The organism is Hymenobacter siberiensis (assembly GCF_018967845.1).
Classification (GTDB): domain Bacteria; phylum Bacteroidota; class Bacteroidia; order Cytophagales; family Hymenobacteraceae; genus Hymenobacter; species Hymenobacter siberiensis.
This window is the reverse complement of sequence record NZ_JAHLZZ010000001.1, coordinates 1,207,937-1,323,279: the sequence shown is the minus strand read 5'-3', so window position 1 is coordinate 1,323,279 and position 115,343 is coordinate 1,207,937. Positions and strand designations below refer to the sequence as shown.

98 protein-coding genes, 1 pseudogene and 2 riboswitches (2 of these 101 running past the window's edge) are annotated in these 115,343 nt (G+C 61.0%); of the genes and pseudogenes, 61 read left to right on the top strand and 38 right to left on the bottom strand.

Going from position 1 to position 115,343, the window contains the following annotated elements; translation table 11 throughout:
* The 3 genes from KQ661_RS05610 to proS all read right to left on the bottom strand — a co-directional run.
* Window positions 1-300, bottom strand: the 5' portion of a protein-coding gene (locus KQ661_RS05610; protein WP_216679741.1) for a DUF4844 domain-containing protein. It extends 129 nt beyond the left edge of the window; 300 of the gene's 429 nt are visible here — the first part of the coding sequence; its start codon is at window positions 298-300; the stop codon falls past the left edge of the window.
* Between the two features lie 252 nt (window positions 301-552).
* A complete protein-coding gene (locus KQ661_RS05605) occupies window positions 553-891 on the bottom strand; it encodes a hypothetical protein (RefSeq protein WP_216685877.1) in 339 nt (112 codons plus the stop codon).
* 241 nt (window positions 892-1,132) lie between these two features.
* Window positions 1,133-2,608, bottom strand: a complete 1,476-nt coding sequence (gene proS, locus KQ661_RS05600; protein ID WP_216679739.1) for a proline--tRNA ligase — start codon at window positions 2,606-2,608, stop codon at window positions 1,133-1,135.
* 262 nt (window positions 2,609-2,870) lie between these two features.
* Between proS and KQ661_RS05595 the strand changes: the two genes are divergently transcribed.
* Together KQ661_RS05595 and KQ661_RS05590 are read left to right on the top strand one after the other, a co-directional pair.
* Window positions 2,871-4,271, top strand: coding sequence for a hypothetical protein (locus KQ661_RS05595; RefSeq protein WP_216685876.1), 1,401 nt, complete (start codon window positions 2,871-2,873; stop codon window positions 4,269-4,271).
* A 75-nt stretch (window positions 4,272-4,346) separates the two neighbouring features.
* The gene (locus tag KQ661_RS05590) at window positions 4,347-5,957 is read left to right on the top strand and encodes an OmpP1/FadL family transporter (protein WP_216679737.1); all 1,611 of its coding nucleotides are present in this window, start codon (window positions 4,347-4,349) and stop codon (window positions 5,955-5,957) included.
* A 74-nt stretch (window positions 5,958-6,031) separates the two neighbouring features.
* Here the strand turns inward: KQ661_RS05590 and KQ661_RS05585 are convergent, their stop codons facing one another.
* The gene (locus KQ661_RS05585) at window positions 6,032-7,054 is read right to left on the bottom strand and encodes a hypothetical protein (RefSeq protein ID WP_216679736.1); all 1,023 of its coding nucleotides are present in this window, start codon (window positions 7,052-7,054) and stop codon (window positions 6,032-6,034) included.
* 103 nt (window positions 7,055-7,157) lie between these two features.
* Between KQ661_RS05585 and KQ661_RS05580 the strand changes: the two genes are divergently transcribed.
* Window positions 7,158-9,392, top strand: a complete 2,235-nt coding sequence (locus tag KQ661_RS05580) for a S9 family peptidase (RefSeq protein WP_216685875.1) — start codon at window positions 7,158-7,160, stop codon at window positions 9,390-9,392.
* 91 nt (window positions 9,393-9,483) lie between these two features.
* Here the strand turns inward: KQ661_RS05580 and KQ661_RS05575 are convergent, their stop codons facing one another.
* A complete protein-coding gene (locus tag KQ661_RS05575) occupies window positions 9,484-11,853 on the bottom strand; it encodes a T9SS type A sorting domain-containing protein (RefSeq protein WP_216685874.1) in 2,370 nt (789 codons plus the stop codon).
* A 463-nt stretch (window positions 11,854-12,316) separates the two neighbouring features.
* On the opposite strand from KQ661_RS05575, the pseudogene KQ661_RS21970 reads away from it, so the two are divergent.
* From KQ661_RS21970 to KQ661_RS05555, 3 genes and pseudogenes are all read left to right on the top strand, one after another.
* Window positions 12,317-13,273 (top strand): annotated as a pseudogene (locus KQ661_RS21970) (alpha/beta fold hydrolase).
* Window positions 13,274-13,861: 588 nt separating this feature from the next.
* Window positions 13,862-14,959: a pectate lyase family protein gene (locus KQ661_RS05560; RefSeq protein ID WP_216685872.1), complete on the top strand. Its 1,098-nt coding sequence runs from the start codon at window positions 13,862-13,864 to the stop codon at window positions 14,957-14,959.
* Entirely contained in the window at window positions 14,884-15,579 is a 696-nt protein-coding gene (locus tag KQ661_RS05555) for a T9SS type A sorting domain-containing protein (RefSeq protein WP_226930048.1), read from the top strand. The genes KQ661_RS05560 and KQ661_RS05555 overlap by 76 nt, the downstream gene beginning before the upstream one ends.
* A 46-nt stretch (window positions 15,580-15,625) precedes the next feature.
* On the opposite strand, the gene prmC is transcribed toward KQ661_RS05555, so the two are convergent.
* The gene (prmC, locus tag KQ661_RS05550; RefSeq protein ID WP_216679727.1) at window positions 15,626-16,483 is read right to left on the bottom strand and encodes a peptide chain release factor N(5)-glutamine methyltransferase; all 858 of its coding nucleotides are present in this window, start codon (window positions 16,481-16,483) and stop codon (window positions 15,626-15,628) included.
* Window positions 16,484-16,538: 55 nt separating this feature from the next.
* Between prmC and ribD the strand changes: the two genes are divergently transcribed.
* A complete protein-coding gene (ribD, locus tag KQ661_RS05545) occupies window positions 16,539-17,576 on the top strand; it encodes a bifunctional diaminohydroxyphosphoribosylaminopyrimidine deaminase/5-amino-6-(5-phosphoribosylamino)uracil reductase RibD (RefSeq protein ID WP_216685870.1) in 1,038 nt (345 codons plus the stop codon).
* 86 nt (window positions 17,577-17,662) lie between these two features.
* Window positions 17,663-18,145, top strand: a complete 483-nt coding sequence (locus tag KQ661_RS05540; RefSeq protein WP_216679725.1) for a GAF domain-containing protein — start codon at window positions 17,663-17,665, stop codon at window positions 18,143-18,145.
* 172 nt (window positions 18,146-18,317) lie between these two features.
* Here KQ661_RS05540 and KQ661_RS05535 read toward each other — a convergent pair whose 3' ends face one another.
* The 4 genes from KQ661_RS05535 to KQ661_RS05520 all read right to left on the bottom strand — a co-directional run bounded on the left by KQ661_RS05535 (window position 18,318) and on the right by KQ661_RS05520 (window position 22,964).
* The gene (locus KQ661_RS05535) at window positions 18,318-18,980 is read right to left on the bottom strand and encodes a phosphatidylserine decarboxylase family protein (RefSeq protein WP_168672318.1); all 663 of its coding nucleotides are present in this window, start codon (window positions 18,978-18,980) and stop codon (window positions 18,318-18,320) included.
* Between the two features lie 257 nt (window positions 18,981-19,237).
* Window positions 19,238-20,527, bottom strand: coding sequence for a Glu/Leu/Phe/Val family dehydrogenase (locus KQ661_RS05530; RefSeq protein ID WP_216679724.1), 1,290 nt, complete (start codon window positions 20,525-20,527; stop codon window positions 19,238-19,240).
* Window positions 20,528-20,894: 367 nt separating this feature from the next.
* Complete coding sequence (locus tag KQ661_RS05525) at window positions 20,895-21,866, bottom strand: phosphatidate cytidylyltransferase (protein ID WP_216685869.1); 972 nt, start codon at window positions 21,864-21,866, stop codon at window positions 20,895-20,897.
* A 117-nt stretch (window positions 21,867-21,983) separates the two neighbouring features.
* A complete protein-coding gene (locus KQ661_RS05520; RefSeq protein WP_216685868.1) occupies window positions 21,984-22,964 on the bottom strand; it encodes a CPBP family intramembrane glutamic endopeptidase in 981 nt (326 codons plus the stop codon).
* Window positions 22,965-23,195: 231 nt separating this feature from the next.
* On the opposite strand from KQ661_RS05520, the gene dusB reads away from it, so the two are divergent.
* Entirely contained in the window at window positions 23,196-24,185 is a 990-nt protein-coding gene (gene dusB, locus KQ661_RS05515) for a tRNA dihydrouridine synthase DusB (RefSeq protein ID WP_216679721.1), read from the top strand.
* Window positions 24,186-24,361: 176 nt separating this feature from the next.
* A complete protein-coding gene (locus tag KQ661_RS05510; RefSeq protein WP_216679720.1) occupies window positions 24,362-25,567 on the top strand; it encodes an ATP-binding protein in 1,206 nt (401 codons plus the stop codon).
* 84 nt (window positions 25,568-25,651) lie between these two features.
* On the opposite strand, the gene KQ661_RS05505 is transcribed toward KQ661_RS05510, so the two are convergent.
* The 4 genes from KQ661_RS05505 to KQ661_RS05490 all read right to left on the bottom strand — a co-directional run bounded on the left by KQ661_RS05505 (window position 25,652) and on the right by KQ661_RS05490 (window position 29,302).
* Window positions 25,652-26,716 (bottom strand): lipocalin family protein, encoded by a 1,065-nt coding sequence (locus KQ661_RS05505; RefSeq protein WP_216679719.1) that lies wholly within the window; start codon window positions 26,714-26,716, stop codon window positions 25,652-25,654.
* 41 nt (window positions 26,717-26,757) lie between these two features.
* Window positions 26,758-27,525 (bottom strand): hypothetical protein, encoded by a 768-nt coding sequence (locus tag KQ661_RS05500; RefSeq protein ID WP_216685867.1) that lies wholly within the window; start codon window positions 27,523-27,525, stop codon window positions 26,758-26,760.
* Window positions 27,526-27,595: 70 nt separating this feature from the next.
* The gene (locus KQ661_RS05495) at window positions 27,596-28,303 is read right to left on the bottom strand and encodes a carboxypeptidase-like regulatory domain-containing protein (RefSeq protein WP_216685866.1); all 708 of its coding nucleotides are present in this window, start codon (window positions 28,301-28,303) and stop codon (window positions 27,596-27,598) included.
* A gap of 51 nt (window positions 28,304-28,354) precedes the next feature.
* Window positions 28,355-29,302, bottom strand: coding sequence for a carboxypeptidase-like regulatory domain-containing protein (locus KQ661_RS05490; protein ID WP_216685865.1), 948 nt, complete (start codon window positions 29,300-29,302; stop codon window positions 28,355-28,357).
* A 164-nt stretch (window positions 29,303-29,466) separates the two neighbouring features.
* On the opposite strand from KQ661_RS05490, the gene KQ661_RS05485 reads away from it, so the two are divergent.
* The 6 genes from KQ661_RS05485 (at window position 29,467) to KQ661_RS05460 (ending at window position 34,710) form a co-directional block, all read left to right on the top strand.
* Window positions 29,467-29,970 (top strand): transposase family protein, encoded by a 504-nt coding sequence (locus tag KQ661_RS05485; RefSeq protein ID WP_216685864.1) that lies wholly within the window; start codon window positions 29,467-29,469, stop codon window positions 29,968-29,970.
* Window positions 29,967-30,407 (top strand): transposase family protein, encoded by a 441-nt coding sequence (locus KQ661_RS05480; RefSeq protein WP_216685863.1) that lies wholly within the window; start codon window positions 29,967-29,969, stop codon window positions 30,405-30,407. Before KQ661_RS05485 ends, KQ661_RS05480 begins: the two co-directional genes overlap by 4 nt.
* Window positions 30,408-30,533: 126 nt before the next feature.
* Window positions 30,534-31,037 (top strand): hypothetical protein, encoded by a 504-nt coding sequence (locus KQ661_RS05475; RefSeq protein WP_216685862.1) that lies wholly within the window; start codon window positions 30,534-30,536, stop codon window positions 31,035-31,037.
* A gap of 81 nt (window positions 31,038-31,118) precedes the next feature.
* Window positions 31,119-32,918 (top strand): amino acid permease, encoded by a 1,800-nt coding sequence (locus KQ661_RS05470; RefSeq protein ID WP_216685861.1) that lies wholly within the window; start codon window positions 31,119-31,121, stop codon window positions 32,916-32,918.
* A gap of 87 nt (window positions 32,919-33,005) precedes the next feature.
* Window positions 33,006-33,566 carry a transposase gene (locus tag KQ661_RS05465; protein ID WP_216679713.1) on the top strand — a complete coding sequence of 187 codons (561 nt, stop codon included), beginning with the start codon at window positions 33,006-33,008 and terminating at the stop codon, window positions 33,564-33,566.
* A gap of 166 nt (window positions 33,567-33,732) precedes the next feature.
* On the top strand, window positions 33,733-34,710 hold the full coding sequence (locus tag KQ661_RS05460) for a lipid A deacylase LpxR family protein (protein WP_216685860.1): 978 nt from the start codon (window positions 33,733-33,735) through the stop codon (window positions 34,708-34,710).
* Between the two features lie 84 nt (window positions 34,711-34,794).
* On the opposite strand, the gene KQ661_RS05455 is transcribed toward KQ661_RS05460, so the two are convergent.
* Window positions 34,795-35,802 (bottom strand): DMT family transporter, encoded by a 1,008-nt coding sequence (locus tag KQ661_RS05455; RefSeq protein ID WP_226930050.1) that lies wholly within the window; start codon window positions 35,800-35,802, stop codon window positions 34,795-34,797.
* A 287-nt stretch (window positions 35,803-36,089) separates the two neighbouring features.
* Between KQ661_RS05455 and hemA the strand changes: the two genes are divergently transcribed.
* Window positions 36,090-37,364, top strand: a complete 1,275-nt coding sequence (gene hemA / locus KQ661_RS05450) for a glutamyl-tRNA reductase (protein WP_216726869.1) — start codon at window positions 36,090-36,092, stop codon at window positions 37,362-37,364.
* Window positions 37,365-37,562: 198 nt separating this feature from the next.
* On the opposite strand, the gene KQ661_RS05445 is transcribed toward hemA, so the two are convergent.
* The 3 genes from KQ661_RS05445 to fdhD all read right to left on the bottom strand — a co-directional run bounded on the left by KQ661_RS05445 (window position 37,563) and on the right by fdhD (window position 41,571).
* Window positions 37,563-40,115: an FdhF/YdeP family oxidoreductase gene (locus tag KQ661_RS05445; RefSeq protein ID WP_216679711.1), complete on the bottom strand. Its 2,553-nt coding sequence runs from the start codon at window positions 40,113-40,115 to the stop codon at window positions 37,563-37,565.
* 123 nt (window positions 40,116-40,238) lie between these two features.
* Window positions 40,239-40,586, bottom strand: a complete 348-nt coding sequence (locus KQ661_RS05440) for a DUF7009 family protein (protein WP_216679710.1) — start codon at window positions 40,584-40,586, stop codon at window positions 40,239-40,241.
* A gap of 115 nt (window positions 40,587-40,701) precedes the next feature.
* Window positions 40,702-41,571 carry a formate dehydrogenase accessory sulfurtransferase FdhD gene (fdhD, locus tag KQ661_RS05435; protein WP_216679709.1) on the bottom strand — a complete coding sequence of 290 codons (870 nt, stop codon included), beginning with the start codon at window positions 41,569-41,571 and terminating at the stop codon, window positions 40,702-40,704.
* 291 nt (window positions 41,572-41,862) lie between these two features.
* Between fdhD and KQ661_RS05430 the strand changes: the two genes are divergently transcribed.
* From KQ661_RS05430 to KQ661_RS05390, 9 genes are all read left to right on the top strand, one after another.
* Window positions 41,863-42,480: an RNA polymerase sigma factor gene (locus tag KQ661_RS05430; RefSeq protein ID WP_216679708.1), complete on the top strand. Its 618-nt coding sequence runs from the start codon at window positions 41,863-41,865 to the stop codon at window positions 42,478-42,480.
* A 243-nt stretch (window positions 42,481-42,723) separates the two neighbouring features.
* Window positions 42,724-43,749, top strand: coding sequence for a FecR family protein (locus KQ661_RS05425; RefSeq protein WP_216685859.1), 1,026 nt, complete (start codon window positions 42,724-42,726; stop codon window positions 43,747-43,749).
* Window positions 43,750-43,810: 61 nt separating this feature from the next.
* Window positions 43,811-46,867 carry a TonB-dependent receptor gene (locus KQ661_RS05420; protein WP_216685858.1) on the top strand — a complete coding sequence of 1,019 codons (3,057 nt, stop codon included), beginning with the start codon at window positions 43,811-43,813 and terminating at the stop codon, window positions 46,865-46,867.
* A gap of 159 nt (window positions 46,868-47,026) precedes the next feature.
* Entirely contained in the window at window positions 47,027-47,932 is a 906-nt protein-coding gene (locus tag KQ661_RS05415) for an AEC family transporter (RefSeq protein WP_216679705.1), read from the top strand.
* A gap of 194 nt (window positions 47,933-48,126) precedes the next feature.
* The gene (locus tag KQ661_RS05410) at window positions 48,127-49,455 is read left to right on the top strand and encodes a cation:dicarboxylate symporter family transporter (protein WP_216685857.1); all 1,329 of its coding nucleotides are present in this window, start codon (window positions 48,127-48,129) and stop codon (window positions 49,453-49,455) included.
* Between the two features lie 85 nt (window positions 49,456-49,540).
* On the top strand, window positions 49,541-50,695 hold the full coding sequence (locus KQ661_RS05405) for a glycerate kinase (protein WP_216685856.1): 1,155 nt from the start codon (window positions 49,541-49,543) through the stop codon (window positions 50,693-50,695).
* A 209-nt stretch (window positions 50,696-50,904) separates the two neighbouring features.
* Entirely contained in the window at window positions 50,905-51,999 is a 1,095-nt protein-coding gene (locus tag KQ661_RS05400; protein WP_216685855.1) for a tartrate dehydrogenase, read from the top strand.
* A gap of 141 nt (window positions 52,000-52,140) precedes the next feature.
* Window positions 52,141-53,118, top strand: coding sequence for an alpha/beta fold hydrolase (locus KQ661_RS05395; protein WP_216679701.1), 978 nt, complete (start codon window positions 52,141-52,143; stop codon window positions 53,116-53,118).
* An 82-nt stretch (window positions 53,119-53,200) separates the two neighbouring features.
* Window positions 53,201-54,379: a putative sulfate/molybdate transporter gene (locus KQ661_RS05390; protein ID WP_216685854.1), complete on the top strand. Its 1,179-nt coding sequence runs from the start codon at window positions 53,201-53,203 to the stop codon at window positions 54,377-54,379.
* A 120-nt stretch (window positions 54,380-54,499) separates the two neighbouring features.
* Here KQ661_RS05390 and KQ661_RS05385 read toward each other — a convergent pair whose 3' ends face one another.
* The 8 genes from KQ661_RS05385 to moaA all read right to left on the bottom strand — a co-directional run bounded on the left by KQ661_RS05385 (window position 54,500) and on the right by moaA (window position 61,589).
* Window positions 54,500-54,886, bottom strand: coding sequence for an acyl-CoA thioesterase (locus KQ661_RS05385; protein ID WP_216679699.1), 387 nt, complete (start codon window positions 54,884-54,886; stop codon window positions 54,500-54,502).
* 145 nt (window positions 54,887-55,031) lie between these two features.
* Window positions 55,032-55,257, bottom strand: a riboswitch (cobalamin riboswitch).
* A gap of 81 nt (window positions 55,258-55,338) precedes the next feature.
* Window positions 55,339-56,910, bottom strand: coding sequence for an MDR family MFS transporter (locus KQ661_RS05380; protein WP_226915729.1), 1,572 nt, complete (start codon window positions 56,908-56,910; stop codon window positions 55,339-55,341).
* Window positions 56,911-56,950: 40 nt separating this feature from the next.
* On the bottom strand, window positions 56,951-57,742 hold the full coding sequence (locus KQ661_RS05375; protein WP_216679698.1) for an SDR family oxidoreductase: 792 nt from the start codon (window positions 57,740-57,742) through the stop codon (window positions 56,951-56,953).
* Between the two features lie 7 nt (window positions 57,743-57,749).
* On the bottom strand, window positions 57,750-58,127 hold the full coding sequence (locus KQ661_RS05370; protein WP_216679697.1) for a cupin domain-containing protein: 378 nt from the start codon (window positions 58,125-58,127) through the stop codon (window positions 57,750-57,752).
* Window positions 58,128-58,300: 173 nt separating this feature from the next.
* A complete protein-coding gene (locus tag KQ661_RS05365) occupies window positions 58,301-59,461 on the bottom strand; it encodes an MFS transporter (RefSeq protein WP_216679696.1) in 1,161 nt (386 codons plus the stop codon).
* 220 nt (window positions 59,462-59,681) lie between these two features.
* On the bottom strand, window positions 59,682-60,185 hold the full coding sequence (locus KQ661_RS21965) for an alpha/beta hydrolase (protein ID WP_235726929.1): 504 nt from the start codon (window positions 60,183-60,185) through the stop codon (window positions 59,682-59,684).
* 27 nt (window positions 60,186-60,212) lie between these two features.
* Window positions 60,213-60,467: a hypothetical protein gene (locus tag KQ661_RS21960; RefSeq protein ID WP_235726928.1), complete on the bottom strand. Its 255-nt coding sequence runs from the start codon at window positions 60,465-60,467 to the stop codon at window positions 60,213-60,215.
* Window positions 60,468-60,551: 84 nt separating this feature from the next.
* The gene (gene moaA, locus KQ661_RS05355; RefSeq protein WP_317196072.1) at window positions 60,552-61,589 is read right to left on the bottom strand and encodes a GTP 3',8-cyclase MoaA; all 1,038 of its coding nucleotides are present in this window, start codon (window positions 61,587-61,589) and stop codon (window positions 60,552-60,554) included.
* Window positions 61,590-61,727: 138 nt separating this feature from the next.
* Here moaA and KQ661_RS05350 point away from each other — a divergent pair, with 138 nt between their 5' ends.
* Both KQ661_RS05350 and KQ661_RS05345 read left to right on the top strand, forming a co-directional pair.
* Window positions 61,728-61,970, top strand: a complete 243-nt coding sequence (locus KQ661_RS05350; protein ID WP_216679693.1) for a MoaD/ThiS family protein — start codon at window positions 61,728-61,730, stop codon at window positions 61,968-61,970.
* An 85-nt stretch (window positions 61,971-62,055) separates the two neighbouring features.
* Entirely contained in the window at window positions 62,056-62,478 is a 423-nt protein-coding gene (locus KQ661_RS05345; RefSeq protein WP_216679692.1) for a molybdenum cofactor biosynthesis protein MoaE, read from the top strand.
* Between the two features lie 107 nt (window positions 62,479-62,585).
* Here the strand turns inward: KQ661_RS05345 and KQ661_RS05340 are convergent, their stop codons facing one another.
* From KQ661_RS05340 to moaC, 4 genes are all read right to left on the bottom strand, one after another.
* Window positions 62,586-63,278 (bottom strand): porin family protein, encoded by a 693-nt coding sequence (locus tag KQ661_RS05340; RefSeq protein ID WP_216685853.1) that lies wholly within the window; start codon window positions 63,276-63,278, stop codon window positions 62,586-62,588.
* Window positions 63,279-63,457: 179 nt separating this feature from the next.
* Window positions 63,458-63,976: a S41 family peptidase gene (locus KQ661_RS05335; protein WP_216685852.1), complete on the bottom strand. Its 519-nt coding sequence runs from the start codon at window positions 63,974-63,976 to the stop codon at window positions 63,458-63,460.
* A 158-nt stretch (window positions 63,977-64,134) separates the two neighbouring features.
* A complete protein-coding gene (locus KQ661_RS21955) occupies window positions 64,135-65,340 on the bottom strand; it encodes an NTP transferase domain-containing protein (protein ID WP_235726927.1) in 1,206 nt (401 codons plus the stop codon).
* 8 nt (window positions 65,341-65,348) lie between these two features.
* A complete protein-coding gene (moaC, locus tag KQ661_RS05325; protein WP_216679689.1) occupies window positions 65,349-65,840 on the bottom strand; it encodes a cyclic pyranopterin monophosphate synthase MoaC in 492 nt (163 codons plus the stop codon).
* A 241-nt stretch (window positions 65,841-66,081) separates the two neighbouring features.
* Between moaC and KQ661_RS05320 the strand changes: the two genes are divergently transcribed.
* The gene (locus tag KQ661_RS05320; protein WP_216685851.1) at window positions 66,082-67,149 is read left to right on the top strand and encodes an SDR family oxidoreductase; all 1,068 of its coding nucleotides are present in this window, start codon (window positions 66,082-66,084) and stop codon (window positions 67,147-67,149) included.
* 99 nt (window positions 67,150-67,248) lie between these two features.
* A complete protein-coding gene (locus KQ661_RS05315; RefSeq protein ID WP_216685850.1) occupies window positions 67,249-68,472 on the top strand; it encodes a molybdopterin molybdotransferase MoeA in 1,224 nt (407 codons plus the stop codon).
* A gap of 136 nt (window positions 68,473-68,608) precedes the next feature.
* Here KQ661_RS05315 and KQ661_RS05310 read toward each other — a convergent pair whose 3' ends face one another.
* Both KQ661_RS05310 and KQ661_RS05305 read right to left on the bottom strand, forming a co-directional pair.
* Window positions 68,609-69,787 carry a lanthionine synthetase LanC family protein gene (locus KQ661_RS05310; protein ID WP_216685849.1) on the bottom strand — a complete coding sequence of 393 codons (1,179 nt, stop codon included), beginning with the start codon at window positions 69,785-69,787 and terminating at the stop codon, window positions 68,609-68,611.
* A 275-nt stretch (window positions 69,788-70,062) separates the two neighbouring features.
* The gene (locus KQ661_RS05305; RefSeq protein WP_216679684.1) at window positions 70,063-70,218 is read right to left on the bottom strand and encodes a hypothetical protein; all 156 of its coding nucleotides are present in this window, start codon (window positions 70,216-70,218) and stop codon (window positions 70,063-70,065) included.
* 434 nt (window positions 70,219-70,652) lie between these two features.
* On the opposite strand from KQ661_RS05305, the gene KQ661_RS22735 reads away from it, so the two are divergent.
* From KQ661_RS22735 to KQ661_RS05235, 14 genes are all read left to right on the top strand, one after another.
* Window positions 70,653-71,612 (top strand): sensor histidine kinase, encoded by a 960-nt coding sequence (locus tag KQ661_RS22735; protein WP_216685848.1) that lies wholly within the window; start codon window positions 70,653-70,655, stop codon window positions 71,610-71,612.
* A gap of 777 nt (window positions 71,613-72,389) precedes the next feature.
* Window positions 72,390-72,545: a hypothetical protein gene (locus KQ661_RS05295; protein ID WP_216679682.1), complete on the top strand. Its 156-nt coding sequence runs from the start codon at window positions 72,390-72,392 to the stop codon at window positions 72,543-72,545.
* Window positions 72,546-72,784: 239 nt separating this feature from the next.
* Window positions 72,785-72,955 (top strand): class I lanthipeptide, encoded by a 171-nt coding sequence (locus KQ661_RS05290; protein WP_216679681.1) that lies wholly within the window; start codon window positions 72,785-72,787, stop codon window positions 72,953-72,955.
* Between the two features lie 102 nt (window positions 72,956-73,057).
* Entirely contained in the window at window positions 73,058-73,228 is a 171-nt protein-coding gene (locus tag KQ661_RS05285; protein ID WP_216679681.1) for a class I lanthipeptide, read from the top strand.
* 101 nt (window positions 73,229-73,329) lie between these two features.
* The gene (locus KQ661_RS05280; RefSeq protein ID WP_216679681.1) at window positions 73,330-73,500 is read left to right on the top strand and encodes a class I lanthipeptide; all 171 of its coding nucleotides are present in this window, start codon (window positions 73,330-73,332) and stop codon (window positions 73,498-73,500) included.
* Window positions 73,501-73,600: 100 nt separating this feature from the next.
* Window positions 73,601-73,762, top strand: a complete 162-nt coding sequence (locus KQ661_RS05275) for a class I lanthipeptide (RefSeq protein ID WP_216679680.1) — start codon at window positions 73,601-73,603, stop codon at window positions 73,760-73,762.
* Between the two features lie 89 nt (window positions 73,763-73,851).
* On the top strand, window positions 73,852-76,995 hold the full coding sequence (locus tag KQ661_RS05270) for a lantibiotic dehydratase (protein WP_216685847.1): 3,144 nt from the start codon (window positions 73,852-73,854) through the stop codon (window positions 76,993-76,995).
* A gap of 20 nt (window positions 76,996-77,015) precedes the next feature.
* Window positions 77,016-77,702, top strand: a complete 687-nt coding sequence (locus tag KQ661_RS05265) for a hypothetical protein (RefSeq protein WP_216679678.1) — start codon at window positions 77,016-77,018, stop codon at window positions 77,700-77,702.
* A 65-nt stretch (window positions 77,703-77,767) separates the two neighbouring features.
* Window positions 77,768-80,191, top strand: coding sequence for an outer membrane beta-barrel protein (locus KQ661_RS05260; protein ID WP_216685846.1), 2,424 nt, complete (start codon window positions 77,768-77,770; stop codon window positions 80,189-80,191).
* A 36-nt stretch (window positions 80,192-80,227) separates the two neighbouring features.
* Window positions 80,228-81,433 carry a lanthionine synthetase LanC family protein gene (locus KQ661_RS05255; protein WP_216679676.1) on the top strand — a complete coding sequence of 402 codons (1,206 nt, stop codon included), beginning with the start codon at window positions 80,228-80,230 and terminating at the stop codon, window positions 81,431-81,433.
* Window positions 81,434-81,462: 29 nt separating this feature from the next.
* Window positions 81,463-83,661 (top strand): peptidase domain-containing ABC transporter, encoded by a 2,199-nt coding sequence (locus KQ661_RS05250; protein WP_317196071.1) that lies wholly within the window; start codon window positions 81,463-81,465, stop codon window positions 83,659-83,661.
* Window positions 83,662-83,695: 34 nt separating this feature from the next.
* Window positions 83,696-84,712: a tetratricopeptide repeat protein gene (locus KQ661_RS05245; protein WP_216685845.1), complete on the top strand. Its 1,017-nt coding sequence runs from the start codon at window positions 83,696-83,698 to the stop codon at window positions 84,710-84,712.
* Between the two features lie 48 nt (window positions 84,713-84,760).
* Window positions 84,761-85,762, top strand: a complete 1,002-nt coding sequence (locus KQ661_RS05240) for a hypothetical protein (protein ID WP_216685844.1) — start codon at window positions 84,761-84,763, stop codon at window positions 85,760-85,762.
* A gap of 75 nt (window positions 85,763-85,837) precedes the next feature.
* Window positions 85,838-88,942: a lantibiotic dehydratase gene (locus tag KQ661_RS05235; RefSeq protein ID WP_216685843.1), complete on the top strand. Its 3,105-nt coding sequence runs from the start codon at window positions 85,838-85,840 to the stop codon at window positions 88,940-88,942.
* Window position 88,943: 1 nt separating this feature from the next.
* Here the strand turns inward: KQ661_RS05235 and KQ661_RS05230 are convergent, their stop codons facing one another.
* Window positions 88,944-89,675 carry a LytR/AlgR family response regulator transcription factor gene (locus KQ661_RS05230; RefSeq protein WP_216679672.1) on the bottom strand — a complete coding sequence of 244 codons (732 nt, stop codon included), beginning with the start codon at window positions 89,673-89,675 and terminating at the stop codon, window positions 88,944-88,946.
* 417 nt (window positions 89,676-90,092) lie between these two features.
* Entirely contained in the window at window positions 90,093-91,043 is a 951-nt protein-coding gene (locus tag KQ661_RS05225; RefSeq protein ID WP_216679671.1) for an NADP-dependent oxidoreductase, read from the bottom strand.
* A 123-nt stretch (window positions 91,044-91,166) separates the two neighbouring features.
* A riboswitch (SAM riboswitch) is annotated at window positions 91,167-91,274 on the top strand.
* Between the two features lie 71 nt (window positions 91,275-91,345).
* Between KQ661_RS05225 and metH the strand changes: the two genes are divergently transcribed.
* The 14 genes from metH (at window position 91,346) to KQ661_RS05155 (ending at window position 108,126) form a co-directional block, all read left to right on the top strand.
* Window positions 91,346-95,041: a methionine synthase gene (gene metH / locus KQ661_RS05220; RefSeq protein WP_216685842.1), complete on the top strand. Its 3,696-nt coding sequence runs from the start codon at window positions 91,346-91,348 to the stop codon at window positions 95,039-95,041.
* A gap of 63 nt (window positions 95,042-95,104) precedes the next feature.
* Entirely contained in the window at window positions 95,105-96,061 is a 957-nt protein-coding gene (gene metF / locus KQ661_RS05215) for a methylenetetrahydrofolate reductase [NAD(P)H] (RefSeq protein ID WP_216679669.1), read from the top strand.
* 86 nt (window positions 96,062-96,147) lie between these two features.
* The gene (locus KQ661_RS05210; protein WP_216685841.1) at window positions 96,148-96,714 is read left to right on the top strand and encodes a hypothetical protein; all 567 of its coding nucleotides are present in this window, start codon (window positions 96,148-96,150) and stop codon (window positions 96,712-96,714) included.
* A 100-nt stretch (window positions 96,715-96,814) separates the two neighbouring features.
* Window positions 96,815-97,255 carry a putative signal transducing protein gene (locus KQ661_RS05205; RefSeq protein WP_216679667.1) on the top strand — a complete coding sequence of 147 codons (441 nt, stop codon included), beginning with the start codon at window positions 96,815-96,817 and terminating at the stop codon, window positions 97,253-97,255.
* A 111-nt stretch (window positions 97,256-97,366) separates the two neighbouring features.
* Entirely contained in the window at window positions 97,367-98,521 is a 1,155-nt protein-coding gene (locus KQ661_RS05200; protein ID WP_216685840.1) for a PA14 domain-containing protein, read from the top strand.
* 154 nt (window positions 98,522-98,675) lie between these two features.
* Window positions 98,676-99,068 (top strand): aquaporin, encoded by a 393-nt coding sequence (locus tag KQ661_RS22490; RefSeq protein WP_216685839.1) that lies wholly within the window; start codon window positions 98,676-98,678, stop codon window positions 99,066-99,068.
* On the top strand, window positions 99,065-99,403 hold the full coding sequence (locus KQ661_RS22485; protein ID WP_216685838.1) for an aquaporin: 339 nt from the start codon (window positions 99,065-99,067) through the stop codon (window positions 99,401-99,403). Before KQ661_RS22490 ends, KQ661_RS22485 begins: the two co-directional genes overlap by 4 nt.
* Before the next feature lie 157 nt (window positions 99,404-99,560).
* Window positions 99,561-100,493, top strand: a complete 933-nt coding sequence (locus KQ661_RS05185) for an SDR family oxidoreductase (RefSeq protein WP_216679664.1) — start codon at window positions 99,561-99,563, stop codon at window positions 100,491-100,493.
* 304 nt (window positions 100,494-100,797) lie between these two features.
* On the top strand, window positions 100,798-102,279 hold the full coding sequence (locus KQ661_RS05180; RefSeq protein ID WP_216679663.1) for an L-lactate MFS transporter: 1,482 nt from the start codon (window positions 100,798-100,800) through the stop codon (window positions 102,277-102,279).
* A gap of 31 nt (window positions 102,280-102,310) precedes the next feature.
* Window positions 102,311-102,457, top strand: a complete 147-nt coding sequence (locus KQ661_RS05175; protein WP_216679662.1) for an MFS transporter small subunit — start codon at window positions 102,311-102,313, stop codon at window positions 102,455-102,457.
* Window positions 102,458-102,561: 104 nt separating this feature from the next.
* A complete protein-coding gene (locus tag KQ661_RS05170; RefSeq protein WP_216685837.1) occupies window positions 102,562-104,085 on the top strand; it encodes a M20/M25/M40 family metallo-hydrolase in 1,524 nt (507 codons plus the stop codon).
* A gap of 142 nt (window positions 104,086-104,227) precedes the next feature.
* The gene (locus KQ661_RS05165) at window positions 104,228-104,833 is read left to right on the top strand and encodes a gluconate 2-dehydrogenase subunit 3 family protein (RefSeq protein ID WP_216679660.1); all 606 of its coding nucleotides are present in this window, start codon (window positions 104,228-104,230) and stop codon (window positions 104,831-104,833) included.
* A gap of 126 nt (window positions 104,834-104,959) precedes the next feature.
* Window positions 104,960-106,630, top strand: coding sequence for a GMC family oxidoreductase (locus tag KQ661_RS05160; RefSeq protein ID WP_216685836.1), 1,671 nt, complete (start codon window positions 104,960-104,962; stop codon window positions 106,628-106,630).
* A gap of 161 nt (window positions 106,631-106,791) precedes the next feature.
* Window positions 106,792-108,126, top strand: coding sequence for a family 1 glycosylhydrolase (locus tag KQ661_RS05155; protein ID WP_216685835.1), 1,335 nt, complete (start codon window positions 106,792-106,794; stop codon window positions 108,124-108,126).
* Between the two features lie 40 nt (window positions 108,127-108,166).
* Here KQ661_RS05155 and KQ661_RS05150 read toward each other — a convergent pair whose 3' ends face one another.
* The 4 genes from KQ661_RS05150 to KQ661_RS05135 all read right to left on the bottom strand — a co-directional run bounded on the left by KQ661_RS05150 (window position 108,167) and on the right by KQ661_RS05135 (window position 110,937).
* A complete protein-coding gene (locus tag KQ661_RS05150) occupies window positions 108,167-108,412 on the bottom strand; it encodes a T9SS type A sorting domain-containing protein (protein WP_216685834.1) in 246 nt (81 codons plus the stop codon).
* Between the two features lie 36 nt (window positions 108,413-108,448).
* Window positions 108,449-109,708, bottom strand: a complete 1,260-nt coding sequence (locus KQ661_RS05145) for a hypothetical protein (protein WP_216685833.1) — start codon at window positions 109,706-109,708, stop codon at window positions 108,449-108,451.
* An 8-nt stretch (window positions 109,709-109,716) separates the two neighbouring features.
* Complete coding sequence (locus KQ661_RS05140) at window positions 109,717-109,986, bottom strand: hypothetical protein (protein ID WP_216679655.1); 270 nt, start codon at window positions 109,984-109,986, stop codon at window positions 109,717-109,719.
* 240 nt (window positions 109,987-110,226) lie between these two features.
* Window positions 110,227-110,937, bottom strand: coding sequence for a hypothetical protein (locus KQ661_RS05135; protein WP_216685832.1), 711 nt, complete (start codon window positions 110,935-110,937; stop codon window positions 110,227-110,229).
* Window positions 110,938-111,125: 188 nt separating this feature from the next.
* On the opposite strand from KQ661_RS05135, the gene KQ661_RS05130 reads away from it, so the two are divergent.
* From KQ661_RS05130 to KQ661_RS05120, 3 genes are all read left to right on the top strand, one after another.
* Window positions 111,126-111,956 (top strand): IS5 family transposase, encoded by an 831-nt coding sequence (locus tag KQ661_RS05130; protein WP_216685353.1) that lies wholly within the window; start codon window positions 111,126-111,128, stop codon window positions 111,954-111,956.
* Window positions 111,957-112,588: 632 nt separating this feature from the next.
* Window positions 112,589-115,132 (top strand): DUF5686 and carboxypeptidase-like regulatory domain-containing protein, encoded by a 2,544-nt coding sequence (locus KQ661_RS05125; RefSeq protein ID WP_216679653.1) that lies wholly within the window; start codon window positions 112,589-112,591, stop codon window positions 115,130-115,132.
* A gap of 202 nt (window positions 115,133-115,334) precedes the next feature.
* Window positions 115,335-115,343, top strand: the beginning of a protein-coding gene (locus KQ661_RS05120) for a 7TM diverse intracellular signaling domain-containing protein (RefSeq protein ID WP_216679652.1). Its footprint extends 1,977 nt past the window's final position; 9 of the gene's 1,986 nt are visible here — the first part of the coding sequence; it begins with the start codon at window positions 115,335-115,337; its stop codon lies beyond the right edge, outside the window.

The window sequence follows — 115,343 nt, the reverse complement described above, 5'->3', positions numbered from 1 at the left end:
CTGGAGGCGCGCCAGGCCTGCTTCCAAGCTCTTGTAGTAGGCCTCCTTGGTAGGCTGGCCGTGCGTGATGGCGAGGAAATCGTTGGCCGACTGCACCAGAATACGGTTGAGCATCGGGCGCACTTCGGCCGGCAGGGTCGATTTTCGTCGGCCTATTACTACCTCTACCTGGGTCTGGCGGAGCATTTTTTCCAGCTGCGTCACGGCTTTTTCGGGCACGGAGTGAGGCGCGGGAGTCACACTCTGGGCGTGGCCGACCAGAGCAGTAAGGGTGAACAGCGTGAGTAGCAGCTTTTTCATGGAATTTGGTAGGAGTGGATGTTTTTTCATGACAAAGCTAAGATTTAAATGAGATTATTTTATATAAATCATGAAAAATAAATGAATTTTTATTAACCTCATCCTTATTACTCATTATCGTCATAATAAACATCTTATTGCATTGCATCTTGCACAAAAAAGCCCGGCCCGCCGCTACCACCTGCCCACATCAGTAGGCTAGGTGGTAGCGGCGGGCCGGGCGCGGGTGCTTAGCAGGCCGCCCAAAAGCAGTCAGACCGGAATCCGGGGCAGTGCGGGTTTATTGCCGCGCCTTGTCGGCCGAGCCCACGAAGGCATCGAGGCAGATGAAGTAAGCCTCTTTGGTAGGCTGCGCCTTCGTAACGCGCAGGAAATCATCGGCTGAGATACGAGGTAGCGGTTGAGGTCGGGGCGCACTTCGGCGTGGGCTTTCGTGGCTTTACCGGCCTTTGTCACTTCGGCTTTGGTGAGCTCTTTCAGGTCTTCGAGCTGAGTGATGGCCCGGGCTGGCACCTGGATTCTGGTACCCGTCTGGGCATTGGCGGCCAGGGCACCCAGCGTCAGCAGACTGGCTAGTATGGTGTGTTTCATAGTCATGAGGCAAAAGTTATGGTAAGATGATGAAATGCTAAAGCGAGTCCGGCGGGCATTACTACTCTCCCCTCCGAAGGCACTAGCAATCAGGCATAATACCCCTCTCACGGCCGTAGTATTGGGATAAATATTCTATACCAGTACACGGCAAGACCGTCAGCAAAGAGGCCGCCAACCAATGTGGTCAGCGGCCTCGGAGAATGATTTGCGGCACCGCAATCAGCGGCCAGCGGTAGCCCTAGTAGGCGCGGGCGAAGTAGACGCGGCGCGGGCTGGGCTTGCCCGTTACCATGCAAATGCCTTCTTCGTCGGCTTCATTTAGTGGAATGCAGCGCACGGTGGCTTTGGTTTCCTCCTTAATACGCTCCTCGGTTTCGGAGGTGCCGTCGTAGTGGGCCAGCAGGAAGCCAGGCTCCTCGTCCAACATCCGCTTGAACTCGTCGTAGCTATCCACGCGGGTGGTGTGGGTGGCGCGGAAATTTTTGGCGCGCTCGTAGATATTGGTCTGAATGTCGGTGAGCAGCTGGTCTACGCTGGCCACGATGTCGGCCAGGGGCAGGCTCATTTTCTCCTTGGTGTCGCGGCGCACCACTTCCACCATGCCGGCGTCGAGGTCGCGCGCGCCGATGGCCAGGCGCACGGGCACGCCCTTCAGTTCCCACTCGGCAAACTTGAAGCCGGGGCGCTCGGTGTCGCGCGCGTCCAGCTTCACCGAAATTCCCCGGGCAATCAGGCCCATCTGAATGGGTTTGATGCGCTCCAGCAGGGCATCAAGCTCGCCGGTTTTGTAGATGGGAATGATGACCACCTGAATGGGGGCCAGCTTGGGCGGCAGCACCAGGCCTTCATCGTCGGAGTGAGCCATTACGAGGGCACCCATCAGGCGGGTGCTCACGCCCCAACTGGTACCCCACACGTATTCGCGCACACCTTCCTTGTTGGCAAACTGAACGTCGAACGCCTTGGCGAAGTTCTGGCCCAGGAAGTGGCTGGTGCCGGCCTGCAGGGCTTTGCCGTCCTGCATCAGCGCCTCGATGCAATAAGTGTCCTCGGCGCCGGCGAACCGCTCGTTGGGGGTTTTCACGCCCTTCACCACGGGCAGGGCCATATGCTCCTCGGCAAACTCGGCGTACACGTCGAGCATCTGGCGGGTTTCGGCCACGGCTTCCTCGGCGGTGGCGTGGGCGGTGTGCCCTTCCTGCCACAGGAACTCGGCGGTGCGCAGGAACAGGCGGGTACGCATTTCCCAGCGCACCACGTTGGCCCACTGGTTGATGAGCAGCGGCAGGTCGCGGTAGCTCTGCACCCAGTTCTTATACGTGCTCCAGATGATGGCCTCCGAAGTGGGGCGCACCACCAACTCTTCTTCGAGCTTGGCGTTGGGGTCGACGCGCAGCTTGCCGGGGCGGTCAGGGTCGGTCTGTAGGCGGTAGTGGGTTACCACAGCGCACTCTTTGGCGAAGCCTTCGGCGTTTTTTTCTTCGGCCTCAAACAGGCTTTTGGGTACGAAGAGCGGGAAGTAGGCATTTTCGTGGCCGGTGCGCTTGAACATATCGTCCAATTGGCGCTGCATTTTTTCCCAAATGGCGTAGCCATAGGGCTTAATGACCATGCAGCCGCGCACGGCGGAGTTTTCGGCCAGGCCGGCGCGCTTCACTAACTCGTTATACCAGAGTGAATAATCTTCCTGGCGGGTAGGCAACTTTTTGCTCATGGGAGGCATCTTAGGGGTAATTGAAAAAGTTCCCGGTTTTGGTACAAGATTTGAGTTGACCTTGGGGCACCGTTTCGGGGTCAAATTACGTTATTAAAGTGCGGACCTCCTGCGGAAGCTCTTTGTGCGGGCAGGGGCAGCAGCCAGCTTAAATCTCCCTTATTTAAGCCGGCTGGGCCCTGATTTCTAGTCGCTTCATCCTGCTTCCATCTATAGGTCGTTTTTTTACGTAAAGCTTTCCCATCCTTATCTTTTTTCAATCATGAGAAATCTGCTCACCGCCTGTTTGCCCGCCTTGGCCCTGTTTGCGCTGGGCGGCTGTGCAGGTACTTCGGCCCTCACGTCGTCGGAAGATGATGGGGTCTATTATTCGTCGAAGGACCATACTACGGCCGTCGTCAGCACTGCCCCGGCCCAGGCCGCCAACAGTGAGGAGGCGAACCCGGACTACAACGGCGGCTCTACCAATTCGCCGTCGGCCCGGCAGAATTCCGGCTCCGACCAGTATTACGACAACACCTATACCTCCATGCGTGGCGCGCCCGGCTACGGGGGCTCATCGAGCTACTATGGCCCGGGCCTGAACGCCTATTCTCCCTATAGCCCCTACACCAGCCTGAGCTACGGCGGCGGCTACGGCGGCGGCTTTTCGCCCTATGGCTACGGCGGCTACGACCCTTTTTATAGTTCCTTCGGCAGCCCGTTTGGCTACAGTCCTTACGGCTATGGCTCGGGCCTGAGCATCAGCTTTGGCTTTGGCCGCTCGTTTGGCTATGGCGGGTATGGCGGGTATGGGTATAGCCCGTTTGGCTATGGCTACGGCGGCTTTGGCGGCTACGACCCCTTCTACTATAGCAGCCCATTCTATGGTGGCTACTATGGCCGGAACTACTATGGCGGCGGGGGCTACTATGGCAACAACTACAACAGCGGCTATTATGGCAACGGCGGCGACCGGGGCACCCGCAGCTACGGCAGCCACCGCACCGACCGGGCTTCGGATGGCCGGCATTCGTCGGGCATCGTGGGCAGCACGCCGGACAACCCCAATCCCGGCGCGCCGAATGGTAGCGGCCGCGTTCGCAGTGAGCGGGTTACGTCGAATACGCCCGAGTCGATGCCCATGGGCACGGCTGACGCTGTGGGCCGCACCCGAAGCGAAGCCGCTTCGCAACCCATGCGGGCCAACGACTCTTACAACCAGCCCCGCAACATGGACGGCCAGCCGCGCTACCGCAATATGGACCCGGCCACGAACATGCAGCCAGCAATTGGCGATGCTTCGGGGCAGGGTCGGTTAATGCGTGACGACGGCCGGTACCGGCCGCGCAACATGGAGGCCCAACCGCAGAATAGCGGCCAGATGCAGCCCGCCGCAGTGCCACAGGAAGGCCAGCGCCGGCGCGGGGGCTTCTTCCAGAACGTATTTGGCGAGCCCACCAATAACAACAGCAATGGCCAGGCGGCCGAGCAGCCCCGCCAACGCTATGAGCAGCCCCGGCAGCAGCGGACGTATGAGCAACCTCAGCAACGCACCTACGAGCAACCCCAGCAACGCTCTTACGAGCAGCCTCAGCAGCGCTCCTATAGCCAGCCTTCCTATTCCTCCCCATCGCAGAGCGGCGGCGGTGGTGGCGGCCGGGGTCGTGGCCGGGGTGAGTAATTTTCCGCCCGTGGTTTCTGCATAAAGAATTTCCAGCGAGCCGGCCGAACGGCCGGCTCCTTTTCTTCCTACACTATGAAAAAACGGATTATCTGGCTTAGCCTGGCCCTCGTAGCAGGGCAGGCAGGCCACGCCTTTGCCCAGGATGCCAGCGATGCCCTGCGCTATTCCCGCCTGCAATTTGGTGGCACGGCCCGCACGCAGGCCATTGGGGGGGCCAATGTGGCCCTGGGGGCCGACTTTGGTAACCTCACCAGCAACCCGGCCGGGCTGGGCCTGTTTCAGAAATCGGAAGTGCATCTGACGCCCGGCATCGGCATTGGCCAGAGCGACAGCCGCGTTGATGGCGGCACGGGAGCCGCCCAGAACGAAGCAAGGAACAGCTTCCACATTGGCAGCGCCGGCGCGGTGTTTGCCACCCGCCGGCCCGATAATGACCAGACCAGCAACTGGCGGGGAGGGGCTTTTGCCCTGGGCTTCACCCGGCTGGCCGACTTCAACACGGGCTTCCGCTACGGCAACACCCTCAGCAACCGCACGGTGAACGGCTACAACCTGACCGGCGACGACCAATCGTACCTGGCTTCGCTGCGCCGCACAGTGGGTTTCGATGGCTACACGCAGGCCAGCATCGACAGGCTGCGGTCCCAGGGGCAGTCCGGCGAATACTCCTCCCTCAACGGGCTGGCCTACGGGGCCTACCTGACCAGCATTGCCAAAGACCGCAACGGCAACGACCTGGGCGTGGCCTCGACTACGCGCAAGGGACCAATCGGGCAGGCGGGCAGTGTGATTTCGCGGGGCTCGGTTTCGCAGTTTGATTTGGGCTACGGCGCCAACTACCGCGACCGGCTTTACCTGGGCCTGGGCGTGGGCATTGTGAGCTCGAACTTTACCCAGACCCGGAATTATACCGAGACGGAAACCGATGCCACCACTCACCTCAGCGACTACACGCTGCATGATGAGCTGAAAACCACCGGCACCGGCCTCAACGCCCGCATCGGGGCCATTTACCGGGCTACGGATGCGCTGCGCTTTGGGGCTTCTATCCAAACGCCCACGTTCATGCGCCTCACCAACAATTACAGTGCGGCCTTTACCACGACGTTTACGGCGCAGGGCAACGATGTGGTGGCGACTTCGCTCCCCACGGGCCCGGTGGGCGTGAAAGTGCTCGACCAGGCGTTTCCGCTCTACGCCTACACCATCACCACCCCTTTCCGAGCCAATGGCGGTGTGGCCTACACCCTAGGCAAGCTCGGGTTTATTTCGGGCGATGTGGAGTATGTGGGCTACAGCCAGGCGCGGCTGCACAACGACTCGCAGGATGGCAACGGCGACAACTATTCCTTCGCCGCCGAAAACAGCGACATTCAGGCCAGCTACAAGAATACGGTCAATATCCGCGTTGGGGCCGAGGGCCGCTTCGATGTATTCCGGGTGCGCGCCGGCTATGCCCGCTACGGCGACCCGTATCAGATTGACAGCAACAACGAGCGGGCGCAGAACTTCTACACCCTGGGGGCCGGGCTGCGGCAAGGCAATTTCTTCCTGGACCTGGCCGGCGTCTACACCCAGCTCAACCAGTACTACACCCCCTACGACCTGGGCGGCTACGAGCCGTTGGTGAAAGTGAACAACACCCGCTTCACCACCAGTATCACGGCCGGCATCACGTTCTAAGCAAGCTGCCGAACACGCCAATAAAAAGGGCTGCTCCACATCGGAGCAGCCCTTTTTATTGGCGTGCGGCGATGCTACTTCTGCACCCGCACGGAGCAGGTCATCACCGGGGCCGAACCCGGCACGAGGTCGGAAACAAGCAGCAGGCCGTAGCGCTCGGTGGTGCCCTCGGTGATTTTGAAAGCCAGCACCTGTCCTTTGCTCAGCGCACCGGTGTAGAAGGGGTTGGGCGAGTAGGCGGTGCTATTGGTGGTGTAGCTGGTGGTGAAGTCGGCGGCGACGGTCTTGCTGAACTGGTCGCTGCTGATTGTAGTGAGGCGCAGACCGGTGGCGCGGCGGGTGGTCCAGGCGACGGGCAGCGTGCACACGGTATCGGCGGTGTTGGCGGGCGCTACCAGGCCCACCGTGGTGCCCGTACCGCCCGACACGCAAATCAGGTCCACCAAATCCTGGTTGGCCGCCACGGAGCGCTCCTGGTTCAGCACTGCGTACTTGGGAAACCGCAGGCCGTATTGCAGGTTGAGGAATACGCGGCTGCGGTCGCGCACGCCCTTGGCTACCACCGCCCGGCGCGGCACCGGCCGCAGCACCATGGTGTAGCTATGAAACAGGGCCGCCGAGTCGGCTTTGCGCACCGTGAGGCGGTAGGCGCGGGTGGCCGAGGCCCCGGCCACATCGGTAGCCGTGTACTGCCACAGCTCGGTGCCGGAAGTGGCGCGGGCCGAAAACTGATTAACGAAAAGCGTTTCGCTGATAGAGTGGCCGTTGGTATTGCCTACCTGCGGCGTAATCAGTGAGTCGAGGTAGGTAATTTCCTGCTTAGCAGGCGCGTTTTTGGGGTCAAAGGACGACAGGGGCACCGGGTAGGTGATGGGCTTAAGGCCGGGGTCATAAGTCACCTTGATGGTCAGACGCTTGAGCATATTGTCGTTGCCCACGGCATAGGCCCGGGTCGTGAGCGTGTCGTTCGGCTGCACGGTCTTGTTGCTGGAGGTCAGCGTGGAAATACCAACAAAATCGAGCTGGACCGGGCGAGCGGTTTTGGAGCAGGAGGCCAGCAGCACGGGCAGGCAAAGCAACAGGAGGCGAAAACGCATAATGCAAAGGTAACGGGGGCTACGGCCTGCAACCGTGCTGCCGCCGAATGTTACCTTTAACGCTCAGTTCCCATCCTTTATTTCGATTTTGTCCTTATTTCCTATGCGTTTACGCTTTTTAGCCCTGGCGGCCTTGCTGGCCGCCAATGGCCCGGCCCTGGTGCCGGGCCTCACCCCTACCCCCGCCCACGCGCAGCAGAAGCTGCCCCTCACGTTAGAAGATATCTGGGCCAAGCCCACGTTTCGCTCGGCCTCGGTGCCGGGTTTCAACTGGATGAACGACGGCCGCTACTACTCGGCGCTGGACAACGGCAGCCTGGTGCAGTACGAAGTGACCACCGGCAAAGTCGTGCAAACCCTGATAACCGCCGCCGAGCTGGAGCTGGGCGGCGCGGCGCTCAAGGTTGATGGCTACTCCTTCAATGCCAACGAGCAGAAAATTCTGTTCACCACGGGCACTGAGCCCATTTACCGGCGTAGCGCCCGCGCCAGCTACTATGTATTCGACCGCGGCAGCAAGAAGCTGACGCCCCTGAGCGCCGGTGGCAAGCAGGGCTATGCCACGTTTTCGCCCGATGGCCGACGCGTGGCCTTCACCCGTGACAACAACGTGTACGTGACCGACCTGGCCACGATGCAGGAAACCGCCGTGACCACGAATGGCCTGAAAAACAACATCATCAACGGCTCGGCCGACTGGGTGTACGAAGAGGAGTTTGGCTTCGCGCAGGGCTTTTTCTGGTCGCCGGACAGCCGGCAGCTGGCTTTTTACACCTTCGATGAAAGCCAGGTGCCCGAGTACGACATGCAGGAATGGGGTGGGCTTTATCCCAAGGAATACCGCTTCAAATACCCCAAGGCCGGCGAGAAAAACTCGGTGGTACTGGTGAGCAGCTACGACGTGGCCAGCGCCCGCACCACCAAGCTGGACGTGGGCCCCGTGGCCGACCAGTACATCCCGCGCGTGCAGTGGACGCGGGTGCCCAACACGCTCAGCATTCAGCGCCTCAACCGCTTACAGAACAAGCTCGAAATTCTGCACGGCGATGCCACTACCGGCAAAACCAAAGTGGTGCTCACGGACACCAACCCCGCCTACGTTGAGATAAACGACGATTTGAACTACCTCGAAGGCGGCAAACAGTTCCTCTTCACCAGTGAGAAGGACGGCTACCAGCACCTCTACCTGCACGACATGGACGGCAAGCCCGTGCGCCAGCTCACGAAGGGCAACTGGGAAATCTCGGCCATCAACGGCTTCGATGCCAAAACCGGCTTCGTGTACTACACCAGCACCGAAGGCTCGGCCCTGCAGCGCCACCTCTACCGCGTGAACCTGAGCGGCAACGGCAAAGAGCGCATCAGCGAAAATGGTCCGGGCACCGACGTGGTGAACATGAGCCCCGACACGAAGTATTTCCTGAACGTGCATTCGGCGGCGGGCGTGCCGGCCATGACCAGCCTGCGCGAAGGCGGCACCGGCAAGCTGGTGAAAACCCTGGAGGACAACGCCAAGCTGAAGCAAACCCTGACGCAGTACGACCTGGGCAAGCTCGAATTCATCACGTTCAAAACCACCGAAGGCGTGGAGCTGAACGCCTGGATGATGAAGCCCAGCAACTTCGACCCCGCCAAAAAATACCCCGTGCTGATGCACGTGTATGGTGGCCCCAGTTTCGGCAGCGGCAGCACCCAAACGGTGCTGGATAACACCGGCGGCGGCACGGCCCTCACCAACTACCTCTGGCACCAGCTGCTGGCCGAAAAGGGCTACATCGTGGTTTCGGTGGAAAACCGGGGCACTTCGGGCCGGGGCTCGGCCTTCCGGAAGGCCACGTATGCCAATTTGGGCAAGCTCGAAACCATCGACCAGGGCGAAGGCGCCAAGTACCTGGCCACGCTGCCCTACGTGGATAAATCCCGCATCGGCATCTGGGGCTGGAGCTACGGCGGCTACATGACCTCGCTGGCCATGACCAAAAACGCCGACCTCTTCAAGATGGGCATTGCCGTGGCTCCGGTCACGAACTGGCGCTACTACGACACCGTGTACACGGAGCGCTACCTGAAAACGCCCCAGGAAAACCCGGGCGGCTACGACGACAACTCGCCCGTGCAGTTTGCCCAGAACATGCGCGGCAAGTTCCTGCTCGTGCACGGCACCGGCGACGACAACGTGCATTTCCAGAACTCCATCGCCTTCGTCGATGCCCTCATCAAGGCCAACAAGGACTACCAGACGCTGTACTACCCCAACCGCAACCACGGCATTTCGGGCGGCAACACCCGCCTGCACCTCTACCGCCAGATGACTAATTTCGTGCTGCAGAACCTGTAGTCGAACCATCCCGAAAAGCAATGGCCCGGCGCCGCCTCGCATAGTTGCGGGCGGCACCGGGCCATTGCTTTGCCATGAATTGGGTCGCGGGCTACAGCTTCAACAGCCGGCGCGTCGTCTGCTGGCTGGGGTTGCGCACCCGTAGCAGGTACACGCCGGCGGGCACGGCCCGCACGTCCAGCAACTGGCGGCTGCTACCCGGCACCGCCTGGCTTAGGACCACCTGCCCGCTCAGGCTTATGATTTCGACGGTGCTGGCCTGGGCAGGCCAGGCGGTCAAATCGACCTGCACCTGGTCGGCCACTGGGTTGGGGCTGACGGTGAAATCAGCAGCGCGGGTTTCCGCCGTCACCGCTGCCACGGGCGAGAAGGAAAACGTGCCATCCAAATCAACCTGCCGCAGGCGGTAGTAGCTCAGGCCGGCCAGGGGCTGGGCATCGGCCGCTTGGTAGTCAATACTGGCCGTGGAATTGCCCTGTGCTTTAACAATCATAATTTTGGCAAACTCCTGGCCATTGGCACTGCGCTCAATGGCGAAGTAGGCGCTGTTTTTCTCCGAGGCGGTGGCCCAGCTCAGGGCCACCCGGCCGGCAGTGGGCGTGGCGGCAAAGCGGGTGAGCTCCACGGGCAGCGGGGCTACAACGCAAGCCATTACGGTAGCCGCCACCGAGCCCGACTGCACGTTGAAGCCTTTGTTGGTGACTGGTCCGGCACCCGGCGTGCTGTCGCAGAAATCCAGCAGGCCCGAGGCCCCAAAGCCAAAGAAGGAATTGGTGCTCACGCCCGCCACGCGCACGCTGCCGCTGGTTGCCGTCGGCGAGCCGTTGAAGGTGCCGCTGTTGGTAAAGTTGCCGGTGACGTTCAGGCGCCCGGCATTGGTGAAGACGCCGCTGCTCACATTCTCAAAATACCCGGCGGCGGCGCTCAGCGTGATGGTGCCGTTGTTGACGGTGGTGGCCTTGTTGCTGTAGTAAGTGCCCGGGCTGATGGTGCCGTTGTTGGTGGTGGTGGCCCCGGAGTTTTGGTTGTCGTAGTAGCCGCCGGGCGCAATGCGGCCGTTGTTGGTGGTGGTGCCCCCGTTCACGTAGTTTCCGCCGGGGTTGATGGCGCTGTTCACCACCACGGTGCCGGAGCTCGAGCCGGTGATGAAATTGCCGGTGGGGTTCAGGGTGCCGCTGTTGGTGGTTTTGCCGCCGTTGTTGGTATAAGCAGCCGTGGCAATGGTAGCCCCGGCATTGTTGGTAAGCGTGCCGCCGGTCACCGTCACCGAAGCCGTGGCCGTGATGCTGTTGGCATTGGTGGTGGTGCCGCCGCTCTGGGCATAGGTTGCCGCCACAATGGTTCCGCTCGCACTGTTGGTGGTGGTCCCGGAATTAATGTACGCGGCTGCCACGTTTATCGCGCCGTTGTTGGTGATGGTGCCGCTGTTGGTGTAGGTAGTACCGCTGGCAGTCAGACTGATGGTGCCGTTATTGGTGATAGTCCCGCTGGTGATATAGCTGGTAGTAGGGGTAATGGTACCGGTATTGGCAAGGGTGCCACTGGTCGAAAAGCTGCTGGCATTCCAGACGGCGCGGTTATCAATGCTGCCGGCGCTGCTGATGCCCGCATTGGTATTTACCGTGCCCGCATAATTGATGATGGAGGTGCCGGCAGAGGGCGAAATGCTGTTGCTGAAGGTGAGCGTGGGCGTGCCACCGTTGCTCGCGTTGCTGATGGTGGTGGAACCGCCAAAAGCCATCGAACCAATCGTGGCCGTGGCCCCGGCGCGGTTGCTGAAGGTATTGGTGCCCAAAGGAAATGTAATGGCTGCGGTCCAGGTGCCATCATTGGTCAGGGTAAAATTTCCCGTGCCGGAGTTCTGCACCGGCTGCGACCACGTTGCCCCGGCATTGTTGGTGAGCGTGAAGTTGGTGCTGATGCCCCCCAGCGTGTTTGTCCAGGCACCGGAGTTGACGATGGTTACCGGGTTGGTTTTCACCCCGTAGCTAATGGCATTCCAGGTGCCGGTATTGTTGATGGTCAGGCCATTGAGTGGCGAAAATTGCGGCCCACCCGGCCCCCAGCTCCCGGCATTGTTTACGGTGCTGCCCACGGCTATGCCACTGTAAAAGTTGCCCGTCCAGGTGGCCCCGGCGTTGTTGTTGATGGTGGCGGCGGCACTAATGCTGTTGCTGCTGCCGCTGATGGTGCTGCCGGAATTATTGTTGACGGTGCAGCCCGTTGCGGTCACACTCAATGCGCCGCCGTAGCTGATGCTGTTAAAATTGACCGTGCAGTTGCTATTGGCCAGGGTAATACTGCCTGAATAGCCGCCGCTTACGTTGATGGTGGTCCCGGGGAAGCTGGTGGTGTATGCCGTACTGCCACTCGTGAGGGAAACCTGCGCGAAGGCAGCTGGCCCTACCACCATCAGCAACAATAACAGGAGAATGCGGCAGCAACGGCCAGTATCGGACAAAACGCAGAAGAAAGAAGCATTTATAAAAAAAATCATATATAAACTTTAAGCGAAATTTTAAGCAGAACAAATGTATGATTTAGCCTCTGCAAACCAATATATTACCTAATACTGGCTCACGGATAAAGAGGCCCGTGCTGATTGCAAATGGCTTCACTCTACGACCAACGCCCTGTATCACCCAATGAAACTCTGTTTTTGGCCGACCAACAATTCTCCATCTTTTTTGGGCTACTGCGCTTTTTTTCGGACTGCTGATTGCACCGGCTCATAGGATGGGCAGCGAGGACCGGCCAACCCGTTACGGCTGGTCGCAAGTTGAAGTCAACCTGGTTGTCAAGGCTTCAACTGTTCAGCACGCTGGTGCAGCTTCTTCCCGCCGGTACGACGGTTCGTCTGGCCCAGGCGATGGTTCGGCAACTGCGGCTTTGCCCAGCGGCCTGCCCCTTGCCACCTTTGGAACATGAAAACGCCCTCCCTTACCTGCCCGGTCTTGTTCCGCCTCTTTTTCTCGCTGCTGCTGCTCGCCACAACCAGCACCTACGCCGCGCCCTCGCTTCTAGCGAATGGCACGCCCACCGTCACCACCTCCGATGGGGTGCGCCTATATGTGCGGGTGGAGGGCCAGGGCCGCCCCTGCGTGTTTGTGCACGGCGGCCCCGGCGCGGGCTCCGAAGTGCAGGAAACCCTGGCCGGCCCCCTACTGGAGCAGCACTTCCAGATGATTTACCTGGACCAGCGCGGCAGCGGCCGCTCGGCCAGCTCAACTACCAAAAGCTACGGCCTGGCCCGCCAGGTGCAGGATTTGGAGGAGCTGCGCCAGCAGTTGCACCTCGATAAGTAGGTGCTGCTTTCGCACTCTTTCGGCGGCCTCATTGCCACGGCCTATGCCCGGCAGTACCCCGGGCATGTGCTGGGGCTGGTGCTCAGCAACAGTATTCTGAACCTGCCGGCCTCCATGGAAAGCCTGGCTACCAATGGCTACGCCCTGCTGCCGTCCGCCGCCCGCGCAGCCGTCGATACCACCGCGCCGCTGCCCCAGCGCTTCGGCATGGTGATGGGCCTGCTCAACCAGCAGCACCTCATGGACCAGCTCATGTACAGCGCCGACTCTACGGTCGCCCGCGTGGGCCGCATCAAGCCCGCCCAGCCGGCCAACCACGACTTTGCGGCCTCCCTCTACCAGCCCGGCGTCATCGACGGCTACCTCGAAGATTTCACGGTGGCCACTCCGGCCCTGCGGATGCCCGTGCTGGTGCTGCCCGGCCAGGCCGATGCCGTGACCGGTCCCCAGCACCAGTCCTTCCACTTCCCCAACCAGCGCGTGGTGCCCATGCCGGGCAAGCACAATGCCCTGCTCGAAAGCCCACGCGAAGTGAGCCGGGCGCTGGCCGCCTTCGTGCGCCAGCTGCCGGGCTAGCGCCTACCCGCTTCTTCCACAGCAAGGCCATCCATTTCGGGTGGCCTTTTTTATTTCCATTGAAGCCAAAAAAGACGATGGCCGCCACGGGGCAGCCCTCCCGCTTCACCCTATTTGGATAATGGTCTGGAGCATGCGGCCGGCAGTTCGGCCGGCATCGTTCCCGGCGTCGTTTGCGCTAATATAAAGCTGTTTGCGAGCATCTTATTGCAGCTTATGGCTCTACTATTGGAGTTATTCAGAAAGTCACAAAAGGTACTCAGACGGTCATGCTTCGCTGCGCTCTGCATGACCGTTCGGGGACTTTCTAAACAGCTTCATTATGCTACTGGCACTGGTCAGCTCTTTCCCGGCCTTCGCCCAAACGGGCGGCGCGGTTTATGGCCTCTTTGGCTACGCCTCGATGACGACCGGCACCACCGGCGGCGCGGGCGGCACCAGCGTGACGGTGAGCACCGGCACGGCGCTGCAAGCCGCTATTAGCAAGCCGCTATTAGGAACAAGAGCACGCAGCCGCTCACCATTTACATCAACGGCACTATCACGCTGGCCAACTCGCCAACGCTGACCAAAATTGATGTGAAGGACGTGAGCGACCTGTCCATCATTGGCTTCGACCGGCTGGGCGAGTTCGTCGGCATTGGCCTGAAAGTGTTTCGGGCCAACAACATCATCCTGCAAAACCTGAAAGTGCACAACGTACTGGCCGCTATGGGCGATGGCGACTGCATCAGTATCGAAGGCCCGGCCAACCACATCTGGGTCGACCACTGCGAGATGTACAACGTGTACCAAGGTGTGGGCACCGACGACTACGACGGCCTGCTCGACGCCAAGGCCGACTGCCAGTACATCCCCTACTCCTGGAATTTCCTGCACGACGGCTGGAAGGCCAGCCTTTGCGGCTGTACCGAAACCGACAACTTCGACCGTAAAATCACCTACCACCACAACCGCTTCGAGAACATCAACTCGCGCCTGCCGCTGTTCCGCTTCGGCACCGGCCACGTTTTCAACAACTACTACAAGGACATTGCCTCTACCTGCGTGAACGCGCGCATGGGGGCTTGCCTCAAAATCGAGAACAACTACTATGAAAACAGCCGCAACCCCTACGTGGCCGCCTACAGCCCGCTGGATGGTTACGGCGACATCGTGGGCAACACCCTCGTCAACAGCCCCTTCGCATATGCCTCCGATGTGCATTTGCTCACGGCCTGCACCGCCGTGGTGCCCTACGTGTACACCAGCGTGCTAAACCCGGCCGCCAACGTACCGGCCATTGTGGTGGCCAACGCGGGCATTGGCAAAGTGGGCCCCACGCTGGCCACGGGCACGTATTCGGTCACGGCCTCGGCGCTGGGCCAGGGCACCGTGTCGCCGGCCAGCGGCATCTACAACCTAGGCCAGAGCGTGACGCTCACGGCCACGCCCGGCATTGGGTGGCAGTTTGCCGGCTGGAGCGGCGACACCACCATGACCACCAACCCGCTCCCCTTCCGGGTGCACGGCAGCAAGGCAGTGCGGGCCACGTTCACACTCATTCCCGGTACCGGCGCGCCCGGCCCGCTCATCCGCATCGAGGACACCAACACGCCTGCCACCGGCCTGTGCAGCTTCGACGGCGTGGTGAGCAACAACACCGGGACCGACAACGGCGCGGTTATCAACCTCACCAACTCGTAGGGCCGGGCCATTGCCTGGAAAGTGGAAGTGGCCCCGCCGGCGCCTACGAGCTGAAATGGCGCTATTCCAACAGCAGCGCCAGCTCGGGCTTCACCAGCCAGCTCAGCATCAACGGCTTGTTGGTGAGCCCGGTGGCACCTTTCCCACGCACGGCCAGCAGCAGCACCTTCGGCTTCGCTACCCAAAACGTAACGCTGGCCAACGGCGTGAACGAAATCCGCCTCGAAACCACCGCCGTCGCTTCTTTTGCCGATATCGACTGGCTGGAAATCACCGGCAACTGCATTGTGCCCACTAACTGTGCCAATGCCGTGGGCAGCGTGCAAGTGCTGGCCACCAGAGCCAGCGCAGGAGCCGCCACGCCCCAAGTATCGGCCAACCCCAACCCCACGGCCGGGGCCACCACCTTCGAGGTGACGCTGCCCACCGCCAGCCCCGTCCGCATTGCTCTGTTCAGCCTCACCGGCGCAAAAGTGGCCGACGTGCCGGTAAGCGCCGCCACCTTGGGTGCGGGCAGTCATCAGATTAACTACCCGACCACCAAGCTACCCGCCGGCGTCTACATCTACGCGGTGAGCACGAATGGCGGCACATACCGCGCCAAGCTGATGGTGGAATAACCTGTCGCCGCTAGTCATCATTCGCTTTACTCAGGATGACAGCTTTTTACCGGCGAGTACCGCGCACCATGCGCGCCTTTCCGAACATATCAGGCAATACGCGCACATCCTCAAAGTTATCCGGCGTGAGCAAATCTGCCGTTTCAATTCCCAGTAACTCGTTAATTTCCAGATATATACTTCCGCCAGTGCGCAGCAGTGCCCGGCCCACTTCGGCCAGCCGGCGGTAGAACAGTAGCGGGTCGGCATCGGGCACGAACAGCGCGGTGGCGGGCTCCCAGGCCAGCACGTTGTCGCGCATTGCGGGGCGCTCGCTTTCGCGCACGTAGGGCGGGTTGCTTACCAGAATATCCAACGAGCCGAGGGCAATTCCCTTCGGTAATCCATTCAGAATATCAACCTGCTCAAACGCCACTCCGGGCGCGAAACGGGCGGCATTGCGCTGGGCCACAGCCAGCGCTTCGGCCGAAATATCCACGGCCAGCACCTCGGTGGCGGGCAGTGCGCGGGCCAGTCCCAGCGCCAGGCAGCCCGAGCCCGTGCCCACGTCGAGCACGCGCAGGCCCGTCCGGCCCGCCTGCTCCTGCCGGATAAGATGCACCAGCTCTTCGGTTTCGGGGCGCGGAATGAGGGTGGCGGGCGTCACCTCCAGCTCCATATCGACAAAGTAGGCGATGCCCAGCACGTACTGCACCGGCTCGTGGGTCAGCAGGCGGGCCAGTAGCGGCTGCAGTGCGGCTTCCGCGCCGTCGGCGATGGGTTGCTGGGCCTCCATCATGCGCTCCAGGGCATCGAGCTGCAGCAGGTGCTCGGCGACGAGCGCGGCAATGGCTTGCGCTTCGGGCTGGGGGTAGATGGGGAGTAGCGCAGTAGTAACCGAGGTGGTGAATTGGCGAACGTTCATTACAACAAAGGTAGCGCCGCGCCCCAGCGGCGGCCCGGCCCTTACCTTCGCCCCCATGGAAAACGATGATGCCCTGTTCATGCGCCGCGCCCTCGATTTGGCACTGCTTGGCACTGGCTACGCCCGGCCCAACCCCCTGGTAGGCTGCGTAGTAACGCACAAAGGCCGCATTATTGGCGAGGGCTGGCACAAAAAGTACGGCGGCCCCCACGCCGAAGCAAATGCCCTGGCGGCGGTAGAAAACCAGGAGCTGCTGAAAAAAAGCCGCGTGTACGTGACGCTGGAGCCCTGCGCCCACCACGGCAAAACGCCACCCTGCGCCGATTTGCTCATTGCCAAGGGAGTACCCGAAGTGGTGATTTGCAACGAGGACCCCTTCCCGCTGGTGGCCGGGCGCGGCATCGAGAAGCTGCGCGCCGCCGGCGTGCACGTCGAAACCGGCTTGCTGGCCGAAGAAGGCCGCTGGCTGAACCGGCGCTTCTTCACCTTCCACGAGAAAAAACGGCCTTATCTGGTGCTGAAATGGGCCGAAACAGCCGACGGCTTCCTGGCCGGGCGCTATTTCCAGCAGGTGCAAATCAGTGGGCCGCAGGCGGGGCTGCTCACGCACAAGTGGCGCACCGAGGAGCAGGGCATTCTGGTGGGCACGCGCACGGCGCTGCACGACAACCCCCGCCTGAGCGCCCGCGAATGGCCCGGAGCCCAACCCACGCGCCTCGTCATCGACAAAAACCTGAGCCTGCCGCCCACTCACAACCTGCTCGACGGCTCGCAGCCCACCATCATCTACACCTACCGCCAGGCGCGCCACGCCACCAACCTCGACCACGTCATGCTTTCCGAAGCCGATGACCTCATGCCCCAGGTGCTAGCCGACCTCTACCAGCGCCAGGTGCAATCGGTGCTGGTCGAAGGCGGCCCCACGGTGCTCAACGCGCTGCTGAACGCCGGGCTTTGGGATGAAATCCGCGTGTTCCGCTCGCCCATGAAGCTGGGCCAGGGCATTGCCGCGCCACGCCTGGGCCACGGCGGCCTGCGCGAGCGCACAAACGTTGGGGCCGATGAGCTGTTTTGGTACGTGAACGATAAATAACGCGGACTTTTAGTCCGCGGACGCGCCTTTAAAATACGTCTATCTAAAATTCATCCGCGGACTAAAACCACGCGCTACAAGCAATTATGGCCGAAACCCTCGCCCTCGACACCACGCTCACCAAAGCCGAGCAGTACCGGCAGCTCCTGCCCCAAATCGAAGCCCTCACCACCGGCGAGCCCGACCTGGTTGCCAACCTGGCCAACACGGCCGCCGCGCTGCGGCAGGCGTTCGGCTTTTTCTGGGTCGGCTTCTACCTCGTGAAAGGCGAAGAGCTGGTGCTGGGCCCATTCCAGGGGCCCATCGCCTGCACGCGCATCCGCCAGGGCAAAGGCGTGTGCGGAGCCAGCTGGGCCCGAGCCGACACCATCCTCGTACCCGATGTGGAGGCTTTCCCCGGCCACATCGCCTGCAGCTCCGATTCGAAATCTGAAATCGTGGTGCCTATTCTCAAAGGCGGCCTGGTCGTGGCCGTACTCGATGTCGACAGCGACCAGCTCAACGATTTCGACCAAGACGACCAAACTGCGCTGGAGCAGCTGATGCAGCTGGCGGCCACCTGGTTCTGACCACGGATTAGCGCGGATTTCAGCGGATTTCACGGATTTTGTGGGCGATTATTGCCAGTCATCCGGAGACTCATAAAGGTGTCAGGAGAACAAAAAAGGCTTGCCGATTGGCAAGCCTTTTTTGTTGATTTTAATCGTCCACAAAATCCGTGAAATCCGCACTAATCCGTGGTCAGACCTTCAGCTGGCAAATGACGGTTTCGCCGCCTTTTACCTTCTGGCCCAGCTCCACTTTCACTTCGGTATCCAGCGGCACGAACACATCGACGCGTGAGCCGAACTTGATGAAGCCGAACTCTTCACCCTGGCTCACTTCGTCGCCCTCGTTCACGTACCACACAATGCGGCGGGCCATGGCCCCGGCAATCTGCCGGAAGAGCACGAGCGGACCGGCATCGGACTCTACCACCACGGTGGTACGCTCGTTTTGGGTGCTGCTTTTGGGGTGCCAGGCCACCAGGTAGTTGCCGGGGTGGTACTTGAAGTACTTCACCAGGCCCGAAATGGGGTTGCGGGTAACGTGCACGTTGATGGGCGACATGAAGATGCTGATTTGCTTGCGCTCATCCTCAAAATACTCGGGCTCGAACACGTTCTCAATCACCACCACCTTGCCATCGGCCGGAGCCAGCAGCAGGTCTTCGTGGGTGAACAGGTGCCGGAACGGGCTCCGGAAAAACTGGAGAATCAGCAAAAAGATGATGACCGTGGCCCCGGCAAAGAGGCGGTTCACCAAATCCTGGCCCCGATTGAACTGGAACATGAGCAAATTGAGCGCCAGCAAAATCAGCAGCGTAACAAACAAAATGCGTCGTCCTTCTTTATGAATCTTCATAATCACTGATTTTCGCTGATTAACCGTGATTTCGCTGATTTCAGCATAGTCAATCGGCGCAACAAGCCGCCTGGCCGGGCAAATTACGGCCAGAAACGGCACGAACCAAGCGGCCCATGCCCTTTCTTATGTACAACAAAATAATAACCGACTAGGCGCACTTGCCGCCGGGTTTGCCTTCTATTATTATCCTCGCCTCAACTGTAGGCCACGCCCGCAATCAGCGCAACCCCGGTTAAGCAGCCAGAATCAACTGTTTAGAAGCCGCCGCGGAACTTGTAGGTCTGGGCCACTTTGTCGATGCTCACGACGTAGGCCGCGATGCGCATCGGGATTTTATATTTCACGCTGGTCTGGTACACCTTCTCGAAAGCGTCGGACATGATGCGGTCGGCGCGCTCGGTCACCATTTCCTCGGTCCACTTGAAGCCCTGGCGGTTCTGCACCCACTCGAAGTACGACACCGTGACGCCGCCCGAGTTGGCCAGAATATCCGGCACCACAAGAATGCCCTTTTCGTTGATAATGGGGTCGGCTGAGGCCGAGGTGGGGCCGTTGGCACCTTCCACGATGAGCTTGGCCTTGATGTCGCGGGCGTTGTGCTCGGTGATAACGTCCTCCACGGCGGCGGGCACCAGCACGTCCACATCGGCGGTCAGCAGGTCGTCGGCATTTTCCATCAGCGTGGCACCGGCGTAGCCGTCGAGGCGGCCCGCGTGCACGTTTTTGTAGGCAATGGCTTCGTCGATATTGATGCCATCAGCGTTCCAGTAAGCGCCCGATACGTCGCTCACGGCCTTAATCTTTACCCCTTTCTCGCTCAGCAGCTTGGCGGCCCACGAGCCTACGTTGCCGAAGCCCTGCACGGCGGCCGATACTTCGGTGGGCTCCAGGCCCAGCTTGGCCAGGGCGGCCAGCGCGGATACCATTACGCCACGGCCGGTGGCCTCGGTGCGGCCCAGCGAGCCGCCCATTACCAGCGGCTTGCCGGTTACTACGGCGGGCGAGGTCGCGCCTACCGTTTTCGAGAATTCGTCCATCAGCCAGGCCATTTCGCGCGGGCCGGTGCCCATGTCGGGGGCCGGAATATCGCGGTCGGGGCCGAAAACGTCTTTCAGGGCCAACGTGTAGGCGCGGGTGAGGCGCTCCAGCTCGCCGACGCTCATGGTGGTGGGGTCGCAAATAATGCCGCCTTTGGCACCGCCGTAGGGAATGTCCACCACGGCGCACTTCCAGGTCATCCAGGCTGCGAGGGCCTTCACCTCGTCGAGGTGCACATGCTTATCATAGCGAATGCCGCCCTTGCTGGGGCCGAGGATGGTGTTGTGAATCACGCGGTAGCCTTCGAATACGCGCAATTTGCCATTGTCCATCGTCACGGGCAGGTTCACGATGACTTGCTTATCGGGCGCTTTGAGAACGTTGTAGGTTTCGTCGTCGAGGCCGAGGATTTCGGCCGCGATGTTGAAACGCGACATCATAGATTCGAGCGGGTTTTCACGGTCCATTATCGGAGCCGGCTCCTTGTACACAGTGTGGGCTGTCATTCGGGAAGGGGATTTAGGGATGGGGTTGGGTGGGATAACAGGTACGGTTTAGGGCCGCAAAGGTATTGCTTTTGTCAGGATGATTCGGGCAAATCCCCCAAACCTTTGGGGCGGGTTTTAATCGACTGTTACTGCGCAGGAACGATGCTGCCGCAGTTTATGGGCCCGCTGGCCGCAGTTTAGCGCGTAGCGCGTAACTGCGAGCCACCACGTAATGCGAGTTTGCAACTCGCTGCCGCGAAGCGGCAATCCCGTACCCACATCATCCAGCGGCGAGTTACAAACTCGCCTTATCCATAGGCCAGCAGTTACGCGCTACGCGCTAAACTGCGGCCAGCGCCGAGGGTATGCGAAGCGGCGCTTCGCACTACAACCCCGCCAGCAGCTGCAGCAGCGCCAGCACCGGCAGCACCAGCAGAAACGCATCGAACCTATCCAACAACCCGCCGTGGCCGGGCAGGATGCTGCCCGAGTCCTTCACCCCCACGCTGCGCTTGAGCATGGACTCGGCCAAGTCGCCCAGCGGCGCGAATACCGCCACCACGCCGGCCGCCACGAGGCGATGCGTAAGCGGCATATCGGGCAGCATAAAACCCAACGCCCAGCCCACCACCAACGTGAGCACGAAGCCGCCGGCCCAGCCTTCCCAGGTTTTGCCGGGTGAGATTTGGGGGGCCATTTTGTGCTTGCCGAACGTTTTGCCGGCGGCATACGCGCCGATGTCGGAAGCCCAGATGAGGAAAAGCAGGGCGAAGATGCGGCGGTAGTCGTAGTGGCCACTTGAAAAGGCTATCTGGCTCAAAAAGCTCATCGGCAGGCCCACATAAAATAGTCCGCCATAAGTGGCAGAAATATTATCAAAAGGTTTACCCCCATTCGGCCACCTTAAAATCTCATACAAAACAAGCCCTACCATTGCGGCCAATGCGGCTACACTAATTCCAGTATAAATTTTTGGGAGTGTTGATAGCAAAAAAGTATTTCTATCAAAAGGGCTTTCTTCTCCTAACGGTGGGTAAATGGTATAGCCTCCACTCGGCAAGTTGAAATAATCATTAACAGCGCCTAGCCCGTAGATGTACACATAAATCAGCAACCCCATTAGCAGGCCCATCCATACAATGGGTTTACTGCCGCCCGCCCGCATCATGCGGTAAAACTCCCACAGCATTACGGCCTGCACGGCGGCGAAGAACAACCCGAACGTCCAGGGGCTGAACCAGACACTGCCCAGCAGCATGGCCGCCCCGATGAGGCCGTAGATAACGCGCAGGCGCAGGTTGCTGGGACCGGTTTTTTCGGGGGTAATGGAGGTATTCGGAGGCGTAGAGTCAGGCAAGTTGGAAAGGGATGTAGAGAGGCATAATTGCGTCTCGTCGTTGCTGATGTTGTTTATTTTGAGCGAAGCAGCACAGTTCCGGTCGTTCAACGCAAGCCGTTTAACGCCGAGACGCAATTATGCGTCGCCACCGCGCACGGCCACGCCCTCGCTGCTGAGGGTGAGCATGGCGGTGGGCGCAGCCGGGGCCGTAAAGTGCCGGTGTAGGACATAGAGCAGCCCAGCCGAGAGCAGCACCGACGGAATGGCTAGCGCCCAGGGCAGGGCATCGGAAGAATCGGGGTCGAAGCCCCAGCCGAACTGGCCACGCTGGGCCAGGTAAAGCAGGACGAGCTGGAAGGCATTTTGGGTGAAGTGCGCGGCCATGCTCACCAGGATATTGCCGCTCCAGAGGTACAAGTACCCCAGCACCAGCCCCAGCACGAAGCGCGGCACAAACCCAAAAAACTGCATGTGAATGGCCGAAAAAATGGCCGCCCCCAGCCACACGCCCACATGCGGCGAAAACCAGCGCACCAGGTTTTTCTGAATCACACCCCGAAACACCAGCTCCTCGGCCACAGCCGGCACCAGCCCAATCACCAGCACCCCCACCCAGAACCGCGCGGGCGAGTTGAAATTCGTCAGGAACTTGGTGAGCACGGCGGCTTTGTCCTCACTGGTCCGCGCCCACACCTCAAAATCGTGCAGTGCGGCCGGGAAATGCGCGCCCGCGTTCCAGGCAATGATGGTGGACATGAACGGCAGCGTGACGATAATGAGCCCCGCCACCACCAGCAGCCATCCCGCCGCCCCCAGCCGGCGCGGGCTGAAATACTCGGCCCAGCCGTAGCCCAGCGCCGAGGCCAGCCCCAGCGCCCCGCCCGTGCCAGCCACAAACAGCAGCACGCCCTGCATCATCATCAGCAGGCTCCAACCCTGCGGGGAGGCTGCCGGGGCCTGCGCCACCTGCTGGATTTCAAGCACCGACATCCCGAAGCCCCACTGCGCCCAGGCGAAGATGATGGCGTAGCCCACGCAGCCCCCCGCCACCAGCATGGCCATTAGCACCAGTATCTGTAGACCGGGGTGCAGCGTGCGGGGCAGGAAACCTTTCATAGCGGGGTACAAGTTGAGAAGGGCGTAAATTTACCGCAGTTTTTAACTTAGGCTTAATTGAACGAAGACAAAGGAACGTCATGCAGAGCGCAGCGAAGCATCTTGCCCGCAGTAAGTAATCCAATCGAAAGGATTTACTATCGAGGCAAAGATGCTTCGCTGCGCTCTGCATGACGGTCACACGCTACCGTTCTGGCACTACTAACGCCTCCTTATAACCCCAGTATTCCCGTGGTCAACATAGGCAACATCCAGCTTCCCGATTTCCCGCTCCTGCTCGCGCCCATGGAAGACGTGAGCGACCCGCCCTTCCGCGCCGTGTGCAAGGCCAACGGAGCCGACCTCATGTACACCGAATTCATCTCCTCGGAAGGCCTGATTCGGGCGGCGGCCAAGAGCCGCAAGAAGCTGGATATCTTTGATTATGAGCGGCCCATCGGCATCCAGCTCTTCGGCTCCGATGTGGAGACGATGGGCGAGTGCGCGGCCATCAGCACCGAGGCCGGGCCCGATTTGATTGACATCAACTACGGCTGCCCGGTGAAGCAGGTGGCCTGCCGGGGCGCGGGCGCGGCCCTGCTCCAGGACATTCCCAAGATGGTGGCCATGACGGCCGCCGTAATCCGCCACACTCACCTGCCCGTGACCGTGAAAACCCGCCTGGGCTGGGACGAAGGCACCAAAAACGTGGAGGAAGTGGCCGAGCGCCTGCAGGACATCGGCATTGCTGCCCTCACCGTGCACGGCCGCACCCGCGCCCAGCTCTACAAGGGCGATGCCGACTGGCGCCTCATCGCCAGCATCAAAAATAACCCGCGCATCAAAATCCCCATTTTCGGCAACGGCGACATTACCTCGCCCGAAAAAGCCGTGGAGTATAAAAACCGCTACGGCGTGGATGGCGTGATGATTGGCCGGGCCAGCATCGGCTATCCGTGGATTTTCCGGGAGGTGAAGCACTACGTGGCCACCGGCCAGCTGCTGGCCCCGCCCACGCTCGAAGAGCGCGTGGCCGCCTGCCAGATGCACTTCGACCGCAGCATCGAGTGGAAGGGGCCGAAGGTGGGCATCTTCGAGATGCGCCGCCACTACGCCCACTATTTCCGGGGCCTGGAGGGGGCCAAAGCCTGGCGCACAAGCCTGGTGAATGCCGAAACCCCCGCCGATGTGCTGGAGATTTTGCAGGAAATAGCCAGCAGCGACGCCGTGCTGGTGGGGTAAGACACTTGCTATTCTGGACGTCATGCCGAGCGCAGCCGAGGCATCTCGCGTGCCGAAGTAAATCAATCGTGACAACGGTATGATTACTACCCCACGCGAGATGCCTCGGCTGCGCTCGGCATGACGTTCTTTTTGTTCAGCCCGACGTTCTTTGTCGTTGCTACATTACCGCTTTCATGATTCCGATATACAGTCAAAAAACCCGCATCAAAATTCTGATAGCCGTGCTGGCGCTGCTCATCGGGGCGGCCACCGTCATCTATACCAATTGGCTGGTGCAGCGCGTGTCGCAGCGGGAGCAGCAGCAGATTCAGCTGTATGCCAAGGCACTGCAATACATTATCAATTCCGAAGCTGAAACCAATACCTTTGTTTTCAACGAGATAATCAGCAACAATACGACCATTCCGGTCATTCTCAGCAGCGACGGCAAGGACATCACCAACGCCAAAAATATCAGCATGCCGGCCCACCTCTCCCCGGCCGATTCGGTGACGCTGCTCGGCAGCGAGCTGCTGCTGATGAAACAGCAGCACCCGCCCATCATCGTGAAATTTGGGGCGGGGCAGGTGAACTACATTTTTTACCGCGACTCGGAGCTGCTGCGGCAGCTGCGTACCTACCCGCTGGTGCAACTGGTGGTTATTGGCTGCCTGGCCGTCATCGCGTATTTCGCGTTCAGCTCCTCGCGCCGGGCCGAGCAAAACCGCGTGTGGGTGGGCTTGGCCAAGGAAACAGCCCACCAGCTGGGCACGCCGCTCAGCAGCCTGGTGGGCTGGCAGAACTACCTGCGCGACTCCGACCGCTTCAAAGACGAGCCCATTGTGGAAGAGCTGGGCAAGGATATCCGGCGGCTCGAAATCATTACGGAGCGCTTCTCCAACATCGGCTCGGTGCCGGTGCTCAAGGACGAAAACCTGTTCCAGACCACCCGCAACGCCATCGAATACCTGCAAAGCCGGGTGTCGAAGAAGGTCATCTTCAAGATTGAGTCGGACCTGCCGATGGACACGCCCGCCCGCATCAACGTGCCGCTGTTCGACTGGGTCATCGAAAATATCTGCAAAAACGCGGTGGATGCCATGGAAGGGCGCGGCTCCATCACGCTGCACCTGCGGCGCGTGCGTACCCGCCGCACCTGGTACCGGCGCGGCACCCCGCCCCGCCAGGTGGCCATCGACATCACCGACACCGGCAAGGGCATCCCCAAAAACAAGCTCGAAAGCGTGTTTATGCCCGGTTTCACCACCAAAAAGCGCGGCTGGGGCTTGGGCCTGGCCCTGGCCAAGCGCATCATCGAGAACTACCACGAAGGCCGGCTCTTTGTGAAATGGAGCGAGCCGGGGCGCGGCACCACGTTCCGGGTAGTGCTGAATCAGTGATTTTTCATTTAACATTTAACAGTCTTTCTGATGGCGCATGTTGCGCCTTTGGACGTACTGTTAAATGTTAATCGATAAATGAAATTACCGATTGGTGATTTCCACGTACGCCTTGCCCGTTACGGGCTGGCCGTTGTGGGTACCGGTTACACGGCACATGCCCTCCCAGTAATACATGGTGAAGGCGTGAAAAAACCGCAGCGCCAGCTCCTGCTGGGGCACCAGCGGCTCCACGGTGAGGTCGTAGCCCTGAGCGGGCACCTGCACGCGCCAAGTGGCGGGGTACTTCTTTTTCGATTTCGGGCTGGTCCAGTACGTGAGGGGCGTGAGCTGAAAATCGGAGCCGGAGAGGTGCACGCTGGGGCCGGTAGCGGCGCTAAAGGTGCCGTTGTTGAGGTTTTTGCCAGTGGCAGAGTTGCGCAGGGTGTTCAGCATGAACTCCTCCTGGGGCTGGTCGAGCTGAATGCTGAGCCAGTCCCAGCCCACGTTTTTGTCCACGATGCTGGTGCAGTTCCACTGCCGGTCATACCACAGTTCGCCGGTTACCTGGCGGGTTTTACCGGCCACGGTGAGGGTGCCGGTGGTGGCCAGGCGCGGGAAGGAATAGTAGCCGGCCATGATGCCGTTGCCGTAGTTTTCGTAGCCGGTGCCGCTGTGCAGCACCACATCGCGCGTGGGTTTGGTGGTGAGGTCGAGGGCGTAGCCGGCATTGGCCTTGCCGGTGAGGGCGGCCTGCAGGTGATAGGCTCCCTCCTGCCCGTCAAATTTCCAGGTTTCGCCGCGCTGGTGCTCGCGCAGCCGCAGCGGCAGCGAGTCGGTGAGTAGCACGGGCAGCTTGCCCAGCTTGTAGTCGAAGTGGAATTTCTGGCCTTGCGGGTCGGTCAGGGCCACGTTCACCATCTGCCAGTCCTGCCGGCCGTCTTTCAGGTTGAAGTGGAAGAAAACGTACTCTACGCCGAACTCTTCGCCGGTGGCCTGGTCGCGCAGGTGGCCGGTGAGATACCACCATTCCAGCGAGTTTTTGGGGTGCACGGCCTCCTCGTGGGGCAGCTCGGCACGGGTAGCAGTGGGGTTGAAGCGAGTAGTGGGGCGGGGCGCGGCGCAGGCAGTAGCCAACAGCCAGATAAGGACAAAACGCAAAACTTTCATACCCTGTCAAAAGGGTTTTCGGGGCCAAAAGGTTTGGTAATTTAGTCCCTTGAGCTGCCAGTTGGCGGCGTAAATTTTATGGTCGTGATTTTCGGTGGTGGCGGAGCAGCCCCTTCGCGCCCCAGGTATTGCCGGATTGCCGGGCTGAATGTTTCGTCGGGTTCCAGGCGGGTTTGCCCGAGTATCATCGGAGGGCGCCGGAGCAGCACCGTCACATCGGGGCCGGCCGCGAAGAAATGCGGGACGTAAGGCATCTGCCATTCTTCATCCTGGCCCTGCGCAGCAGCTGGCTCGGCCAGGCCGGCAATCAACTTGCTGCTGGCAAAACGATGCGGGACGACGAAGGCAAACGAACCGTCGGCCGCCGTATGGGTCTGGCACAGCGTATCGGCTTCACAAATAATGATTGCTCCTGCCAGAGGCTTGCGGGATTCCTGGTCTAGCACCCGGCCCCGCACCAGCTGCCCATCCGGCACGGCAACAGCTGGCTTTTCTAGCGGAATGGCGGATGGCTGGTTGGGCGAGCAGCGCGTCAGGGTCAGCACGGCAACTACCGCCAACGCCAGCCCCGGTGCCGCCCGCCAGGTAAGGAGCCGGCCGGCCGGGCGCAGCTGCCCGGCCCGGAACCGGCCACAGGTATGCTCGCGGCCGGATTGCGCCAGATAAGCCAGTACTTCCGCAGTACTTTTTTGGCTAAAGTCCACGACTGTCTTCTGGCAGCTGGCACAATGCCGGCCTGCCCCGTCCGGCACCATTGCGCTCCAGCTTGCCGCGCATGGCTGGGGAATAAGAATCGAAGTCGGTTTCATAGCCGCAAACTGTGTTTCAGCTAAACAGGAAAGTAACGCCGGATATTGCTTTGCGCCTGTTTGTTTCGCCTTACCCCTTCGGCGGGGCCACGGGCGGCTCGGGCATGCGGATTTTGCCCTTCACCTTTCCCCGGTTGGGCACCGACTCCATGGGCACGACCAGCGCGGCGGGCTGGGGCGAAGCCTTCAGGTCCAACGCCACGGTTTTCTCCTGAAAGTCGAACGGGTTTCCAAAAAACTTCAGCGTCACGCTGCCCCCGGCAATGGGGGCCCAGTCGCGGGCCATTATCAGTTCGAAGTTGCCTTTCTCGTCGGTGGTAGTGCCGAACTGCGTGTCGTTTATCAGCACGCGCACGCCGGGCACGACGGGGCCGCCAACGCCGTCCAGCACCTGGCCGCGAATGATAACCTGGCGCGCCGGGGCCATGGCCGGGTCGGTGGCCGGGGCAGCGGCAGTGGCCACGGGCGGCGGCTGGGGCGGCTTGGTGGCGCACGAAGTAGCCGACTGCCAGCCCAGCAGCGCGAGCCCGGCCAGCAGCCAGCGCCGCCAGCGCGTGGCCGGGGCCAACGGAGCCAGCTGCGCCGAATGAGCCAGGGCGCACACCGGCCGCCCGCCCTGCCGAGCCATAAAGGCCAGGATTTCGGCGTCGCTCATGCGGGTAAAATCCACAACTTCGGTGGCGCAGGCGGCGCAGTGGCGGCCGGAGGCCGTGGGCGACATGGCAGCCCAGGGCTGGGCGCAGGGCTGCGGAATGGAGATGCTGGGGAGAATAGCCATGCGGCTAAAGTAGGGATTTTGGGGGGAGCAACGGGCAGCTGGCTCCCAATGTCAGTTGCGGCGGAAGGGCCGGGTGAGCCAGTATTTGCCCCAATAATAGAAGCGGCGCGGGTGCCAGGGCGCGGGCGGCATGGACCGGGGAAGAAGAATGACCTCGCCCAGCATGCCTTTCACATCGGCCTGCAGGCAGAAGTTTTGCGGCGCGCCCGCGGCGCTCGCTGGCAGCAGGCGCTGCTGCGTCAGGTAGCCCACGAATGACACGATAATCGTCACGTTAGCCGTGTGCGTCAGCTCCGGCGGCACCGTTAGCTCAAACGCACCATTATAGTTGGTGCTGGCCCCGATGGTAGTGCCTTTGAGGTAGATGGTGGCCCCCGGCACGCCCTCTTTACTGGGAAAATCAGTGACAATGCCCCGGAGTATTACGGGCGCGGGCGCCAAATATTCAGGGTACGTCGGAACGGAACTTATGCTCGCGGGCTCGCCCATGGTAAGCGGCCCGGACACTGGGGCAGCAGTAGCTGGCAAAGCAGCTCCTTTTTTCCCGGCCGGCGAAGCAGCCGGCACCGGGCCACCCCAGTAGCGGGCGCGCCATTCGCTGGGAGTTTGCGCGTGGGCCACCATACCGCTGCTTTCGCGCACTGCCCACAGCGCCACGGCCGCCGCCAGCCAGGCCCGCCACCGCGCCGTTGGGGCAGCCGGGGCAGCGCGCTGCAACGGCCGCTCAAGCTGCCCCGCCGCGAAACGGCCGCAGGTGCGGCCATTCGCAGCCCCGGCCAGGTAGGCCAGGATTTCGGCATCGGTTTTCAGGGTGAAGTCGACCACGGTTTTGGCGCAGGCGGTGCAGTGGCGGCCGGTGGCAGTGGGCAACATGGCGGCCCAGCTTTCGGGGCAGGGCTGCGGAATGTGGAGGGCAGTGGTGGGGCGCACGGGCAGGCAGTGAGCGGCTTTGCCCTTCTGATGCCAGCCGCCGCGCAAATGCACACGACCAATTCGCAAAATCCCGTATCTTGAGTAGACTTGTTGCGTAATTTTTGTGCTTAAAATCAGCCTATTACAGGCATGAAATCGCGCTAATTTTATTGGCAATGTGGCTTAGACGTTAGTGCTGATGCGGTAAAGTTAGCTATACTGGTGCGTGAGACCGGGCCGTACTTTTGGGGATGAATTATTTGGCCCTACGCGAGCGGCCGACGCAGTTTCTGGCCTTAACCAGTCTGCTGCCCGCCGAATTTGACGACCTGCTCACCGACTTTGCGCCCCGTTGGGAACGGCATCAGCGCTACCACACCCTCGACGGCACCCGGCGGCGCATCCCGGCCCATCGGGAGCGGGCCAATGCGACCTTGTCCGGTACCGACACGAAGCTTTTCTTCTTGCTGACCTATCTCAAAACCAATTCGTTGCAAGAGTACCAAGCCGCCAGCTTTGGCGTTTCGCAGACCCGCGTCAGCCGCCTGACGGGCCCGTTGCTCAACGTGCTCAACCAAACGCTGGCCGCCCGCGGCCTGTCGCCCGTGCGCGACGGCGCGCAACTGGCCCAGCGCCTGGCCGCGCACCCCGATAAGATCTTTACCTACGACGGGGTGGAACGCGGTATCCCGCGCAACGCGGACCGGGAAGGGCAAGAAGAAGAGTATAGTGCTAAAAAAAAGTCCATGCCTTGAAAAACAACACCTTGTGCGACGATACGCAGTATCTGCACTACCTCTCGCCCACGGAATCAGGGCGCATGCACGACAAAAAAGTGGCCGACGAATACCCCTTGCACCTGCCGGCGGGCAGCGTGCTGCGGCAGGATTTGGGTTTGCTCGGCCATCGCCCGCCGGGGGTGCTGGTCGAGATGCCGCACAAGAAGCCCCCGAAGGGCGAACTGACCTTTTCCCGGAAAATTTACAACCAGCTGCTGAGTCCCTTACGCGTGGTGATTGAGCACGTGCACAGTGGCATCAAACGCTTGCGCATGGTGCGCGACAAGCTGCGGGTCCGCGGCGACTGGTTTCGCGATACGGTCATGGTGGTGGCCTGCGGGCTGCATAACCTGCGCGTCCGCAGCCCACACCGGGTTTATCTCGCACACGAGCGCGCGAATCCCGCTAATTAAGCCGCATAAGTTTTGTTCTCTTTGCAATTTTTGTCGGTTTTTATTGTTGATATAATTAATTGATTATCAAGGCTTTTTGCTTCGCAACAACTCTAGTACCTATCCGGCCGCTCAAGCTCTTTCCACATGAAAACGCTCCTCCGATTTGCGCCGCTGGCGCTGGTTGCCCTTCCCTTGTTCAGCCACGCCCAGCAGCGCGGTGGTAGCGCGGTGGGGCTCGAAATTCCGGCTTCGCCCGCGCCGGCCACCGGGCACTGGCTGGCCGGCGCGTACGTCACGGGCAGCTACGCGCCGGTGCTGGCACCCGGCCTGGCCGGCTACGGCGTGCAGCCCTACCTGCGCTACGTACTGGGCAAAGGCGAGCGGGCGCGGCCCTTCGTACAATATAGCCTCTCGCCCTATTGGGTGCAGCCCTACGGCAGCTACGCACCCTTCGGCGGGGCCGATGGCAGCAGCGGCAACCCGGCATTTGCGCCGCTGCCACTGCGCGAAGCGGTACCCAACAGCTTCAACTACAACGGCTACGGCGGGGGGCTGGGTAGCTTGTCGGTGGGAATGCCGGTGCGGGTGGGCAGCGGCACCATGACGGTGCACGTGGCCGGCAGCCTGCTGAGCGGGCTGCTGCGCTAGCGGCCGCGAACGGGGCTGGCCGCGCCGCAAGCCGCGCCGGGGCATTATCTTTTCGCCCCCAAACCCGCCCCCCGTTCGTTCATGAGCTCTGAAAAATCATTGTTTCGCCGCAAATCCATCGCGGCCATTCTACAAAATCCCCCGGCCGACCACGAGGGCCACGCCAGCCCCGGCGGCCTGGAGCGCCACCTCACCGTGCGCGACCTCACGGCGCTGGGCATCGCGGCCATCATCGGGGCCGGCATCTTCAGCACCATCGGCAAGGCCAGCCTCGATGGCGGCCCGGCGGTGTCGCTGCTGTTCGTGTTCACGGCCATTGCCTGCGCGTTTTCGGCGCTGTGCTACGCGCAGTTCGCGGCCACTATTCCGGTCAGTGGCTCGGCCTATACCTACGCTTACGCTTCGTTTGGCGAGCTGGCAGCCTGGATTATTGGCTGGGCGCTGATAATGGAATACGCGGTGGGCAACATCGTGGTGGCTATTTCGTGGTCCGATTATTTCACCGGCCTGATGGACGGCATCGGGCTGCACATTCCGCTCTGGCTCACGATGGGCACCCAGACAGGCCACGCGGGCTACGAGGCCGTGCAAGTGTTGGTACAAAGCGGCAAGTCGCTGGCCGAGGCTACGGCGGCCGTGTCGCCGGCCCAGCTCGACGGCTACAAGGCCTGGATGCAGGCCCCGGCCCTCACCGACGGCCTGCATCTGGTTATCGACCTGCCCGCTTTCACCATCACCGTGGCCATTACGGCGCTGGTGTACATCGGCATCAAGGAGAGCAAGAACGTTTCCAACCTGCTGGTGCTATTGAAGTTAATAATTGTGTTTGTCGTGATTGCGGTGGGCGCGTTCTACGTGCAGCCGGCCAACTGGCACCCCTTCGCCCCCAACGGCGTTGGCGGCGTGCTAAAGGGCGTATCGGCGGTGTTCTTCGCCTACATCGGCTTCGATGCCATCTCGACCACGGCCGAGGAGTGCAAGAACCCGCAGCGCGACCTGCCCAAGGCCATGATGTATGCCCTCATCATCTGCACGGTGCTGTATGTCATTATCACCATAGTACTTACGGGCATGGTGTCGTATAAGGAGCTGGGCGTGGGCGACCCGCTTTCCTTCGTATTTGCCAAAGTGGGCTTGCCGCGCCTGTCGGGGCTGGTGGCGGTGAGCGCGGTATTTGCCATGGCCTCGGTACTGCTGGTGTTTCAGCTGGGCCAGCCGCGTATCTGGCTCACCATGAGCCGCGATGGATTGCTGCCGTCGGTATTTTCGCGCATTCACCCGCGCTTTCACACGCCGTCGTTCGCTACCATCGTCACGGGCTTTTTCGTGGCGGTGCCGGCGCTCATTCTGAATATGGATTTGGTGGTCGACCTCACCAGCATCGGCACGCTGTTCGCGTTTGCGCTCGTGTGCGGCGGCATTCTCATCATCGACCCCTATGGCAAGTCGGAGGCCCGTTTCAAGGTGCCCTACATCAACGGGAAATGGCTGGTGCCGCTCATTCTGGCGCTGGGCGCATACCTGGTGTTCCGCTTCAATGCCACCGGCAACCACGAGTTCTGGCTTGATGCCACCGGGCAGCACGGCTGGCTGCAAATCGATGCGAGCAGCGGCAAAGTGACGGGCGGCTTCGCCCACCAGATTCCGGCGCTGGTGTTCCTGCTGTTTTGCGTGAGCATGAGCGTACTCTCGTTCCGCAAGCGGCTCTCGCTGCTGCCCACCCTGGGCCTGCTCATCAACCTGTATCTGATGACGGAGCTGGGCATCAGCAACTGGACGCTGTTTTTTGTGTGGCTGCTGATTGGGCTGGCCGTGTATTTCGGGTACGGATACAAGAATTCGAAGCTGGGAAAGGTAGCCGTAGCACCCGTAGCGCAGTAAGCGCACCGGCCGGTAAATCAGCCTCTCCGCGTACGCAGAGAGGCGGCCAGCGTGCTTTTTTAATCCCGGGTTTTTCCTGCCAAATTCTTGGTTCCAGCCGCCTTCCTCACCTTTCGCCTGCACGGCACCATTCCCGCCGCCACCGGCTGCGAGCTGGCCGCCGAATTGCGCCTGGCCCGGGAAGCCGGCACCGACCACCAGCGCGCCCAGAAGCAGTTCTTTGCCCGATTTGATGCCGTGCTGGACCGGGCACCCATCGGGGCGGGGTATTTCGAAAACGAGAAGATGGCCGAGGTGCTGGCCGGCGAAATCATGATGCTGGAAGAAACCGGCTTCACCGTCCACGGCTTCGCCATTCTGCCCAACCACGCGCACATCGTGCTGCATTTACCGGCCAGCAGCAACCTGTCTTTCGCCAAAGCAATTGACCTGCTCCACCTGCGCACGGGCACCGCCTGCCGCCGCCTAGTGCGCCCCAAGCTCCCGCCCGAAGCCCAGTTCTGGCAGGTGGGCTGGTTCAATTACGAGGTGCAGGGCGAAGCCGAGCTGACGCGGGTGCTGGCCTACGTGCGCGGCAACGCCCGGCAGGCCGGGTTGCCAGCGCGGTTTCAGGAGTGGCCGTATGTGAGTGAAGGAAAGGAGAAATAAACGGTCATGCCGAGCGGAGCCGAGGCATCTCGCGTGCCACCACTAATTCTTTTCTCGCGAGTGAGCTACTACCACACGCGAGATACCTCGGCTCCGCTCGGCATGACTGCTCTTCCACTTCCTCCCCAATCCCAACCCCTCCGCCAGCCCGTAACTCCGGCTGCTTATGCGCCTGTTGCTCCTGCTGATTCTCTGCTTATCCGGCTCCGTAAGCCGCGCCGCGCCCGCCCCGGTCGATACCCTGCGGCCCCTCAGCCCCGCCCGGCTGCTAACCTACACCTATGCGAATGACCTATTCTTTCGCACCGACTACTACTTCACGCAAGGCATGACGCTCACGCTGGTGCACCCGGCCCTGGCGCGGCTGCCGGTGCGGCACCTGCTGGCGGCCGGCCCGCGCGGCAGCACGCAGCAATACGACCTCACGCTGCGCTACGACGGCTTTACGCCCCTACGTATTCAGGATGCCTTTATTCGGGTGGGCGACCGGCCCTACGCGGCGTATTTGTACGGGTCGTTTTCCCGAATCAGCAACCAGCCTAGGCGGCACCAGCGCCTGACCACGGCGCTGGAAATCGGCTTCATCGGGCCGGCGGCGGGCGGCAAGGAGCTGCAAACCGCCATTCACCGCGTCACGGGCAACGCCGAGCCGCGCGGCTGGGACTATCAGATTCGCAATGCGCCCATTATCGGCTACCGGGTGGAAGTTGAGCAACTGCTGGCTGCTGGCCGCTTCGCAGAAGTGCTGGGCAACGCGGAGGCTTCGCTGAGCACACTGTACACGTATGCCGACACTGGGCTGCGGCTGCGAGTAGGAAAATTCAGGCCCTATTTCATGAATCCGCAGGCGACAGGCCCGGAGCACAAAAACGAGACCCCACCTTGGCAGCTTTACGGCGAAGCCTCGCTGACTGGCCGCCTCATCGGCTACGATGCCACTTTGCAGGGCAGCCCCTTCACCAACCGCGACCCGTACACGCTGCCCGCCAGCGACGTGCGGCGGGCCGTGCTGCGCAGCACGGGCGGCGTGGTGCTGGCCCACGGCGGCGTGAGCTTCGCCGCCACCGCCACCTGGGTTTCGCCGGAGTTTGCTGGGGGCCGCTCGCACCGCTGGGGGCATTTGGGGCTGACGGTGGGGTTCTGAGCGAACGTCTACCTCACCCCCTGACCCCCTCTTTTTTGGAGAGAGGGTCAGGGGGTGAGGTGGACGTCAGGGCTCAAAGCATACCTACTTTGCCCGGTGAATAATCAACACACCTGCTAGAATAACCACCATGCCGGCGAAGTGCCAGAGGTTGAAGGCCTCGCCATCGAGCGCGCCCCAGGCCAGCGCCACGATGGGAATGAGGTAGGTACTGGACGACGCAAACAGCGCGGTGGATTGCTGAATCAGCTTATTGAACAGCACCATCGCCACCGCCGTGCTCATGGTGGCCAGCAGGGCGATGTAGCCAAACGCCATCCACGCCCCCGGCACGGTGGCCAGCTTGTGCAGGAAGGCCGTGCCCAGCAGCAGATATACCAGCGCCGGCCCGCCAATGAGCAGCAACAGTACCGACGTCACCGCCACGGGCGTCAGGCCACCCAGCTTGTACTTAATCACATTCACGCTCAGGCCGTAGCCGACCGTAGCAATTAGAATATAGATGCCGTACCAGGCGTTGCCTTCGCCCGTGGGTGTATCGGTACCGCCGCTGCCGCCGAGCAGCAGCATCACCACCGTGCCCACCAGGCCCAGCGAAATTCCCAGCACCCGCAGGCTCGTGAGACGCTGCCCAAACAGCAGAGCACCCATCAGCAGCGTGAACACCACCGTGAGGGCATTGAGCACGCCCGCTAGCCCCGAAGCCAGCTTGGTTTCGGCATAGGCAAATAGAAACGCCGGAATGAGCGTACCCACCACCCCACTAATTGCCAGCCACTTGAAACGACTACGCTCAACCTTGCCCACATGGCGCAGAGCAAACGGCAGCAGCAGCAACGCCGCTACGCTCACACGGGTAGCCCCGAGCTCTGTGGCCGAAAACACGACCAGCCCTTTCTTCATCAGGATAAACGACGTGCCCCAGATGGAAGCCAGAATAATCAGCAGCATCCACGCCACGGGCGAGGTAACGGCCGGCGCGGCCGCGGTCGGCGCTTCGGTGGCTTCGAGGGAAGCCGATTCGTCGGCAGCCCCGGACAGGCTGGTTTCGGCAGCGGCCAGCACGGCCAGTGAAGCCCCCCCAGCGGGCATCGGGACGAGTGAGGAAGGGGCAGCGGGTGGGCGTTTGGATAACATACCGCAAAGGTACAAGGCCCTCCGTACGGCGGCCGGCGATGCTCCTGCAGCCGCCGTGACCCAGTGCTTGCCTAATTTTTGTCATGCCGGCCGGGCTCCGGTAGCCTGATTGCCTCTGAGGGTCTATAGAAGCCTGATATTCGTCAAGTTTCCTTTCGAACCCTACTTATGCCTGGGTTGTTAGTATATCCTACCGAAATCCTGCCGTAATTTTGTAGTCCGATTTCGTGTCGATTCCGTCTATGTCGCATCCGTTCAAGGCTGTTAGCCTCTCCTTCAAGAAAGCCCCGCTTGCCATTCGTGAGTTGCTTTCGCTGGATGAGGCCGCCTGCCGCCGCTTCCTGAATATGCTGCACAATGAGCTGGGCCTTAATGACCTGCTCGTGCTAAGCACCTGCAACCGCACCGAGGTGTACTACACCGCCGAGGATGACCGCAGCCGCGAGATTATCCTCGCCCTGGGCCACCTGAAGGACCGCGCCGACATCGGCCAGTTCCTCCCCTATTTCGACCTGCTGCCCGACGCCGACGCGGCCGTGCGGCACCTTTTCGAAGTAGCCATGGGCCTCGAAGCCCAGGTAGTGGGCGACCTGCAAATCAGCAACCAGGTAAAAACGGCCTACCAGTGGAGCGCCGATGCCGATGCCGCCGGCCCCTTCCTGCACCGCCTGCTGCACACCGTATTCTTCACCAACAAACGCGTGCAAACCGAAACCAGCTTCCGCGACGGGGCGGCTTCGATAAGCTACGCCGCCTTGGAGCTAGTGGAAGAGTTGACCGCCGACGTGGCCAACCCCAAAGTGTTGGTGGTGGGCCTGGGCGAAATCGGGGCCGATGTGTGCCGCCACCTGTCGGCCAGCAAGGCCTTCGGCGAAGTCACCATCTGCAATCGCACTCGTGCCAAGGCCGAAGAGCTGGCCGCCGAGTGCAACATGCGCCTCGTTGATTTTGAAGACCTCGTGCCGGCACTGAAAGATGCCGACGTAGTTATTTCCTCCATCAACCGCAGCGAGCCCTTCTTCACCCGTGAGCTGGCCGAAAACCTCGACGTACTCAGCTTCAAGTTCCTGATTGACCTGAGCGTGCCCCGCAGCATTGCCGCCGATGTGGAGCAGGTGCCCGGCGTGCTGGTCTACAACATCGACGCCATCCAGAGCAAGGCCTCAGCGGCTCTGCAAACGCGCTTGGCCGCTGTGCCGCAGGTGCGCGCCATCATCGCCGAAAGCATTGCCAGCCTCAATGACTGGGCCAAGGAAATGATGGTATCGCCCCTCATCCAGAAGATGAAGGCCAGCCTCGAAACCCTGCGCCAGGAGGAAATGGACCGCTACCAGAAGCGCGCCACCCCCGCCGAAAGCAAGCTCCTCGACGAAGCCACCCGCTCGCTGATGCAAAAGATTCTGAAGCAGCACGTGCTGCAACTCAAATCTGCCTGTCGCCGCGACGATGGCGGCCATCTGGTAGAGTTGCTGGGCGAGCTGTTCGATTTAGAGAAGATGGGCGAGCCCGCCGCGTAGGTGTCAACCTCCCCCCTGACCCCCTCTCCAAAAAAGAGGGGCAACCGGAAATGCTTCACACGGAAAAACTATAAATGGAAAGAGCCCGGCGCAATGCGCCGGGCTCTTTCCATTTTGCTACTTGGCCCGAACCGGTGCCCCCTCTTTTTTGGAGAGGGGGTCAGGGGATGAGGTTTTCGCATAGCCCAGCAAAGGAGACTACGCCTGCGCCATCATCTTCTCCCGCTCCTTAATCCGCACGTCGTTATTCACGGCGGTAGGCACCACCGTTACCACTACATATTTCGAGGTGGGCGTGTTGCTCACCTTGGCCACCGAGCCGATGGGCACCAGCGGGTTGGCCTCCGGGAAGTAGGCCGAGACGTTGCCTTTCGGGATGTCGTAGGGCACGGCCACGAACTTCTCGACGCGGCGCTCTTCGCCGTTGAAGTGGCTGGTGATGTCGATGAGGTCCTTCGCCTTGATGCCACGGGAGGCCATGTCGGCGGGGTTCATGAACAGTACCCGGCGCTCGTTGTGAATGCCCCGGTACCGGTCGTTGTACTCGTAGATGGTGGTATTGAACTGGTCGTGCGAGCGCACCGTCATCAGAATCAGCTGGTCGGGCTCCACTTCGTAGCGTTCCAGCGTGGTGGTGCTGAAGTGGGCTTTGCCGTCCTCGGTGGTGAACTTGCGCTCACGCGGGCCGTTGGGCAGGTAGAAGCCACCCGGCGAGCGCAGCTTCACGTTGAAGTTTTCGAAGCCGGGGATGACGCGCGCAATGTGGTCGCGGATGACGTCGTAGTTCTCCGTCATGGCCACCCAGTCGATGCGGGTTTTGTCGCCCAGTGTGGCAATGGCCATGCCGCACACAATAGCTACTTCGCTGAGCTGGTCGCCGGCCAGGGGCACCAGAATGCCCTTGTTCTGGCTTACCACGCCCATCGAGTTTTCGCAGCTCGTCATTTGGTGGCCGCTCTTCTGCATGTCGATGTCGACGTGGGCGAAGGTGGGCAGCAGCAGGCTGGTTTTGCCGGTGGTGAGGTGGCCGCGGTTGAGCTTGGTGGCCACAAACACGGTCAGGTTCTGGTTGCGCATGCCTTCGGCAATTACCTCGGTGTCGGGGCCGGCGGCCAGCAGGTTGCCGCCAAAGCTGAAGTACACTTTGGTCTTTTTCAGGCGCATGGCTTTCAGCGCTTCCACCACATCGAGGCCATGCTCGACGGGCGGCGTAAAACCAAACTCCTTTTCCAACGATTCCAGGAAGCCTTTGGGCATCTTCTCCCAAATGCCCATGGTGCGGTCGCCCTGCACGTTGGAGTGGCCGCGCACCGGGCAGGTGCCCGCGCCGGGCTTGCCAATGGCGCCCTTCATGAGGTGCAGGTTCACGATTTCCTGGATGGTCTGCACGCCTTGGCGCTGCTGCGTGACGCCCATGGCCCAGCAGGTAATGATTTTTTGCTTGCGGGCCAGCATGTTAGCCGCTTCCAGCAGCTGGGCGCGGCTGATGCCGCTGATTTCCTCAATCTCCTCCCAGCTCGTGTTGCGGATATTCTGCTCGAAAGAGTCGAAGCCTTCCGTATATTCGGCAATGAACGGCCGGTCCACTACCAGGCCGGGGTTCAGGTCCTCCGCCTCAAACAAGTGCTTCATGATGCCGCGTAGCAGGGCCATATCGCCATCCACGCGCACTTGCAGGTACAAGTCGGTGATTTGCGTCCCATCGCCCAGCAACGCGCCCAGTGCGCGCAGCGGGTTCATGAAATCCTGCGGATTTTTGAAGTGATTGAGGCCCGCCTCAATCAGCGGATTGATGCTGATGATTTTAGCCCCGTTGCGCTTGGCCGCCTGCAGGGCCGAAAGCATGCGTGGGTGGTTGGTACCAGGGTTCTGACCGATGATGAGGATGACCTCGGCATCGTGAATGTCGTTGAGCGTAACGGAGCCTTTGCCCAGGCCCAGCGTGGGGCTCAAGGCCGAGCCGCTGCTCTCGTGGCACATGTTGGAGCAGTCGGGCAGGTTGTTGGTACCAAACTGCCGGGCGAAGAGCTGGAACAGAAAAGCCGGCTCGTTCGGAATCTTACCCGACGTGTAGAACACGGCCTCATCCGGTGAATCCAGCGCATTCAACTCCTTGGCAATGAGGTCGAACACATCGGGCCAGGCAATGGGCTTGTAGTGGTTGTCGCCGGGGTACTTCACCATGGGGTGGGTGAGGCGGCCGGCGTTGTTCTGGTCGCGGTCGGTCATGCGCGAGAGTTCAGCCAGGCTGTGCTTAGCAAAAAACTCGGGGCCGGCGGCCTTGTCGTCGGCATCAGAAGCAGTGGCTTTGGCACCGTTCTCGCAGAACTCAGCCACCGAGCGGTGCTCATCCGGGTCGGGCCAGGCACAGCTCGAGCAGTCAAAGCCGTTCTTCTGGTTCAGGCCCAGGAGGGCTTTGGTACCGCGTCCCACGCCCCCCTCGGTCCAGCTGAATTGCATGGACTTGACCACGGCCGTTACGCCGGCCGCAATTTTCTCCCGGCCTTCCAGCCGCAAGCCGGTGAGGGCTTCGGGCGGCTGCGCCAGAATGGGCTCATGGTACTTGGCCCCGGCCACATCGGGCACCGGAATGGCTTCCTTGATGTGCATGTCTTCAGGCTTGCTTTTATAATGGTCGGGCGCGGGGGCTTCACCCTGGCCGGCCCGCTGGCCGCTTTGAGGAGCATTTTTGGCAAGTTGGGCGCCGAGGTCGCCTGCTTTACTCGGGTCAGTTTTGGGTGAATCTTCCATGGTGGGAATGTTGATTTTTAAGTAGTTAAATTGAGCTAAGGAAGTATTGGATTTCAAACAGTAATGAGTTGATATTAGTACCAAAACTCGTTCAGCCTTCAAAACCCGATACTCAAAACGTCTTTAATGTCGGCAGTCCAAGTCTTTTTCAACCAAAATGCGGAGGCGCTGGTTTTCAGCCAGCGGCAGGTTGTGCGAAAAACCGTTCTGGTCGGTTTCAACCCAGGTTTTAGCCTGCGTGAAGGGGACAAGGATGGTGAGGGCACCCGGCTCGTAATGTACCTGCACCGGCTCCTCGTCGGGCAGAGTTTGGGGCAGTTCAGAGCCGCGCTCCAGCGCGTACGTGAGGCGTTGTGTGGGGCTCAGGCCGAAATGCACAGCGCCCTCCACCCGGCCATTTTGGGCAAATTCCTCAAGCTCGGCGGCCGAGAGGCGCAAGCGCAGGGTGTCATCTTCAATGCGAAGTTTCATAAAATGCAGCGTTTCGGAGTAGAAAGTTAAACGTCAGGGAGGGGGAAGCCGTTGCCTAACTATAGCTATTGAGCAACTTAATTCTGCCGGGGTTCGCCCACAACGGGTTAAGCCTTTACGCCCCCAGCCGCCAGCCATGGCTGTATACGTTGAAACGCTCGTTGCGCACGAAGCCCAACACCGTCATCCCGAAGCTCTCGGCCGCCTGAATGGCCAGGCTGCTTGGCGCGCCCACGGCCGCTAAAATTCCAATGCCGGCCGCCGCCGCCTTCTGCACCAGCTCGAAGCTGACGCGGCCACTCACCAGCAAAACGTGCTGGTGCAGCGGCAGCCAGCCGGCCAGCAGCGCCGCGCCAATTACCTTGTCCAAGGCGTTGTGGCGGCCCACGTCTTCGCGCAACAGCAGCAGCTCACCCTCGGGGGAAAAAAGTGCCGAAGCGTGCTGCCCGCCGGTTTGCTCGAAGCCGGCCTGGGCAGCGCGCAGCTTCTCGGGCAACTGGTGCACCACGGCATAGCGCAGGTGAGGGCCGGTGGCGGGTAATATGGGGCAGGAGGCCGTCCGCACCGCATCAATGCTGGTTTTGCCGCACACCCCGCAGCTGGAACTGGTGTAGAAATGGCGTTCCATGGCCGCAAAATTGACGTTGACATGCGCGGCGAGCTCGGCGCGCACCACATTGCCGACCTCTTCGGCTTTCTTGACATCGGGGCAGGGAATAATGCCCAGCAGGTCGGCCTTTTCGTGAATAATGCCTTCGGTGAGCAGGAAGCCGGCGGCCAGCTCCTCATCGTGGCCGGGCGTGCGCATTGTCACCGACAGCGTACGGTGCTCGCGCTGGCCGTTGGTTTCATAGCCCACCCGGATTTCGAGCGGTTCCTCGGCGGCCAGCTGGTCGGAGGCGGGCACGGGCGGGCCAGTGCCACTCACTTTCTGAATGGTGGCAAATTCGTAGCTGGCGGCGGGGAGCAGGATGGCAGGTTCCATATAAATAAACAGAGCAGGCAAAGAAACGGGCCCCCAGCCTTTTTGTGCCACAACTATAGCTAACTATAGTAACCAGGGCTGACAAGGGCTGTTTTTGGGGGCGAATGCTGCAGATGTTTAATTTAAACCATACATTGCATCAGGTAGTTCTGGCCGGACTGCTTTGGCGGTGCTTCATAGGCTTATCAACTTATTTTCAGGGCTTACATCACTCGCCTGGCCTAGTTTCCCTTCCGCAATCGATTCCGCCCCTTAATTCTTCATCATCACCTCCTTAACGTACTGGTTCCGATGAAAGTGCTTTCGTTATCGTCCCGGACTTCGACTGCATTGGCGGCTTGTGATGATGCCACCCTGCTCCGCGCCCTGACCCAGGACGATGAGCCGGCCTTCGCCGAAATTTACCAGCGGTATTGGGACGACCTGCACACCCACGCCTGCCGCAAGCTGAGCTGCGCCCAGGAAGCCGAGGAAGTGGTGCAGGACCTGTTCGTGGCCCTCTGGAACAAGCGCCACACTGCGCCTGGCATCCAGCAGCTCAACGCCTACCTCTTCACTGCCCTCAAGTACCGCATCATCGACTGCATCCGGGCGCAGGCCGTGCGCCAGGCCCACGCCAGCGCCCCGCAGCCCGCCCACGCCGCCACCGACCACGGCACCGAAGAAACCGTAGCCGTGGCCGACCTGGCTACCGCCCTGGCCGCCAGCCTACGCCGCCTGCCCGACCACGCCCGCGCCGTGTTTCAGCTCAGCCGCCTGGAATACCGCACCGTACCCGAAATCGCGGCCCAGCTGCAAGTATCGCCCAAAACGGTGGAATACCATCTGGCCCGCTCGCTGCGCCTGCTGCGCGGCTGCCTGCGGGAGTTTGTGGCCAGCGTGCTGCTGGTAGCCATGCTGAGTTCCTAGCGGCTGGGGGAGTAAAACGTCATGCTGAGCGTAGCCGAGGCATCTCGCTTGTGGTAGTCATTCAATCGCGAGAAGAGAATTAGTGGTGGCATGCGAGATGCCTCGGCTACGCTCGGCATGACGGGCTGCATGTCAACTTCACCCCCAATAGTACCCCTTTCCAAAAAAATTTCACACCCCCACTAGGGTACCGCCCCCTGTGGCACGACTTGTAAGCAGACCGGCATTTCCGGCCTGCCGCGCATGAAGCCCTCCTACCTTGCCGACTTACTGAAGCGCTACCTTCAGGATAACACCACGGAGGGCGAAACCTGGACGGTAGACCAGTGGTATGAGGCGCGTGATATGCCCCGTCCGAAGGCCCTGACGCCCGCCGAGCAGGCCGCCGCCAAGGCCCGCGCCTGGCAGCGCATTCAGGCCCGCACGCGGCCCCGGCCGGTGGTATGGCAGCGGCCAGCAGTGCGCTGGGCAGCCGCCGCCATGCTGGGCGCGGGCCTTGGGCTAAGCTGGCTGAACACGGCGCCCCGGACCGGAAGCGGGCTGGCTATCCCCCCGGCGTTCGTGCCAGCCGGACAGCTGACTACAACTACCGAGGCCGACGGCTGGCGGGTGAGCACCAACTCCACCCGCCGCGCCCTACCGCTGGCCCTGGCCGATGGTAGCACCGTGACGCTGCGGCCCGGCAGTCGCCTGCGCTACCCAGCGCAGTTTGCAGCCAGCCGCGAGCGGGTGGTGGAGCTGCGCGGGGAGGCTTTTTTTGACGTGTTTCACGAGTCCAAACGGCACTTCCGGGTGCTTACGCCGCAGCTCGAAACCACGGTACTGGGCACCAGTTTCTGGGTGCGGGCGGTGCCGGGACAGGCCGAAGCCACGGTGGAGGTGCGCAGTGGCGCAGTGAGCGTGCAGCCGCGTCTGGCTTCGCCCGCGAGCCCCAAAGCAGTGGTGGTGCGCCCCAATCAGCAGGTGGTGTACTCCCTGGCCAAGCCGGCGCTGCAACCAGTGCTGGTAGCCGAGCCAGTGCTGCTGCGCCCCCAGCCGCTGCACTTCGACGAGCGGCCGGTGGCGGAGGTGCTGGCCTCACTGCAGGCCGGCTACGGCGTGCCCATTCGCTACGACGGGGCGGCGCTGGCGGGCTGCACAGTGAGCCTGTCCTTCGGCACCGAAGACCTGTTCGGCAAGCTTGACTTACTCTGCAAAACCTTGGGCACCAGCTATGACCGCACCAATGAGGCCATTATTTTCCGCAGTCTAGGCTGCCAAAGCGAATAGATTTTCCGGCGCCCTGGGGCTGCCTTGCTTCTTTAAAATTCCCACCATTCAATTCATTGTTATGTTGCACGCTTTCCCTTTTTGCCGCGCTGCTGCCCGGCTGACCTTTGTAGCCGTGCTGGCAGCCGGGCTGCCGGGGCTGGCCGGGGCCGCTGTTCGGCCCACCACCCGGCTCACTGCCGAAGACGTGCTCACGCGCCACGTCACACTTCAGGCTCAGGCACAAACTGTTAAGGCTGTACTAGCCACTATAGAAAGCCAGGTGCACATCCACTTTCTCTACAGCCAGCAGCTCATCGGAGCCGAGCGCCGAGTGAGCGTGGCAGCCGTGGACGAGCCCCTGAGCGGCGTGCTGCAACACCTGCTGGCCCCGCTGCGCATTGGCTACGAGGTGGTGAGCAGCGGCATTGTGCTGGCGCCTACTGCGGCAGTAGCGCCCATTCCGGTAACGGGCCGGGTGGTAGATGAGCAGGGCGCGGGCATGCCCGGCGTGACGGTGCTGGAACAAAACACCACCAACGGCACCGGCACCGATGGCGACGGCCGCTTCAGCCTGAAAGTACAGCCCGGCGCTACGCTGGTTATTTCGGCGGTGGGCTACAAAACCCAGCTGCTGACGGTGGGCGAGCGCACCAGCTTTGAGGTGCGGATGGTGCCCAGCGCCACCGACCTCGGCGACGTGACGGTGGTAGGCTCGCGCGGCCTGCCCCGCACCGATGTGGAGCGCCCCATGCCCGTGGACGTGCTGAACGCCAAGGAATTGCAGCTCACTGGCCAGACCGACCTGGCCCAGCAGGTGCAGTTCAACTCTCCCTCGTTCAACTCGGCCAAAACCGGCGTGAACGGCGTGGCCAACTACGCCGACCCGGCCAGCCTGCGCGGCCTCTCGCCCGACCAGGTGCTGGTGCTGGTAGATGGCAAGCGCCGCCACCAGTTTTCGGCCCTGAACCTGAACGTGACGGTGGGCGCCGGCACGGTGGTAACGGATTTGAATGCCATTCCAACGCTGGCCATTGAGCGGATTGAGGTGCTGCGCGATGGCGCGGCGGCCCAGTATGGCTCCGATGCCATTGCCGGCGTTATCAACCTGGGCCTGAACAAGAGCACGGGCGTAGCCACGGCCAAGGTGCAGTACGGCGTCACGCAGCAGGGCGATGGGGCGCAGTACCTGGCCGGCGCCAACTACGGCGTGAAGCTGGGCAAAACCAACCCCGGCTACCTCAACATGACCCTGCAGTACCAGCACCAGAGCCAGACCAACCGCTCCGATGACTACCGGGGTGGTATCTACTCCGCGTTTCCGGCCCTGAACTCGGCCAACCCAACGCCTTCGGCCACTCAGATTGCCAACGAAAACCGCCTACGGACCGAGCGCGGCAACGTGTACCCGCAAGTAGGCCAGCCATTTAATGTGGGTGTATACGGCAGCAACCAGGCCGACATCTACCAGGGTTTTTATAACCTGGGCATCCCGCTGGGCGACTCGAAGTGGTCGGTGTATAGCTTTGGCGGGTATTCGCGCAAGGACATTCTGGCCTACGGCTTCTTCCGCAACGCCATCACCACCGGCTCGAACTACAGCCCCCTGCACCCCGATGGCTACCTGCCCGAGCTGCCCGGCCGCTCCGACGACTACTCGGCCGTAGTGGGCCTGAACCGCAAGCTGGCCGGCGGCTGGAACCTCGATTTCAGCACGGGCTATGGCTACAACTACCTCGACCTCTTCGCCAACAAAACGGCCAATGCCTCGATGGGCACAGCCTCGCCCACCGATTTTTACGTGGGCCGCAGCGCCTTCGGGCAGAGCACCAGCGAAGTGAACGTGAGCCGCAACTACACGGGCTTGTTTGGCACGAAGTCGTTCAACGTGGCCTTCGGCAGCCAGTTCCGAGCCGACCAGTTTAAGCTGCAGCGCGGCAGCGCCGAGTCGTACTTCGCCGGGCCGCTGGCGGCCAGCTCGGGCAAGTCGCCAGGCTCGAATGGCCGCCCCGGCATTGCCCCCGACGACGAAACCAACGCCACGCGCACCAACGTGGGCGTGTACGTCGACCTCGAAAGCGACATCACCACGCGCCTGCTGCTCACCACCGCCCTGCGCTACGAGAACTACTCCGATTTCGGCAGCAACGTATCGGGCAAGTTTGCCGGTCGCTTCAAGGTTACGGAGGGCATCTCGCTGCGCGGCTCCCTGAACCGGGGCTTCCGGGCGCCGTCGCTGCAACAGACGTTTAACAGCGTGACGACCTCGACAGTGCAGAGCGGCGCCATTGTGCAAACCAAGCAGCTGCGCAACGACGACCCACGCCTGCAGCCGCTGGGCGTAGCGGCTCCTAAGGCCGAAACCTCCTGGAACTACAGCGCCGGCGTGGCCGCGCAGCTGGGCCCCAACCTGCTCTTCACCGTGGATGCGTACCAGATTGATATCAAGGACCGCATCATCGACAGCGAGCGCCTGATTAAGAGCAGCATCAAGGCTCTGCAAACCCCGGCTTTCGACGGCATCAGCGAAATTCGCTTCTTCACCAATGCCATCGACACCCGCACCCGCGGCGTCGACCTGGTGACGACCTACAAAACCGAGTTCAGCGAGCGCAGCCGCTTCACCACCAGCCTGGCGCTCACCTTCAACCAGACCAACATCGTTCGCACCAGCGACACGCCCGCCCAACTGCAAGCCGGCACCACCAACCGCATTCTGCTGATTGACACGGTAAGCATCGGGCTGATTGAGCGGGCCCAGCCCCGCCAGAAGATTCTGCTCTCGGCCACGTACACTTACGGCAAATTCAGCATCACGCCCCGCGCCTCCTACTTCGGCGCCGTGACGGCCTACGAGAAGCCCGCCAACCGTACCGTGAACGGCGCGGTGGTATACGTGCCCCACATCAGCCAGGAGTTTAAGGGCAAGACGCTGATTGACCTGGCGCTGGTTTATAACCCGGCCAAGGCTGTATCACTTACTCTGGGCGGCAACAACCTGTTCAACGTGTACCCCGACAAGGTGGACGCTACCCGCTTCGGCAGCTACTCCAACGGTGAGATTCCTTACACCCGCAACGCCGCGCAGTTCGGCTTCAACGGGGCGTATTACTACACGAACGTGACGCTGACGTTCTAGAACGCCATGCTTTATCTGGCGTCCGCTTGTCGAAGCATCTCTACCTCAATAGTAAACCCCTTCGCTGCAACGAAGCGGGGGAGATGCTTCGACAAGCGGACGCCAGATAAAGCATGACGTTCTTTTTATTTGACGTTCAATTATCCCCAAGTTGCCCCCATGACCAACCTCGTTTTGCTGGTGCTGTGCCTGGGCCTGGGGGCCGCCCTGCGCCACTGGCAGCTGCTGCCGCCTACGGCGGCCGGCGTGCTGAACCAGCTGGTGGTGGTGGTGCTGCTCCCGGCCCTGGCCTTTCTGCACCTAGCCGAGGCGCGGCCCGAAGCCCGGCTGCTGCTGCCGATACTGATGCCCTGGCTGATTTTTGGGGTGGGCTGGGTGTTTTTTGCCCTCCTGGGGCGGCGGCTGGGGTTGGCGCGCGGCACGGTGGGGGCGCTGATTCTCACGGGCGGCATCAGCAGCGTGTCGTTTGTGGGATTTCCAATTTTTGAGATGCTGTACGGACCCGCCGGGCTGGCCATGGGGCTGGTGATGAGCCTGGCCGGCTCCATTCTCATCAGTGTGACGCTGGGCGTGGTGGTGGGCTCGTGGTACGGCGCGGCGCGGCCCACGTGGCGCGGCATGGTGGGCAATGTGGTGCGGTTTCCACCGTTTCTGGCCTTTGTGGCGGCGCTGGTGGCGCACCTGTTTGGCTACCGGCACCCGGCGCTGGTGCGCGGCGTGCTGGAGCGGCTCAGCTCGCCGTTTCCGGTGATTGCGCTGCTGGCGGTGGGCCTGCAGCTGCAATGGCGGGTGCCCCAGGCCCGCGCCCGCCTACTGGCCTGGGGCCTCGGCTACAAGCTGCTGCTGGCCCCGCTGGTGGTGGCGGTGGTGTACGTGGGCCTGCTCCGGCAGCACGGGCCGGCCACCAACATCTGCCTGCTCGGCGCGGCCATCGGCCCCATGAATACGGCCGCCGTCATCGCCGACCGCTACGGCCTCGACCCACCGCTGGCCGCCCAGATGGTGGGGCTGGGCATTCCGCTCTCCCTCCCGCTACTGGCCCTGCTGGGCTGGTGGCTGCAGTAAATTGGTGACTGAGTAAAGTAAAAAGAACGTCATGCCGAGCGCAGCCGAGGCATCTCGCGTGCTCCCACTAATCTTTTTTCAACGATTGAATTACTACCATAAGCGAGATGCCTCGGCTGCGCTCGGCATGACATTCTTCTAAATTCGTGCCTTCCTATCCTCCTATACCCTCCTACCTTAAACCTCCCCCTCCCATGACATTCAACCGCATTTTTCACAACCTCACGCTGTGGGTGCTACTGGCCATTGTGGCCGGGGCGCTGCTGGGGCATTTCGAGCCAGCCACGGCCGTTAAGATGGAGTTTTTGGGCAAGCGGTTCATCGACGTGGTGAAGCTGTTCATCAACCCGATTATTTTCCTCACCATCACGCTCGGCATCAGCACCATGGGCGACCTGAAGAAGGTGGGGCGCATTGGGGGCAAGGCGCTGATTTACTTTGAGGTAGTGACCACGCTGGCCCTGCTCATTGGGGTGGCGGTGGCGGCTCTTGTGCGGCCCGGCGATGGCGTGAGCACCGAAAAGCTCGATACTGGGAAGGTGGGCGAGTTTACGAAGCGGGCCGGCGATTTTTCGTGGGGTCACTTCCTGGCCGACAACCTCACGCTGCAGGTGCTTATCGTGGCCATAATCATGGGCATTGTACTCAGCAAGTATGCCGGTCGCAAGCCCATCATCACCCTGCTGAAAACGGCCTCCAAGTATGTATTCCGGGGCCTGCACCTGGTGATGCTACTGGCGCCCATCGGGGCGTTTGGGGGCATGGCCTTCACCATTGGCAAGTATGGTATTGCCACGCTGCTGCCGCTGGGCAAGCTCATGGTGACGGTGTATTTGACCATGGCCGTGTTTATTTTCCTGATTCTGGGCTCTATTCTACGCTACTGCCGCATCGGCATGTGGTCGTTTCTGAAGTACATAAAGGCCGAGCTGCTGATTGTGCTGGGCACTTCTTCCTCCGAAGCGGGCCTGCCGGGCCTCATGGAAAAGCTGGTGGGCATGGGCTGCGCGCAGCCGGTGGTGGGCCTGGTGGTGCCCACGGGCTACTCCTTCAACCTCGACGGTACGACGATTTACCTCTCGCTCGCGACCCTGTTTCTGGCCCAGGTGTTTAAAGTCGAGCTTTCGGTGGGCCAGATTATTACGATGATGGGCATTCTGATGGTGACCAGCAAGGGCGCGGCCGGGGTGGCGGGCAGCGGCTTCGTGGTGCTGGCCAGCACGCTCACAGCCATGAAGGTGATTCCGGTGGAGGGCTTGGCCCTGCTACTGGGCGTGGACCGGTTTATGTCGGAAGCCCGTAGCATCACCAACTTCATTGGCAACGGCGTGGCCACCATCTTCCTGGCTCACAACGAAGGTGCCCTCGACCATGCCCGCGCCGAAGAAGCCCTGGGCCGCCCCATGCGGCGCTTCACCTTTGGCAAGTCCAGCCGTACGCCCACCAGCGGCGAATACCTCGGCACCGTGGCCGAAGCGGATGCGCTGGAAGCAGCAGCCGAACAGGAAACGTCGCGCCCATAGCGGAATTTCCTGTTCGGCCCAACCCCGCGCCTGCCAGCTTTTTCCCACGGAATCAGCCCCGCTCAAAGCTCCGTTTTACCCCGCCGTGAACATTCTCATTGCCCCCGACTCGTTCAAGGATGCCCTGGCCGCGCCGCTGGTGTGTGAGCACCTGCGGCGCGGGCTGCAACGGACTTTTCCGGCGGCAAATTGCCGGCTGTTGCCCCTGGCCGACGGCGGCGAAGGCACCCTAGAAACGATGGCTGCCGTACTCGGCGGCGTATTTGTGGCGGCCGAAGTGCACGACCCGCTGTGCCGGCCCATTCGCGCCGAATATCTCTGGCTGCCCGAAACGGCCACTGCCGTAGTCGAAATGGCCCGCGCCTCGGGCCTGGAGCGGCTGGCCGACACGGAGCGCGACGCTGCCCGCACCACCACGCTGGGCACCGGCGAACTGCTGGCCCACGCCCTCGACCACGGCGCTCGCCACCTTGTGCTCACGGTGGGCGGCAGCGCCACCAACGACGCTGGCCTGGGCCTGGCCACGGCCCTGGGCTACCGGTTTTTCGACGAAAACGGGCACACCGTGCCCCCCACCGGCGAGCAACTGGGCCGCGTGCGCCGCATCGACGTCGCCGAGGTGCACCCGCGACTAGCCGCCGTCAGCTGCCGCGTGGTGACGGACGTGACTAATCCGTTCTTCGGGCCCACGGGCGCGGCCCACGTCTTTGCCGCCCAAAAAGGAGCCGATGTCGCCGCCATTGCCCACCTCGACGCCGGCCTGCGCGCTTTTGCCGACGTGCTCCAGGGCACGTTCGGGCTGGCCGTGCAGCAGCTGCCGGGCAGCGGGGCCGGCGGGGGCATGGCCGGCGGGGCGGCGGCCTTCCTGCAGGCGCGCATCAGCTCGGCCGCCGATTGGGTACTGGAGCTGACCGGGGCCGACCAGCTGCTGCAAGCCGCCGACCTGCTCATCACCGGCGAAGGCCGGGTAGATGGCCAGACCTGGCAGGGCAAGCTGCTGGGCCGGCTGCTGGCGCGGGCCGCCCACCACGCGGTGCCCGTGGTACTGGTATGCGGCACCCTGCTGGAGGTTGATGCCGTGCTTGCCGACCCGAACGTACTCTACGCCACCTCCATCCTGCCCGAGCCACTGCCGCTGGCCGAAGCGCTGCGCCGCACCCCGGCCCTGCTCGAAACCCAGGGTGCACTGCTGGGCCGGCTGCTGGCGCACGGCGGCATTCACTGCAAGCCAGCGCATTAGAGCATTTTTGGGAATTTATCAAAACATCGTTTTCGTCATACTGAGCTTGTCGAAGCATCTCTACTGCTTCGTTGAAAAGCGCCAAACGAAGCAGTAGAGATGCTTCGACAAGCTCAGCATGACGGTCAGCTAGCAAACTGTTTGAAAGAACCCGTCTTCCTATCCAAACCCTTAACATTCAACCTTCGCCACTTTCAACCTCTCATTTCATGAAAGACTATCACCTCGCGGTTCTTCCCGCCGACGGCATTGGGCCGGAAGTTATTGCGGCCAGCCGGCAGGTGCTCCGCAAGCTGGAGCAGCTGCACGGCGGCGTGCGCTTCGAGACGCAGGAGTTTGGCTGGGGCTCGGAACACTACGAGGAAACCGGGTCCATGATGCCGGCCGATGGACTTCAGCAGATGGAGAAAGGTGGGTTTGAAGCCATCCTGATGGGGCCGGTGGGCAGCCCCACCATTCCCGACCATGTCACGCTGTGGGGCCTGCTGCTGCCCATTCGCCAGGGCTTCGACCAGTACGTGAACCTGCGGCCCATGCGCCAGCTCGACGGCGTGGCCTCGCCCCTGCGCAACCCCGAGCAGTACCCCATCGACATGGTGTGCATCCGCGAAAACTCGGAGGGCGAGTACGCCGGCGTGGGCGGGCGGGTGCACCGGCAGCGGCCCCAGGAGGTGGCGCTGCAGTCCATTGTGTTCACGCGGGCGGGCACGGAGCGGGTGATGCGCTTTGCCTTCGACTACGCCCAACAGCACGGCCGCCGGCTGGTGACGAACGTGACGAAATCGAACAGCATGCAGCACAACATGGTGTTTTGGGACGACATTTTTCAGGAAGTGGCGGCCGGCTACCCCGCCCAAGCCACCGACCAGCAGCTCGTGGACTCGATGACGGCCCGCATGGTGAGCCAGCCGGAAACGGTGGATGTGTTCGTGGCTTCCAACCTGTTTGGCGACATCCTCACGGACCTGGGGGCGGCGCTCACGGGCAGCATGGGGCTGGCCCCCAGTGCCAACCTCAACCCCGAGCGGCGCTACCCCAGCCTGTTTCAGGCCATCCACGGCTCGGCCTTCGATTTGGTGGGCAAGAACGTGGCCAACCCCATCGCCAGCATCTGGTCGGTGCAGCTGATGCTGGAGTTTCTGGGCGAAACCGAGCTGGCCTCGCGCCTCATGCACGCCATCGAAACGGTGCTGCGCGAGCAGCGCGTGCGCACCCGCGACCTGGGCGGCACCAGCTCCACCACCGACATGACCCAAGCCGTGTGCCGGGCGCTGGAAACGGAGCCGGCTTTGGCCAAACGCTGATACCTGGCGAATGGAAAGGCATTGCTATTTTGAATAAAAAAGAACGGTCATGCTGAGCTTGTCGAAGCATGACCGTTCTGCTCAGCATGACCGTGCTTTTACATAAAACGAATAGGCCCTGAACTCAATCCATTACCTGTCATGACCCCCACCCTCGGCACTCCCAACACCCCACAATCAGCAGGGTACGCGCAGCTACCGGAGCTGCCGGCCCCGATGCCGCCGGGCGTGGAAGCGCACTTTTTCCCGGGCTTCACGGTGCATGCCGTGGCTACGTCCGGGGCCACCATTCACGTACTGCGGGGCGGCACCGGGCCGCCGCTGCTGCTGTTGCACGGGCACCCCGAAACCCACGTAATGTGGCACAAGATAGCCGGCGAGCTGGCGCGCGACTACACGGTGGTGCTGCCCGACCTGCGCGGCTACGGCGATTCGAGCAAGCCCGCCAGCAGCCCCGACCACGGCCCTCACTCCTTCCGCAGCATGGCCCAGGACCAAGTGGAGGTGATGGCGCACTTCGGCTTCGACACCTTTTTTCTGGCCGGGCACGACCGGGGCGGGCGCGTGGCGCACCGCCTGTGCCTCGACCACCCCGGTGCCGTGCGCAAGGTATGCGTGCTCGACATCGCTCCTACGCTGACCATGTATGCCGACACCAACCAGGAGTTCGCGACGCGCTACGTGTGGTGGTTTTTCCAGATTCAGCCCACCCCCGTGCCCGAAAACCTGATTGGCTTCGACCCGACCTATTACCTGCAACACCACCTCGCCGTGCAGAATAAAACGCCCGGCGCCATCGCGCCCGACGCCCTGCGCGAGTACCTGCGCTGCTACTGCTGCCAGAACACCATCCACGCCGTGTGCGAGGACTACCGCGCCGCCGCCAGCATCGACCTCGACCACGACCGGGCCGACGACGCGGCCGGGCACCGTGTGACGGCCCCGCTCCTGGCCCTGTGGGGTGCCCGGGGCACGGTGGCCCGCCTCTGGAACGTGGTGGCCACCTGGCAGGCCAAGGCCACCACCGTGAGGGGCGAGGCCCTGGACTGCGGCCACTTCCTGCCCGAGGAGCAGCCCCAGGCGGTACTAGCCCATTTTCAGACATTTTTTCGGGATTGAACAGGCCGCCTGGGCAGACTGACAGCCGGTAATTCAGCGCCGCGCCGGCCACAGCTAATTTTCACACCCGACCTTTGCCGTCGTGGAATCTTCAACCCTGCCCTCGCCCGCTGCCCCTACTCGCCCGCCCATCCGCTTCGACCGTAACGAGCTGGCCGGCGCGTTTGGCGACCTCGGCACCGACCTGCCGCTGCTCATCGGCGTTATCGCCGCTTCGGGGGTCGATAGTGCCGGGGTGCTGATTCTCTTCGGGTTGATGCAGGTTTTTACCGGGCTCTGGTACCGCATGCCCATGCCCGTGCAGCCCCTCAAGGCTTTTGCGGCGCTGGTCATTGCCCAGAAAATTCCGGGGCGCGTCATTTTCGGCGGAGGGCTGGCCATTGGGGTCAGCATGTTTTTCCTCTCGATAACGGGGCTCATTGATGCGCTGGCGCGGCTGGTACCCAAGGCCGTAGTACGCGGCATTCAGTTCGGACTGGCGCTGCAGCTCAGTACGCTGGCCCTAAAGCAGTACGTGGGGGCCGATGGCGCGCCCGGCTACGCGCTGGCGGCGGCGGCTTTCACGGTTACGGTGGTACTGTTTGGCAACCGGCGCTGGCCGGCGGCGCTCATCGTTATTACCCTGGGCGTGGTGTATGCGCTGGTGTTCAAGCTCGATTTCGCCACGGCCCAGAAGGCGGTGGGCCTGCACCTGCCCACCTGGCACCTGCCCCAGTCGGCCGACATCCTTACCGGGGCCGTGCTACTGGCGCTGCCCCAGATTCCGCTTTCGCTGGGCAATTCTATTCTGGCTACCAAGCAGGTAGCGCAGGACTTGTTCCCGGAGCGGGAGCCGCTCACGATTAAGAAAATCAGCTTCACCTATGCCCTGATGAACCTGGCGAACCCGTTTTTCGGCGGCTTCCCGGTGTGCCACGGCTCGGGCGGCATGGTGGGACACTATGCGTTTGGGGCGCGCACGGGCGGGTCGGTGGTCATCTACGGCAGTATTTTCCTGGTGATGGGCCTGTTTTTCAGCCAGGGTTTTGCCGATGTGGTGCAGATTTTCCCGCTGCCAGTGCTGGGCGTGCTGCTGCTGTTCGAGGCGCTGTCGCTGGCCACGCTGCTGCGCGACATCAGCGACAGCCGCGCCGATTTGCTGGTGGCGCTGCTGGTGGGACTGCTGTGCGCCGGGCTGCCGTATGGCTACCTGGTGGGGCTGATTGTGGGCACGGCCCTTTACTATACCATGCAGCGCGGCTGGGTGGGCCTGGGGAAGTAGGGGCGTTATTCCAATAGTAACGTTATGCTGAGCGCAGCCGAAGCATCTCTACCGCAGTAGTAAACTGATTACTTGCACGGTAGAGATGCTTCGGCTGCGCTCAGCATGACGGACGGGCGCCTATCCCAGAATCGGTACGGGCTGCTTGTGCTCATCCACGGCCACGAAGGTGAAGAGGCCCGTGACGGCCTTGTGGCGGTCTTCGCAATACATCTGCTCTACGAACAGCTCCACGCGCACTTTGAGGCTGGTGCGGCCGACGTGCTCAATATTCGCCACCAATTCGACCAATGAGCCGCCGGGAATGGGGTGCGTGAAATCGACCCGCTCGGAGGAAACCGTGACCATTTTCAGGCGTGAAAAACGGGTGGCGGCGATGAAGGCCACCTCGTCCATGAGCATGAGCGTGGTGCCGCCGAAGAGGGTGTCGTAGTGGTTGGTAGTGTTGGGAAACACGGCTTTGAAGATGCGCGTTTCGGCGCGGGCAATACGGTCGGCAAGAAGCATACGGAGCAGGAAAAGAGGTGAAAAACGGCCTCCGTTTGCATTCAAGCCCACTATGCCAAAGCCCGCCACCGGCCGCACGCCACCCCGGCCGCGCCCTGGGCGCGGCGGCACGGCACCGCCGATGCCAGCCCCAAAGCGCGAGGGCAGCATCACTCGGCGGCCGGCAGGTCTCCTGACTTATTTCGGGTGGGCCCCGTCCTTCTCAGCCCGGTTTCGGCGGGCCAATGGACTTGCAATGGGGCTCACCGGCTCCGACCCATCGGGGCCGGGAAATTCACAGTAGCGCGTCTGTTCGGGAGTTGCACCCGATTCCCTTTTAATCTTTACCCCGGCCAAAGCCCGGGTGAAAAACCGTCCGCTGATTGAAGGAAATCAAACCGAGAACCAACGGGGCAAAGGTACGCCGTGAGCGGCGGGCCGCTGATTAACGCAAATAAAAGAACGTCACGCCCCTACTTCTCCGCCACTGGCGGCCCCTCGTTGCTCTTGCGCAACGGCAGCTCCGGCACAAACAGCGTGAGCACAAACCCACCCACTACCAGAAAAATATTGAAGAGGTAAACCCGGGAAATGGCTTTCGAAAATGCCGCCCGCACTGCCGGACTGGCGCTGGCCGTGGCAGCGGCCGAGGGCAGTGCCGGGCCGTCGGCCACTACGGACGGGCGGGCGGTGGGGGCCTGCGCGGCCACCGGCAGGCTGTGCGTGAGGGTAAAGGTGAGCACCGCACCTAGTGCCGAGGCGGTGATGGCACCACCAATCTGCCGGAAAAACTGGCTGGCCGAGGTGGCCTGGCCCATCAGTTCGGGAGCGGTGGCGTTTTGCACGGCCAGGGTGTAAAGGGGCATGGTGGGCCCGAGGCCTAGGCCGCAGATGGCCAGGTACAGCAGCACCTGGTGGTACTGCACAGTGGGCGGCATGGTGGCCAGCAGCGTGAGGCCCCCAAGCAACAGCACCAAGCCGCTCAGCATCCAGCGCTTGTAGTGGCCGAAGCGCGACACCATCTGGCCGGCCAGCAGCGAGCCCGACACCACGCCCAGCGACAGCGGAATGAGGCTGGCCCCGGCCCGCGTGGCCGACTCGCCCAGCACGTTCACCATAAACAGCGGCTCGAAAATGATGATGCCCAGAAACGCCCCGCCCATCAGAAAAAGCGCCGCATTGGCCGACCGGAACACCGGGTTTTTGAACAGGCTGAAGTTGAGAATCGGGTTTTCGTGCCGCAGGCTGCGCACCACAAACAGGCCCAGCGCCACCACCGCCCAAGCCAGCATGCCCAGCGTGAGCGGAGCCGTCCAGGGGTAAAGAGTGCGGTTGAGCTGGAGGGCGATGACCAGCGGCCCCAACCCGGCCATGAGCAGCGCTGCCGAAATGAAGTCGAACGGCTTGGGCGCGGTGCGCGGGCGCAGCGGCGGCATCTGGGTAATGATGAACCAGAGGGCCACTAGGCCCAGCGGCAGGTTCACGTAGAACACTAGCCGCCAGCCCGCCACGCCGGGAATCAGCCCCGTGCCTTTATCGGTGAGAAACCCGCCCAGCAGCGGCCCCAGCACCGACGACGTGCCGAATACCGCCCCCGTAAAACCCTGGTAACGCCCCCGCTCGGCCGGCGCAAACAAATCGGCAATGATGATGAAGGCCATGGCAAACAACCCCGCCCCACCAAACCCCTGAATGGCCCGGAAAACCACCAGCTGCGTCATGCCATCGCCCAGCAGCGGCAAGGTCCCAAACTCGCCCGCCAGCCCGCACAGCATCGACCCAACCAGGAAAATACTCACCGCCACAATTTCAATCGTGCGCCGCGAGTACATATCAGCCAGCTTCCCATAAATGGGCACCAGCGCCGTGCTGGCCACCAGGTAGGCCGTGGCCACCCATGTAAACCGGTCAAGCCCGTGCAAATCGGCCACGATGCGCGGCAGCGCGGTGCTCACAATAGTTTGGTCGAGCGCCCCCAAAAACATGGCCAGCAGAATACCAGCTAAGGTGAGCATCTTCTGGCGGTGGGTGAGGGCTTCGGTCAAAGCTTTGGGAATTTGATGGATTCACTGAACGTCAGGCAGATTATAACAACGAGCGAATCCACCCACCATCCACCGGCACGGAGGTACCGGTGATGTAGCTGGCCCGCTCCGAGCACAGGAAGGCCGCCAGCGCGGCGAACTCGCGGGGCTCGCCCAGCCGGCGCATGGGAATTTCCTGCTCCCAGCGGGCCGTAGCCTCGGCGGCCGAAATGCCCTCGCGGGCGGCCGTGGCATCGGCCAGGCCCACTACGCGCTCGGTGCGGGTGTAGCCGGGCAGAATGTTGTTTACGGTGATGCCCTGCGCTGCCACCTCCGTGGCCAGCGTGCGGGCCATGCCCGTTACGGCCGCCCGCAGGCTATTGGACAACATCAGGTTGGCCACCGGCTGCTTCACCGAGATGGACGTGATGTTGAGGATGCGGCCCCAGCCCTGGGCTTTCATGCCGGGCAGCACGGCGCGGGTCAGCTCCACCACGCTGGTGAGGAGCAGGTGGGTGGCAGCCTGCCACTGCTCGGCGCTCAGGGTGTCGAAGGTGCCGGCGGGCGGGCCGCCGGCGTTGGTCACCAGGATATCGATGCGGCCAAAACGGGCCAGGCCGGCTTCCACGAGGCGGGCCACGGCGGCGGGGTCGGCCACGTCGGTGGCCAAGCCCAGCACGGGTACGCCGTGGGCGGCTTCGATGGCGGCGCAGGTTTCCTGCAGCGCCGCATCGTGGCGGGCACAGAGGATGAGCGACGCGCCTTCGGCGGCCAGCTCTTCGGCCACGGCGCGGCCAAGGCCCTGGCTAGCGGCAGCTACCAGGGCAATTTTTCCTTTTATTCCGAGGTCCATAATCGGGCTATTTCAGGCGCAGATAATCATCCGATTTATCCAACCAGTCCTGGCGGGGCGGGCTGAAAATATCCACATCAAGCGTGTCTTCGATGGCCTCGGCCTTGTGCCAGACATTGGACGGAATGTGCAGCACCTCGCCTACGCCAACTACGATGGGCTCGGCATCTTCGGAACCAATCCAGAAGCGGAGCGCGCCTTCCAGGATGTAGGTAATCTGCTCGTTGTGGTGCTGGTGCAGGGGCACGATGCAGCCTTTTTTGAGGTAAACGTGGGCCAGCATCATCTTGTCGCCCGTGATGAGGCGGCGCGAAAGCTGGTCGGTCACCTGCTCTTTGGGCATGTCGTCCCAGGTGTATTTGGTGACTGTTTGGGGGTTTTCCATTGGGTATGTGAATTGAGTGGGATTTATTAGAACGTCATGCTGAGCAAGCGGAGCGCAGTCGAAGCATCTCTACCTCAATACTAACCTAAATGTTGGAATTAGTTGCGCGGTAGAGATGCTTCGGCAAGCTAAGCATGACGTTTCTTCCGGCTTTCACTTATCACTTAGAAAGCCTACACCCGCACCCGGCTCGCCACCGCCGACACGCACAGCCCCATCACGGCAATCAGCGCGAACGACACCCGCAAACTCGTTGCGCCCGCCACGAAGCCAATGACCGGCGGCCCCAGCAGGAACCCGAAAAAGCCAATCGTAGAAACTGCCGCCAGCGACATCCCGGCCGACATATGGGTCGACTTGCCCGCCGCCGAGTACACCAGCGGCACCACCGCCGACGTGCCGAAACCCACCAGCAAAAAGCCCAGCAGCGCCGTGGGCAGCGTGGGCCAGACCACGGCAATGCTCAGCCCGGTGGCCGTGAGCAGGCCGCTGAGCTGAATCACACGCTTCGGCCCGAGGCGGTGAGCCAGCCAGTCGGCCCCGAAACGGCCCAGCGCCATGGTGCTCATAAAGGCCGTGTAGCCCGCGCCCACCCAGGCCTTGTCGGCCTGAATAACCTTCTTGAAATACACCCCGCTCCAGTCGAACATGGCTCCCTCGCAGATGAGTGCGCAGAAGGCAATGGCCCCCAGGCCCAGCAGCTCCTTATCGGGCTTCACGAAGATGGGCTGGTCGGGGTCGACGCCCGAATCCTCGCGCACGATGTAGCCGGCGCTCACCACCAGTCCGGCCAGAATAAACAGGGAAATAAAAATAAAATGCACACCCGGCGGCACCGCGTACCCAATCATAAACGAGCCCACGGCCGCCGCCACAAACCCCGCCAGGCTCCACAGTCCATGAAAGGAGGCCATAATGGGCTTGTGCTTATAAAGCCGCTCCACGCCCACGGCCTGGGTATTCACCGAAATATTGGTGAGGTTGCCGCCCACGCCGAAGAGCACCAGGCACGGCAGCAGCTGCCAGAGGCTACTGGCCCAGCCCAGCCCCAGCAGCGCCGTGGCGTAGAGCACCACGCCCCACAGCACCACCCGGCGGCTGCCCTGCCTGGCCACCAGCCAGCCCGCCAGCGGCAATGACGCCAGCTGCCCTAGCGGAATGGCCAGCAGCACGCCGCCCAGCGCCGCCTCCGAAATGCCCATTGCCTGCTGCACGCTCGGAATGCGCGACGCCCAGCTGGCAAAGCACAGGCCCAACAGGAAAAATAGTACCCCTACGGCCAAGCGGTGGGTTTTGCGGGAAATATAGCCGGTGGCCGGCGGTAGCGAAATCATGTTCATCATCCGAATAGCGTAGCGGTAATCCGCCGGAACCGGGGTCCCGATTTCGGCAAATTACAAGCTTAGCCAACGCCGGCCAGCGCCGCGAAGTTGCCTGTATTATAAAAGCACAGTTTATACGCCAGCAAAACTTCCCGCCGGCGATTTACTGCAAAAATATTTGACAATCAGTGAATTGTTGCCAATTGATTGGCTTTGAAAACGGCCACTGCGACTACTTCAGGAGCTTTGCCAGCTTCTGCTGATACTGTGGGTTGTCGGTCATGCCGTTGTGGCGCGCGCCGGGCAGCACAATGAGCTTGTCGGTGGGCTTGAGCAACGCTTTCAGCCGCAACGTCGAGTTGTAGTCAATCACCTCGTCGCGGTCGCCATGAAACGGCACGATGGGCGGACGCACCCGGCCAATCAACTCATTGGTGGCCATGGGGTAGCGCAAAACGAGGGCCGGCACAAACGGATAAAGCCGCGCCGCCATGTCGCGCATGCTAAAGTACGGAGCCTGCAAAATCAGCAGCTTCGGGTGGCGGCGGGCGGCCAGCCAGGTGGCCGGCCCGGTACCAAGGGAGTAGCCCAGCACAATGGTACGGTTTTCGGGGTATTCGGGCCGCAGCTGCTGATACACAATATCCACATCGGCCAGCATCTGGGCCTGGTTTGTGATGGTACCACCGCTTTTGCCATAGCCCCGGTAGTCGAGCAGGAACACATCGTAGTGCAACGCAGTGTAGGTGGCAGCCGCGTTACACTAGCTGTCGAGCGCGCCGCCATTGCCATGCAGGTAGAATATCAGGCCCTTGGAATCAGGCGCTTTGAAAAGCAGGCCGTGCAGTTGGGTGCCATCGGCAGCGGTCGTCCACCGCTCCTCAAACGGGCCGGGAAAACGAAACTGATAGCCGGCCGGCAAGTGCGTGGGGGCAAACAGCAGCTTTTCCTGCTTGAAATACAGTGCCCCGCACAGCAGTAAGTACAGCGCCACCACCACGCTAAGCACAATAAGCACAACTTTCATCATCAGCGGGCTGCTTTCTATGGAAGCACTTGCCTTCGGGGCCGCCAAGGTAAAACCCGTTGGCCCAAAAACCTTTTACCCCCCAATCGTGGCCATGCTCTCGAAGCTGAGCTGGTGCAACGGCCGCTGCCGCTCGGCCTCGAAGCCGTTGGCCGCCCGGTAGCGGAACGCAGCCGACAGCGCCGCCACAATTTCCGCATCCGAAGCGCCGCCGCGCAGCAGGGCGCGGGTATCGAGCACGCCCTGGTCGTAGAGGCAGGTTTTGATACCGCCTTCGGCCGTGAGGCGCAGGCGGTTGCAGGTGCCGCAGAAGGTGCGCGAGTAGGCCGCAATGATGCCCACCGTGCCCCGGTGCCCGGCCATGCGGTATTCCGAGGCCGTGGCCCCGGCCGGCATGGCCACGGGCGTCAGCTCGCCGAAATGGGCCTCCAGGTGCTGGCGGATGCGAATGTGGTTCCAGGGCAGCGAGGCAGGGCCGGCGGCGTGGCTGCCACCGTTGAAGGGCATTTCTTCGATGAAGCGCACATCCACGGGCAGGTCGCGGCTAAGGGCGGCCAGCGGAATGAGGTCGTCGATGTTCTGGCCGTCCATCACCACAGCGTTGATTTTCAGCTGAATGCCGGCCTCCAGCAGGGCGTGGAAGGTTTCCATCACCTTGGGCAACTCGTCGCGCCGCGTTATCTGGAAGAACCGCTCGCGGTCCAGCGTATCGAGGCTGAGATTCACGGCCTTCACGCCCAGGCGGACCAGGGCCGGCACGTGCGGTGCGGTAAGCACGCCATTGGTGGTCAGGCTGATATCATCGATGCCGGGCAGCTGGGCCAGCTGCTCCATGAACGGTACCAGGTCGCGCCGCACGAAGGGCTCGCCGCCCGTCAGGCGCACTTTGCGCACGCCCAGGCCGGCCAGCAGGCCCGTAAGGCGCAGCATTTCCTCGTAGCTCAGCAGCTCGTGCTTGGGCATGTACTTAATGCCTTCTTCGGGCATGCAGTAGAAGCAGCGCAGGTTGCAGCGGTCCGTCACGGCCAGGCGCAGGTATTCCAGCGGCCGGCCATGCTGGTCGAAAAGGGGCGTAACGGCCGGCACGGCCGGCGAGAGTAGGGATGGAAGCACGTTTATCACCAATTTTGTCCGTCTGTACGTAAGACTGCCGGCTTGTGGTAAACCCCGGACGCAGGAAAGGTGTTCAGGCCACAGGCCGAAGCACTATCCGCAGCCGGTTTTCAACCCACAGAATTTAGGTCTAAAGATATGTCATTAAAAGTCGCCCTCTTCGGCATTACCCGCGAGATTGTGGGTACGTCCGTTATCGAGCTGCCGGCCCCCGCCCCCGCCACGGTGGGCGAGTTGCTGGCCGAAATGCGCCGCCAGTACCCCGCCCTGGGCGACCTGCGCAGCTGTGCTGTAGCCGTAAACAACGAGTATGCCGGCAACGACCAGCCCCTGCACACGGTGGACGAAATTGCCCTCATCCCGCCCGTAGCCGGTGGCTGATGTAGCGCGGACTTTTAGTCCGCGCCTGAATAGTTTCCGCACATTTTTCCCGAATCGCGGACTAAAAGTCCGCGCTACTGCCCACATGACCCCTCACCTCTCCATTACCGACCAGCCCATTGACATTGCCGCCGCTCTCGCAGCTGTGCAAACCGATACCGCCGGCGCAGTCAACTCCTTTGTCGGCACGGTGCGCAACCAGTCGGGCGGCCGACCGGTGCGCCGGCTGCACTACGAGTCTTACGACAGCATGGCACTCACGCAACTGGGCCATGTGGTAGCGCAGGCCTACGAAAAGTGGCCCATGCTGCAGGAAGTGGCCGTGGTGCACCGCAAAGGCACGCTGGAGCTCGGCGATGTGGCCGTAGTAGTGGCAGTAGCCACGCCGCACCGCGCCGAGAGCTTCGCCGCCTGCCAGTTTATCATTGATACACTGAAGCAGGTGGTCACCATCTGGAAGCGTGAGGAATATGAGGATGGCACGGAATGGGTGGCAGCGCACCCGTAAGGAATCTTTAGAAGTAAAGATGCCCGGCTTCTTTCCAGAAGCCGGGCATCTTTTTGGTATCGCGCCGGTCGGACCGCCTAGGGCGGTCCGACCGGCGTACGCGGCTCTTACTTGCTCGGAATCAGGTAGCCCAGCGAGAGCTGGAAGGCCGAGTGGCGGGCGTTTTTCAGGTCGCCATTGAAGTAAGTATTATTGTCGGATTTCACGAAGTCGCTGAAGGCACCGGTGTAGCGCAGGCTCAGACTGAGGCCGTTTTCGGCTTCGTAGCCCACGCCAGCCAGGTAGCCCAGCTCGTTGCGATTGAAGCCGCTGACATCGGTCTTGTCCTGCGCCTCGGTAGTGGTAGGCGAGCCGCCCAGCGCGGGCGTAGTCGTGATTTTGGTCTGGTTGTTGGCGCTCAGCAGGTAGGAATACTGGGGGCCTGCCTCGAAGATGAGACCGGCGGCGCGCACTTTCAGCAGCACCGGCACGTCGAGGTAGTTGTAGTTTACCTGGCCTTCGCGCTTTTGCTTGGCTCCGAGCAGGCCGGTGAATTCGGCAGGCTTGTTTTCGAAGCCTTTCTGCGAATACAGCACTTCGGGCTGGAGCGACAGGAAGCCGTCCTGAATGAGCGGCACATTGAGCATTACGCCGCCCAGAAAGCCGAATTTATTGTTGTAAGTATCCTGATTATGAACGTTGCCAGCCAGGTTGGAGTAGTTGGCTCCGGCGCGCAGCCCGATGCGCACACTCTGGGCCTGAGCCGACGAAACAGCAGCCGTAGCCAGCAGCGCGGCAGCTAGAATTGCAGTCTTTTTCATGATGAAATAAGGTTGGTTGATAAGACGTGTCGTGGGCTCGTCATTCAAAAACGTGCCAACGCGCGGCCCTAACGTTGGTTTATCGGATAATAGTCTGAACCGCAGCACAAAAAAATAACTACCGGACGGGCGGTTCCTTTCTGGCAGAAACTGGCCCGCAGGTCTGGCATGGCCGGCCGCTACTGGCCGGCAATCAGCTGCACGGCTTTTTCCAGCACCTCATCGCGCCCGGCCTGGATGCCGGCGATGGTGGGCTGCGCCACCACGTCGGACACAATGCCCACGCGCTGGGTTTCGCCGCCGTCGGGGTAGTACACGCCGAGGCCGCTAATCATAGTGGAGATGTTGCCGGGCAAGATGATGGTCGACACGTTGCCATCGGCCCCGGCGGTAGTGCTGCCCACCACTTTGGCCCCCGGCACGGCCCGCAGGGCCATGGTGGTGTATTCCGACTGGCTCTGGCTCAGCTCATTCACCAGAATAACGACCTTGCCCGCGTACGGGGCATCTTTGGTGCCCCATACGGCCGTAACCGGCGTGCGCAGAAACACACCCGGGTACGTGGGCTGCGGCTCGCTGAACCATACAAACGGCACCGGCTTGGCTGACAAATACTTGGTGAGCGAAAACACCACGAACTCCGCCGGGTAGTTGCGGATGTCGATGACGAGGCCTTTGGTATTTTTCAGCTGGACCATAGCGGCGGGCAGCTCATCCTGTCTATATAGTACCCAATGAAAGGTAGCCGACGTTATCGGGCAGCAGTTGGAAGAACGGGGCTTTGGGGTCGGGCATCCCGTTGTTGGCGGGCCTGAAGTTGCCCGCCACCCGTTTTTATTCCAGCCCTGGAGCCAGGCTACCGGCGCGGCTCCAGCTCCTGCGTGGCGGCGGCACGCTCCGCCGGCGTGTTCACATTGCGCAGTTCGCCGGGCGCGGGCGGGTTCAGCAGCTCAATGTCGGAATTGATGAGCGCCTTGCGCGGGCAGGAGTAACCCAGGCTCAGAAACCGCAGCAGCTGCCCGTAGCTGCGCGGCTCCCAGATGCTCACCAGCGGCTCCGGAAACTCGTCGAATGGGCTGCGGAAGGATGTGGCCATGCGGGCCGGCTGCCGGTTCGTCACCAGATGCTCCAGCGTTTCGCGGGTCAGAAAAGGCAGGTCGCAGGCCAGTACCAGCCACGCCGCATTGGGGTCGGCCTGGAAAGCCGATAGGATACCGCCCAACGGCCCCAGGTTCAGGAAGGTATCGGGCAGCGCAGTGAGGCCGGCGGGCAGCCCGGCCGCCTGGTCGGGGCGCACCGATACGCACACATCGGGGCAGAATTCGGCCAGCAGGGCGGCGGTGTGCTGGCGCTGGTCGAGGCTGTGATAGTGTAGGGCACCCTTGTCGGTTTGCATGCGCTCGCTGCGGCCGCCGGCCAGCACCAGGCCGCGCAGCACCGGCAGCGCCAGCTGGTACCACTGCCGGATGAAGGCCGCGATTTTGACCGTGTCGGCCAGCGGCAGCACGGGCGGCAGCGGCGCGGCGCTGAGGTGCTCCAGCAGCACGGCGGGCAGGTCGGTCTGGCCCTCGGCCAGCAAAATCAGTCGCACGTCAGTGAGGCGGTCGAGCTTCTTATCCAGCGGCTTGCGCGGGTCGATGATGACGACCTGCTGGCGGGCACGGAAGTGGTTGCCGTTCACCAGCACCACGCTTTCGTGGGCCAGTAGCTCGGGCTGCGAGAACTTATCGAGGGCCCGCGTGAGGTTGAGCTGGCGGTAGGTAATTTTATCGACCAGCTCCGCCGAAAGACCATTTTCGGCCACATAGGGCATGGGCTTGGCTGGGGTATCTGACGGCAAGCTGGCACTTGCCGCACTATCGCCGGCGGCGTGGTCAGCATCGACGTAGGCCACGCGCAATGTGGGCGCTAACAGCGGTAGCAGCCGGGCCACCAACGTTTGAATGTCGCCGCAGGGCGCACCCAGAATAGCCAGCTCGTGGCGGCCAAATTCGCCCACATCGGGGCGGGTGAGGGCGGCGTGCTTGGTGCGTTTTACGGTTGAGCTTGATAGACTATCCATGTCGGAATTTACGAATTTTCTGCGCGATGAAAGTCTTTTTTGCCGCCGGTTTTCTCCATCAGCTGCACGCCTTCAATGCTGATGTCGTGCGAAAACGCCTTGCACATATCATATATGGTGAGGGCGGCCACGGTGGCGCCGGTCAGGGCCTCCATCTCCACGCCGGTACGGCCCGTGACCACAGCCGTGCACACCACGCGCAGGGCATCGGGACCGTCGGGCTCGATGGTGATGCTGCAATCGTCCAGCCCCAGCGGATGGCAGAGGGGGATAAGGTCGGCGGTTCTTTTCGCGCCCATGATGCCCGCCAGGATGGCGGTGTGAATGACCGGGCCTTTGTGCGAAGGCATTTCGCCAGCCTGCACGCGGCTCAGCAGCTCCTGCCCCAGCACCACGCGGCAGTGGGCGCGGGCTACCCGGCGGGTAGGCACTTTACTCCCTACATCCACCATGGTGGGCTGGTTAGCGGCATTGACGTGGGTAAAATTTTTGGTCAGCATAAAACGGTGGGGCGGAGACAAACGGGCGGTTATGAACGGTACAGGCGCAAAATAAGCCCCCGGGGCCAGGCGAGGCAGCGGGAGCACATTTGCTAACAGCCAACGATGCCCCCCGGTTGTGAGGGCAAACTATTCCGGCGAGCGGTAGTTTTTCCCGTCCGGCTTTGCGAAAACACGTATGCCGACGGACCAATCCGGCAGACCGGGCCCTCGCCCGTCCTGCCTTCATCCCCATTTTTGCATGACCAATACCGCATTAGTAGTCGGTGCCAGCGGCATCATCGGCAGCAACCTGGCCCAGGAGCTGCTGGCCACAAACTGGCCCACCTACGGCCTGGCCCGCCGCCCCAACACCCGTATTGCGGGCCTGCAGCCCGTGGCCGCCGATTTGCTCGACGTCGCCCGCCTCGAAACTGCCCTGGCCGACCTGCGGCCCACGCACGTATTCATTACGACCTGGATGCGTAACGACACCGAAGCCGAAAACATCCGGGTGAACGGCGCCATGGTACGCAACCTGCTGGCCGTGCTGGGCCCGAAGCACTCGGTACAGCACGTGGCCCTGGTAACCGGCCTGAAGCACTACCTGGGGCCTTTCGAGGCCTACGTGAGCGGGGGCGTGCCACCGCCCACGCCGCTGCGCGAGGCCCAGCCCCGGCTGGCGCTCGACAATTTTTATTACGCGCAGGAAGACGAGGTATATGCCGCTGCCGCGCGCGATGGCTTCACCTGGAGCATCCATCGGCCGCACACCATCATCGGCAAGGCGGTGGGCAACCTCATGAACCTGGGCACCACGCTGGCCGTTTATGCCAGCATCTGCAAGGCCACGGGGCGGCCGTTTCGCTGGCCCGGCTCGCAAGCGCAGTGGGAAGGATTATCGGACGTGACCGATGCCCGCGTCATTGCCAAACAGCTGGTGTGGGTCGCCACTACCGAAGCGGCCCGCAACGAGGCCTATAATGTGGTGAATGGCGACGTTTTCCGCTGGAGCTGGCTGTGGGGCCGGCTGGCCGACTGGTTTGGGGTAGAAGCCGTGGGCTTTGGGGGCAGCATGCAACCGCTGGAAGCCCAGATGGCGGCCGACGCCGACCTTTGGCACGAAATTGCCGCGCAGCACAATCTGGCCGAGCCCAACCTGAGCCGCTTGGCCTCGCCCTGGCATACCGACCTGGACCTGGGCCGGCCCATCGAGGTGATGACCGACATGGCTAACAGCCGCAAGCGCGGCTTCACGGTGTACCAACCCACGGAGGATTCGTTTTTCGACCTGTTTGCCCAGCTGCGCCACGACCGACTGATTCCCTAGCCCGCCGTAGCATAGGCTTTAGCTTGTGCTAATGTGCAGCATTAATTACCTCATTCCCTCCCTGCACAAGCTACGGCATGTGCTACAAGCCCCTCCCCCATGCTCACCGTTACCGAAGCTTCTGCCCGCGTGCTGGCCACTGCCCACCCGTTGCCGCCCGAAACCATTGCCCTACCCCACGCCGCCGGCCGCGTGCTGGCCGAAACCCTTGTGGCCGACCGCGACTTTCCGCCCTTCAACCGGGTGGCCATGGACGGCATTGCGGTGCAGCTTGCCACCTGGGCCGGCGGGCAGTCGGAATTTGTTATTGCGCACGCCCAGTACGCCGGGGCTCCGGCCCAGACGCTGCAAAATCCGCAGCAGGCCATTGAGGTGATGACCGGCGCCGTGCTACCCGTCGGCACCGATGTGGTGATTCGCTACGAGGATATTCTGCTCGAAAACAACCGCGCTACCATCCAGATTGCGCCGCCCGAGGCTCCCGGCCCCAACATTCATCGCCAGGGCGCCGACCGCCGCACCGGCGATGCCCTGCTACCCCCCGGCACCCGCCTAGGCCCCGCCGAGCTGGCCGTGGCCGCCACCGTAGGCGCGGCCGAAGTGCGCGTGACCCGTGCCCCCCGCGTGGCCGTGGTGAGCACCGGCGATGAGCTGGTGGGCATAGCCGACACCCCGCTGCCGCACCAGATTCGGCGCTCCAACATCTATGCCCTGCAGGCGCTGTTCGCGCAGACCGGAGCCGAGGTTTCGCTGTTTCACCTCACCGATAACGTGGACGAGCTGCGCGCGGGCCTTACCAACATCCTCACGTCCGGTTTCGATGCTGTGGTGCTGAGCGGGGCCGTGAGCAAGGGCCGCGCCGACCACCTGCCCGGCCTGCTGCGCGAGTTAGGCGTGGTCGAAATATTTCATGAGGTGCAGCAACGCCCCGGCAAGCCCATGTGGTTTGGGGCGCGGGCCGAAGGGCCGGTAGTATTCGGGCTGCCCGGCAACCCGGTATCCACGTTTCTCACGGCCTGCCGCTACGTGCGGCCCTGGCTACGCGCCGTGCAGCAGCCCACCAGTGCAGACGAAACTACCGCCGCATTCGAAGCGCCCCAACCAGCCGTGCTTACCGTCGATATTAATTTCAAGCCCCAGCTGGCCCATTTCGTGCCCGTGCGCCTGACCGTCGATGCCGCCGGCCAACGCCTGGCTACGCCACTGCGGATGGGCGGCTCCGGCGATTTGGCCGGGTTGCTGGGGGCTACGGCGTTTCTGGAGCTGCCGCCCGAGCCAGCCGTGTTTGCGGCGGGCAGCGTGTGGCCGGCCTGGGAGCTATAGCGCCGGTATTAGCCGTACCAGCGCTACTCTTTAGTGCATTGATTATCTCATCTCCAGGGCTATACCTCCATCCTTAAATCTCCGCCCCACGAACCGATAGGCCATGGCGCGAAACAGGTCTTCAACACCTAACCACTTATAGCAGGGCGGCCTCCCAGTCCAAATCCAGGTCGGTCATGGTTGATAGCATTACCAATGCCACCCCTACCAAACCTTGTTTTACTTCATTCTCCCGCTGCTGATAATAACCCGTCAATAATTCCTGTCGCAACCAGCTTTGCGTTTGGCCCAGCCAATAGCGCTGGCCTTTTTGGTACTTATCCTGCCCACTAAGGCGGTAGAGCCTGGCGTATAAGTGCGCAACTCCAGCCGCGCCATCGTATAGCTGCGAACTAACTATGCCCGTGTCTTTTATGGTTGTTCGCAGCAGCGTGTTTAATCCTACCAACTCGGCGATTTTAGCCAGCTCCGGCTCCTGCAAATGCGCATGAGCCTGATATAGCAGCAAAGATTGGCCAATGTCGCCACGCCGCCAACTTAGCGTGGGCGAAAAAGTCGTTTCTTCCGTCTGACTATGAACCTGATAAGGAAATACCGCAAACCTTCCATCCTGGAAATCAACGTTGCGTTTGAGCGCCAAAATCCCAATAATGCCCTTAACGATGAGGTTTTTAAGACCCTCATTCTGCAGACCCAACGCGTGGAGACGGATGAGCACCAGCAGCTCGGCGGCCAGGCCAGCATCTAACCCCAAGGATACCTGGGTTTGCGTGACCGGAACCTTATGCAAGTCGCCCTTCGCAGCCGAAAACCAAACCAACAGTCGCTGCAAAAAATGAGCAGCTTGCTGGCCAGGCAAACGCAGACTGAAATAGCGCAGTATTCGAAAAAAACGACTCCGATTAAAGGTATCTGGATGCTGAATCACGTGCTCTGCAACCTCTCCCAGCGCCTGGTCTACTTCGGCCAGGAGTACGTGGTCTACCTGGAGCCCTTCGACTACGAGACGGGCATTCAGCCATGCGGCCATGCATGCATAGTCTAACTGTTCAGCAGGCCATACTTTAATCGAATACCATTCGGGGCGTAACGCTACCTGTTCAAACAGATGGCAGGCCAGAAGCGCATCCTGCTTCTGGCCAAAAATTTTATAAAAGCAGAAGGCATAGGTACTCGAACCTAGTAATTCCGGCAGCGAAGCACTAATCCAATCACGGTTCGTCAGGATGCGATGCACTTCCTGCCAGCTTTCGGTCGCTTTATCATGTATATCCTGCATAATGAAGCGACGATTAATTAAGCTGATAGGGGCCACAACCTCAAACACCAGATGTACTGCACATCAGGAAATCAATAGCAGCACAGGCTTCCGCCACCTTACTAACAATCAAGCCGGCAGCACTTAAATAGTACCATTACAAACCAACTACTACCCTTCTTAACTAGTCCAGCAAAAGTGAATTACTTGCCCAGCCTTACAATGCAGGCCTCATAGAATGGCCTATACCACTACCGGCAATTGGGGAAGCTGTTATACTCCCCCAATTGCCGGCTTACCCAGGTACAAAGCATTGTTTATAAGCGTATTGCTTAGAAACCGCCGTTAATGACACTGGTGACCGTATCGATGGTCGACGTATAGAAAGCGCTATTCGTATTGGGTTTGTTGAAGCGCGTGATAACGGCTTTTTTCAATTGAAATTTAGCAGTGTTGACAGTGCGGGCGGAGTTGTCGATGTTTTTCATATGAAATAGTGAAAAGTGTGGTGGACGGCACAGCGCTGTCTGCGTTGCTTGGAACAAACGTACTTCTGTCTGCTAACTAACCCAAGAAATTTACACCAACGCCCTTTTTGGCAGTACCAATCCCAAAGCCACTCCTTTGGGGCCACTGCCAGCAGGCTGTAGCTCTGGCAAAAAGCGGATAGCCGCATCATATGGCCAGGCTGTCGTTGCCCCCTGCTGACCTGACCTGGCCTGCCGAAAGCAAGCTTAGCTAATGAGCCTGCTCGGCAGCTAACTATATTTATATTCGCATTCTTCTTTCGCCTTCTTCTCCTGAAACCGGACTCCTCCCTGCAACCGGAATTTGTCGCCGCTCGAATTACTCCCCTTACCACTACCAAATGCGTACGGACTCCCCAAAAATGCGGCCTTTCTTAACCCACCTGGCGACATGGGTGGGCTTTGCCATTTATGAACAATCTATTATTCTCATTACGAGCACGACGAAGTTTATCTTTCTTTTCGCCCTGGTAAACTACCTGCTCAATGCCGCGCTGTTTTATACCAGCTGCAACCTGCTATTTCCTGCCCTATACAACCGGAAGCGCTACTTCCTTTTTTCGTTAGCAGCACTGAGCTTGCTGGCCACGTTTGCTTTTTTCCGGAGTGCAGTAAGCCTGTATCTGGCCCCGCTGCTCCATATCCCGGAACTTCCCTATTCGGTTCATCAGCTTTGGGTTTCGTCCGTCTATCGAGGCACTTTCTTCTTATTGATAAGTACCGGCTATTGGTTTGCACGCAACGCCATTGTGCTGGAAAAGCAGAAGCGGGACGCCGAACGTAGCCTGATGCAGGCCAATGTCGCCTTTCTGAAAAGCCAGATTAACCCGCACTTTCTTTTCAATTCGCTCAACTTCCTGTACGCACAGGTGTACCCGCACTCCGAAAATGCCGCTAAAAGCATTTTGCTATTGGCCGATACCATGCGCTATGCCTTACACGAAGACAGCAGCGGGAAGGTGATGCTAACCCAGGAAGTAGAACACCTCCATAATTACATTGCTATCAATCAGCTCCGCTTTAACAAGAAGCTTAACATTGATTTCGAAATAGTAGGCAACATTCAGTTTTTAATGATTCTGCCACTCGTGCTCATCACGTTTGTAGAAAACTGCTTTAAACACGGGCAATTGGATGACCCCGCGAATCCGCTCGTCATTCGCCTGGAGACCGTTCAAAATCAGCTTGCTTTTTATTCGCATAATAAAAAGCGCCATGGCCCCAAGGAAAAAAGCACTGGTATTGGCCTGGTTAATACCCGGAAACGGCTGGAGATACTATATCCCGACCGGCACGAGCTGGTGCTGAAAGATGAGCCCGACTACTACACCTGCACGTTGACCATCACGCTCTAAACGGTATTGCGGAGTGGTCCGGTTAGGCTGGCCCGGCCCGGCCCGGCCAGCGCCTACCGCTACCCGGTGCTGTATAGCCCCGGGGGCCCAGGCCCCTAAATAGCCCGGTTTCTCAGGCGGGCGATGCCCTTTTGTTCAGTAGCGACTAGTGCGGCTACTGCCCGGCGCACCAGCCGCTCCCAGTCGCTGCTACCGCAGCTGCAAGTACCTTATTGGTCCGGCGCTGGCATTCTCCAGCCATCCACCTGCTGCTATGCCGGCAGCTGCTGACCACCCCGCGGCTGGCGCAGTACTGCCCCTGTGCTGGTGCCACAGCACTCAGGGCTTCCTTTTGCTGGTGATAGAGCAGGTGCAGGTTCCCGTTTGAGGCCCGGATAGTCGCCGGCACCTGGCTCGCAGGCCCCGGGCGGGCTTTCCTGATGACAAGAAGGGGCACCAAGGCAGCATCTATTCTTTATTTAATACAAAAATCAATCAGGCGTAGTAGCCGGGCAGTGGAAATAGTCAGCCGTTGGGAAGGCGGAAACACCCGAAATAGGGGGTTTAGTCCTGCCAATCGGCCTAGTGGTGTAGTATTTTTTTTTAGGCAAACACCTCCCACTAGTTTTGAATCAACAATAATGGTAGCAAAAGACCAGCCGCTCTTAATAAGCTGCTCATCAGATAAAAGCCATGCCTATTGTCGCGTTTTACCTGCTGGTCAATTTGAGTTCCGCTGGGTAAAAGATGTCTTATTGGAATCCGTTTCATCTGCTTTTTCACCCCAACTCGACTGTCATGAAAAGAACTGATAACCTCTGCTTCTCCAATGAGAACTATGACTTCAACCCTTTTAGTGAAGGCGAGCTGGCCTTGATTATGGGCGGCGGTGATGATGAGCTCACGTTTGACTTTCTGACCGACAATAAATTGATTGAAGACGCCGAAGACTAGCCGCTGCCGGCACCGGCAAAACCGGCCTTATCACCCGGTTCAATCCCCTGCTCTTTAGCGCATTAATCCGACTTACATTTTTCCTGCCAATCAGCGCCACGGCCCCTGCCGCCGGTGCACCAACCTAGCCCAAGTAGTGGCCACTACTCGGACTATAAATGCCTAGCGAACCAACAGCACACCGGTTACTTGGTTTCACAGGTTTTTTCCAATTTCCAACCCATTCCCACACCAAAGCTATGAAAAAGGTACAATTCGCCGACAAGCTGGACCTCAGCAAAGAAATCATTGCCAACCTGAGCGAGGAGCAGCTCCAGGAAATCGAAGGTGGCGCCGCCGCTGCCGAGCAGTCGTGCTGGTTCAACTCCTGCGTTACCAACTCCGCCGAGGCCATCGAGTCGGCTGAGTAAGTAAGGAAACCCTGCGTGGCGGGGCCGCGCCCCCGGCTTGGCTTTGCCACGCACCAGGCTCCCATTTTTTTCCAATTCCCAACCCATTCCCACACCAAAGCTATGAAAAAGGTACAATTCGCCGACAAGCTGGACCTCAGCAAAGAAATCATTGCCAACCTGAGCGAGGAGCAGCTCCAGGAAATCGAAGGTGGCGCCGCCGCTGCCGAGCAGTCGTGCTGGTTCAACTCCTGCGTTACCAACTCCGCCGAGGCCATCGAGTCGGCTGAGTAAGTAAGGAAACCCTGCGTGGCGGGGCCGCGCCCCCGGCTTGGCTTTGCCACGCACCAGGCTCCCATTTTTTTCCAATTCCCAACCCATTCCCAACCCGAGTTATGAAAAAGGTACAATTCGCCGACAAGCTGGACCTCAGCAAAGAAATCATTGCCAACCTGAGCGAGGAGCAGCTCCAGGAAATCGAAGGTGGCGCCGCCGCTGCCGAGCAGTCGTGCTGGTTCAACTCCTGCGTTACCAACTCCGCCGAGGCCATCGAGTCGGCTGAGTAAGTAAGGAAACCCTTCGTGGCGGGGCCATGCCCTCCGGGCTGGCCCCGCCACGAACCGGGCCTGCTTTCTTTCAATCCGCCACTCATTCCCAACCCGCGTTATGAAAAAAATACCATTTGCCGACAAGCTGGACCTCAGCAAGGAAATCATTGCCAACCTGAGCGAGGAGCAGCTCCTGGAAATTGAAGGCGGCGCCTTTCCATCCGAACTGTCCTGCTGGTTTACCTCCTGCTTCTACAAGCCCGAGGAAGTTGCCGAGTAAATCGCTGATTGGCAACAGGAAACAAATTGGTTAATCCTCTGAGCACCAATTCCGCACCCTCATTCTCTTCCCTTTTTTCTTCCTGCATTATGGAACCTCTGGACTTTTACTTGTTGCGGCTGCCCGTGCTCCCCATCAGTGGACTAGCCACGCTCCATACTTGCCGGCAACCAGCTGCCCTCGCGCAGGTACTGCACACCCACTACCAGGCCCCCACCATTCAGGAGGCTATTTACCTGGCTAGCCCCGAGCTGTATCAGCAGCTGCGCAAATGGCTCGCCCAGCCCATCGCGACTTACGAGTCGGCCGATGACGAGCGGTTGGTACTCACGCTCTACAAATACCTGCTGCGCATGAGCAGCCGCTGCACCCCCTACGGACTATTTGCCGGCTTTAGCACCGGGCAGATTGCCGATAGCCCCACTCAGCTGCGGCTGGCGCCCATGGCGGAACGCTACCACAAGCACGCCCGCCTCGACATGAACTCGGTGGCCGAGCTATGCAAACAGCTGCTGGCCGACCCCGAGCTGCGCACCCGCCTGACGTTCTTCACGAACAACAGCTTATACAAAACGCCTGACGCGTACCGCTATTACGAGTATCAGCTTGGCCACAAACGGCGGGCCTATCACCTGGTATCGGTGAAGGCAACCGCTTACCTCGACCAATTACTGGAAGCGGCCAAGGCGGGGGCCACTTACGAGGCCCTGCACTCCCTGCTGGTTGCCCAGGATGTGGCACCGGCTGCGGCAACCCGTTTTATGGACCGCCTGATAGAGGCGCAATTACTGCTTTCGGAGCTGGAACCCACGGTTACAGGCCGGGAGTTTTTTCATTGTCTGGTTGACAGAATTGCTGCCCTGGCGCCCTCGCATTCGAGCCTGGCCCAGCTGCGCGACATACAGGCCCAGCTGCGCGCCCCCCACGCCGGCACAACCACCTACCAGGCGGTACAGGCAATGGTGGGCGATGCCTTTCGTGCCGCAAGCAGCAAAGACCTCATTCAGACCGACCTACGCATTAACCTAATGAGCAATACGCTGCAAGCGAATGCAGTCGCGGTTATCAGCCGGGAGATGGCTAGCCTTGCCGTGCTCTACAAAGAAGCGGTACCGGCCGACCTGCGGAGCTTAACCCAGCGCTTTATGGAGCGATATGAGGAGCAAGAGGTGCCCCTGCTCGAAGTGCTGGATAGCGAAACCGGCCTTGGCTATGGTGCAGCCAGCGGGGCCAAAACCCACCATACGCCCTTTGTGGCCGACGTGCGGGTGCCGGCCGGGAAGGCCACCACCACCCAAGTACCCTGGACGGCCTACCGCCGCCTGGTATTCCGCAAGTTTCGGGAGGGACAGGGGCAAACCCAGCCTGTGGTCATCACCGATGCCGATTTAGCCACTTTGGCGGAGACTCATACGGCTGTGGTACCGGCGACTTTCTATGCACTGGGCAGCGTAGTGGCCGCATCGGCCGCCGCGTTTGATGCCGGTAATTTCAAGTTCCATCTCATGGCCTGCCACGGCCCCGGGGCCATGGGGCTACTGGCACGTTTTGCCCATGCCGACGCTGAGCTGGCGACCAAGCTGGTGGCCTGTGGCCAGCGGGAGCAGCTGGCCAGCCCCGAAGCCCTGCTGGCCGAGGTAGTGCACCTGCCCGAGGCCCGGGTAGGCAACATTCTGCAACGCCCCCAGCTGCGGGCCTACGAGATACCCTTTCTGGGCAGTGCTTCGGTTCCGGCGGAACAGCAGCTGCCGGCGGCTGATTTACTGCTCTCGGTGCGCCAGGGACAGTTGGTGTTGCGCTCGAAACGCCTGAATAAGGTCATCGCGCCCCGACTAACCACGGCCCACAACTATGCGCATGGGCTGCCACTGTACAAGTTTCTCTGCGATTTGCAGCACCAGCGGGAGGCCTTTTCCATTGCCTGGGACTGGGGCGTGCTGCGTGAAGAGCTTCACCTGCCCCGGGTTGAGTACAAGCACCTGATTGTGAGCCGTGAACGCTGGCACTTACCGTTTACGGCGCAGGAGCAAGCCCAGGCTGCCAGCCACTCGCCCGAAGCGCTTGCGGCTTTCAGAGCAACCTACCGGCTGCCCCGCCAGGTAATGCTGGCCGATGGCGACAACGAGCTGCTACTCGACTTCGACTGCCCGCTGGCCGTGACGCTACTGGCCCAGCGGCTGAAAAAAGGGGCGGCCGTATTGTTCGAGTTCATCCACCGCGAAACGTCGAGCTTCATTACCGACCCACTGGGGCAGAGCTACGTGAATGAATTGCTCATTCCCTTTGCCCGCACGGCCGCGCCAGCAGCAACCCGCCCGGCAAGCAGGCTAAGCAGCGAAAGCCCGGCGACCCCGGTACGCCGCTCGTTTGCCCTGGGCAGCGAATGGACCTACCTGAAAATATACTGCGGAGCCAAGTGGGCCGATAAGATTCTGGCCGAATACCTCCGCCCTTGTTTGGCAACGATGGAGGAGCAAGGCCTGCTCAGTAAGTGGTTTTTTATTCGCTACAACGACCCCCGGCCCCATTTGCGCCTGCGCTTGCTGCACGCGGCCAACCCAACGGTAATTGCCACTCTGGTCGACCGCCTGCACCAGGCCCTGGCTCCGCTGCAGGAGGCGCGGGTGGTACATGCCCTGCAATACGACACGTATTGCCGCGAGCTGGAGCGCTACGGCTCGGCCACCATGGAGTTCAGCGAAACCATTTTTTATCATGACAGCCGGGCGATTATCCGGTTCGTGGACTTGCTGGACGGCGGCGAGGCCGGCGAGCAATACCGCTGGCTCTTTGCCATTCGCGGCGTGGATGCCATGCTCACCGACTTCGGGTTTTCGCTCTCCGAAAAGCTGGCGCTGGCCGAGCGTAGTCAGCAAAGCTTCTTTCAGGAGTTTAACGGCACCCCCGACCTTACCCGCCGCCTCAACGATAAGTACCGGGCGGTGAGCCGCCTGCTCACCAGCTTTCTGAACCCGGCCAACGACACGGCCGAAACGGCCGAAGCGGTAGCCCTCTTTGCCGAACGCTCGCTGGCCGTGCAAACCGCCTACCAGGGCGTAGCTGTTGCGCCCGCCACCGTGCGGCGCCTGGTGCCCAGCTTCCTGCACATGTTCCTGAATCGGATGTTCCTGGCCAACCAGCGCCTGCACGAGCTAGTGGTCTACCACTACCTCACTAAGCACTACACCTCTATCAAAGCCCGTGAGCGCCAGCTCGCCACCAGTGAAGTGTAACCCTTTACCCCCGCCGACCCATGGAAAACCGCCCGCTATTTTCAGCCGAAATCACCGATATTATCGGCACGCCCCCCCGTTGGATTGTGCGGGCGGGCGGGGGGCTACTCCTGGGTTTGCTGCTGGGCGTGGCGGCCCTGGCCAGCAGCATTGCGCTGCCCGAGCACCACAGCTACCCGCTGGTTCTCAAAGGCGAAGTGGCGCCCTATTATCTGCGTCAGTCAGCTAATCAGCTGCGGCCGCTGCTGGCCTCGGGCAGCGTGGTAACCAAGGGCCATTACCTGACAAATGCCTCTCCAACAGATACTATTGGCGGGCTACGGGCTCCGTTCACCGGAACGTATTTCTCGGCCGCGCCGACCACCGTTATCCCCGGCGATACCCTGGGCCTGTTGGTCCCGCTCACCAACACCTACCGCTTCAGCGGCCGCATAGCCCTGGGCCAGCTAACCGCGCTGCGACAAGCCCCCGCCCTGGTGCTGGAAGTACCGCTGGAGGGCACCGACCAAGCCCTGGTGCTACACGGCCACCTCAGCTACATCGCCCCCGCCGTCCACAACGGCCAGGTCACCTACATCGGGCTGCTCGATAGCTCCTCCAATCAGCTACTGGCGCATCGGCTGGTTGCCATCACCCAACTCAACGGGCTGCTGCAGGTGAGCGGTGCGCCCAAAACCGTCGTGCAGCGCCTGCTGCAAACGCACTAAAACTCTTTCAGCAAGCGGCCTTTCCTCTTTTCTCAACATTCTTTTTTCTTAAAAAATATACGGCCATGAATATACTTTTTAATAAAAAAAGTCGGAATTTCCTCACGCTCCTGGGCTTGCTGGCCGGCCCCACGCTCGCAGCTGCGCAAAGCACCATCACGGGCCAGGCAATCGACCAAGCCACCCAGGCCGGCGTGAGCTACGCCACACTCGTAGTGAAAACCAACGGCCCTGACGGCAGCGTGGTAAACTCGGCCCTGGCCGACGAAAACGGCCGGTTCACCCTGCAGGGGCTGAAACCGGGCATTTACCAGTTCAACATCCTGATGCTGAACTACGCGACGCATGTGCAAGCGCTCAATCTGCTGGCTGGTGCGCCGCCCCTGAGCCTCGCCCCCATTGGCTTGCAGGCAGCGGCCCAGCAGCTCGCAGAGGTACAAGTGGTAGGGCAGCGGCCGCTGCTGGAACAGAAACCCGACCGCATTACCATGAACGTGGCCCACAGCGTGCTGGCCGCCGGCAACGATGGCTACAGTATTCTGGCAATGGCCCCGGCGGTGCAGCTGCGCGATGGGCACCTCACTTTCCGGGGGAAGAGCAATGTGCTGATTCTGCTCAATGGCAAACGGCTGCCCGGGGCCAACCTGGAAAGCGTATTGGCCAGCCTGCCCGGTGACCAGATTGAGCGCATCGAGCTGATTAGCAACCCGTCGTCGAAATACGACGCGAATGCCTCGGGCGGGGTCATCGAAATTTACACGAAGCGCAGCCCCGAAGGCGGCTGGGCGGCCAACCTGGGCGGCAACCTGAGCCAGGGGTTTCGCATGGGCCAGGGCCTCAACGGCGGAGTGCGGGCCAGCTCGGCCAAGTTTGATTTCGCGGCCAACGGCAGCCTGGCGAACCGCAACGGCATTGAGCGCGGCTACGAGAACCGGACGTTTTTTGCGGGGCGCACCCCGGCCGGCACGCTGCACCAGGACAATGACTTTGAAACCACCATCCGGGACGGCAGCTTTGCGGGCAGCGTGAACTACCACTTCGATGAGCGCACCACGGTGGGAGTGGACGTTCAGACGGTAACATCCAGCATTGCGGCCCAGGGCTTGTTGCAGGGCGTTATTCGAGAGGCGGGTGGTATCACTAATTCGACCAGCCGCAACAACGGCCGGGTGGCAATAGACCTGCGCAGCTACAACCTGTTTTTTCAGCGCACCCTCGACAAGCAAGGGTCGAGCCTGTTGGGCACGGCCAACTACGCGCAGTTTTTGAGCCGCCAGGAGCAAACCTTCAACCAGTACCAGCAGGGCTTCCGCGACTCGACAGGCAGCGAGTCGGTTTTTCGCAACACCGCCCCCGCCACCTACGACATTTATACCAGCGCCCTGGACTACACCAAGGTACTTGGCCCAACCACCCGGCTTGAGGCCGGCCTGAAGTACACCGCTACTTACAACGATAGCCGGCAGCAGGCCGAGCTATTGACCGAGGGCCAGTGGAAGCCCCAGGCCACCACGCCCTTCTCGCACCTGGGCTACCAGGAGCAGATTGGGGCCGGCTACTTCAGCCTGAACAAAACTTACGATAAGCTGACGCTGGCGGCCGGGCTCCGGGCCGAGCAAACCCGCTATCAGGTCCGGGCCGGTATCGACTCGAGCTACTTCAACCTGTTTCCAAATCTGCGGGCCGACTTTAAGGCATCGCCCAATTACACGACCTCGCTGGCCTACGCCCGCAACGTGAACCGGCCGGCCTACGAAAATCTGATTCCCTACGAGCTGTTTATCAACAACTATACCTCGCGTAAGGGCAATGCCCGGCTGCGGCCCGAGTACACCAACAGCTTTTCCTGGAACCATCTCTACAAGGGGTTTGGCCTGCAGCTAGCCTACACGCAAACCACCAATGCCATTGCCTCCCTCTACGTGTACCAGCCCGCCACGCTGCGCTTCGTGCTCACGCCCCAGAACTTTCGGCAGCGCCACCTGGGCACCATTACCCTCACGGCGCCCGTGCAGCTGGCCAAGTGGTGGAGCATGACCAACAATAGCAGCCTGCTCTACCAGCAGCTGAGCCTGCCCGACCCCATGGAGACCGCGGCGATTTACACGAAGCAGAAAGTGTACTTCACGGCCAGCACCGACCACACGTTCCAGCTGGGACATGACTGGACGGCCCAGGTATTCGGAGCCTACGGCTCTCCCTCCTTCAGCGGGCTGCTCGACTACAGCTCGTACTCCAACGTGCGGGTGGCGGTGAAGAAGTCGCTGCTGCAGAAACACGCCTCGCTGAAACTGGAAGTGATGGACATCTTTTATCAGGCCAACGTGGGGATATCGTCCAATGTGGTCCCCATCGTGACGGAAGGCATCAATCGCACCGATACCCGCCGGGTGCGTGCCTCGTTCACCTACAATTTTGGCAAAACCGGCTTCAAGAGCAAACAGGTGCAAACCAAGGGCAATACCGACGAGCTAAACCGCCTGCACTAAACATCTACCAACCAGACTGCTAACCCGTCCTTCACTATGGAAACCCTAACCGCTGCGCCCACCGCCATCGGCCCGCTGCTGGCAACCGTGGCCCACTACCTCAATGCCCCGGGGGCTCCTACACTGACGACTTTCGGCGTGGCATCGGGCAAAGGCGGCACCATCCTCTTCAACTGCCACTACGCAGCCTTTAGCGGCGAAACCGGGTATTACGAGCGGGCCCTGGCCGAGCTGGAGCAGGTGATGGCCGCCCTCAACCCTCGCACCTACAAAGCCGATTTCAGCAGCAACTACTACCAGGAGCTGGCCGAGCTGGGCGGGCTGCTGGTTTACCTCACCACCCAGGGCCACCTCGACTGGGATGCCGAGCCAACGCTGCAACAGATTGACAACCTGCTGGCCGACCGGATGCGCCACTACCTGGCAAGCCACAATTTTGAGCGCACCAGCGGGGCCCTAAGCTGTGGCACGTACTTTTTGCGCCGGCTGCCGCACACGGAGCGAGCCCGGCCACTGCTCGAAGAACTGCTCGCGGCCCTGACGGAGCAGCACCAGGGCGACGAGCAAACAGGCTACTACTGGCTGTGCCGCGTTATTGCCGAGCCCCGGGCTTATACCGGCTTTTCGCACGGCAGCGCCATGATAATGACCTTTCTGGCCGACCTGCACGCGGCCGGCATCCGGCCGGCCCAGTGCGCTACGCTGCTGCGACATGCGACCACCTGGCTACTGGCCGCCCGCATCGACCCCGACCGGTTCCTGTCGTCGTTTCCGCTGTGGGCGGGCAAGGCCGAGCTTACCAACAACCTGTGCCTCATCTACGGCGACCTGGGCACGGCTTATGGCCTGCTGCGAGCTGCTGCCGTGCTACAGGATGAGGCGGCCCGGGAGGCGGCCCTGGCCGTGGTGATGCGGACGCTGCCCCGCCGTAACCTGTCCGAAACCCACATTCAGGATGCCTCCGTGTACTACGGGGCGGCGGGCGTTTACCTGCTCTACGATGCCTTGTACCGCCACACGGCGGTGCCCGAATTTGCCACGGCAGCCACCTACTGGCTGGAACGCATACCCAGCCTGGCAACGCACCCGAATGACTACCTCCATTTTTCGCCCCAGTTCTACGCGCACTATCCGGCGGCACAGCTGGGCATGAGTTTCGGCGTGGTGGGCATCGGGCTGACGCTCCTGCAGGCAGAGTCCGAAGGGCGCTATGCCCTCGCCGCGTTCGTCGGCTTGTCTTAATCGCCCAGAACCCTTTTACCCCTACTGCCATGATGCCGCTTAGTTTTCCGCACTACCGCCAGCACGACGTCATGGACTGCGGTCCTACTTGCTTACAGATAATCAGCAAGTTCTACGGCAAGCTGTTCAATATTGAGAAAATTCGCCTCTCCAGCCAGATTGGCAAAACGGGCGTTTCGCTCCTGGGTATCAGCCGGGCCGCCGAGAAGCTCGGCATCAAGGCGATGGGGGGCAACATGACCTTCGACAAGCTGACCCAGCACGCCCAGCTGCCCTGCATCATTCACTGGCGGAAAAACCACTTTGTGGTGCTCTACAAGATAAAGCGCAACAAAGTCTACATCTCCGACCCCGCCAGCGGCCTGCACACCTACTCCAAGGAAGAATTTTTGCAGAACTGGGCCTATACCTCGGTGCATAACCAGGCCGCCGGCATTGTGATGCTGCTACAGCCCACCCCGGCTTTTTACCAGGCCGAGGATGACGGGCCGGCCACCCGGGCGGGCATTGGGCAGCTGCTGCGCCACGTGTGGCAGTATCAGGCCCTGCTGCGCCAGCTGCTGGCCGGGCTGGTGGTGGGCGCGCTCATTCAGCTGGCGCTGCCCTTGCTCACCAAGGGCCTGGTCGACGTGGGCATCAAGCGGCACGACCTCAACTTTGTCTATGTCATCTTATTCGGGCAGCTGCTCATTACCCTGGGGCAAACCTCCGTTGAGCTGATTCGGGGCTGGATATTGCTTCACATCACGGCCCGCATGAATGTGGCGGTGCTGTCTGAGTTTCTGCATAAGCTCCTCCGGCTCCCGCTCTCCTTCTTCGACACCAAGCTCACCAGCGATATCCTGCAACGCATCGAAGACCACAACCGCATTGAGGCACTGCTAACGGGAAGCTCGCTCAATACCTTGTTTTCGATGCTGACCTTCAGCATGTTTGGGGTAGTGCTGTACTTTTACAGCCCCCTTATTTGCGGTATTTTGCTGGGCGGCAGCGCCCTGTACTTTACCTGGAGTCATTTATTCCTGTCGCGGCGCAAACTACTGGACTTCAAACGGTTTGGCATAGCCGCGCAAAACCGCGCCAAGGTATTACAGCTCATCAACGGCGTGTATGAGATAAAAATCAACGACTGCGGCGTGCAGAAGGTCTGGGAATGGGAGAGCATTCAGGCCAAGCTCTTTCACTTCAACGTGCGCTCGCTGGCCCTCACGCAGTACCAGCAGGTCGGAGCCACGTTCATCAACCAGGCCAAAAACGTCCTCATTCTGTTCGTGGCGGCCCGCCTGGTGATGAACCAGCAGATGAGCTTAGGGGATATGATGGCCGTTCAGTTCATCGTGGGGCAGATGAATGGACCGATTGCGCAGCTGGCCACCTTCATGCAAACCTACCAGGATGCCAAAGTGAGCCTGGAACGCCTGGGGCAGGTACACATGCTCGACGATGAAGAGGATGCCACCAAGGATTATGTGCCGGAGCTACCCGCCCGGCGGGGGCTACACCTCGAGCAACTCTCGTTTGTGTATCCGGGAGCGGGCAACCAGCCCGTGCTCAAGAACCTCTCCTTTTCTGTGCCGGCCGGCAAAACCACCGCCATTGTCGGGGCGAGCGGCAGCGGTAAAACCACGCTCCTCAAGCTGTTACTACGCATCTGCAACCCTACCACGGGGCAGGTGCTGGTGGATGCGCTGCCCCTGGAGCGGCTCAGTCCTCAACACTGGCGCCAGCACTGCGGTATTGTGATGCAGGACGGCTTTATTTTTTCCGATACCATCGGTAATAACATTGCCATCAATGCCGAGTACCGCAACCAGGCGGCCCTGGCCCATGCCCTGCACGTAGCCAACCTCGACCAGTACGTGAACAGCCTCCCCCTGGGCCTGCACACCAAAATTGGCGAAGACGGCAAGGGCCTGAGCGGGGGGCAGCGCCAACGGGTGCTGATAGCCCGCATGGTGTACAAAAACCCCGACTATATTTTTCTGGACGAAGCCACCAGCGCCCTAGATGCCCACAACGAGCGGGTGATTATGGAGCGGCTGAATGCCTTTTTCCAGGGCAAAACGGTGGTCATCGTTGCGCATCGGCTCAGTACCGTCAAAAATGCCGACAACATTATTGTCCTCCACAATGGCGAAGTCCGGGAGCAGGGCAGCCACGAGGAACTTGTCAGCAACCGGGGCTACTACTTCGAGCTTATTAAAAATCAGCTCGAGCTAGGCAACTAAGCAATTACACCACCACCCCCTTTCTCCTACGCCGATGAGCCGCACCCTCCAGCACTTCGTCGACCAATTGGTCGCCCTGCCCAGGCCCCCCGCCAATGCCCGGCGCGAACTCTCGCTCGATACGCAGGCGCTTTTCTCCGCATTGCTAACCAATGAATTTCAGGCGCAGTACGGTGCCGCCGGCTTTGCCCAGGCCGATGCGGTGATGCGCCAATTCAACGAAGGAGTGTTGCTGTGCCGCCAGGACCAGCTGGCCGCCGCCCTGGCCGAGCTGCAGCGCGGCGACGAACAATTGGCCGCCCTGCCAGCGGCGCTGATACCTTACACTTCACTGTTTCAGCTTTCGGGCTGGGGCAACTATTACTACAAAGCCGGCGAAGGCGAGCGGGCGGTAGCGCTGCTCTGCCAGGGCCTGCAACTGAGTATCGAGCTCGAGCAGCAGGGCCACCACGCCCTCATCTACCGGCGCATCGAGCAGCTGCAAAACATTGCCACCATCTATGGCAAGCAGCAGCAGTACGAAGCCGCCATCGGGCTGCTGACCAGCACGGCGACGTTCATTCACGCGGGGCAGGCCACGGGGCTATTTGTTGCCGATTGGGATGCCGCTCGTTTGCGGCAGGTGCAGGCCTTGCAGGAAACCACGCTTTTCAACGTGTGCCGGCAGCTGGCCGAGCTCAACACGCTTATGCTGGCCTCCCCAACGGGCCTGCCCGACGACTACTTTCACTGCCACGCGGGCCGCCAGCTACTGGCCGGCCTCGAAGTCAGCACCTACGACCGCACTCTGCTCTACAACTGGCTGTACGTGAAAGCGTCATTCTATGCAGAAGGGCCGGATGCCTTCTTCGCTAATGTGCTGACTTTTCTTGCCGACACCGTTGCCGCCCCGCGCTATGGGGTTTTCCAGGCCAACCTGCTAGCCCAGGCAGCCAGCCACATCCGGCAGCAAGCCACTGCCCAGCGCGAGGACCTGCTGAGTACCGTGAGAGCCGTGGCCGAACGCGCCCGCCTGCGGGCCGGCGGCCGGGCCGCGCGCATGGCCGCGTAGCCTGCCGCTGCCACCTTCTTAGTGTGTAACTCTCAAGCAATCAGCCACATGCCCAGCTCCTTGTCCACGTTCACCCGCCAACTGGCGGCTTTGCGGCAGCTACCCCAGCCCACGCTGGTAGAGGGCCCGAATATCCAAGCCATATTTACCACCTGGTTCGATAAGGAGTTGCGGGCAAAAATGGGCCCGGAAGCCTACCAACAGGCAACGGCGGTTCTACAGCAGTACACCGCAGCCGTGCAGCTATGCCGCACCGATAAGCTGGCGGCCGCCCTTGCCCAACTGCAGCTGGCTGATGCCGAGCTGGCTGAATTACCAGCCGCCCCGCAAGCATTTGTTACCTTATTCCACCTCTCGGCGTGGGGCAACTACCAGTATAAAGTTGGCAATGCCACGCAGGGAATTGCCTTATTGCACCAGGGCCTGCTACTAAGCGCCGAGCTGGAGCGGCAGGGCTACAAGCTCATTTACCGGCGAGTCGAGCAGCTGCTCAATATCGTGGCGCTCTATACGCAGCAACAGCACCATGCCCGCGCCCACAACCTGTTGCGCAACATCCTCACGTTTGCTCATACCGGCCAGGCCACTGGCCTGCTCATCGATGACTGGGATGGCGCGGCCTTGCAACAGGTGCGGGCCTACCAGGAACATACCCTCGACGAGGTATTTGCGAAACTCGCCAGCCAGAACACCACCTATCTCACCCATCCACAATACACCGACGACTACCACTACCACTTCTTTTTCCGGGACTTACTGCAGCAGCTACACCCCGACACCTACAACCGGGCAATCCTACACAACTGGCTGTATGTAAAGGAATCATACTACCAAAACGGCCTCAATTCCTTCCTGGAGAATGTCCTTATTTTCGTAGCTGACCCTGAAATTGCTTCTGAATACGGCGTGTTTAAAGCCAATTTGTTGGCCCAGGCCGGCCACTATTTACACCAGCAAACGTCCGACACGACCCACCTGGCCGTCATTCGCAATTTTGCCACGGCCACCCTCCTCGACCGGCGGGGCCGGGCGGTGCGCCTGGCGGCCTGAGCCCGCTTGTGCAGCTTAATCAGGAACTGTGCCGCACCTTTAGGGACCTCTATTCGCTAATGCCGGTTCCTGCTTATGCCCCACGCCTACCAGTTTCATCCGCAATTGATTTTGCGGACTCCCACGCGCCCATTCGACGAGCACATTGCTGAAGCGACCCTTACCCGCCTGCTACACGACGACCATTTTATGGAAGCCCTCTACCTGGCCTCGCCGGTACTGTGGGCAGAGTGCCAGAAGTGGCAGCAGGGCGAGCTAACCGATATCCGACGGCTCGATAAGCTCCGCCGTTCCCTCAGCCGCTACTACGTACGGGCCACTACTCGCTGCACCCCGTTTGGGTTGTTTGCCGGGTGCGCGGTAGTGCAGTGGGGCGCTACTACTAAGCTCATCGCCGCGCCCGAAAAGGCGGGCCGCCACACGCGCCTCGACATGCATTACCTGTGTGCGCTGGCGCAGCAGCTAGCCGCCCATGAGGCCATCCGGCCGCAGCTGCGCTACTGGCCCAACAGCAGTCTCTACCTCACGGGAGGCGCATTTCGCTACCTCGAATACTACTATCTCAACGGGGCGCGCGTGAATCAACTAAGTGCCCTGGAAGCCAGCCCTTACCTGCTGCGGGTACTAACGGCCGCGCAGAACGGCCAGTCCTATACCGAGCTGGTCGCCCTGCTGCTGGATGATGATGATGATGATGATGATGATGCGACCGACCCTGCCGAAGCCACGCAGTTTGTGGAGGAGCTGATTGATAGCCAGGTACTGGTGCACGAACTGGAGCCCACGGTTACGGGTGAGGAGTTCTTCTACCGCATCCAGGCCGTGCTTAATCGGGTGCAGCAAACGAAGGCCAGTCCCGAGCTGGCCGCTATTATCGACTTGCTGGAGGTGGTACGGCAACAGGTGCAGGCCCTGGACCAGGCCGCCGTTAATTCTCCGGCCAGCTATGAAGCCATTGCGACGCTGCTGGCCCCCCTGGGCATAGAGGCAGATGCCAGCAAGCTATTTCAGATTGATACCATCGTGGGCATGGCACCGGAGCCAACGCTGGCCGCCACGCTGCAAACAGAGCTCCTGGAGGCCTTGCGCGTACTATCACACCTCACTGCCCCGCCCACCAATCCCCGCCTCGATGACTTTCGCCGACGCTTCTACGCCCGCTACGAAGACCGCGAAGTAGCATTGGTAGAAGCGCTTGACAACGAACGGGGCTTGTCATACACCGACTACGGCAGCAGTACCTACTCCCCGCTGACGCACGACTTGACCCTGCCCAAAACCGCCGCTTCGGGCACCGCCCCGGCGCTAAGCGAGGTGCAGCAATTTATGCGTCAGAAGCTGTGGCAGGCCCAGCAGCAGCAGGCGTACAGCCTCAGTATTACCGAAGCCGAGCTAAAAGGCTTTGCCCCGGCGGGCCAGCCGTTGCCGCCTTCGCTGGCCGTTGTATTCCGCCTGCTTGCTGACGGGCGCATTTTGCTGGAGAGCGCCGCCGGCTCCAGCGCCGTCAACCTGCTGGGGCGCTTCGCGCACGCCGAGCCGGCCATCGAGCAGCTGGTGCGCGAGGTAACCGCGCAGGAGCAACAGCAGAACCCGAACGTTGCATTTGCCGAAATATGTCACCTGCCCGCCAGCCGGGTTGGCAATGTGTTGCTGCGCCACAGCTTCCGGGCCCTTGAAATCCCCTACCTGGCGCAGTCGGCCCTGCCTGTTACGGAGCAGGTAATGGTGCAGGACATGCTTATCTCGGTGAAAGGAGGGCAGTTGGTCCTGCGCTCGCGCAAAACCAACCAGACCATCATTCCCCGGCTGAGCACAGCGCATAATTTCTCGGGCGAGGCGCTACCGATGTACCAGTTTTTGTGCGACCTACAGACCCAGGGCCTCCAACCCCGGTTAGGTTTCAGCTGGCAGTCAATCGCCGCCGGAGCGCGGTTCCTGCCCCGGCTCAACTACCAAAATGTAGTACTGGAGCCGGCTTCCTGGTATTTCGAGTCGGCCGATGTACAAACCTTGCTAACCAGTACAGCCATCTCTTTTACAGATATCTGGCAAAAATTTCGCAAACAGTGGCAGCTACCGCGCTTGTTTGTGCTCGTCGAGGGGGATAACGAGCTGCTGATTGATGCCGACAATGACTTGTTGGTCCGAATCTGGCTCGATGCCATCCGGAAGCTGAGTAATTTCCGGCTGAAGGAGTTTTTAGGGAATCCGGCGGCTAGCCCTGTCCACGATGCTACCGGCAGGCCCTACGCCCAGCAGTTCATTGGGCTGCTGGTACACCAGCACGCCAGCTACCCGGCCCCGGCGCCCAAACAAAAGTTACCTGAAACAACCGTGCAGCGAGCGTTTATCCTCGGCACGGAATGGCTCTACTACAAGCTATACTGCGGCCAAAAGATTGCCGACCAGGTGCTGCTCACCATCATTCACCCGTTAACGCAGGAGTTGCTGGCCCAGGGCCTCATCGACAATTGGTTTTTTATCCGCTACTCCGACCCCGACAATCACCTGCGCGTACGCTTCCACCTCCCGCAGCCCCAGCAAATTGGCCACGTCATTCAGCGCATTCAAGCCTACCTGGCCCCTCTGAGCGCCGATGGCTCCATTTGGAAAATCCAGACCGAGACCTACCAGCGGGAGCTGGAACGCTACGGCCCCAGCGCCATAGCGCTCACCGAAGCCTTATTCGGCTACCAAAGCACTGCCCTCCTGCATATGCTACTCGCTACCGAGCAGCAGCCCGATACGGCGCCCGATAATTGGCTGTGGGGGCTGGGGGCCATCGAAGAGCTCCTCAATGCCTTCGGGTATTGCCTGGCCCAAAAGGTGCTGCTGCTGGAAAGCATGCGGGATACCTTCGCCCGCGAATTCGCTCTGGATAAGGACTTAAAGCTGCAGCTTGCCACTAAGTACCGCAATGCTCGCCCGGCAATTCAGCAGGCTCTGGCACAGGCAGCAACCACGGCGCTGCCGGCGGCGCTAGTCGCCATCGCCCAGCAAATCAACACGCTGGCAGCTGAAGGCCGCCTGGTAGTGGCCAAAAACCAGCTCATGAGCTCCTACCTGCATATGTTGCTCAATCGGCTGATTCCGGCCGAGGCAAGGCTGCATGAGCTGGTGCTTTACGATTTTCTGTATCGGCACTACGCTGCCCTGCAGGCTATGCAAAAACGGCCGTAGCTTATTTCTTCCCGCCCATCATTTTCTGGTTCAAGGCTTCAAAAAAGGCGCTGCGGTAGGTATCGCCCAGCGGAACGTAGGCTTTCATATCGGTAAACAGAATCTGGTTGCCATCAATGGCTTTGATTTTATTGATGGATACGATGTACGATTTATGGACCCGCATAAACTGCCGGGCCGGCAACCGCTCTTCTAAATCCTTGATATTTAAAAGTGTAACAACCTGGTCTTCTTTCGTATTGATGGACAAATAATTCTTCATCCCTTCGATATACATGATGTCGGCAAAATTAACCTTCATCATTTTTCCCTTACTCTCTGTTTTGACAAAGATGTAGTCGTCTTCTTTTTCGGCGGGTTGCCAGCGCGCCGAAGGTTCGATATTGGCATTCAGGGCTTTCTGGGCTGCTTTCAAAAATCGTTCGAAGGCGATAGGCTTGAGCAGGTAGTCCAGCGCCTCCAGCTCAAATCCTTTCACGGCAAACTCGCTATAAGCTGTCGTCAGAATAACCTTGGTGCGGCCCTTGATGAGCGGCATAAAGTCAAGCCCTGAAATTTGCGGCATGTGAATATCCAGGAACACCAGGTCAATTGTCTGGTTTTCGATGATACTAAGTGCCTCAATGGGACTCGAAGTAGTACCCTCCAAATTCAAAAACGGGGTCTTCTCGATGAAAGTGCTCAGGATATCAATGGCACCTTGCTCATCATCTATAATTAAACAAGAAAGCATAGGCTGGCAGTGTATTCGAAGGGAAACGGTGCAGGTGACGGTGAAAGATAGCGGATTTTTTATATTGTCCGTCCCGCCAGCAGTAATCCAATTATAAAATCACTTATTTTCATGATTTTAAACTATTTACAAAGCAGCGTTATTTTTTAATATTCGATTTATCAGGTATTCTTGTTTCGTGCGCCTGCCCGTAAAACACCGAAGGCCAATGCCGGGCCGCTACGCGTGGGTAGCGCCGGCAATTGGGCCCGACTGCTGGGGCGCAGCTGTTTCCGGAGTTGCTGCCCGAGCCGGCCCGGTTTGCGGCCGGCAGCGTGTGGCTGGTATAGCCCCTATCAAAAAACGTCATGCTGAACGCCGCTATTGCGGCGTTCAGCATGACGTTCACACTTTTGGCTAACCCTTGTTCTGACGCTGCTAGGGCACGACAACGATTTTGCCGGTCGTGTGGTGAGATTCAATCTGCTTGAGGGCTTCCTGCACCTCTGCTAGCGGGTACGTTTCAGCAATTTTCACCGTCAATTTACCGGCATCGGCCAGCTGGCGCAGCTCGTCCAGCTGCTGGGTATTGGGCTCCACAAAAACGTAGTGGAAGTTGATGCTGGCATCCAGCCCCTGGCCGTTGTGCAGGATGGAAACCAGCGTACCACCGGGTTTCAGGGCCGGCAGGCTCTGGGTAAGCGTATCGCCGCTGATGCAGTCGAAAATCAGGTCGACACCGGCGGGCACAAGGGCTTTCACGGCATCACCCACGCTTCCATTGCGATAGTCAACCGTGAAATCAGCACCCAGCTCCTTCATGTAGGCGAAGTTGGGCTCGCTGGCTACCGCCACTACCGTTGTGCCCCGGTCTTTGGCCAGCTGAATGGCGAAACCGCCCACCCCGCCCGAAGCTCCGAGAATCAGGACCGTTTGGCCCGCCTGCAGCTGGCCGGCGTCAAACAGCGACTGGTAGGCCGTGAGCCCCGCCAGCGGAATACCGGCCGCCTGCTCCCAGCTCAGGCTACCGGGCCGCAGGGCCAGGTAGCTTTCGGGCACCACCATGTACTCGGCAAAAGTGCCGTGCTGCACCGTGGGACGACGAATGTAGCCATACACCCCCGTGCCAACAGCAAAGCGGCGGGCCCCGTGGCCGCGCTCCTCTACCACCCCGGCCATATCCCAGCCCGGCACAACAGGGAACTCAGCCGGTAGCATCTGCTGTAAATAGCCCTCCCGAATCAGCGAATCGACGGGATTGACCCCGGCCGCCTTCACGCGCAGCAGCACTTCCCCTTCCTTTACTTCGGGCAGGTCCAAGTTACCGACTTGAATTTTATCCACCCCACCGAATTCGGTGTAGAAGGCGGCTTTCGTTTGTTTTGCCATAATTGAAAATTGCTCCCTGGAAGAAATTGCTCCTTGGAATGGGTGACTTAACTCCCACGGGCAGGCGTAGGTTTTGCACGGCCAGCGAACCATTTTGCGTTTCGGCTGTATATTCGTTCAACGCTGCTATCCAGAAAGACCGAGGGACCGGGCCCGATGACGTCTTGGCAACCTACCTAGAGTAGGTGCCAACTCCCGTTTCACTATTTTTTTGGTGAAAGAAGATGACAGCCGGAACCGTGCCTCGCCGCATGGGTTTCTTTCTGGATACGCGCTTACGTAGCCCTATCGAACAGAAAGAAATGCCCACTGCCACTCTCGCCGCCCCCTCCCCTCTTCCCGAAATCCTGCGCCAGCGCCTGCTGATTCTCGACGGCGCCATGGGCACCATGATTCAGCGCCACCCGCTCACGGAGGAGGACTTCCGGGGTGCCCGTTTCGCCGACCATCCCAAGCCGTTGCGCGGCAACAACGACCTGCTGAGCCTGACGCGGCCCGACATCATCAAAGGCATTCACGCTGAGTACTTCGCGGCCGGGGCCGACATGGTGGAAACCAACACTTTCAGCGGCACCACCATTGCGCAGGCCGACTACGGCCTGGAGCACGTGGTTTATGAGCTGAACTACGAGTCGGCCCGCCTGGCCCGCGAGGCGGCCGACGAATACAGCACGCCCGAGCGCCCGCGCTTCGTGGCCGGGGCCGTGGGCCCCACCAACCGCACCGCCTCGCTCTCGCCCGACGTGAACCGGCCCGGCTACCGCGCCGTGACGTTTGATGAGCTAGCCACCGCCTACCTGGAGCAGGTGCACGGCCTCGTGGACGGTGGCGTGGACACGCTCCTCATCGAAACCATTTTCGATACGCTGAACGCCAAGGCAGCCCTCTACGCCGTGCAGAAGTTCTTCGACGAGGGCGGCCGCGTGGTACCCATCATGATTTCGGGCACCATCACCGATGCCTCCGGCCGCACGCTAAGCGGCCAGACGGTGGAGGCTTTCTGGAACAGCATCCGCCACCTGCCGCTGCTGAGCGTGGGCCTGAACTGCGCCCTCGGCGCCGACCAGCTCCGCCAGTACGTGCAGGAGCTGAGCCGCATTTCCGACGTGCACATCTCGGCCTACCCCAACGCCGGCCTGCCCAACGCCTTTGGCGGCTACGACGAATCGGCCCAGGAATTTGCCAGCTTAGTAGAGGAGTATTTGAAAGAAGGCATCGTGACGGTGGTGGGCGGCTGCTGCGGCACCACGCCCCAGCACATTGCCGAGCTGAGCCGACTGGCCGAGCGGTACAAGCCGCGCCAGCTGCCGGCCGAAATTGCCGTCGCCACGCACCTCAGCGGCCTCGAGCCGTTCGCCATCAAGCCCGAAAGCCTGTTTGTGAACGTGGGCGAGCGCTGCAACGTGACCGGCTCCCGCGCCTTCGCTCGCCTAATTCGCACCGGTGCCTATGAAGAAGCGCTGGCCGTGGCCCGCGTGCAGGTGGAAGAAGGGGCCCAGGTGCTCGACGTGAACATGGACGAAGGCATGCTCGACTCGGAGCAGGCCATGACCACCTTCCTGCACCTAATCGCCTCGGAGCCAGACATTGCGCGGGTGCCGGTGATGATTGACTCCTCGAAGTGGAGCGTGCTGGAAGCCGGCCTGAAATGCGTACAGGGTAAGAGCATCGTGAACTCGATTTCGCTGAAAGAGGGCGAGGAATTATTCCTGCAGCGGGCCCGCACCGTGCGCCAGTACGGGGCCGCCATGGTGGTGATGGCCTTCGACGAAGACGGTCAGGCCGATTCGCTGGAACGCCGCAAGGAAATCTGCCAGCGCAGCTACGACCTGCTGATGAGCATCGATTTCCCGCCCACCGACATCATTTTCGACCCCAACATCCTCATCGTCGGCACCGGCATGGAGGAGCACCGCAACTACGCCGTCGACTTCATCGAGTCGGTGCGCTGGATTAAAGCCAACCTGCCCGGGGCCCTCACCAGCGGCGGGGTGTCGAACATTTCGTTCTCGTTCCGCGGCAACGATGCGGTGCGCGAGGCCATGCACACGGCCTTCCTCTACCACGCCATCCGGGCCGGGCTCGACATGGGCATTGTGAACCCCGGCCAGCTCGGGGTGTACGATGAGATTGAGCCCACCCTGCTGGCCCTGGCCGAAGACGTGCTGTTGAACCGCCGCGCCGACGCCACTGAGCGCCTGCTCGAATTTGCCGACACGGTGAAGCAGAAGGGCAAAGTGGAAGTGGTGGCCGACGCCTGGCGCAGCCTGCCGGTGCAGGAGCGCCTGGCGCACGCGCTGGTGAAGGGCATTACCGAGTTTATCGACGAGGATACCGAGGCCGCCCGCCTGGAGCTGGCACGGCCCCTGAACGTGATTGAGGGCCCGCTGATGGCCGGCATGAACGTGGTAGGCGACCTGTTCGGGGCCGGCAAGATGTTCCTGCCGCAGGTGGTGAAATCGGCCCGCGTGATGAAGAAAGCGGTGGCCTATCTGGAGCCGTATCTGCTGGCCGACAAGCAGGGCGGCGACCGCCAGACGGCCGGCAAAATCCTGATGGCCACCGTGAAAGGCGACGTGCACGACATCGGCAAGAACATTGTGGGCGTGGTGCTAGCCTGCAACAACTTCGACATCATCGACCTCGGCGTGATGGTGCCGCTGGAGAAAATTCTAGATGAAGCCCAGAAGCAGCAGGTGGACGTCATCGGCCTCTCCGGCCTCATCACCCCGAGCCTCGATGAGATGGTGTACGTGGCCCAGGCCATGGAAAAGCGCGGCCTGAAAATCCCCCTGCTCATTGGTGGGGCCACCACTTCGCGGCTACACACGGCCGTGAAAATTGCGCCGTCCTACAGCGGCCCGGTGGTACACGTGAACGACGCCTCGCGCTCGGTGGGCGTGGCGGCCGGCCTGCTCGGCTCGAGCGAGCGCGCCTACGCCCAAACCGTGGCCGACGACTACGCCGCCCTGCGTGCCGATTACGCCAGCCGCCAGCGCGACAAAAGCTACTTAAGTATCGAGGCTGCCCGCGCCAACGGCGTGAAATCGGACTGGAACACGGTTTCGATTACTAAGCCCACTTTCCTGGGCACCAAAGTACTGGAAGACTACGACCTGGCCGAGCTGGCCCGCTATATCGACTGGACGCCCTTCTTCCACACCTGGGAGCTGAAAGGGCGCTACCCGCGCATTCTGGAAGATGCCACGCTGGGCGAGGCGGCCACCAAGCTGTTTGCCGATGCGCAGGCCATGCTCACCAAAATCATTGATGAGAAATTGCTCACGGCCCGCGCCGTGCTGGGCTTCTGGCCGGTCAATACCAAGGGCTCCGACACCATCGAAATCTACGCGGATGATACCCGCGACGCGGTAGCCACCGAGTTTTTCACCCTGCGCCAGCAGGGAGAGAAAGGCCCCAGCATCCCCAACATCGCCTTTTCCGACTTCCTGGCCCCCAAAGAATCGGGCCGCGCCGACTACATGGGCGGTTTCGCCGTGACGGCCGGCATCGGCATCGAGAAGCTGATTGAGCAGTTCGACGCCGACCATGACGACTACTCCAGCATCATGGTCAAAGCCCTGGCCGACCGCCTGGCCGAGGCCTTCGCCGAGCGCCTGCACGAGCGGGTGCGCCGCGAGTTCTGGGGTTACGCGCCCGACGAGCACCTGAGCAGCGAGGACCTGGTGCAGGAGAAATACCGCGGCGTGCGCCCCGCCCCCGGCTATCCCGGCTGCCCCGACCACACCGAGAAAATCACCCTGTTCCAACTGCTCGACGCGGGTGCCAAAACCGGCATCACGCTCACTGAGAACCTGGCCATGTACCCGGCCTCATCGGTGAGCGGCATGTACTACGCCCACCCCGACTCGCGCTACTTCGGCCTGGGCCGCATTGGCAAGGACCAGGTGGCGGATATCGCGCAGCGCAAAGGCATGGAACTGCCGGAGCTGGAGCGCTGGCTGATGCCGAATTTGAACTACGAACCGAAGGCTTAGCTGTTAGCTCTAGTTCTCAAAATCCCGACCCCAAAAGCTAATAGCTAACGGCTAGCTCATATAATGAAAGTTACTGACCACCTGGCCCAGGCCAACGGCAAAACCCTTTTTTCCTTTGAGGTGCTGCCGCCCAAAAAGGGCGAGAACATCCACACGCTATTCTCGAATATCGAGCCATTGATGGAGTTCAAGCCGCCGTTTATCGACGTGACGTATCACCGCGAAGAGTACGTGTACCGCCACCACCCCAACGGCCTGCTGGAGAAGAAGACCGTGCGCCGCCGCCCCGGCACCGTGGGCATTTGCGCGGCCATCAAAAACCGGTTTGATGTGGACACAGTGCCGCACCTCATCTGCGGCGGTTTCACGAAGGAGGAAACCGAGAATGCGCTGATTGACCTGCATTTTCTGGGCATCGACTCCATTCTGGCCCTGCGCGGCGACCCCATTAAGAGCGAGGGCGTGTTCAAGCCCGAGCCCGATGGCCACGCCTACGCCTGCGACCTCATCGGCCAGGTGGCCAACCTGAACAAGGGCGAGTACCTGGATGAGGAACAGGATGATACCTGGGCCACCAACTTCTGCATCGGTACGGCCGGCTACCCCGAAAAGCATTTCGAGGCCCCCAATTATGCCTCCGATATCCGCTTCCTGAAGCATAAGGTGGACCGAGGCGCCGAATACATCGTGACCCAGATGTTTTTCGACAACGAGGAGTTTTTCAAGTTTGAGCGGAAGTGTCGCGACGCGGGCATCAACGTGCCCATCATTCCGGGGCTGAAGCCGCTCACCACCAAAAGCCAGCTCACGATGCTGCCGAGGACCTTTTTCCTCAACATTCCGGAAATCTTGTCGGAGGCCATCAGCCAGTGCCGAGACAACGAGGCGGCCCGCGCCATCGGCATCGAGTGGTGCCTCAACCAGAGCCGCGAGCTGATGGCCCACGGCGTGCCCTGCCTGCACTATTACTCCATGGGCAAGTCGGAAAGCATCCGGCGCATTGCGGCCGAGCTATTTTAAACCGGCCGCCGCCGGTGCCGCTACCTTCTGCCCGTTTAGCCGTAGAAGGCGAGGCCACGTTGGCCTTTTCAAGCCCAAAAATGCCTATGCAACGACTATTTGATGGTTTTAACGCAAACCGCCGTCTGCGCTTTTTCCCGGCGGCGGCACTGGCGGCCCTTTTGCTGACCGGCTGCGACTCGACGCCCAATGAGCGCCGGGCCGTGGCCCGCAACGCCGGCCGTGAACTGGATGACGTGGCCAGCAAAGCCGCCCACAAGCTGGCCCGCGTGGGCAAAGCCGCGGCCACCTACGATGCCACCAACCGCGCCCGCCGCGCCCGGCCCCTCGACCCGCGCCAGCAGCTGGCCATGGAAGCCAAGCTGCTGGGCCCCTACAACGGCCAAATCAACGCCCTCACGCCCCAGGACCTGCCCGCCGCCTATGGCCAGCTGGTGCGCGAGGCCCGCACCCAGCGCGCCACCTGGACCGACCGCGACTGGGACTACGCCCGCGCCGTGTACCAACGCCTGAACGACCAGCTGAAGCAGGTGCGCATGGACATGCCCGCCCGTGATGAAGTACGGGTGCGTGCCCGCCAGGCTGAGTTCGTCAGCCTCCAAGCTGGCCACGCCATGAACGGCATCGACGCCGCTACCCGGCAGCAAAAATAAGTTAAGCGTTGAAAATCAGGAGTTAAGAGTTAACTGGCTTTTATCACAAGCCGCTTAATCAACTCTTAACTCCTAACTTTCAACTCTTAACTTCCCTCCCGTGTCCAGCCCCGATTCCGTCGTTTTTCTCGAATCCTTCTACGAGCCGATGGCGGCCAACCTGGCCCGCACCCGGTTGGAAGCGGCGGGTATTCCGTGCTTCCTCAGCAATGAGAATCTGGTGTCCATTATGCCGCTGTACAGCCCGATTACGGGCGGCGTGCGGCTGCACGTGCGGCAAAGCGACGCGGAGGCCGCGCTCGAAATTCTGCACGATGAGGCCGTGCCCCGGGCCACGGACCCGGACATTGCCTCCTTCGCCGCCGATGCGCCCGACCCCGTAACACCGCGCTGCCCGCGTTGCGGGTCGTCGGATGTAGCCTATGGCCCGGCTACGCGCAATACGTATGGGTTCTGGTCGGGGCTGCTATCGGTACTGCTGCGGTTTCCGGTGCGCGGCAAGCGGTTTCACTGCTTTCATTGCGGCGATGAGTTTAAGTAGGCGGCCCGGCAGCGCCTGATTTAACCCTGAGGGCCGCCAACAATAAGGCGTGGGAATCACCGTTGTTGCCGCATGACTAGCGTACACCAAAGGGGGCCTGGGCGGCCGCTATTGCTTGCTAACGTATTGCTGCTGGCGTGGTGGCTGCCGGGTGCACCCGCGTGGGCGCAGGCACCTCTCCCGACGGGCAGCGGCCTGAAAGGCGATTACTACGAAGGGACGAATTTCGAAAAGTTCGTTTTGACCCGCCGCGATACCACCATCAACTTCAACTGGGGCCAGCAGCCGCCCGCGCCGGGCCTCGGGGCCGAGCTGTTTTCGGTGCGCTGGACGGGCTGGCTAGTGCCCCCGACCAGCGGCAAATACCTTTTTCATGTGACCGTGGACGACGGCATTCGGCTGTGGCTGAACGACCAGCTGATTATAAACGAGTGGCGCGGGCAGCCTCTGAGCAACTACACCACCGCCGTGGAGCTGCGGGCCGGCGAGCCCTACCGCCTGCGGGTCGATTATTGCCAATACAGCATGGATACCCGCGTTTTTGTTACCTGGGAGCCACCTGGCCCCCGGGCGGCGCAGGCTCCCTCGTCGTGGCGCAACCTGTGGGGCCTCGCGGCTGAAACGCCCAAGCCGGAGCCCATTCCGACGAGCTTTCTGTATGCCAATAACCCCCGGCCGGCCGCAGCACCGACGCCGCCCAAGTCACAGCCGCTGCCACCGCTTTCCGGCATCAGACCCACGGTAGCCGCCCGGCCGCGCACTACCCCGGTACCCGCAGCCGCCCCGCCTCCCCAGCCGCGGGTGGCGGCGCGGCCGGCACGCCGCCCGATGCTGCCACCACCCCAAGCTGCCGCGCCGCCAGCGCCCGAAGCCCTGGTATTGCGGGCCGACTCGGGCGGCACCGCGCAGCTGGCGCGCCTGGCCGTGGGTGAAGCCGTGACGCTGCCCGAGCTTCATTTCGAGCAGGGCACAGCCCGGCTGCTGCCACCTGCCCGCGCCGCCCTCGACACACTGGCCGCCATGCTGCAAGAAAGCGCCGGCCTGCGCCTCGAAGTGCAGGGCCACACCGACAACGTGGGCAACGCCGACTTGAACCGCCAGCTCTCGCAGCAGCGGGCCGAGGCCGTATGCCGCTACCTCACGGCCCACGGCGTGCACACGGCCCAGCTACGACCGGTGGGCTACGGCGGCACCCAGCCCGTAGCCGACAACGCCGACCCCGTCCAGCGCCCCCGCAACCGCCGCGTGGTACTACGCCGGCTGTAGCTCCGCCTTCCCCCATCGTGCTCAAAACCCGTATGCGTTCGGATTGCAGCTGCCAACTTCCCCGGTGCGTTCGTATTGCAACCGCCTCTATCCGTCGTTCATACTATTTGCCACTCACCTGTTGCGCTCGCTTCGCCGCCACTGACCCAACTACTTGGTAGAGGCGGCCGGGCTGGTAGCTTTTCTCGTTTTTTCGAGCGTAGCGGCCGTAGTGTGCCACCACCCTAATTCGGCGGTGGCACGGGCGCTGGGACCCCACGAATGGGTGCAGCGCATTGGGGTAGGGCTGATAGTGGGCAGCCTGGTGGCGGCCATGGCCTACTCGCCCTGGGGCAAGCGCTCGGGAGCGCACTTCAACCCGGCCGTGACACTGGGCTTCTGGCAGCTGGGCCATATCCGGACGGCCGATGCCATTTGGTACGTAGTGGCGCAGTTTGCGGGGGCATTGGTGGCCGGCGTGGCTATCTTCTGGCTGATGGCCCCGTGGTTTGGTCACCCGGATGTGCACTACAACACCACCCGCCCGCGGGAGCCTACGGCTGGGTGATTGCGCTGGGGGCCGAAATCCTGATTTCCGGTGCGCTGATGATGGTGATGCTGTGGTCGCTGCACTCGGCTCGCCTCAAGCAATGGACGGGCGCGTTCGTGGGGCTGCTACTGGCCCTGTTTGTGGTGGTGGAGGCCCCGCTTTCGGGCATGAGCCTGAATCCTGCCCGCTCACTGGGCAGCGCCATACCCGCCGGGAGCAGCCCGAGCTTGTGGCTGTATTTTCTGGGGCCGCTGACCGCTACTTGGGTCACGGCCGCCGTGTACGGACGCTGGCGGCAGCGGCGGCACCCAACAGCATACCCACCGGTGTGCCCAGATTATTCTGCTGAGTAGCAATTGGCGCAGAGTGGGTTGAAAAAAGCTGCTGGGCCGCGTGGGCCGATGTCGCTCAGCGGTTGCTGCACCAGCCATCTAGGCTACCGGCTGGGGTCCGGCATTAGCCATTTTTCCTTTTTTCGCGTAAGCAGAGGCACACTATTTCCACGCTGCCATGCCCGCCAAAAAGACTGATTCCGCCAAAGCCCCGGTTAAAAAAGCCGCCCCCGCCAAAGCCGAGAGCCGCCCCACGGCCAAGGATATGAAGGCCGCCGCCCAAAAGCTACCTTATCCGGCCAAACAGGCCGACATGAAACTGCAGCCCGATTCGGACCTGGCCAACTACAAGGCCGCCGGCAAGCTGAAGGACAAAGTCGCCATCATCACCGGGGCCGATTCCGGCATTGGCCGAGCCGTGGCCATTGCCTTCGCCAAAGAAGGCGCGCACGTGGCCATCGTCTTCAACGAAAACGTGGAGGATGCCGAAAAAACCAAACAAATGGTTGAGAAGGAGAAGCGCAAGTGCCTGCTGCTGCAGATGGACGTGCGCGACCCCGAACAGTGCAAGCAGGCCGTGCGCCGCACCATGGCCGAGCTGGGCGGGCTGAACATTCTGGTGAACAACGCCGCGTTCCAGATGAGCCAGGCGAAGTTTGAGGACATCTCAGAGGAGCAAATTCGCCGCACCTTCGACACAAATATCCTGGGCTACATCTGGATGGCGCAGGCTACGATTCCGCACCTGAAGAAGGACGACTGCATCATCAACACGGGCAGTATTGTGGGCATCACGGGCATCCCCATTCTGGTGGATTATGCCTGCTCGAAGGCCGGTATTCATGCCCTTACCAAGTCGCTGGCGCTGTATCTGGGCGAGAAAGGCATTCGAGTGAACTGCGTGGTGCCCGGCCCGGTCTGGACGCCTAACATTCCCGGTACCATGCCCATCGAAGAAATCGCCAAATTCGGCCACGAGGTCGCCCTCAAGCGCCCTGGCCAGCCCGAGGAGCTGGCTCCCGCCTACGTGCTGCTGGCCTCCCAAGACGGCTCCTTCATGACCGGCAGCCTCGTGCACGTAACCGGCGGCAAGCTCAGCAGCGACGAGTAGCGCTGGGATGAATTCAGAACGGTCATGTCGAGCGCAGCCGAGACATCCCGCGTGGGGTAGTAATCAATGTCGTTGAACGACTGGATTACCTGACCACGCGGGATGTCTCGGCTGCGCTCGACATGACCGTCCTTGTTGGTCGTCACACAGCCAGCTATAGCTATTTAGCAAAGTTTTCACGCCACGATTAGTCAACCACCGAAGCAGCCGATTACCTTGCTGCTTTATACGCATTTTCAAGGGGTTAGACCCCTTGGTAGCGGTATTTTCTATTTTCTTCTTTCACATCAATTCCCACTTTTACATGGCCGATAATTCCTCTTCTTTGCTCGACCGCAGCCGCACCATTGCGGGGCCGGGCTACAACCGCTGGCTGGTGCCACCGGCGGCGCTGGCCATTCACCTGGCCATCGGGCAGGTGTATGCGTTCAGCGTTTTCAAAAAGCCCCTCGGGGCGCTCATCAGCGGCAACGTGGATGCGCCCGCCCCCACCGACTGGACGCCGGGCCAGATTGGCTGGATTTTCTCCATTGCCATTGTGCTGCTGGGTTTGTCGGCGGCCATATTTGGCAAGTGGCTGGAGCGCGTGGGCCCGCGCAAGGCCATGATGGCGGCCGCACTCTGCTTCGGCGGCGGTTTCCTGATCGGCGCGCTCGGCATTCACCTGCACAGCCTCGTGCTGCTGTACCTGGGCTACGGTGTGCTGGGCGGCATTGGCCTGGGCCTAGGCTACATTTCGCCGGTGAGCACGCTCATTAAGTGGTTCCCGGACCGCAAAGGTGTGGCTACGGGCATGGCCATTATGGGCTTTGGCGGCGGTGCCATGATTGCCTCGCCCCTTGCGGTAGCACTCATGGCGCACTTTAAGAGCACCGGCACGCTGGGCGTAGCAGCTACGTTTATCACGCTGGGTATCATCTACTTCCTGTTCATGCAGTTTGGGGTGTGGTCCATCCGGGTTCCGGCCGACGACTGGGCTCCGGCTGGCTACGTGCCCAATGCTGAGCACAGCGCCCTGATTACCAGCGGCAACGTATCGGCCGACAACGCTATCAAAACGCCGCAGTTCTGGCTGCTGTGGGTGGTGCTGATGACCAACGTGACGGCCGGTATCGGCGTGCTCGAAACGGCTTCGCCGCTTATTCAGGACACTTTTTCGAAGGCAGCAATGGGCGGAGGTAAGTTTGTGACGGCGGCCGCAGCGGCTGGTTTCGTGGGCCTGCTCAGTATGTTCAACCTGCTGGGTCGCTTCTTCTGGTCGTCGGCTTCAGATAAGCTGGGCCGGAAGGTGACGTACGCCATCTACTTTGCGCTCGGCATTGCGCTGTACCTGCTAATCCCCACGCTGGGCCACAACCTGCAGCTCACGCTGTACGTGATAGTTGCCTGCGTGATTATCAGCATGTACGGCGGCGGTTTCGCTACCATTCCGGCGTATCTGTCCGACCTGTTTGGCAAATACCAGGTGGGTGCTATTCACGGGCGGCTGCTCACGGCCTGGAGCACGGCCGGCGTGGTCGGCCCGCTCATCGTCAACTATTTGTCTGAGGGCCGCAAAGCAAAGTTCGCGGAGCTTACTAATAAGCTAACTGGGCCCGACCTACAAACATTTCTTGTCAATCACCCAGATATCAAAGCAATGGGTGGTTCGTACATATACCAGCCCGTATTCTACACCATGGCGGGCGTGCTGGTGGTAGGCCTGTTGGCCAACTTCGCGGTAACGGCCGTGAACGAGAAATACTTCGAAAAAGGCCCCGTTACGCCCCAGGGCGGCGGGCACTAAGCCATTCTCCCCTTCTAAATCCGACTTTGATATGAATCCACAACCCAACAACCTCGGCACTCCGGCAGCCGAAACGAGCTCGACCGGCGCGCTGGTGATTGCCTGGCTTTTTGTGGGCATCCCCCTGGCCTGGGGCGTGTCGCAAACCTTTATTAAGGCACTGACGCTGTTTCAATAGCGGCGGTGTTATAACAGATTATTAAGCAGCCGGCCCAGTGGGTCGGCTGCTTTTTTGTGCACGAAATTGCCAACACTAGCCCCCAAGCCACTTACCTTCCCACCATGAAAGCCCTCCTGCCCCTTGTCCTGCTCACGCTCCTCGCCGCCACGCCAGCCGCGCCTCCCACGCAACGGGTACGCCAGTTCCGGCAGGCACACGAGCGGGAGCTATTGGCGGAGTTCGGGCAATTGGTGGCCATCTCCAACGTGGCGGCCGATTCGGCGGGGCTGCGGCGTACGGCGCAGTTCATTCAGGGCATGATGCGGCGGCGCGGCATTGCCACCGAGCTGCTGGCCGCGCCCACACCGGGCGTGCCGCCGGTGGTGTTTGGCGAAGTGCGCGTGCCGGGCGCTACCCGCACCGTCATTTTTTATGCCCACTACGACGGCCAGCCCGTGAACCCCGCGCAGTGGGGCTACGGCCTGCAGCCCTTCCGACCGCAGCTGGCCACCGGCCCGCTCGACCGGGGCGGACAGCTGACCGAGCTACCCGCCGCCGGCCAGCCGCTCAATCCCGATTGGCGACTCTACGCCCGTAGCGCCTCCGACGACAAGGCGGGCGTGATGGCCATTCTGACCGGCTACGAGGCCCTGAAAGCCAGCAAGCTCAAGCCCAACATCAACATCAAATTCTTCTTTGAGGGCGAAGAAGAACGGGGCTCACCGCACCTGGCCGAGATTCTGGCCAAGCATAAGGCCCGGCTGGCTTCTGATGTGTGGGTGATTTGCGATGGGCCGGTGCATCAGTCGGGCCGCAAGCAGGTGGTATTTGGGGCGCGGGGCGATGTGAACATGCGCCTGACGGTGTATGGCCCACGCCGGCCGCTGCACAGCGGCCACTATGGCAACTGGGCCCCCAACCCCGGCCTGGCCCTGGCTCGCCTGCTGGCCTCGATGGAAGACAGTACCGGCCGGGTGCGCGTGGCGGGCTTCTATGATGACGTGACGCCGCTGAGCCCGGCCGAAAAAGCCGCCCTGGCCCAGGTGCCCAATCTCGACGAAACCATCCGGCAGGAGCTGGGCTTTGCGCGGCCATATGGCACGGGCCAAACGCTGGTGGAGCTGCTCAATCAGCCTTCGCTCAACATCAACGGCATGCAGAGCGCCAACGTGGGCCCGGCCGCCGCCAACGTGATTCCGACCAGCGCTGCCGCCGTGCTCGACCTGCGCCTGGTGCCCGGCAACGATGCCCAGCGCCAGGTGCAAAAAGTGGTGCGCCACATCGAAGCGCAGGGCTACCACGTGCTCAGCGCCGAGCCCACCGACGCCGAGCGCGCCCAGTACCCGCTGCTGGTGAAGGTGCAGGCCGAGCCCGGCTACAATGCCCAGCGCACCCGCCTCGACCTGCCCATTGCCCGCCAGATTATCGCGGCCGTGCAAACCACTACCACCGACCCCGTGGTGGTGCTGCCCACCATGGGCGGCAGCCTGCCGCTCTACGTGTTCGAGCAGCAGCTGCAGGCCCAGACCATCACGGTGCCGGTGGCCAACTACGACAACAACCAGCACGCCGAAAACGAGAATATTCGCCTCGGCAACCTCTGGGAGGGCCTTGAGACGATGGCCGCGATTATGCAGCTGAAGTAGCCCGCGCGGTAATAACCGCGGATGCGGGGACGTGGCGGCCAGGAAATTTCGGCCTCGGCCATCAGCCCCGGGAAGATTTTGTCCGTAAGCAGTTATCGAGGGGGCTGGCAGTGCCGGCCTCGTTTCTGACTTACGTTCGTCTATGTCCGCTCCCACTTATCCGTCTGGCACCGTACGCGCCTTGCTCGCTACACCGCACGTTTCCGATGCCACCCGTACCGCCCTGCAGGCCCGCCTCGATGCCCCGGTTGCCTACGAGCCGCAGTTTCTGGCCCCCGAAACGTTCGCCCTGCTCGAAGCCGTAGCCGCCCGCCTCTTCCCCCAGCCCGACCGGCCTGACAGCCCCATTGCCATGGCCCCCGGCGTGGACCAACGCCTCACCGAAGGACGCGCCGACGGCTGGCGCTACGATGCCCTCCCGCCCGACCGCGAAGCCTACCGGCTGGGCTTGGGCGGCATTCAGGAAATTGCCCAGGAACTGTTTCAGACCGATTTTATGGGGTTGAATGTCGAACAGCAGGATGCCGTAATCCAGGCGCTTGCCGGGGGCACCCCACCCGGCACTACCTGGGAAACCCTGGACGCCGGGCGCTTCTTCGAAGAAATGCTGGCCGAGCTCACCGAAACCTACTACGCCCACCCCCTGGCCCAGGAGGAAATCGGCTATGTCGGGATGGCCGACCTGCCCAAGTGGTCGAAAATCGGCCTCAATGAAAAAGAAGAAAGAGAGCCAAGCCTGTCATCCTGAGCTTGCGAAGGACCTTATCACGTTTACAGCAGTTGAGATACTACTATTCGTTCAACGGTGATAAGGTCCTTCGCAAGCTCAGGATGACAGATTTTTTACCTCAATCCGAATTTACCTAATCCCATTATGCCCGACGAAGAAATCCTCGAAAAAGGCGTCCTCAATCCTGTGCAGCCCGAAATTCAGGACCCGCTGCTGCAGACCCTGCTGGCCGAGGAGCCCATAGCCACCAATACGCCGCAGGAACAGCCACAAGCAGTGGAGCCCGAAGCCGATGAAGTTGACTGCGTGGTGATTGGGCTGGGTGCGGGCGGCGCGCCACTGCTGGCCCGGCTGGCCCAGGCTGGCCTGAAGGTGGTGGCCCTGGAAGCTGGCCCCTGGCACAACCCCAAAACCGACTTCGCCACCGACGAAAAAGCGCAGGATTTCCTGTTCTGGAACGACGAGCGGCTGGCCGCCGGCGGCGACCCGCTGGCCATGGGCAAGAATAACTCCGGCACCGGCGTGGGCGGCTCTACGCTGCACTACACCGCCTACACCCCCCGCCCGCTGCCCGACGATTTGCACGTTCGGCGCGACTTTGGGCAGGGCGAGGACTGGCCGGTGAGCTACGAGGAGCTGGAGCCTTATTACAATGAAGTTGAGCGGTTTATCGGGGTATCCGGCCCCACCCCCTACCCCTGGGGGCCCGCCCGCAGCCAGGGCTACCCGCTGGCCCCGCTGCCGCTGAACAGCGCGGCCCAGCTGATGGTACGCGGTGCGGAGAAAATGGGAATCAAAACCTCGCCGGCGGCCAATGCGGCGCTCTCGGCGCGCTACTACCAGGAGGGCGTGGGCTGGCGCGAGGCCTGCACCAACCGCGGCTTCTGCCAGGCCGGCTGCTCCAACGGGGCGAAGTCGAGCATGGACGTGACGTTTATTCCGCTGGCGGTGAAGCACGGGGCCGACATCCGGCCCAACAGCTTCGTGACCGAGATTGAGCGCGATGCCCGGGGCTACGTGACGGGCGTGGTGTACACCCAGAACGGCGAGCAAAAGCGCCAGCGCTGCCGCCACCTGTTCCTCTGCGGTGGCTCGGTGGAAACCCCGCGCCTGCTGCTGCTCAATGAGCTGGCCCTCACAAGCGGGCAGGTGGGCCGCAACCTGATGGCCCACCCCGGCCTGCAGGTATGGGGCACGTTTGCCGATGAGGTGCGGCCCAATAAAGGAATTCCCGGCGGCCTGATTTCGCAGGACACCCACCGGCCGAAGGACGCCGACTTCATTGGCGGCTACCTGCTGCAAAGCATTGGTGTGATGCCCGTTACGTTTGCCGGGCAGGTGGCCCGGGGCCGCAAAATGTGGGGCCAGCCCCTGCGCGACTACATGCGCAACTTCAACCACATTGCCGGCATCAATATTCTGGGCGACTGCCTGCCGCACGCCAACAATTTCCTGGAGCTGGCTGAGGAAAAAGACGCGCGTGGCCTACCCAAGCCCCGCCTGCACTTCACGGCTCAGGAAAACGAGCACCGTATGAATGCCCACGCCGAGAAAATCATGCGCGGCATCTGGGAAGCCGCCGGCGCTACGGATATCTGGTCGTTTCAGCGCTATGCCCACGTTATTGGCACGGCCCGCATGGGCCGGAGCGGCGACGATGCGGTGGTGGACGCCAACGGCCGCGCCTTCGACGTGCCCAACCTCTACATCTCGGACAACTCAACGTTCCCGAGTGCGTTGAGTGTGAACCCGGCCCTGACCATCATGGCCCTGAGCCTGCGCACGGCGGACAAGTTTCTGGAGAGCCTGAAGTAGCAGCCAACTAAGGAATCAGGTACTTGAAAGAACGTCATGCAGAGCGAAGCGAAGTATCTCGCGTGCCACCGCTAATCCTTGACGCTTTCAAAAATTGAATTACTAACCCACGCGAGATGCCTCGGTTGCGCTCGGCATGACGTTCTGAATTTCAAAAAACCATGAAGTCTTTTCTCACAGAAATCAAAGACCATTTCGGCGATGGCAACTACGAGGGCGACCAGTACGGCGGCGCGCAGGGCCACAACGGCAATGGCCTGCCCACCGGCCTGCCCAATAATTTCATGTTCGCCACCGGCATCGAGTGCAGCTACCCGACCATCGACAATGGCAAAACCCGCCGCGACCTGCTGGCCGAATGCGACCACTACAACCGCTACAAAGAGGACCTGGCGCTGGTGAAGGAAATGGGCCTGAGGGTGCTGCGCTACGGCTTGCCCTACTACAAAATCCAGCTCAGTCCCGACAAATACGACTGGGAATTTGCGGATGCCGCGATGGCCGAAATCCGCCGCCTCGAAATCACGCCCATTCTGGATTTGATGCACTTCGGGGTGCCCGATTTCATTGGCAATTTCCAGAACCCCGAGCTGCCGGTGCATTTCGCGGCCTACTGCGAGGAAGTAGTCAAACGCTACCCATGGGTGCGCTTTTACACCCCGGTGAACGAAATTTACGTGACGGCCAAGCTGAGCGCCAAGGACGGCATCTGGAACGAGCAGCTGAAGTCGGACAAGGCTTTTGTGACGGCCCTGAAGCACTTGGTGGCCGCGAGCATCATGGGCACCCAAAGGATTGCCAAGCACCGGCCCGACTGCATCATCGTGCAGAGCGAGTCGGCGGAGTTTACCCACGAGCTGCGGGCCGAGCACACGCCCGAAGTGCAGCTCCAGAACAAGCTGCGCTTCGCCTCGCTCGATTTGCTATATGCCCACCACCCCGAGGGCGAGGTGGTTAATTACCTCTGTGACAACGGCATGGCCCGGCGGGAATACGACTGGTTTATGGCCGGCGAGCCCCCCGGATACCAGATAATGGGCAACGATTACTACGGCCGCAACGAGAAGATAATGCTGCCCGATGGCTCCATCCAAACCAGCATGGACGTACTGGGCTGGTACAACATCACCCGCGACTACTACCAGCGCTACAAAAAGCCGGTGATGCACACCGAAACCAACGTGTTTGATGCCAAAGAAGGCCCTACCTGGCTCTGGAAGCAGTGGGTGAACATCCTCAGAATGCGCAAGGAAGGCGTGCCCGTGCTCGGCTTCACCTGGTATTCGCTCATCGACCAGATTGACTGGGACAAGGGCCTGGCGCGCAAAGTGGGCACCGTGAACCCCTGCGGCCTCTTCGACCTCGACCGCAAGCCCCGCCCCGTGGCCGAGGCCTACAAAATGCTGCTCCAAGAATACGGCCAGATTACCATTGTACCTCACGGCGAGCTCTTTGAAATAACCTCCGCGCCCGCCACGCTGAAAGTGGAGGTGTAGTGCGGACGCCACAGTGGGGTATCAGGAAGCTTACGGCGGGCTAATGCTTTACCTCGATTGCCTGACGTACAGCCCGACCAGACGCATCTTGGTGCACCAAATAGTAAAGGCCATCGGGCAGCTTGCGTGTATCCAGCACGCGGGCCGTTTTCCCTTCCCGAACGGCCTGCCCATGGCCATCGTAAAAGGTGTAAGGGCCGGTAACGGCCGGCAAGTTTAGGCGCTCATCGACCGGGTTGGGGTAGGCCTCGGTAGCGGGTTGGGCGGCGGCATTCGAGCGCGACATCACACAAAACTGCCCGTTCTGGAAGCGGTATACTGATTACCAACTCTGGCTCGTGGGGAAGAAATCGCCACACGACGTGGAAACGCGTAGGCCAACATCAAGCCAGTCGCCGGTACCGGGCGAGGTTACCTGAATGGTCTGTCCCGAAGCGCTATAGGTGGCAGTAGCTCCTGTTTGGCCGTTGCGCTGGGTCACGGTCCAGTCGTAGGTATAGGTCGTGTTGGGAATATATCGGTAATCATTGATGCCAGCGGACAGCGCAAAGCTGGTATTAGCGCAGATTTCCGTATCGGTGTACGATGCATCGGGTACGATGCTGACGCTACTGCCCACTCCCACTATGCCCGTGCTGGTGCTGGCCGTGCAGCCGCTGCCATTGCTGCCTGTTGCTACCCCGATGGTAAAATCGCGGCTCAGAGCCGTGGCTGAAGAAGTGATATCCAAGAAAGGCAGTGTGGTAGTGGTGCTACCCTGCGGACTGAACGGGTACGGGATGCTCCAGGTATAGGAAGTGGCAGTCCTGCACCCGGGGCGGCCGTCCCCGCCGGGCGCGTACGGGATGCTCCAGGTATAGGAAGTGGCGCCGGGTGCCGGGTCTACCTGCACCCGAATGGTTTGCCCCAGACATGAGTTGGGAATAGGCTGCAGACTCACTGGTGCCATTTCGGCCCGTACCGTGACGGCAGTGGCCGCAACGACAACAATGGTGCTGGCCCCGTTGCGCGTGTAGGTGGCCGTGAGGCCGATGCTGCCTGTGCCCGGCCCGGTAACGTATACGCCGGGCGTGTCCGAATTCAGGCAGCAAAACGAATGCACAATGCCACTCACCGAGAAAACATAATTGCTGAACGTGCCACCGCTGGGCACCCCCATACTCAGAGGCCGCACTTTTTCATTCTCAAGCTTTTCTCCGCAAAACAGGACAATTGGCCCACCCTGGGGAGTGCGGTTACTGGCGATGACGAGCGGCGGGGTAATGCAGTTGATATTCAATGTGCGTTCAGCACTCTTTGTGGGAACGTACCCTGCCTGTGCCCCTACCAAACATTCCGTATCTACCGCCCGCACCCTTACCACCGGGGTGGCACCGCCCGCGCACGCCGAGGCTGGCGGCGTGACTTGAATGCGGTTGGGCGTGTTGTAGGTGGGGTAGCTAAACAAGCGTGGGGTGCCGTTGGAAATGCTGTTCTCGGGCCAGCTCCACCCCGAAGGTATCGTCCACTCATAGCCGTTGGCCGCGATGGTCGCATTGCGATTCGGGTCGTTGGCATTGCGCGGAATCGTTAGCAGTGGCACTTCCAGCGTCACTGCTGCCGTGCTGCCGTGCTGCCAAAGTCGATGTTGCCGCTCGTGCCGCCGTTCAACGTGAGTGCGCCCAACGGCTGATTGGTAATGGAGCGGATGTAGACGGTTAACGAAGGGGAACTCCCGTTAGCTGTTGTATTACCGCAGTTGGTGTAGGTTGTTTGCAATGTCGCGGTGCCACTTGGTACATCATTAAATGAAATCTGCATGAGGCCAGCCGTTGTCGGATTGGTCAGCAACGTATTGCCGCCCGCTACAGCCCAATTCACTGAACAGCCACTTGTGCTGGGAGAAGAGGCAGAAGAAAAGTTATACGTATTGTTCGGGCATAGAAACGTGCCGTTGGCGTTTTAGAGCATAGTTGGCTGGGCGCTTACCGGCTTAGGCAGAAGCATTAATCCAAGCAGTACCAGAGTGCACAAATGCGTAAATAGTGCTTTCATTTTGGTTGAGAAAAAGTAGAAAGGAAATTAAAAATCATAGGTCACCCCCAGTAGTTGTACCGGCCTCTAAGTCAGCGCAACACGGTTAGCCTGAGTACGCTCATCTAAAAAGCGGTCCACCTCGTCGAATTTGGTAAATGTTTCCCGCACATGGTATGTACTGCGTTGATGAGTGTAGCTCAATGGCAGGGCCGTTTCGGCAAACATGCACAAGCGCCGCATGATGTGATAATTAATTCCCACAAAGGAGCGTATTTGTACCTGCCAGTCCTGCGTCGTGCGTTCGTAATAATCTATTCCAAATCCACCTGGAGGATAAGGAGCTCGATACGCCGAGGAAAAGCCTTGGCGCTGGTAGCCTAAACCAACTTCTACCCCGTAATACAGCGATACACGTCGGCCTAGCATCCGTTGCCACTCATAACCAGCAAATACCTGTAGCTGCCACTTCCGATAGCTTGGCCCTGTTACATAGCCATTAACGGTATCAAAAATATCATCCTTAAAATTAGTCGAATCGGCATAGGTAAAAAGTCCCACCAGTCCCAGCCGCAACGATTTAGTGGGCGTGAGGCGCTGCTTATAAATCAGCCCGATGGGCAGGCTGCGGTTGGCGGTGAAGAAGTGGTCCAACTGCGGGCTGGCCGTCAGGCCAAACTCGTGCTTGTAGGGGCGGGCCGTATCGGCCGGGGCTGGGATGGCCATTTGGGCCGTGGCCAGGCCTGGGACCGCCGCTAACAAAGCTGCGCACAGAGGCGCGAAAAAGGTGGAGTTCATGCGTTTTTCAAAACAAAGATGAGCGGCCAAGATAGCCGTCGGCCCCGCTCCGGAAGCATAAATCGGTGCCACGCAAAGGTGTGACCAACCACAAATGCAAAAAGGAAACAACGAAGCTGTTTAGAAAGTCAAAGGACTCCCAAAAAAGCGCGAAATTTGAGGTGTAACACTCCTTTTTTCGCATTTTAATGGAAGTCCTGTCCAAAGATATGATTCGCCAATGGATTCTGCCCGCGCTCACCTTCTCCGCCCATGGCCGCCCCTCGATCGTGGAGCCGGCCGAGTTGGTGGAAGCCATTCTCTACAAACTCAAAAGCGGCTGTCAATGGCGATTATTGCCTGTTAAACAGTTTTTTACGGGCGCATCGCTGACCTGGCAGGGCGTGTACGCCCGCTTTAATGCGTGGCGCAAGGACGGGTCCTGGCAAGGGGTATGGCTCCGCTTGTTGCGCGAAAACGGGGCCCATCTGGACTGTTCCAGCGTCCAACTCGACGGCAGCCACACGCCCGCCAAGAACGGCGGGGAGGCCGTCGGCTATCAGGGCCGCAAGAAAGCCCGTACCACCACAGCCCTCTTCTTGGCCGATAACCGGGGACAGCCGCTGGCCTGCGCCAGCCCGCAGGCGGGCAACCACCACGACACCCACCAGCTCAACGCCTTGTTCGGGGAAATCTGCGCCTCGCTCGAAGCGGCCAATATTCCCGTCGCCGGGCTGTTTCTGAACGCCGACAAAGCCTTTGACACCCAAGGCTTTCGTCAGGAATGCGCCCGGCGCGACATCGAGGCCAACATTCCCCGCAACCGCCGCGCCGCCGACTGGCAGACCGACGACGACACCTTTTTCGATCCCGAACTCTACCGCCGCCGCGTCGTGGTCGAACACGCCAACGCTTGGCTCGACGGCTTTAAAACGTTGCTCGTGCGCTACGAAACCAGCGTCGGCAATTGGCTGGCCTGGCACTGGCTCGCCTTTGTCGTCATCTTTTTGCGAAAAATCAACCAAAAGCCGACTTTCTAAACAGCTTCAACACCTCTAAAACGGACAATAACCAATTTTATCCTCCATATAATTATTCAATTAAAAAAATGGGGGGGGGGGGGGGTAAATTTCCAGACAATGGAAGGCATAGTTGATAGTGGTGCACACAGCAGAAACGCTGGGTTTGTGACATCCCAGGCCGTTGGCTTTAGTAGCAACAATGGCACCGCTACGTGGATTTGACAGCGCGGGTCGCCAGTCGGGCAAAGCCACAAACCCCTTTTTTCTCGCATCTGGCCGGGCGCTTCTCTCCCCGTAACGCAACGCCCCGCCAAGCGGACTTGCCTTAGTTGGGGCTATCGTGTGGCAAACGGGAAGGCCCAAGCCACAGCCTGGCTGCAAGCAGTGGAACCCACTGGCCGGGCCCTGACAACCATTCGCACGGCAGGTTTAATCCTTCATCACAAATTTTCCTGTTTTCGGCACGGAACTAGTTGGGAGCCGCTTGCGCTTTGCGTAAATTGCGGGACTAAGTGCCGAACCATTAGCTTTTAGCTGATAGTCTTTGTATTTCTTGTTTACTATCAGTTAGTTATGTCAAATGTATCAACTGTTTAATTTGGAGCAAGCACTTACTTATGGTTTTGGCATTTGGCCCTTTTATACTTCGTATGAAATTTCTTGCTCCGCTGCTCCTGGTGTGCCTCCTGGCACTGCCGGCTGCAGCCCAGCGTATCGTAATCAGTGGCCAGGTAGTGGAGGCTACGAACGGTGAGCCGGTGCCGTTCGCGTCCATCTTTATTCCGAAGAGCAGTGCCGGCGTCACGGCCGATGCCGATGGCAAGTTCAAGCTCACCGCCACGGGCTCGCCCGATTCCATCGCGGCCTCGGCGCTGGGCTTTGCCACGCAGCGGCGCCAGCTCAGCAACGCGGCCGTGCAAACGGTGCTCTTCCGGATGAAAACCGGCGGCGTTACGCTGGGCGAAGTATTCGTGAGCTCGCGCCAGCCCGAGAACCCGGCCTTTCGCATCCTGCGCGAAGTGCAGCGCCACAAGCCCGGGAATGCCCGCACCGCCCTGCAAGCCGCCGAGTACGACTCCTACAACCGCATCGAAACCAGCCTGATTGACCTGCCCAAGAGCTTGTCCAATCGCAAGGTTATCAAGGATATTCGGGCGCTGGCTGTGCGCCAGGGTGCCGCCGCCGCCGCCGATGTTGATGCCCCGCTCCCGGTTTTTGCCTCGGAAGTGGGCTCGCGGGTATACCAGCGCAACTCGCCTCTGCGCCGCCGCGAAGACTTGCTGCACAAGCAGATGCGCGGCGTGGGCCCGCGCGAAGGCTCGGTACTCTCCCAGATGCTGGGCTCTAACTTCCAGAACTTCGACTTCTACCCCAACTGGCAAAACGTGCTGGGCAAGGACTTCATCTCGCCCATTGCCGAAGGCGGCCGCGTCACCTACGACTACGAGCTGCAGGATTCCGTGTTTGTGGGCAAGGACTGGTGCTATAAAATTGCCGTCACGCCCAAGCGCAGCCACGATTTGGCCTTCAAAGGCACCATCTGGATTACGCAGGAAGGCTACGCCCTGCGCCGGGCCGACCTCGTGGCCAGCCCCGAAGCCAACATTAACTTCGTGAATGACCTGCGCATTTACCAGGACCTGACCTCGCCCGCCGACGGCGCGGGCCTGCCCACGCGTACCAAAATGGTGCTCAGTGTACGGCCCTACGAAAAGCAGGCGGCCATGCTGGTGCGCTTCACCACGGTGAGCAGCAATTTCGTGCGCAACCAGGTGCACGAGGAGCCCGGCTTCTACGACCAGCCCATTATGTCGTCGCTCATGGAGCCCACCGAAAAGGAGGAGCCCGGCGTGGGCAGCCTGCTCACTGGCCTGCCCCAGGGCGGAGCGGGCGGCTACTTCGACCAGCACCGGCCCGATACCCTGAGCCTGAGCGAGCGCCAGACGTTTGCCGTACTCGACTCGGCCAAGCAGCTGCCTTCGGTGCGCAACGTGCTCGACTGGGTGGAGCTGCTCGTGAACGGCTACAAGCGCGTGGGCAAGCTCGATTTGGGCCCCATATCCACGCTCTACGCCAACAACGACTTCGAAGGCAACCGCTTCCGCTTTGGCTTCCGCACCACGCCCGCAATCAGTCGCAACTGGCTCACGCAGGCGTACATAGCCTACGGCACCAAAGACAGCCGCTTCAAGTACGGGGCCCGCGTCAGCTTCGTGGCCGAGCGCCGTCACTGGACGGTGTTCACCGGCGAGTTCAAGCACGACGTGGAGCAGGCCGCCCTGCTGGACAACGACTTTCTCGACAACAACAACCTATTTACGGCCGCCTCGCGCTGGGGCCGTTTCCGGCAGGGCAAACCCGTGCTGCGCGACCTCACCTCCCTGAGTGTGCAGCGCGACCTGTTCCACGGCTTTACCCAAACGCTGACGCTGCGCTATCAGAACATCAACCCGCTGTTTCAATACCGCCGCTCCACCAGCCCGGGTGGCCAGCCGCCCACAGTGGAGCCCGGCTCGGATGTATTGCAGTTGAGCGAGCTGGTATCTGAATCGCGCTACGCGCCCGATGAAAACCTGGTGCAGAGCGAAACCCGCCGCCGGGCCGTGGGCCTGAAGCGCCTGCCGGTGTTCACCCTCCGCTACACGCTGGGCGCCATCGACTGGACACAGGGCGACTTCATGTACCACAAGTTCAATCTGGCCATTTCGCACAGCGTTTCAGTGGGCCAGCTGGGCCGCCTCACCTACCGGGCCGAGGGCAACTACATTCCCACGGCGCTGCCCTACTTCATCCTCAAAACCCCGCTGGGCAACCAGACGCCGTTTTACAACGCCAACGCTTTCAACTTGATGAACTACTTCGAGTTCATCACCGACCGTTCGGTCACGCTGCGCCTCGACCACCATTTCGAAGGCCTGCTCGTCAACTCCATTCCGGGTATCCGCGCCCTCAACTGGCGCTTGGTGGGTACCGGCAACGTGCTCTATGGCAAGCTCTCGGACCGGGCCCGCCGCATCAACGGCAATACGCCCGACCTACCCGGCACCATTTCGACCCCTTATGTGGAAGTAGGCTACGGGGTAGAAAACATCTTCAAGTTTGTTCGGGTCGATTTCATTCACCGCCTCACCTACCGCGACACCCCCAATACCAGCAACTTTGGCATCAAAGTGGGAGCTCAGTTCCGTTTGTAGCCGCGCGGCCTGCTCAGATGTTAACGCCCGGCTGTGTTTCGACACGGCCGGGCGTTTTTTTATTGCCACTACGTACTGTTGTATTTCGTGCGTGAACTCTTACCTATAAAAGCGGTTTCCTTCAACCGGTTTCGAGTTGCATTTTTGTAAGTTCGCCGCTGCTATGCCTCGTATTTCCTCACTGATTTCACATTTGCAATCTATGGGTGGT

Coding starts and splice junctions, on each gene's coding strand:
- KQ661_RS05605 (WP_216685877.1), bottom strand. CDS start 891: ATGAAACACACCATACTAGCCAGTCTGCTGACGCTGGGTGCCCTGGCC.
- proS (WP_216679739.1), bottom strand. CDS start 2,608: ATGAGCAAAAAGTTGCCTACCCGCCAGGAAGATTATTCACTCTGGTAT.
- KQ661_RS05595 (WP_216685876.1), top strand. CDS start 2,871: ATGAGAAATCTGCTCACCGCCTGTTTGCCCGCCTTGGCCCTGTTTGCG.
- KQ661_RS05590 (WP_216679737.1), top strand. CDS start 4,347: ATGAAAAAACGGATTATCTGGCTTAGCCTGGCCCTCGTAGCAGGGCAG.
- KQ661_RS05585 (WP_216679736.1), bottom strand. CDS start 7,054: ATGCGTTTTCGCCTCCTGTTGCTTTGCCTGCCCGTGCTGCTGGCCTCC.
- KQ661_RS05580 (WP_216685875.1), top strand. CDS start 7,158: ATGCGTTTACGCTTTTTAGCCCTGGCGGCCTTGCTGGCCGCCAATGGC.
- prmC (WP_216679727.1), bottom strand. CDS start 16,483: ATGAACGTTCGCCAATTCACCACCTCGGTTACTACTGCGCTACTCCCC.
- ribD (WP_216685870.1), top strand. CDS start 16,539: ATGGAAAACGATGATGCCCTGTTCATGCGCCGCGCCCTCGATTTGGCA.
- KQ661_RS05540 (WP_216679725.1), top strand. CDS start 17,663: ATGGCCGAAACCCTCGCCCTCGACACCACGCTCACCAAAGCCGAGCAG.
- KQ661_RS05535 (WP_168672318.1), bottom strand. CDS start 18,980: ATGAAGATTCATAAAGAAGGACGACGCATTTTGTTTGTTACGCTGCTG.
- KQ661_RS05530 (WP_216679724.1), bottom strand. CDS start 20,527: ATGACAGCCCACACTGTGTACAAGGAGCCGGCTCCGATAATGGACCGT.
- KQ661_RS05520 (WP_216685868.1), bottom strand. CDS start 22,964: ATGAAAGGTTTCCTGCCCCGCACGCTGCACCCCGGTCTACAGATACTG.
- KQ661_RS05510 (WP_216679720.1), top strand. CDS start 24,362: ATGATTCCGATATACAGTCAAAAAACCCGCATCAAAATTCTGATAGCC.
- KQ661_RS05505 (WP_216679719.1), bottom strand. CDS start 26,716: ATGAAAGTTTTGCGTTTTGTCCTTATCTGGCTGTTGGCTACTGCCTGC.
- KQ661_RS05500 (WP_216685867.1), bottom strand. CDS start 27,525: ATGAAACCGACTTCGATTCTTATTCCCCAGCCATGCGCGGCAAGCTGG.
- KQ661_RS05495 (WP_216685866.1), bottom strand. CDS start 28,303: ATGGCTATTCTCCCCAGCATCTCCATTCCGCAGCCCTGCGCCCAGCCC.
- KQ661_RS05485 (WP_216685864.1), top strand. CDS start 29,467: ATGAATTATTTGGCCCTACGCGAGCGGCCGACGCAGTTTCTGGCCTTA.
- KQ661_RS05475 (WP_216685862.1), top strand. CDS start 30,534: ATGAAAACGCTCCTCCGATTTGCGCCGCTGGCGCTGGTTGCCCTTCCC.
- KQ661_RS05470 (WP_216685861.1), top strand. CDS start 31,119: ATGAGCTCTGAAAAATCATTGTTTCGCCGCAAATCCATCGCGGCCATT.
- KQ661_RS05460 (WP_216685860.1), top strand. CDS start 33,733: ATGCGCCTGTTGCTCCTGCTGATTCTCTGCTTATCCGGCTCCGTAAGC.
- KQ661_RS05455 (WP_226930050.1), bottom strand. CDS start 35,802: ATGCCCGCTGGGGGGGCTTCACTGGCCGTGCTGGCCGCTGCCGAAACC.
- hemA (WP_216726869.1), top strand. CDS start 36,090: ATGTCGCATCCGTTCAAGGCTGTTAGCCTCTCCTTCAAGAAAGCCCCG.
- KQ661_RS05445 (WP_216679711.1), bottom strand. CDS start 40,115: ATGGAAGATTCACCCAAAACTGACCCGAGTAAAGCAGGCGACCTCGGC.
- KQ661_RS05440 (WP_216679710.1), bottom strand. CDS start 40,586: ATGAAACTTCGCATTGAAGATGACACCCTGCGCTTGCGCCTCTCGGCC.
- fdhD (WP_216679709.1), bottom strand. CDS start 41,571: ATGGAACCTGCCATCCTGCTCCCCGCCGCCAGCTACGAATTTGCCACC.
- KQ661_RS05430 (WP_216679708.1), top strand. CDS start 41,863: ATGAAAGTGCTTTCGTTATCGTCCCGGACTTCGACTGCATTGGCGGCT.
- KQ661_RS05425 (WP_216685859.1), top strand. CDS start 42,724: ATGAAGCCCTCCTACCTTGCCGACTTACTGAAGCGCTACCTTCAGGAT.
- KQ661_RS05420 (WP_216685858.1), top strand. CDS start 43,811: ATGTTGCACGCTTTCCCTTTTTGCCGCGCTGCTGCCCGGCTGACCTTT.
- KQ661_RS05415 (WP_216679705.1), top strand. CDS start 47,027: ATGACCAACCTCGTTTTGCTGGTGCTGTGCCTGGGCCTGGGGGCCGCC.
- KQ661_RS05410 (WP_216685857.1), top strand. CDS start 48,127: ATGACATTCAACCGCATTTTTCACAACCTCACGCTGTGGGTGCTACTG.
- KQ661_RS05400 (WP_216685855.1), top strand. CDS start 50,905: ATGAAAGACTATCACCTCGCGGTTCTTCCCGCCGACGGCATTGGGCCG.
- KQ661_RS05395 (WP_216679701.1), top strand. CDS start 52,141: ATGACCCCCACCCTCGGCACTCCCAACACCCCACAATCAGCAGGGTAC.
- KQ661_RS05385 (WP_216679699.1), bottom strand. CDS start 54,886: ATGCTTCTTGCCGACCGTATTGCCCGCGCCGAAACGCGCATCTTCAAA.
- KQ661_RS05375 (WP_216679698.1), bottom strand. CDS start 57,742: ATGGACCTCGGAATAAAAGGAAAAATTGCCCTGGTAGCTGCCGCTAGC.
- KQ661_RS05370 (WP_216679697.1), bottom strand. CDS start 58,127: ATGGAAAACCCCCAAACAGTCACCAAATACACCTGGGACGACATGCCC.
- KQ661_RS05365 (WP_216679696.1), bottom strand. CDS start 59,461: ATGATTTCGCTACCGCCGGCCACCGGCTATATTTCCCGCAAAACCCAC.
- KQ661_RS05350 (WP_216679693.1), top strand. CDS start 61,728: ATGTCATTAAAAGTCGCCCTCTTCGGCATTACCCGCGAGATTGTGGGT.
- KQ661_RS05345 (WP_216679692.1), top strand. CDS start 62,056: ATGACCCCTCACCTCTCCATTACCGACCAGCCCATTGACATTGCCGCC.
- KQ661_RS05340 (WP_216685853.1), bottom strand. CDS start 63,278: ATGAAAAAGACTGCAATTCTAGCTGCCGCGCTGCTGGCTACGGCTGCT.
- KQ661_RS05335 (WP_216685852.1), bottom strand. CDS start 63,976: ATGGTCCAGCTGAAAAATACCAAAGGCCTCGTCATCGACATCCGCAAC.
- KQ661_RS21955 (WP_235726927.1), bottom strand. CDS start 65,340: ATGGATAGTCTATCAAGCTCAACCGTAAAACGCACCAAGCACGCCGCC.
- moaC (WP_216679689.1), bottom strand. CDS start 65,840: ATGCTGACCAAAAATTTTACCCACGTCAATGCCGCTAACCAGCCCACC.
- KQ661_RS05320 (WP_216685851.1), top strand. CDS start 66,082: ATGACCAATACCGCATTAGTAGTCGGTGCCAGCGGCATCATCGGCAGC.
- KQ661_RS05315 (WP_216685850.1), top strand. CDS start 67,249: ATGCTCACCGTTACCGAAGCTTCTGCCCGCGTGCTGGCCACTGCCCAC.
- KQ661_RS05305 (WP_216679684.1), bottom strand. CDS start 70,218: ATGAAAAACATCGACAACTCCGCCCGCACTGTCAACACTGCTAAATTT.
- KQ661_RS05295 (WP_216679682.1), top strand. CDS start 72,390: ATGAAAAGAACTGATAACCTCTGCTTCTCCAATGAGAACTATGACTTC.
- KQ661_RS05290 (WP_216679681.1), top strand. CDS start 72,785: ATGAAAAAGGTACAATTCGCCGACAAGCTGGACCTCAGCAAAGAAATC.
- KQ661_RS05285 (WP_216679681.1), top strand. CDS start 73,058: ATGAAAAAGGTACAATTCGCCGACAAGCTGGACCTCAGCAAAGAAATC.
- KQ661_RS05280 (WP_216679681.1), top strand. CDS start 73,330: ATGAAAAAGGTACAATTCGCCGACAAGCTGGACCTCAGCAAAGAAATC.
- KQ661_RS05275 (WP_216679680.1), top strand. CDS start 73,601: ATGAAAAAAATACCATTTGCCGACAAGCTGGACCTCAGCAAGGAAATC.
- KQ661_RS05270 (WP_216685847.1), top strand. CDS start 73,852: ATGGAACCTCTGGACTTTTACTTGTTGCGGCTGCCCGTGCTCCCCATC.
- KQ661_RS05265 (WP_216679678.1), top strand. CDS start 77,016: ATGGAAAACCGCCCGCTATTTTCAGCCGAAATCACCGATATTATCGGC.
- KQ661_RS05260 (WP_216685846.1), top strand. CDS start 77,768: ATGAATATACTTTTTAATAAAAAAAGTCGGAATTTCCTCACGCTCCTG.
- KQ661_RS05255 (WP_216679676.1), top strand. CDS start 80,228: ATGGAAACCCTAACCGCTGCGCCCACCGCCATCGGCCCGCTGCTGGCA.
- KQ661_RS05250 (WP_317196071.1), top strand. CDS start 81,463: ATGATGCCGCTTAGTTTTCCGCACTACCGCCAGCACGACGTCATGGAC.
- KQ661_RS05245 (WP_216685845.1), top strand. CDS start 83,696: ATGAGCCGCACCCTCCAGCACTTCGTCGACCAATTGGTCGCCCTGCCC.
- KQ661_RS05240 (WP_216685844.1), top strand. CDS start 84,761: ATGCCCAGCTCCTTGTCCACGTTCACCCGCCAACTGGCGGCTTTGCGG.
- KQ661_RS05235 (WP_216685843.1), top strand. CDS start 85,838: ATGCCCCACGCCTACCAGTTTCATCCGCAATTGATTTTGCGGACTCCC.
- KQ661_RS05230 (WP_216679672.1), bottom strand. CDS start 89,675: ATGCTTTCTTGTTTAATTATAGATGATGAGCAAGGTGCCATTGATATC.
- KQ661_RS05225 (WP_216679671.1), bottom strand. CDS start 91,043: ATGGCAAAACAAACGAAAGCCGCCTTCTACACCGAATTCGGTGGGGTG.
- metH (WP_216685842.1), top strand. CDS start 91,346: ATGCCCACTGCCACTCTCGCCGCCCCCTCCCCTCTTCCCGAAATCCTG.
- metF (WP_216679669.1), top strand. CDS start 95,105: ATGAAAGTTACTGACCACCTGGCCCAGGCCAACGGCAAAACCCTTTTT.
- KQ661_RS05210 (WP_216685841.1), top strand. CDS start 96,148: ATGCAACGACTATTTGATGGTTTTAACGCAAACCGCCGTCTGCGCTTT.
- KQ661_RS05185 (WP_216679664.1), top strand. CDS start 99,561: ATGCCCGCCAAAAAGACTGATTCCGCCAAAGCCCCGGTTAAAAAAGCC.
- KQ661_RS05180 (WP_216679663.1), top strand. CDS start 100,798: ATGGCCGATAATTCCTCTTCTTTGCTCGACCGCAGCCGCACCATTGCG.
- KQ661_RS05175 (WP_216679662.1), top strand. CDS start 102,311: ATGAATCCACAACCCAACAACCTCGGCACTCCGGCAGCCGAAACGAGC.
- KQ661_RS05170 (WP_216685837.1), top strand. CDS start 102,562: ATGAAAGCCCTCCTGCCCCTTGTCCTGCTCACGCTCCTCGCCGCCACG.
- KQ661_RS05165 (WP_216679660.1), top strand. CDS start 104,228: ATGTCCGCTCCCACTTATCCGTCTGGCACCGTACGCGCCTTGCTCGCT.
- KQ661_RS05160 (WP_216685836.1), top strand. CDS start 104,960: ATGCCCGACGAAGAAATCCTCGAAAAAGGCGTCCTCAATCCTGTGCAG.
- KQ661_RS05155 (WP_216685835.1), top strand. CDS start 106,792: ATGAAGTCTTTTCTCACAGAAATCAAAGACCATTTCGGCGATGGCAAC.
- KQ661_RS05150 (WP_216685834.1), bottom strand. CDS start 108,412: ATGTCGCGCTCGAATGCCGCCGCCCAACCCGCTACCGAGGCCTACCCC.
- KQ661_RS05135 (WP_216685832.1), bottom strand. CDS start 110,937: ATGAACTCCACCTTTTTCGCGCCTCTGTGCGCAGCTTTGTTAGCGGCG.
- KQ661_RS05130 (WP_216685353.1), top strand. CDS start 111,126: ATGGAAGTCCTGTCCAAAGATATGATTCGCCAATGGATTCTGCCCGCG.
- KQ661_RS05125 (WP_216679653.1), top strand. CDS start 112,589: ATGAAATTTCTTGCTCCGCTGCTCCTGGTGTGCCTCCTGGCACTGCCG.